The sequence below is a fragment of the Streptomyces sp. CB02009 genome, assembly GCF_001905825.1.
Classification (GTDB): Bacteria; Actinomycetota; Actinomycetes; order Streptomycetales; family Streptomycetaceae; genus Streptomyces.
In genome coordinates this window covers 196323-308415 of sequence record NZ_LIVV01000005.1, presented here as the reverse complement: position 1 = coordinate 308415, position 112093 = coordinate 196323, and the positions used below count along the sequence as shown (strand labels likewise).

Here is a 112093-nt window from a genome sequence, read left to right as displayed (position 1 = left end):
GCCCGACTTCTCGAGCTCGCTGTCCACGGCGAAGGAGATGCCGATCGCCGCGATGCCGCCGAGCACGTTGAACGCGCCGAGGATCCACAGCATCACGCGCGCGGCCTTCACCCCACCGGGCATCTCCATGGCCATGCCCGGGTAGCCGCCCCCGCCGTACGGGGAGACCGGCGGAGCCGCCGGGTAGCCGTAGCCCTGCTGCGGCGGCACGCCCTGGGGGGCCTGCTGCGGGTAGCCGTAACCGGGCTGCTGGCCCTGGCCCTGACCCTGCGGCTGGCCGTACGGGTTGTTCGGGTCACCGAAGCTCATCGCGGTTTTCCTCCGTGAATTTCTCTGTGCGGGGACGACGCGGCCCGCGCGGAGGACTTTTCACGGGATGTGAGCGGATTCCCCCCGGCACTTTCCGCGGTACTTCGCCGATCATCGTGGTCGCTTGGTCGACTTTTTGTCCAGTCGATACGCATCCGAGTTGTGCACGTGCAACCCGTCGCTCCGTGTGACCGGCCGCCCCGCACGAGCGAATTGGAACAACGCGGGGGTCATCCGGGAGGATGTCTCCATGAGCGCCCAGATTCTCGATGGCAAGGCCACCGCAGCCGCGATCAAGTCCGATCTGACCGTCCGTGTGGCGGCCCTCAAGGAGCAGGGCATCACACCCGGACTCGGCACCGTCCTGGTCGGCGACGACCCGGCGAGCCACAAGTACGTGGCAGGCAAGCACCGCGACTGCGCGCAGGTCGGCCTCGCCTCGATCCAGCGCACGCTGCCCGCCACCGCCACCCAGGAGGAGATCGAGGCGGTCGTACGGGAGCTCAACGAGGACCCGGAGTGCACGGGCTACATCGTGCAGCTCCCGCTCCCCAAGGGCATCGACGAGAACCGCATCCTGGAGCTGATGGACCCGGCCAAGGACGCCGACGGTCTGCACCCGACCAACCTCGGCCGGCTCGTCCTCAACGAGCCCGCCCCGCTGCCCTGCACGCCGAACGGCGTCATCACGCTGCTGCGCGCGCACGGCGTGGAGATCAACGGCGCGGAGGTCGTGGTCGTCGGCCGCGGTGTCACCATCGGCCGCCCGATGCCGCTCATCCTCACCCGCCGCTCCGAGAACGCGACCGTGACCCAGTGCCACACCGGCACCCGGGACCTGTCGGCGCACCTGCGGAACGCCGACATCATCGTGGCGGCGGCCGGTGTGCCGCACCTGATCAAGCCCGAGGACGTGAAGCCGGGCGCGGCCGTCCTCGACGTCGGTGTCTCCCGCGACGGCGAGGGCAAGATCGTCGGCGATGTGCACCCGGGCGTCTTCGAGGTGGCCGGCTGGATCTCCCCGAACCCCGGCGGCGTCGGCCCGATGACCCGCGCCCAGCTCCTCGTCAACGTCGTCGAGGCCGCCGAGCGCGCGGCCGCGGCGCTCTGACGTGACCCCCGGGACCCCGGGCGCAGCCGGGAACCCGGACGGGCCGGCCGACGGCCCGTCGAAGAACGGGAGCGCGGGGGCCTCCGGCCCGGATGCCTCGGGCTCCGGCGCCGCGAGCCCGCGCGCCGCGGGCTCCGGTGCCTCGGGCTCCGGCGCCTCGAACGGGGGCGCTGCGGGCGAGGCCGCCTCGAACGGGGCCGCTTCGAACGGTGCCGTCCCGACGGAGATCACGGCCTGGAAGCGCCCCGCGCCCATCCTCACCACCGACACCGCGCGGCCCGAGGGCGGCGGCCGGGCGGCGCCCAGCGACGCTCCGGCGCCCGCGCGTCAGTGGCCCCTGCTCACCGTGCTCGGTCTCGCCGGGCTCGGTCTGCTCGTGGTCGGGACGGACGCCTTCTGGCAGTCGTTCCGCATCGGCACGATGCTGGTCGGCGCGGCGCTCCTCGTGGGGGCCGTGCTGCGCCGCGTGATGCCCTCGGTGGGCATGCTCGCCGTACGGTCCCGCTTCACGGACATGATCACGTACGGGGTCATGGGTGGCCTGATCGTGCTGCTGGCGCTCATGGTGCAGCCGAAGCCCTGGCTCAAGATCCCGTTCCTGGAGGACATCCTCCATCTGACGGTCACCTGACGGTCGCCCGAAGGTCCGGACGCTCCGGACGGAAGGTGGCGCGGCGCCCGCCCTCTCCCCCGTGGGAGGGCGGGCGCCGCTGCGATCAAGGGTCATGTACGTGCCAAGGTCGGTTCAAGACCCGACCGGCCGCTGTGGCACGGAAGTGACCATTCCGGTACCTCGGCTACGCATCCGGGGCGCGCATCGCCCCCGGACCTGCCATCCTGCGGTGCAGCAGGGGAGACGCGGGAGCGCGGGACAAGGGGGATCGTCATGCCTGGCTGGAAGGCGCTGCCGGAGGAACTCGATCCGGATGTCCGCGCGTTCACGGAGCGGCTCCGTCGCCTCATCGACCGCAGCGGCCTCGGCGTCACGGCCGTCGCCGAGCGCACCGGGCACGAACGCTCCGCGTGGGACGCGTACCTCAACGCCCGTCGGTCCGTGCCCCGCAGCGCCGTCGTGGCCCTCGCCGAGGTGACCGGCAGCGACCCGGCGACCCTCGCCACCGACTGGGAGCGCGCGGAACGCGCCTGGACCCGCACGGCCGCGCCGCTCGGGGGCGGGAGCGGAGATGGGGACGGGAACGGGGACAGGGGCCGGGTCGGGGGCGGCGAGCGCCGATCCGAGACCGCGTCCGAGCCCGAGCCCGAGCCCGAGGACGGCGACGGTGGTTACGGCCAGGGGCCCGGTGGTGACGACCGCACCATGCAGATCCGGCGCCTGGACCGGCCCGGCTCCGCTGCCCCGCACCCGGCCCCCGCCGGAGCGACCTCAGGTGGACCGGCGTCCGGTGGGTCGGCTGTCGCCGCGTCCGACCCTGGCGCCGCCGCCCCCGCCCCCGGCACCGCCCCCTCCGCCGCGTCCGCCGCGTCCGCTCCCGGGAACCCGGCCCCTGCGCCCGCCGCCCTCTCCGTACCCCCCGGCGCCGCCGTGCCCCCGGGCACCGCCGCGACCCCGCCCCGCACCCCCCTCCCGCCCCCCGGCGCATCGCCCGCGCGCACCCCCGACTCCCGCCGACGCAAGGTCCTGCTCGCCGTCACCGGCGTCGTCGGCGCGCTGCTCGTCGTCACTGCCGCCGTGCTCCTCGTCGACCTCGGCATTTCCGAGGGCCCCGGCGAGGGCGACAAGGCGGCCGCCCCGCCGACCACCACGGCCCCGCCCACCACCCGGCCTGCCGACCTGCCCCCGGGCGTGCAGTGCGCGGGGCCCGACTGCACGGGCCGGGACCCGGAGGCCATGGGGTGCGGCGGCCCCCTCGCCACCACCGTCGCCCGCGCCGTCGTCGGCGCCGCGCAGGTCGAGGTCCGCTACAGCGAGACCTGCGGGGCCGCCTGGGCGCGGCTCACCGGCGGCGCGCCCCGGGACACGGTGACGATCCGCGCCGGCGAGGCCGAGCGGCGCGCGACCGTCGCCGCCGGCACCGACACGGCGGCGACGGAGACCGACGCCTATACGCCGATGGTCGCCGTCGCCTCCGCCGCCGAGGCACAGGCCTGCGGGCGGCTCGCCGACGGCGGCGAGGGCTGCACCGCCGGCCCGTGAACCCGGGCGCGGACGGGTGACCGAGCCCGCCCGGGAGGGCCGCAGTGAGCCGGACCACAAGGGGTTGGGGATTCACCGGGGCCCGGGTCGGATAGCCTGACCGCTGGATATCTCTTCATGTCGAGACACCGATCGATCAAGAGAGCTATCCCGCACCAGGGGCAGGGACCCCCACCGCCAGCTGTCTTACGGAGATCGCCATGACCCGCACTCCCGTGAATGTCACCGTGACCGGCGCGGCCGGCCAGATCGGCTACGCGCTGCTCGTCCGCATCGCCTCCGGCCACCTGCTCGGCGCGGACGTGCCGGTCAAGCTGCGCCTCCTCGAGATCCCGCAGGGCGTGAAGGCCGCCGAGGGCACCGCCATGGAGCTCGACGACTGCGCCTTCCCGCTGCTCAAGGGCATCGACATCTTCGACGACCCGAACAAGGGCTTCGAGGGCGCCAACATCGGCCTGCTCGTGGGCGCCCGCCCGCGTGGCCCGGGCATGGAGCGCGGCGACCTGCTCGCCGCCAACGGCGGCATCTTCAAGCCGCAGGGCCAGGCCATCAACGCCCACGCCGCGGACGACATCAAGGTCCTCGTCGTCGGCAACCCGGCCAACACCAACGCCCTCATCGCGCAGCAGTCCGCCCCGGACGTGCCGGCCGAGCGCTTCACCGCCATGACCCGCCTGGACCACAACCGCGCGCTGACGCAGCTGGCCCAGAAGACCGGCGCCTCGGTCGAGGACATCAAGCGCCTCACCATCTGGGGCAACCACTCCGCGACCCAGTACCCGGACATCTTCCACGCGGAGATCGCCGGCAAGAACGCCGCCGAGCTCGTCGACGACGAGGCGTGGCTGGCCGACACCTTCATCCCGACCGTCGCCAAGCGCGGCGCCGCGATCATCGACGCCCGTGGCGCGTCCTCCGCCGCCTCGGCCGCGAACGCCGCCATCGACCACGTCCACACCTGGGTCAACGGCACCGCCGCGGGCGACTGGACCTCCATGGGCATCCCGTCGGACGGCTCGTACGGCGTCCCGGAGGGCCTCATCTCCTCCTTCCCCGTCACCTGCACCGACGGCAAGTACGAGATCGTCCAGGGCCTGGAGATCAACGACTTCTCCCGCGGCCGGATCGACGCCTCCGTGAAGGAGCTCTCCGAGGAGCGCGACGCGGTCCGCGAGCTCGGCCTCATCTGAGCCCAGGCTCCACGCGCCCGGCGCCCCCGAACCGTACGACCGACCGTACGGCTCGGGGGCGCCGTTTCTCATGCTCCGGAACAGGGCCCCACGTCGGCCGTAGGCTGGGGCGGTCGGGCGTCGCAGACGCCGGGGGTGCCGACGCCGCCAGAGGCGTCGGCCGCATCGGAGGAATCGTGACCGGGACCGGAAACACCGCGGGTGGGGGCATCCATGTCACCAACACCGGGGGCAATGTCACCATCGGCGACCACAACACCGTCACCAGTACGGGTCACGGAGCCCCGGCGGCCCGTGACCCGCAGCAGGAGGAGCTGCTCCAGGCCATCCGCCGGCTCCGCGCCGACCTCGGCGGGGTCGTCCCCACGGAGCAGACGGCCGCCCTGGACGGCGAACTCTCCGAGGCCGAGGACGAGATCGAGAGCACCGGCCGCGCGGACGCGGGCCGGCTCGCCCGGGTGCGCCGCGCCCTCACGGACGCGGGCGCGGTGACCGGGATCCTCGCCTCGGGCGTGGCCGTCGGACAGGCGGCCGGCGCGCTGCTCGGCGGCTGAGCCGATCGGGTCCGCGCCGAGCGGGGGCGCGCCGAGCGGGGCCGCGGTCGCGCGGTGTGGCGCCCGGGGTGGCGGCGGGGGTCTCAACCCGTCGTGCTCCCGCGGAGCTTCGCCGCCAGCGCGGCCAGGTCGTCCCGCGCGCGCAGGAGCAGGCCGTCGCCGAAGGTGATCCGGGTCGCGCCGAGCCGCCCCAGCTCGGCGAAGGACGGGCCGCCGTCCGGGGCGGCCAGCGCGTTGAGCGGGAGGTCGCCGAGGGCGGCGCGCAGGGCCGGGAGGTCCGCGGACGGGGCGGCGATCGGGTACACGCAGTCCGCCCCGGCCTCCGCGTAGAGCCGGGCGCGGGCGATCGCAGCCTCCAGGGGTTCGGACACCCCGCGGATGTACGCGTCCACGCGCGCGTTGACGAAGAGTCCGGGTCCCACCGCGGCCCGTACCTCCGCCAGCCACTCGGCGTGCGCCCGCGGGTCGGTGAGCCCGCCGTCCGGTCCGGTGTCCTCCAGGTTCACGCCGACGGCCCCCGACTCCCTTACGCGCTCCACCAGTTCGGGCGCCGGCAGTCCGTACCCGCCCTCCAGGTCCGCCGTCACGGGCACGGAGACGGACCGGACGATCCGGGTCACCGCGGCGAACATCTCCGCCACCGGGGTCGCCCCGTCCTCGTACCCGAGGGAGGCGGCGATCCCGGCGCTCGGCGTCGCGAGCGCAGGGAACCCGGCCGCCTCGAAGGCGCGGGCGCTCACCGCGTCCCACGGGCCGGGCAGCACCAGCGGATCGCCGGCCGCCCGGTCCCGGTGGAGGGCGCGCAGGACCTCGGCCGCCGAGTCGCGGGGCCCGTCGCCGCTCCCGCTCCCTGCCCCGGCCCCTGCCCCGGCCCCTGCCGTGCTCACGCGCTGCGCGGGGTGTAGTGGCCGGGCGTCATCCGGGTGGTGACGCCGATCCGGTTCCACGCGTTGATGACGACGATCGCGCTGATGACGCGGGCGAGCTCGGTCTCGTCGAACTGCTCGGCGGCGCGCGCGTACACCTCGTCGGGGACGAAGCCGTCGGTCAGGACGGTCACGGACTCGGTCAGCGCGAGGGCGGCGAGCTCCCGCTCGGTGTAGAAGTGCCGCGACTCCTCCCAGGCGGAGAGCTGCACGATCCGCTCGACGGTCTCGCCCTCGGCCAGCGCGTCCTTGGAGTGCATGTCGATGCAGAAGCCGCAGTGGTTGATCTGCGAGGCCCGGATCTTGATCAGGTGGTACAGGGTCGGGTCGATGTCCTTCGCCGCGGCCGTCTCCAGGCGCAGCATCGCCCGGTAGAACTCGGGGACGCGCTCGGCGAGGGGGAGGCGCGGGGCGTGCTCGTGGGCGTACTCGGTCGGAGCGGTGGTGCCGATGGTGCCGTTGTTGCCGGGGGCGTGGAGGGTGTTCGTGTGCGTGGTCATGTCTTCACCGTACGAGCGAGGTGGCGCAGGAGTATGGTCCATTCACATGGCGAACGAGTGGGCCACTTTCGGGGCCGACCTCCATCTTGAACTCCGCGGTCCGCGGCTGCGGGCCGGACTCATGGACGCACTCCGCGAGGCGGTGCGCAGCGGGCGCCTGGAGGCGGGCACCCGGCTGCCGTCCTCCCGGTCGCTCGCCGCGGACCTCGGCATGGCCCGCAACACCGTCGCCGACGCCTACGCCGAACTCGTCGCCGAGGGCTGGCTGACGGCCCGGCAGGGCTCCGGCACCCGGGTCGCCCGCCGCGCCGAGCCCCGCGGCGCCGAGCCCCGCCGTTCCGCACCTCGCCGTGCCGAGCCCCGCCGTTCCGCGCCCCGGCACGTCGAGGCCCGACCGGGTATCGGGTCCGCCGCCCCGCCCCCGCGGGCCCTGCCCCGGCCCTCCACGCCCGCGCACAACCTCAAGGCCGGCACCCCCGATCTGGCGTCCTTCCCGCGCGCCGAGTGGCTCAGGGCGTACCGGCGGGCGTTCACCGCCGCCCCCAACGAGGCCTTCGGGTACGGCGATCCACGCGGCCGGATCGAACTGCGCACCGTCCTCGCCGAGTACCTGGCCCGCGCGCGGGGCGTGTACGCCCGGCCCGAACGGATCGTCGTCTGCGCGGGCTTCGTGCACGGCCTGATGCTGATCGGGCAGGTGCTGCGGAGCCGGGGCGTCCGCGACGTCGCGATCGAGTCGTACGGGCTCGGCCTCCACGCGGATCTCCTCACCGGAGCGGGCCTCGGCACTCCGGCCCTGCCCTTCGACGAACGCGGCACCCTGGTCGAGGAGTCCGGCCCCCTCGGCTCGGCCGGAGCCGTCCTGATGACGGCCGCCCACCAGTTCCCGCTCGGCGGCGCCCTGCCCCCGGACCGGCGGGCGCAGGTCGTCGACTGGGCACGGACCTCGGGCGGCTTCGTCCTGGAGGACGACTACGACGGGGAGTTCCGCTACGACCGGCAGCCCGTGGGCGCCCTCCAGGGCCTCGACCCCGAGCGGGTCGTCTACCTCGGCACCGCGAGCAAGTCCCTCGCCCCCGGCCTGCGGCTCGCGTGGATGGTGCTGCCGGAGAGCCTGGTCGGCGAGGTGGTGGCGGCGAAGGGGGTCGTGGACTGGGTGTCCAGCGCGCCGGACCAGCTGGCGTTCGCGGAGTTCCTCGGCTCGGGGGCGTACGACCGGCACGTACGGGCGATGCGGCTGCGCTACCGGCGGCGCCGCGACCAGCTGGTGGCGGCGGTGGCCGCGCACTCGCCGGAGACGAGGGTCAGCGGGATCGCGGCCGGCCTCCACGCCGTCCTGGCCCTGCCGCCCGGAACGGAGCAGGAGGTGCTCCGGGCCGCCGCCTGGAACGGCCTCGCGGTCCAGGGCGTCAACGAGTTCCGCCGCCCGACGGTGCCGCCGACCCTGGACGGCCTCGTCGTCGGCTACGGCACACCCCCGGACAGCGCCTGGCAGAGCGCCCTCCAGACCCTGTGCCGGGTACTGCCCCCCACGCCTGGAGGCACCGAGACGGACACCTGGTAGGCGAGTTGGCCGGGCGCCCGGTGCCAGGTACCGAGGAGGCGCCGTCGCCCGGGCCCGTGCCGGAGTCAGCCGCCTACGAGGCGCTCTGGCCGCGGCCCGGCGTCGACCGGGGCCCGCGCCTGCGCCCGCGCCAAGGTCCGCGCCCGTCGGGTGCCTGCGCGCGGCCGTGTGCCGGCGACCGGGTCGGGGTTCGTGCCCGCGCTGAGGCCCGCCTCTACGCGAAGGCCGAAGCCCCGGCACTCGCACCCGCGCCGCGCCAGCGCCAAGGTCCGCGCCCGGGGCGTAGGCAGGTGCCTGCGCGGCCCGTGCCCGCGACCGGGGCGGGCTCGTGCCTGCTCCCACAACCCGGGCCCCGGCCGCACCGCCCCGGCACGGAGCCCCGTGCCTACGAGCCGTCCTGGCCCCGGTCCGGACCCGTGCCGTGGTCGTGGCCCGGGCCCGGGCCGGAAGTCGGGCCCGGGGCCCCGCCCGCTCCGGCACCGCCCGCTCCGGGCCCCGCCGCCCCCGCCCTCGTCGTCGGCCCCGTCTCCGTCGGGCGGCCCTCCGTTTCCGGGGGTTCGCCGAAGCGGGCCAGGGTCAGGGAGCCCGCCACCGCGATCGCGAAGCCGGTGACCGCGAGCCAGCCGAGGCCCTCGCGGGTGGTGTCGCCGAGCCAGGCCACCCCGATGATCGCGGGGCCGACCGTCTCGCCGAGTACCGCGCCCGCCGTCGCCGTCGTCACCGAGCCGCGTTGGAGCGCCGAGGTCAGCAGGACGAACGCGGCCCCGCCGCCCACCAGGAGCGCGTACCAGACCGGATCGGCGAGATCGATGCCGTCGATCAGCCGGACCGCCACCTCCACCACCCCGAAGCCGAAGCCCGCCCCCAGGCCGAGGACGAGGGCGCGGGGCTTCGCCGGCAGCCGTCCGCCCACGACGCCCAGCAGCAGCACCCCGAAGGCGCTCGCGAGCAGCGCCCAGGGCAACCACCCGGGGCCTTCCTCGTGGCCCTCCTTGCCGGAGGCGAGGGCCAGCAGCGCGAGCCCCGCGCAGACCACACCCACCGCCGTCCACTCCACCCGGCTGAGCCGCACCCGCAGCACCCGGGAGGCGATGACCGCCGTGACCGCCAGGCTCGCGGCGAGGGCCGCGCCGACCACGTAGATCGGCAGGGTCCGCAACGCCACGATCTGCAGCACGAACCCGAGGCCGTCCGCGCAGAGGCCGGCGAGGTACCGCCACTGCCGCAGCACCCGCCACATCAGCGCGATGTCGACCCCGCCACCGGTTCCCGGTGTCGTGGCGCGGGCCCCCATGGCCTGGAGAACGGAGGCCGCGCCGAAGCAGACGGACGAGGCGAGCGCGCAAATCATCCCGAGTAGCACGAAATGACTCTAGGCGCTGCGGCTGGAATTGACCGGCCTACACTGTGCGGTCGCGACTGCGAAGGGGAGGGCCAGGGACATGCGGAGGCTGAGGTCGAGCACGGTGGTGCTCGGCGGGATGGGTGTGCTCGCGGCGACGATCACCGCGTGCGGCTCCGACCCGGACAAGCGGTGTGTGGACCCGGTGACCCGGGAGACGCTGCCCAGCTACGAGTGCGAGAGCGGCGGCGGCAGCGACGACGACGACAACGGAAGCAGCAGCCACCGGGGCTCGTACTACTACGGCGGCTCCATACGCGACAACCGCGTGAGCGGGGGCAGCTTCGACAAGAAGGCCGTCGACACCGGCGGCTTCGGCTGCTCCGGTTCCGGCGGCGGCTGAGAGAGGTCCGGCACATGCGACGGCACACCATCGAGCCCCGGCCGGGCTGGCAGGAGACGGTGGAGGAGCAGGGGCTCGTCTACCCGCTGACCCGCTACCCGGACGGTTCGCTGCGTCCGTACTGGGACGAGAGCGCGTACTACTCCTTCAGCCTGCCCGAGGTCGAGGCCCTGGAGGAGGTCGTCGAGGAGCTGCACGCGATGTGCCTCGCGGCGGCCGCGCACATCGTCGAGCGGGACCGGTTCGCCGAGCTGGGGATCACCGATCCGAAGCTCGCGTCCCTGGTCGCCGAGTCCTGGCGGCGGCGCGCCGAACTCCCCTCCCTCTACGGGCGGTTCGACCTGCGCTACGACGGCGCCGGCCCGGCCAAGATGCTGGAGTACAACGCCGACACCCCCACCTCGCTCGTGGAGGCCGCGAGCCCGCAGTGGTTCTGGATGGAGGAGCGCTTCCCCGGCGCCGACCAGTGGAACTCGCTCCACGAACGCCTCGTCGACGCGTGGCGGAAGCAGGCCCCGCTGCTGCCTCCCGGCCCCCTCCACTTCGTGCACTCGGACGGCGACGAGCTCGGAGAGGACCTGATGACGGTCGCGTACCTGCGCGAGACCGCCCAGCAGGCCGGGCTGGAGACCGAGGCCCTCTCCGTCGAACGGATCGGCTGGGACCGGCTCTCGCGCCGCTTCGTGGACGACCGGCTCCGGTTCATCCGCAGCTGCTTCAAGCTCTACCCGTGGGAGTGGCTGACCACCGACCGCTTCGGCCGGCACGTCCTGGACACCCTCGACAACGGCGGCGGCACCGGCACCACCTGCTGGATCGAGCCCGCCTGGAAGATGCTGCTCTCCAACAAGGCCCTCCTTGCGATCCTGTGGGAGCTGTACCCGGGCCACCCCAACCTGCTCCCCGCCTACCTCGACGGACCGCGTGAACTCGCCTCGACCACCGGCTGGGTCGCCAAGCCGCTGCTCGGCCGCGAGGGTGCGGGCGTCACCCTGCACGAGGCCGGCACGGAGCCGTTCGTACGGGACGGGGAGCCCTGCTGCTACCAGGAGCTGGCCCCGCTGCCCGACTTCGACGGCAACCGGGTGGTGCTCGGCGCGTGGGTCGTCGAGGACGAGGCGGCGGGGCTGGGCATCCGGGAGTCGGCGAGCCTCGTCACCGACGAGTACGCCCGCTTCCTCCCGCACGTGATCCTCTAGGTCCCGCCCGCCCCGCCCGCTTCTTCCGGGCCTGCTCTTCCCGGGCCCGCCCGCCCCGCCCGCTCCCGCTACTCGGGCACGTACTCCCTGAGGGGTGCCGGCCTCAGTCCCGCGGCCTCGGCCGCCGCGAGGGCGCGCGTCAGATCCTGCTCCAGGGTCTCGTTGAAGTGCAGCAGGATGATGTCGCCGGCCTTGAGCGCCGGCGTCGGCGGGGTCCACTGGCCCCAGGTGGTGAGGTCGTACGTCCAGGTCACCAGCGCCTTCGCACCGCAGGCGCGGGCCGTGGTCCGAGTGGTCGCGTCGTACACGCCGTACGGCGGGCGGAGCAGCCGCGGGCCGTCGCCGAACTGTGCGAGGTGCTGGTCGCGCGCCCCGCAGAGCTCTGCCTTCTGGCCGGCGGCGTCGAGGGTGGTCAGGTCCGGGTGGTTGACCGTGTGGTTCTCGACGCGGGAGGGGCCCTGGTTCAGCAGAGTGTGGAAGTAGCCGGAGTCGTACGAGTAGGCGCCGGGCAGCAGGAAGAGCGAGGCGGGCACCCGGCGGTCGAGCAGCAGCTTCGCCGCGGCGGGGTCGTGGAACCAGCCGTCGTCGATGGTGATGAAGACGACCGGGTCGGTGGTCTCGATGTGCGAGACCACCGGGACGGGCGCGGGCCAGGCCGCCGCCCCCGGGGCGGCGTGCGCGGGTCCGGTGACCGCGCCGAGGAGCGCGAGGGGGACGACGGCGGAGAGCGCGGCACGCACGGCGTGACGCAGACGGAGTCTCGGCATGGCGGCATCATTGGCCTAGACCAACTGCCGTGTCAATGGTCCGAGTTGCCCCGTCTCCGGCCCGCGGCCGCCGTCCCCTCGAACGGACGTCGTCACTCCTCCGACAGCACCGCCCTCAGCTGCTCCAGACCCCAGTCCAGGTCCTCCTTCGAGATCACCAGCGGTGGCGCGATCCGGATCGTCGAGCCATGGGTGTCCTTCACCAGGACACCCCGCTCCATCAGCCTCTCCGAGATCTGCCGGCCGGTGCCGTGCGACGGCGCGATGTCCACCCCGGCCCACAGCCCGCGACCGCGCACCGCCTCCACCGCCCCGCCGCCCACGAGCAGCCCCAGCTCCGCGTGCAGGTGCTCGCCCAGCTCCGCAGCCCGCTCCTGGTACTCGCCCGTCCGCAGCATCGCGATCACCTCGAGGGCCACCGCGCAGGCCAGCGGGTTCCCGCCGAACGTCGACCCGTGCTCACCCGGCCGGAACACCCCGAGCACCGCCCGGTCGGCGACCACCGCCGACACCGGCACCACCCCGCCGCCCAGCGCCTTCCCCAGGATGTACACATCGGGCACCACGCCCTCGTGCTCGCACGCGAACGTCCGGCCCGTGCGGCCCAGACCCGACTGGATCTCGTCCGCCATGAACAGCACGTTCCGCCGGCGGGTCAGCTCCCGCACCCCCGCCAGATAGCCCGCCGGCGGGACCAGGACCCCCGCCTCGCCCTGGATCGGTTCCAGCAGCACCGCCACCGTGTTCTCGGTGACCGCCGCCTCCATCGCCGTCAGGTCCCCGTACGGCACGATCTCGAACCCCGGCGTGTACGGGCCGAAGTGGTCCCGCGCCTCGTGGTCCGTGGAGAAGCTGACGATCGTCGTCGTCCTGCCGTGGAAGTTGTTCGCCGCCACCACGATCTTCGCGTGCCCGTCCGGCACGCCCTTCACCTCGTACCCCCACTTCCGGGCGGTCTTCACCGCCGTCTCGATCGCCTCCGCGCCGGTGTTCATCGGCAGCACCGCCTCCTTCCCGCACAACTCGGCGAGCCGGGTGCAGAACTCGGCGAACCGGTCGTGGTGGAAGGCGCGCGACGTCAGCGTCACCCGCTCCAGCTGGGCCTTCGCGGCGTCGATCAGACGCCGGTTGCCGTGCCCGAAGTTGAGCGCCGAGTAGCCGGCGAGCAGGTCGAGATAGCGGCGCCCCTCGACATCGGTCATCCAGGCGCCGTCCGCCGAGGCGACGACGACCGGCAGGGGGTGGTAGTTGTGAGCGCTGTGCGCCTCCGCCGAAGCGATCGCGTCTTGTGTGCTCGACACGGGATCTCCGTTCGTCCTGCGGCTCGGGGGGTGACCCCGACGAGGGGGTGTGGCCCCTGTTTCTATCGTCGCTCGGATGCCGGACCGGGAAACCTCGCGCGCGGCGCGCCAGCTACTCTGAAAACACGCACGGCGACTGGCGCGCGGGGAAGCGACCCCGGGGGAGCCGTGCGCGGCAGACCACACGAGACGCCGCCCGCCTGGGCGTCACGGGACCGAAGTCCCGCGTGGCGCCGCGCCTCTCACGCAGTGTCCCGGGACCCACCGACGCCCGGAGGACACCACCATGACCACGCCGCAGCACCCGCACACCCACCCCGCGCTCGCCGCCGCCGACCCCGAGCTCGCCGCCCTCGTCGGCGCCGAGGAACGCCTCCAGGCCGAGACCCTGCGCCTCATCCCCAGCGAGAACTACGTCTCCGCCGCCGTCCTCGAAGCCTCCGGCACCGTCCTCCAGAACAAGTACAGCGAGGGCTACCCCGGCCGCCGCTACTACGAGGGCCAGCAGAACATCGACCAGGTCGAGACCCTCGCCGTCGAGCGCGCCAAGGCCGTCTTCGGCGTCGACCACGCCAACGTCCAGCCCTACTCCGGCTCCCCGGCCAATCTCGCCGTCTACCTCGCCTTCGCCGAGCCCGGCGACACCGTCATGGGCATGGCCCTGCCCATGGGCGGCCACCTCACGCACGGCTGGGGCGTCTCCGCCACCGGCAGGTGGTTCCGCGGCGTCCAGTACGGCGTCCGCCAGGACACGGGCCTCATCGACTTCGACGAGGTCCGCGAGCTCGCCCTCAAGGAGCGCCCCAAGGTGATCTTCTGCGGCGGCACCGCGCTGCCCCGCACGATCGACTTCGCCGCCTTCGGCGAGATCGCCCGCGAGGCCGGTGCCGTGCTCGTCGCCGACGTCGCCCACATCGCCGGCCTGATCGCGGGCGGCGCCCACCCGTCCCCGGTCCCGCACGTGGACGTCATCTCCACGACCACCCACAAGACCCTGCGCGGCCCGCGCGGCGCCATGCTGATGTCCCGCGAGGAGCACGCCAAGGCCCTCGACAAGGCCGTCTTCCCCGGCCTCCAGGGCGGCCCGCACAACCAGACCACCGCCGCCATCGCCGTCGCCCTCCGCGAGGCGTCCCTGCCCTCCTTCCGCGACTACGCCCACGCCGTCGTCGCCAACGCCAAGGCCCTCGCCGAGGCCCTCCTCGCCCGCGGCTTCGACCTCGTCTCCGGCGGCACCGACAACCACCTCGTCCTGATGGACCTCACCCCCAAGCAGGTCCCGGGCAAGATCGCCGCGAAGGCCCTGGACCGGGCCGGCATCGTCGTCAACTACAACACCGTCCCCTACGACCCCCGGAAGCCGTTCGACCCCTCGGGCATCCGCATCGGCACCCCCTCCCTCACCTCCCGCGGCCTCACCGTGGAGCACATGGACCAGGTCGCCGACTGGATCGACCGCGGTGTCGCGGCCGCCGGCACGGGCGACGAGCAGGCCCTCGCCACCGTCCGCGCGGAGGTCGCCGACCTGCTGACCGCCTTCCCGGCCCCGGGACTCCCCGTCTGAGCCGCCCGGCGGGCCCCGGCCCGTCAGCCGCCGACCGAATCCGCCGCCCGCCGGGCCTCCTCACGGTCCGGTATGCCCTCCAGGCGGAAGGTGAGCGCGCCCCCGTTCCTCGTCCAGAGGAGCGTGGGGCCCGCCGTGCGGACCTCATGCGTCCAGGCCGTGCCCGTCCCGTCCGTCATCGGGAACGTCAGCAGATGCGGGGCCTCGAACCAGTACCCCTGGGCGCCGTCCGGGAGATCGACCCACTCCGGCCGCGACCGCACCTGCTTGGCGAAGCCGATGTCCAGCCGGGCCGGGAACTCGTCGAGCCGGACCGTCCGCTCCCCGTCGCGCCAGCACAGGCTGATCACCGCCCGGCCCCGCTCGGCCGACCCCGTCACCGCGATCGCGTCCGGCGCGCCGAGCGCCCTCGGTATCAGCGGCTCGAAGCCCGCGAGCCGCCCGGCCTCCGCCGCCGGCACCGGCTCCGGGCACCCCGGCACCGGACCACCGGCCGGGACGTGCCGCCCGTCCGGCTCGTACCGCACGGCGACCCCGCCGAAGCCGAACCACTCCGCCACCGCGGCCCGCACCGGCGGCGTGAGCACCAGGACGATCAGCACCCCGGTCAGGCCCGCCACCAGCGCCCGCCACCGCGCCCGCGCCCGGTCCCGTACCGACGCCCACGGGCCCCACCGGGCCCACCGGTCCCGCCGACGGCGGCGGACCGGCACCGGGGTCGGCACCTGCTCGGCGAGGAGCTGGGCGAGCACCCGCTCGGCCATCGACTCCCCGTCCACGTCCGGCACCCGCAGCCGCCGCCCCAGCTCCCTCAGCTCGTCCGGCAGACCTTCGTCAGCCACACCCCCCACCTCCCTCCGGTCCTTCCGTCAGGCTCTCCCCGAGCACCAGGCCCAGCTTCTTCAGCGCCCGGCTCAGCCGGGACTTCACCGTCCCCCTCGGCCAGCCGAGCACCTCGGCCGTCTCCGTCTCGTCCAGCTCCAGGAGATAGCGGTGGATCACCACCTGGCGGTGGTCCTCGCCCAGTCCGTCGAGCGCGTCGAGGAGCCGTCTGCTCCGCTCCCGCTCCACCGCCGCGACCGCCGGGTCGGCCGACTCCGGTATCCGCGGCTCGCCCCCGAGCAGGTCCGCCTCCCGGTCGGCGACGGCCCGCTGCCGCCCCGCCGACCGCACTGTGTTCCTGGTCTCATTGACGACGATCCGCAGCAGCCACGGCCGGAACGCCGAGCCCTCCTTGAACCGCCCGAGCGAGCGGTACGCCTTGAAGAAGGCCTGCTGCACCACGTCCTCGGCCTCCGCGCCCGCACCGCACGCCACCGCCGCTCTCAGCGCGACCGCCGTGTACGCGCGGACCAGCGCCGCGTACGCCTCCGGCTCCCCGGCGCGTACCCGTGCGATCACCGCGGCCTCGTCGTCGACCAGGCCCCCCTCCCGCGTCCTCACACTCTTGATACACCGGCAGTCCGGGATCGGTTCCCACACCTGAGAGAATGATGTGCATGGCCTCTGACGTTCCCCGCGTGCTCTCCGGAATCCAGCCCACGGCAGGCTCGTTCCACCTCGGCAACTACCTCGGCGCCGTCCGCCAGTGGGTCGCCCTCCAGGAGACCCACGACGCCTTCTACATGGTCGTCGACCTGCACGCGATCACGGTCCCGCAGGACCCCGCCGAGCTGCGCGCCAACACCCGGCTCGCCGCGGCCCAGCTGCTCGCCGCCGGTCTCGACCCCGAGCGCTGCACCCTGTTCGTCCAGAGCCACGTCCCCGAGCACGCCCAGCTCGGCTGGGTCATGAACTGCCTCACCGGCTTCGGCGAGGCCTCGCGCATGACCCAGTTCAAGGACAAGTCCGCCAAGCAGGGCGCGGACCGCGCCACGGTCGGCCTCTTCACGTACCCGATCCTGCAGGTCGCGGACATCCTGCTCTACCAGGCCAACCAGGTCCCGGTGGGCGAGGACCAGCGCCAGCACATCGAGCTGACCCGCGACCTCGCGGAGCGCTTCAACGGCCGCTTCGGCGAGACGTTCACGATCCCGGCGCCGTACATCCTCAAGGAGACGGCGAAGATCTACGACCTCCAGGACCCGGCGATCAAGATGAGCAAGTCGGCGTCCACGCCGAAGGGCCTCATCAACCTCCTGGACGACCCGAAGACCACCGCGAAGAAGGTCAAGAGCGCGGTCACCGACACCGAGACGGTGATCCGTTTCGACCCGGCGAACAAGGCCGGCGTCTCCAACCTGCTCACCATCATGTCCACGCTCACCTCCACCTCCGTCGAGGACCTGGAGAAGAGCTACGAGGGCAAGATGTACGGCGCGCTGAAGACGGATCTCGCCGAGGTCATGGTGGACTTCGTCACGCCGTTCCGGACCCGCACCCAGGAATACCTGGACGACCCGGAGACGCTGGACTCGGTCCTGGCCAAGGGAGCCGAGAAGGCCCGGGCGGTCGCCGCCGAGACGCTGGCGCAGACGTACGAGCGCATCGGCTTCCTGCCGGCCAAGCACTGAGACCAAGGACCCTGGCCCAAAGGGTGGTGGAGGCCGCACACTGGCGGCTGGACCACCCGACACAAGTCGACCGACGACGGAGGAGAACGACGTGGGGACCGTAACGCTCGGCGTTTCGATCGCGGTCCCGGAGCCCTACGGCAGCCTGCTCCAGGAGCGGCGCGTCGGCTTCGGGGACCCTGCCGCGTACGGCATCCCCACGCACGTCACCCTGGTCCCGCCGACGGAGGTCGCCGAGGAGCGGCTGCCGGAGATCGAGGCGCACCTCGCGGGTGTCGCCGCCGACCACCAGCCGTTCCCCGTGCGCCTCAAGGGCACCGGGACCTTCCGTCCGCTCTCCCCGGTCGTCTTCGTGAAGCTGCAGGAGGGCGTGCCCCTCTGCAACCGGCTCCAGCACCTGATCCGGGACGAGGCGGGCCCCCTCGCGCGGGAGCTCCAGTTCCCGTACCACCCGCACGTCACCGTGGCGCACGGCATCTCCGAGGAGGGGATGGACCGGGCGTTCGAGGAGCTCGCCGGGTACGAGGCGGCCTGGACCTGCCGCTCGTTCGCGCTGTACGAGCAGGGCCCGGACGGGATCTGGCGCAAGCTGTACGACTACGAGTTCGGCAGCGGCCGCCCCGTCTCGGCGGTCCCCGCGCAGGGCGGCAGCCCGGTGGACACCCCGACGCACACGGCCTAGAGCACACACGGGCTAGAGCGCACACGGGCCCGCCGGCGCGGTCAGCACGCCGACGCGTCCGCCTGCCGACGCGCGGACGCACCGACCCACCGGCGGCGCTGGCACACCGCCCCACCGGCACGCCGCCCCCCCCCGTCGTGCCGCGTGCGTCACACCGGAAGCCGCCGGAACAGAGGCCTCGGCGCGTGCCGGACCGCCGCCATCACCATCCGCAGCGCCCCCGGCACCCACACCGTCTCCGAGCGCCGCCGCAGCCCCAGTTCGATCGCTCCCGCGACCGCCTCCGGCGTGGTCGCGAGCGGTGCCTCCGCGCGCCCGGCCGTCCTCCTCGTGCGGACGAACCCGGGCCGTACGACCATGACGTGCACCCCGGTGCCGTGCAGCGCGTCCCCGAGGCCCTGGGCGAAGGCGTCGAGCCCCGCCTTCGACGAGCCGTAGATGAAGTCGGCGCGGCGGGCCCGCTCGCCCGCCACCGAGGAGAGCACCACCAGCGAGCCGTGCCCCTGGTTCTGCAGCGCGGCCGCGCACACCAGGCCGGCGGAGACCGCCCCCGTGTAGTTGGTCTGCGCGACCCGGACGGCGGCGACGGGGTCGGACTCGTCGCGCGCCTGGTCGCCGAGGACCCCGAAGGCCAGCAGCACCATGTCGATGTCGCCCTCGGTGAAGATCTTGCCGAGCCGCTCCTCGTGCGACTCGGTGTCGAGCGCGTCGAAGGGCACGGTGCGCACCTCCGCGCCCAGCGCCCGCAGGGAGTCGGCCGCGGCGGTCAGCGAGGGCGAGGGGCGCCCGGCCAGCCAGACGGTGCGGGTGCGGCGGGCGATCAGCCGGCGGGCGGTGGCGAGCCCGATCTCGGAGGTGCCGCCGAGGACGAGCAGGGACTGCGGGGCACCGAAGGCGTCCTTCATGGGAGCTCCTAGAGGTCGAGGCGGCGGGAGAGGTCCGAGGTGAAGGCGGACCGGGGGTCGAGTGCGGCGCGCAGGGCCCGGAACTCGCCGAGCCGCGGGTACATCGCGGCCAGCGTCTCCGGCCGTACGCGGGAGTCCCGGGCGAGGAAGACCCGGCCGCCCGCCTCCGCCACCTGCTCGTCGAGGGTGTCGAGGAAGGTGCCGAGTCCGGGCAGGGCGGCGGGCAGGTCGAGGGCGAGCGTCCAACCGGGCAGGGGGAACGACAGCGGGCCGGGGCCGCCCGCGCCGAAGCGCTGGAGGACGGCTCCGGGGGCGGCGCAGCGGCGGTCCGCGATCAGGCGGACCACCTTCCGCAGGACTTCCTCCTGCCCGTACGGGACGACGAACTGGTACGGGACGGATCCCGCGCGCGGGACGGACCACGCGCGCGCGGGGGTCCGGTTCCGGTACCGAGGGACGCCGTCGTGCGGGTGGAGGAAGGCGGTGAGCGGCTGGAGGGCGCCGGTGCGGGCCCGGGGCGTCCCGCGGTAGCGGAGCTCTTCGAGGAGCCCGGCGGCGGTCCGGCCGAGGATGCCGCCGGGCACGTACGGCGGCGGCGCGGGCAGCAGCGCGGGGCGGAGCGCGAGGGGTGCCCGGCGGGCCCGGTGGCGGCGCGGGAGGGCGTCGTACGAGGTGTGGTCGCCGTGCGTGAGGACGGCGCGGCCGGTGGCGGCGCCCCGGGCGAGCAGGTCGATCCGGGCGACGGAGTGGCCGTACCGGCGGTCGGCGGCGGCGAGCCGGGCCATCGTCTCGTCGAGGCCGGGGGCGCGTTCGGTGTCGACGGTCATGAGCGAGGTCTCGACGGGCAGCAGCCGCAGGGTGGCGGTGAGGATCACACCGGTCAGGCCCATGCCGCCGGTGGTGGCGTCGAAGAGCGGGGTGCCGGGTGCCAGGGTTCTCACCGTGCCGTCGGCGGTGAGGAGTTCGAGCGCGGTCACGTGGCAGCCGAAGGAGCCGGAGGCGGGGTGGTTGGTGCCGTGGACGTCGGCGCCGATCGCGCCGCCCACGGTCACGTACCGGGTGGCGGGGGCGACCGGGACGACCCAGCCGAGCGGGAGCAGCGCCTCCGTCAGCCGGTGCAGGCCGACGCCCGCCTCGCAGACGACGATTCCGGCGGTGGGGTCGAGGGCGAGGATCCGGTCGAGGCCGGTCATGTCGAGGACGGTGCCGCCGGCGTTCTGCGCGGCGTCGCCGTAGGCGCGGCCGAGTCCGCGGGCGATCGCGCCGCGGGCCCCGGACGAGCGGACGGCGTCGGCGGCCTCGGAGGGGCCGCGGGGCCGCCGCACGCGCGCGAGGGTCGGCGCGGTGCGCCCCCAGCCGGTGATCGTCGCGCAGTCGTCGTCCAGGACGTGGGTCTCGACAGCCATGGAGGTGACCGTATAGCCGCCTCTGTCGCTTATGCCGGTATTGCCGGGCGGTTCGTCGAAATGGGTGATGAAAGGAGTGTCGGGAAAGAAGCCCGAAGGCTCCGCCGCCCGGCGGCGCGCGGACGCCGCTCGCGAGATGCCGGGACGTCGTCCGCGGGGTGCCGGAAGCCGTCAGCGGGCTGCCGGAAGCTGTTCGCGGAGTGCCGGATGTCGTTCGCGGGACGGGTGAAGCCGTTCGTGGGGTGCGGATGTCGTTCGCGGGTACGCGGGCCCCGGCGGGGGATTCTCGTACTGCGCTCTCCGCGCACCGAACGGATCGAGGGGCAGACGTACGACATGGAATGGCTGACCAAGCTCCCCGTCATCGGCCCCTGGGTCGCCCGACTCATGCGGACCCACGCCTGGCGCTCGTACCAGACCCTCGACGCGGCCCACTGGACCCGGCTCGCCGCCGCGATCACCTTCGTGTCCTTCCTGGCCCTCTTCCCGCTGATCACGGTCGCCGCGGCGATCGGCGCCGCGCTCCTCAGCAAGGACCAGCTCGACAAGATCGAGGACAAGATCAGCGACCAGGTGCCCGGCATCTCCGACCAGCTCAACATCAGCGGGCTCGTCGACAACGCCGGCACCGTCGGGCTCGTCGCCGGCGCGCTGCTGCTGGTCACCGGCATCAGCTGGGTCGGTTCCATGCGGGACTGCCTGCGGGCCGTGTGGGGGCTGGACGACCTCGAGGGCAACCCGGTCCTGCTCAAGGGCAAGGACGGGCTCATCCTGATCGGCCTCGGCGGCGTGGCCCTCGCCTCGCTCGCCGCGTCCTGGCTCGGCTCCACCGCCGTCGGCTGGAGTGCCGACCGGGTCGGGATCTCCAGCGAGGGAGCGGGCGGCTACCTCCTGCAGACGGCCGCCGTCCTGGTCGCCGTCGCCGCCGACTTCCTGATCCTGCTGTACGTCCTGACGCTGCTGCCCGGCGTGCACCCGCCGCGCCGCCGGCTCGTGGTGGCGGCGCTGATGGGCGCGGTCGGCTTCGAGCTCCTGAAGCTGCTGCTCGGCGGCTACATGAGGGGCGTCGCCTCGAAGTCGATGTACGGGGCGTTCGGCGTGCCGGTCGCCCTGCTGCTGTGGATCAACTTCACCGCGAAGCTGCTGCTCTACTGCGCCGCGTGGACGGCCACGGGCTCCCGTGGGGAGTCCGCGGCCGACCAAGGGTCCGCGGCCGACGAAGGGCCCGGGTCCGGGTCCGCTAAGGATTCACGTCCGGATGCACGTCCTGCTTCCGGAGGGAACGGCGACGACGTCCCGCCGCCCCGGCCAGCGGCCAGCGGCGGTTGACCAGGAAGACGGCACCGGCGAGGAGCACGAGGACCCCGCCGGCCACGCCGAGCGCGATCCCGACGCCCCCGGAGCGCTCCGTGGCGGCCGCGTGGACGGTGCCGTCCGGCGCGTTCTTGCCGGGCGCCGGGGCCGAGCCGTCGTCCGGGGCGGTCGTCTCGGTACGGGCGGACCGCGGCGGCACCAGCTCGCCGACCGGGGTCACCTTCCCGGACGCGGCGAAGCCCCAGTCGAGCAGCCGGGCGGTCTCGCGGTAGACCGCGTGCTGCTCCTTCGACGAGGGGTTCATCACGGTGACGAGCAGCACCTTGCCGTTGCGCTCCGCGACACCCGTGAAGGTGGCACCCGCGTGCGTGGTGTTGCCGTTCTTGACGCCGGCGATGCCCTGGTACGGGGCGACGCCGAGGTCTCCGGTGAGCAGCCGGTTGGTGTTCTGGATCTCGAAGGTCTCGCGCTTCTTGCCCGGCTTCTGCTCGCCGGGGAAGGCGGCGCGGGGCGTGGCGGCGTACTCGCGGAAGGCCGGCTTCTGCATGCCGCTGCGGGCGATGAGTGTCAGGTCGTACGCGGAGGAGACCTGGCCCGGGGCGTCGTAGCCGTCCGGGGAGACGACGTGCGTGTCGAGCGCCTGGAGCTCGGCCGCGTGGTCGTTCATCTCCTTCACGGTCTGCCGCAGGCCGCTGTTCATGCTGGTCAGGACGTGGACGGCATCGTTGCCCGAGCGGAGGAAGACACCGAGCCACAGGTCGTGGACGGTGTAGGTCTGCTTCTCCTTGATGCCGACCAGGCTGGAGCCGGCTCCTATCCCGGCCATGTCGGCGGTGGTGACGAGGTGCTTGAGCCGGGCGTCGGGGAACTTCGGCAGCAGGGTGTCGGCGAAGAGCATCTTGAGCGTGGAGGCCGGGGCGAGCGGCCAGTGCGCGTTGTGCGAGGCGAGGATCTCGCCGCTCTCGGCGTCCGCGACGATCCAGGAGCGCCCGGACAGCTCCTTGGGCAGCACGGGCGCGCCGGGCCCCAGCTGGACCTGGGTGCCGGGGTTGCCGAGCAGCGGGCCGCCGAGTGAGGACATCGCGTTCGGGGGCTTGGGCTGCTTGTCCTTCTCGTCCTTCGTGTCCGCGTGCGCGGGCGCGGCGACGACGAGCGGCAGGAACAGAGCAGCAGTGACCGCCCAAGCGGTCTTCTTCGAAGCAGACACGGTCGTGAACGTACAGGTACGGAAGAAGGATCCGAACCCCGGCTGGCGCTCGGGCCGGGCTCGTCCACCCGTCCGCGGGGCCAGTGGGGCGGACGGTGATACTGGGGGCATGAAGTTCAGCCGTCGCGTCTCCTGGTTCCTGCTCGCGTTCGGGGTGTGGAGCTGGTTCATCTGGATCACTTTCGTCAAGAACCTGTGGAACGACGGGAGTGGCCTCGCGTTCGACGACGCCGGCGACCCGACGGCCTACTTCTGGGTTCATCTGCTGCTTGCCGTCACGTCCTTTGTCCTGGGGACGGTGATCGGAGTGCTGGGGTTGCGTGGGGTGCGCGCCGCGCGCCGCGAAGTCGGTTAGAACCGCGCGAGCGGTGGAAGAGGGGTTACGGGGCGTGGTCGTCGTCTTCGTGCTGGTCCTGATCGTGGTGCTCGCCGTGCTCGCGGCGGTGCACTGGTACGTGTGGCGGCGCCTCGTGCGCGATGTCACCACGCGCGGGAGCCTGCCGCGCCGCCTGGGCACGGTCGCCGTCGTGGCGCTGCCGATGCTGTCGTTCGCGGCCCTGACCTCGTCCCGCGCCGGAGCGCCGTTCGCGCTCCAGCAGGTGGTCGCCTGGCCCGGCTTCCTGTGGCTCGCGCTGCTGCTGTACGTGACGCTCGCCCTGCTCGTCGGCGAGGCGGTCAGGCCACTGCTGCGCCGCCTGCTCGAACGCCGCGCACAGGCCGCGGCGCCCGCCGAGGCCCCCGCCGCGGCCCCGGCCCCCGTTCCCGTACCGGTCCCGGACCGCGCGCCGCCCGCCCCCGAGGAGCCGGCCGAAGCGGCCCCGGAGGCCGCGCCCGGGACGCCCGCCTCCGACACCCCCGCCCCCGAGACCCCCGCCGAGGTCTCCCGGCGGCTCTTCGTCTCCCGGGTCGTCGGCGGCGCGGCCGCCGCCGCGGCCGTCGGGACCGTCGGCTACGGCACGTACGGCGTGCTGCGCGGCCCCCGGGTCAAGCGGGTCACCGTCCCGCTCGCCAAGATCCCGCGTGCCGTCCACGGCTACCGGATCGCCGTCGTCTCCGACATCCACCTCGGGCCGATCCTCGGCCGCGCGCACACCCAGCGCATCGTGGACACGATCAACTCCACCCAGCCCGATCTGATCGCGGTCGTCGGCGACCTCGTCGACGGCACCGTCGAGAACCTCGGCTCCGCCGCCGAGCCCCTCGCGCGGCTCCGCGCCCGGCACGGCTCCTTCTTCGTGACGGGCAACCACGAGTACTTCTCGGGCGCCGACGCCTGGGTCGACCACGTCCGCGAGCTCGGACTGCGCCCGCTGCGCAACGAGCGGGTGGAGGTGGCGGCCGGCTTCGACCTGGCCGGCGTCGACGACATCGCGGGGGAGAGCGAGGGGCAGGGCCCCGACTTCGGACGGGCGCTCGGCGACCGCGACCGGGCCCGCGCCGCGGTGCTCCTCGCGCACCAGCCGGTAGTCGTCCACGACGCCGTACGCCACGGCGTGGACCTCCAGCTCTCCGGTCACACCCACGGCGGGCAGCTCTGGCCCGGCAACTACCTTGCCGAACTGGCCAATCCGACCGTCGCCGGGCTCGAACGGTACGGAGACACCCAGCTGTACGTCTCGCGCGGCGCGGGCGCCTGGGGGCCGCCGGTCCGGGTCGGGGCGCCCTCGGACATCACCATCGTCGAACTCGCGTCGAAACAGGCGTAATCGGGACGGGGTCACTCCCCGTCCCGAGCCCGATACGTGCTGCTCATCGACTTAAATTCGCATTTCCCGGACATATACATGTGGTGTGAAAGTTTTCTCTTCCACTTGTGAAAGACGTGTGATGGGATGACGCCATCGCGACGTTTCCGGGGGCCGTCGCCGTTGGGGTGGACGAATAAAGGAAGCACGGCAATGCGGTCGACGGTCCGTCTGCGGATCCTCATCACTTGTGGAGTACTGGTGGCCGCCGGAGTGGGGGGCTGGCAACTCCTGCCCTCCGACGGCGGCCGGACCGATCCCATCAGCGTCGGCACGACCGACGAGGTCACTTCACTGGACCCGGCCGGCGCGTACGACGCCGGTTCCTGGGCCATGTACAGCAACGTCTTCCAGTCGTTGCTGACGTTCAAGCCGGGGTTCACGACCCCCGTCCCGGACGCGGCGGAGAGCTGCAAGTTCGAGGGCTCGAAGCTCACCACGTACCAGTGCACGCTCCGCGACGACCTCTCGTTCTCCAACGGGCGGAAGATCACCGCCGAGGACGTCAAGTACTCGTTCGAGCGGATGCTGCGCATCAAGACCGACGTCGGTCCGCAGCCGCTGTTCCCGACCCTGAAGAGCGTCACGGCCGAGGGCCGTGAGGTCACCTTCCATCTGAGCAGCCGGGACGCCACGTTCCCGCTGAAGCTGGCCACCGGCGCGGGCTCGATCGTCGACAAGGACCACTACCCGGCGAAGGGCCTGCGGGCGGACACGGCGGTCGACGGCTCCGGGCCGTACGTCCTCAAGGAGTACAAGCCGGGCGAGTCCGCGCTCCTGGAGCCGAACCCGAAGTACCGCGGCGCCGTCACCAAGAGCGGCGGCCCGGTGCTCGTGAAGTACTACGCCCAGTCCGCGGACCTCGCCGACGCCTGGAAGGCGAAGCAGGTCGAGGTGACGCACCGGCAGCTGCCGCCGGAGTTCATCTCGACCCTGGAGCCGCAGGACGGGACCCGGGTCACCGAGGCGGAGAGCGCCGAGATCCGCAACCTCAACTTCAACGTGCGGCCCGGCTCGCCGATGGCGGACAAGGCCGTGCGCCAGGCCGTCGCCGCGCTCCTCGACCGCCCGGCGATCACCACCGGCGCCTACAAGGGCACGGTGGAGCCGCTGTACTCGCTCATCCCGCAGGGCTTCGTCGGGCACAGCACCGCGTTCTACGACATCGACCCGGAGCCGAACGCCAGGAAGGCGAAGAAGCTCCTGAAGGACGCCGGCGTCGAGACCCCGGTGAAGTTCACCTTCGGCTACCGCGCGGACGCCACGTACGGCGCCGAGACCGCCGAGATCAAGCGGCAGCTGGAGGAGGCCGGCCTCTTCGAGGTCAAGACCGTCGAGGTCAAGTGGACGGAGTTCCAGAAGCAGTACGCGAAGGGCGCCTTCGACGCGTACACGGTCGGCTGGCTGCCCGACTTCCCCGACTCCGACAGCTTCACCGCGCCGCTCGTCGGCACCGAGAACACCCTGCACAACGGGTTCTCCAGCAAGCGGATCGACGAGCTGATCTCCTCGACGCAGCAGTTCAGCGACCGCTCCCGGGCGACCTCCGACTTCAAGCACATCCAGAGCGAGGTGGCGACCGACGTGCCGCTCGTCCCGCTGTGGCAGAAGAAGGACTACGTCCTCGCCACCGAGGCGGTCGCCGGCTCCCAGTACCTGACGGACGGTACGGGCATCTGGCGGCTGTGGGAGCTCAGCTGGATCTAGGACTCCGGGGCCCTCGGGGGCCCCGAAGGCCTCGGACCCCGGGGTCTACGACTCCGGGGTCCCGTGCGGCCCCGCCGCCTTCGGGCCCGACTTCTTCTTGGGCTTGCCCGAGGCCGCCATGCCCGCCGCGGTGGGCATGAAGTCGGAGAGCAGCTCGTGGGTCTCCTTGACCAGCGGGCGCAGGATCCGGAAGCGGGAGAGCGAGATCGCGCGGGCGGTGACCGGCGCGAGCCGCTCGACCAGCCGGCGGCTGTTGGCCGCGCCCTCGGAGCGGTCGTACACCCAGAAGAGGACCAGTCCCATCTGCTGGAGCCACAGCAACTGCGGGAGGGCCTCCTTCAGTTCCGGGTCGACCTTGACCGAGGCACCGGAGATGACCCGCCGGTGGACCTCGATCGCGGCCTCGCGCGGGCCCTCCGACTCGGGCGAGAAGGGGCTGAGCGGGCTGTCCGGGTCGGCGGCGTTCTTGAAGAACTGCGAAGCGAACTCGTGGTACGGCCCCGCGATGTCGAGCCAGCCGAGGTAGACCCCGCGGATCCGGGCCGTGAGGTCCTTCTCGTCACCGGTCAGGATGGGCTCGACGGCGGCCTGGTGCTCCTCGGCGATCCGGTCGTAGAAGCCCTGGACGAGGTGTTCCTTGGACGAGAAGTAGTAGTACGCGTTCCCGACGGAGACCCCGGCCTCCTGGGCGATGGCCCGCATCGTCGTCTTGTCGTAACCGCGCTCCTTGAACAGCCGGAGCGCGGTTTCGAGGATGAGCGTGCGGGTCTGCTCGCTCTTCGGGGCCTTCTTGTCTTCCTTCACGTCCGTCACACGGACGAGCCTAGCCGGGCGGACCGGGCGCTTCGCAGCGCCCGTCCTCGCAGCGGACGGCCCCGGACGGCCCGGCCGCGCCGTCCGGTCCCTTGAGGGCCTCGTGCCATTTCGCCGCCGCCAGGACGGTCACCCGGGCGAAGGGCTGCCCGGCCGGGGTGGCCAGCCAGTGGGCCTTGGCCCGGTGGTCGGCGAGCGCCCAGAGGCAGACGATCCAGGCGGAGGTCTCCCGGTAGACCTGGCCCCGGTCCCCGACCACGGTGATCTCCCGCAGGGTCGCGGTGTGGTCGAGTGCCGGGAAGCGGCGCCGGGCCTCCTGCGACCCGGCGGGCACGAGGTCGAGCGGGACGAGCTGCCGCTGGCGCAGCAGCCAGTGCCTGAGGTGCACACAGAGCGGGCAGTCCGCGTCGTACAGCACGGTCAGACGCCCCACGGGGGTCGGCACGGTGCTCCCCTCTCAGCGCTGGGGTGCGGGCGGGGCCCACGGGCCGGCCTTGGGGGCGGCGGTCCAGCCCTGCGGTCCGACCGGCGGCACCTGCTCGCGCTCCATGACCCCGCGGCGCCTGATCTTGTTGAGGACGTAGACGTTCCCGAGGTGCATGACGCCGAGGACGAGCAGGACAACCCCGAGCTTCACGGAGAGCGCCTCGAAGAGCGCGCGGGCGTCGAGGACGGCGGCGTCCTGGCTCAGGTAGAGGGCGACGAAGCCGAAGTTGACGAGGTAGAAGCCGACCACCAGGAGGTGGTTGACGGCCTCGGCGAGCTTCTCGTTCCCGTGCAGGACGTCCGCGAGGAAGATCCTTCCGTTGCGGCTGAGCGTGCGGGCGACCCAGACGGTCAGAGCCACGCTGATCAGCAGATAGACGATGTACGCGACGACAGTGAGGTCCATGCCCCACCCTCCCTTGAACGCGTTCAAAAGCTGTTGGTCATGACTGTAGACCTCTCTTTGAACGTGTTCAAGTCACTTCCGGGGGTGGAGGGAAACCCGCTGGCCACCGCCGGTCCCGCCGCCTAGGGTCGGCCGGATGACGCTCTCTCACGACGTGGCCGGACAAGGCCCCTCGACCGTTCTCCTGCTGCACTCCGGGGTCTGCGACCGCCGGATGTGGGACGGGCAGTTCCACGCCCTCGCGGAGGCCGGGCACCGGGTCGTCCGCTGCGACCTCCGCGGCTTCGGCGACACCCCCGTCGACGCCCCGCACACCCACGCCGACGACGTGCGCGAGCTCCTCGACCACCTCGGCGTCGAGCGGGCGGCCGTCGTCGGCTCCTCCTTCGGCGGCACGGTCGCCCTGGAACTCGCCGCCCGCCACCCCGCGCACGTCTCCGCCCTCGCCCTGCTCGCCTCCGGCATCCCCGGCTTCGAGCCCGGCGACGAGCTGAGCGCCTGGGGCGACCGCGAGGACGAGCTGCTGGAGGCGGGCGACCTCGACGGCGCCGTCGAGCTCAACGTCGACACCTGGCTCGGCCCCGAGGCCGGCCCCGAGGCCCGCGCGCTCGTCCGGGAGATGCAGCGGCACGCCTTCGAGGTCCAGCTCGCCGCCCCCGAGGAGTTCGAACCCGTCACCCCCGAGGTCACCGCCGGCGACCTCACCGGGATCAAGGTCCCCGCCCTCGTCGTCGCGGGCGCCCACGACGTCCCCGACTTCCGGGCGGTCGCCGACGACCTCACCCGCCTCCTGCCCGGCGCCCGCCGCGTCGACCTCGACTGGGCCGGGCACCTTCCCGCCCTGGAGCGCCCGGCGGAGACGGCCCGGCTGCTCACCGCCTTCCTGGCCGAGACGACACCGTAGGCCTCAGCCTTCCTGGCCGAGACGACGCCGTAGGCCTCAGCGGAACCGCCGCACCCCCGGTACCAGCGCCGTCGCGGCGCAGCAGCCGCCCACGGCGACGGCCGCGACGAGCAGCGGCAGCTCCGGGCCCCAGGCCGAGGCCGCGAGCGGCGCCAGGGCGTACCCCAGGGGCATCGCGGCCAGCGAGAGCAGCCAGTCGTACGAGGTGACGCGGGCCAGCGCGTGGGCGGGCACCGCCCGTTGGACGGCGGTCTCCCAGACGGGGGAGAGGAACCCGAGCCCGGCCTGCGCGAGCCCGTAGGCCGCGATGGTCAGCGGCGCCGGCGCGGCGACCGCGAGCAGGACGAGCGGCAGCGCGTACGTGGCGAGCCCGAGGTTCGCGGTGAGCACCGGGCGCCGGGGCGTGACCCGGTCGGCGAGCAGGGCTCCCAGGAGGAAGCCGACGGCGCCGACCTGGAGCAGGACGACCCAGGTGGTGCCGCCGCCGAGCCGCTGGACGGCGATGGCGGGCCCGAGGGTCATCAGGACGGCCGCGGCGCCGTTCCAGGCGCTGTGGCCGATCAGGCTGGTCCAGTACCAGTCGCGGGACCGCACCTCCTGCCAGCCCTCCGCCAGGTCGGCGCGGAGCGAGCGGCGCGGGATCGGCACCCGCTTCACCTTCACGGCCGTCAGGACGAGCGCGCTGACGGCGAAGGTCGCCGCGTCGAGGACGAAGGCCCAGCCGGGCCCCACGGTCAGGACGAGGGTGCCGGCGAGCGCGGGGCCGCCGAGCCGGCTGGCGCTCCGGGCGACGCTCATCGCGGCGTTGGCGCGGTGCAGCGACTCGGCGGCCACCGTGCCCTTCACCAGGGGTGCGTCGGTCGGCATGGCGAAGGCCCCGGCCGCGCCGCCGAGCGCCTCGGAGACCGCGAGGACGGCCAGGCTGGGCGTGCCGCCGAGGAGTTGGACCCCGACGACCAGCTGGGTGCCGCAGCGTACGAGATCCGTGGTGAGCGCGACCGTGCGGGCGTCGAACCGGTCGCCGACCACGCCGCCCAGGGGCAGCAGGAGCAGCTTGGGCACCATCGCGCAGCCGAGGACCAGGGCGAGCGCCGCGGTGGATCCGGTGGCCTCCAGGACGGCGAGGGCGAGGGCGGCGGGGATGGCGGCGTCGCCGAGGAGGGAGAGGGCGCGGCCGGTGAAGAGCAGCCGGAAGGAACGGGTGCGCAGGGGGTGCGGGGCGGGCGGCGCCGTGGTGGTGGCAGCGGTCATGGCCCGAAGAGTATTTCGGAACCGAATAATTCGTCAACGAAATACTTCTCGGGTGGTTCCCCGCCTGCCGACGTACGATCACCCCATGGCGCAACCCGAGGAACGGCGTACTCCGAGCGAGCCGCGCACGCCGAGCGAGCCGCGTACCGCGCGCGAGGCGAGTGCCCCGCGCGAGCCGAGTGCCGCGCGCGACTGGACCGACGGGCACGTCGCCCGCTGGCAGCCCGTCCTGCCCGACCTCGACCCCGTCGTGGAAGGCGCCGTCACCCGGATGAAGAAGCTCTCCGTCCACCTGCGCCGGGTGAGGGAGCAGTCGCTCGTCGACTTCGACCTGGAGCGCCACGAGTTCGACACCCTGCACAAGATCGCCGGCCGGGGCGGCAGCGCCGCTCCCTCCGAACTCGCCCAGGACCTCGACCTGGCCCCCGCCTCCGTCTCCGGCCGCCTCGACGCCCTGGAGAAGCGCGGCTTCGTCCGCCGCACCCAGTCCACCACCGACCGCCGCCGGGTCGTCGTCGAGCTCACCGACGCCGGCCACGAGACCTGGCTCGGCGCGATGGACGTCCTCGGCCACGAGGAGTACCGCCTGCTCGGCGTCCTCTCCCCGGAGGAGCGCGCCCTCCTCAACGGCATGCTGCGGCGCGTCATGGTCGAGGCGGAGTCCACGGAGCCGACCCGCCACTGGTAGGCCCGCGTGTCCCCGGACACGCGCCCCGGTCCCGGACACGGGCCCCGGACACGACGAAGGGGCGCCCTCGGGCGCCCCCTCACCGATGACGACCGCTCACATGCTGAGCGAGCGGGCGTAGTTGAGCTGGCCCATCACCCAGTGGATGGTGTCAGGTCCACGCGCCGGGATCATCGTCGCGTGGTGCTTGCCGCCGCTGGTCACGGTGACCTGGATGAAGCCGGTGGTCGTCTTCTCCTTCATCAGGAGGAACAGCAGGCCCAGCAGGCAGAAGATGAAGAAGATGACCGCGAGCACGATCGCGACCGTGGGCATCTTCTCCTCGGTCCGCGACATGTCCATCGCGTTCCACACGGAGCCCTTGAGCGGCATCGCGCCGGCCGGCGTGATGATCTGGTCGCCCACCACGGTGATGTCACCGAGGCTCAGCAGCGGCGTGCCGCCGCCCTGCGGCACGCCGGGCACCTGCTGCGGCGGCACCGGCACGCCGCCGGGGAGGGTCGGCTGGTACGCCGGAGGGTGCGGGTAGCCGTAGGCGGGCTGGCCCGGCTGCTGCTGCCCGGGACCCCACTCGTACTCCTCCGACCGGTAAGGGTTCGGCTCGCTCATCAGTCCCCGTCCTTCACGAAGAAAAAAGCCCGCTCCTGCACGCCGCAGCGTACAGAAGCGGGCCGAAACACCGGACCGGGAGCCGGAAACCCGGCCCCCGGAACACCCGTGATCAGAAGCGACGCGTGATCAGCGCCCGCTTCACTTCCTGGATCGCCTTCGTGACCTCGATGCCACGCGGGCAGGCGTCCGTGCAGTTGAACGTCGTGCGGCAGCGCCACACGCCGTCCTTGTCGTTCAGGATCTCCAGGCGCTGCTCACCGGCCTCGTCGCGCGAGTCGAAGATGAAGCGGTGCGCGTTGACGATCGCGGCCGGACCGAAGTACTGGCCGTCGTTCCAGAAGACCGGGCAGGACGACGTGCACGCGGCGCACAGGATGCACTTGGTGGTGTCGTCGAAGCGCTCGCGGTCCTCGGCGGACTGCAGGCGCTCGCGCGTCGGCTCGTTGCCCTTGGTGACCAGGAACGGCATGACGTCCCGGTACGCCTGGAAGAACGGCTCCATGTCGACCACGAGGTCCTTGAGGACCGTGAGGCCCTTGATGGCCTCGACCGTGATCGGCTTCTCGGGGTTGATGTCCTTGATCAGCGTCTTGCAGGCGAGCCTGTTCTTGCCGTTGATCCGCATCGCGTCCGAGCCGCAGATGCCGTGCGCGCAGGAGCGACGGAAGGTCAGCGTGCCGTCGACGTCCCACTTGATCTTGTGGAGGGCGTCGAGCACACGCTCCTTCGGGTCGATCTCGATCTGGAAGTCCTCCCAGACCGACGCGTCCGACACCTCGGGGTTGAAGCGGCGGATCCGCATCGTGACCGTGATGTACGGGGAGGCGGCGGACTCCGCCTCGACCTTGTCCAGTACGGGGGTAGCCATCAGTACTTACGCTCCATCGGCTGGTAGCGGGTCGTCACGACCGGCTTGTAGTCGAGACGGACGGTCTCGGAGCCGTCCTCGCCGACCTCGCGGTACGCCATGGTGTGGCGCATGAAGTTGACGTCGTCGCGGTTCGGGTAGTCCTCGCGGTAGTGACCGCCGCGGGACTCCTTGCGCGCCAGGGCCGAGACGGCCATGACCTCGGCCAGTTCGAGCAGGTTGCCCAGCTCGATGGCCTCCAGGAGGTCCGTGTTGAAACGCTTGCCCTTGTCCTGGATGGCCACGTTCTCGTAGCGCTCGCGGAGCTCGGCGACCTTCTCGACGGCCGTCTTGATGGTCTGCTCCGTGCGGAACACCATCACGTTGGCGTCCATCGTCTCCTGGAGCTCGCGGCGGATGTCGGCCACCCGCTCGCTGCCCGTGGAGTTGCGCAGCTTCTCGATCTGGGCGACGACCAGCGAATCCGGGTTCTCCGGCAGCTCGACGAAGTCGTGCTTGGCGGAGTACTCGGCGGCGGCGATGCCGGACCGCTTGCCGAAGACGTTGATGTCGAGCAGCGAGTTGGTGCCCAGACGGTTGGCGCCGTGCACGGAGACACAGGCGACCTCGCCGGCCGCGTACAGGCCCGGGACGACGGTGGTGTTGTCCGCCAGGACCTCACCCTCGACGTTGGTCGGGATGCCGCCCATGGCGTAGTGCGCGGTGGGCTGGATCGGGATCGGGTCCGTGTACGGCTCGATGCCGAGGTACGTACGGGCGAACTCGGTGATGTCCGGGAGCTTGGCGTCGAGCTGCTCCGGCGGGAGGTGCGTCAGGTCCAGGTAGACGTGGTCGCCCTCGGGACCGCAGCCGCGGCCCTCGCGGATCTCCGTGTAGATGGAGCGGGACACGACGTCACGGGACGCGAGGTCCTTCATGACCGGCGCATACTTCTCCATGAAGCGCTCGCCGTCCTTGTTGCGGAGGATGCCGCCCTCACCGCGGGCGCCCTCCGTCAGCAGGATGCCCATGCGCCAGATGCCCGTCGGGTGGAACTGGAAGAACTCCATGTCCTCCAGCGGCAGACCGCGCCGGTAGCAGGCCGCCTGGCCGTCACCCGTCAGCGTGTGCGCGTTGGAGGTCACCTTGAAGAACTTGCCCGTGCCGCCGGAGGCGTAGATCACGGACTTGGCCTGGAAGACGTGGATCTCGCCGGTGGCCAGCTCGTAGGCGACCACACCGGCGGACTTCTTGACGCCGTCCTCCTCGACCAGCAGCTGGTCCAGGACGTAGAACTCGTTGAAGAACTCCACGCCCTCCTTGACGCAGTTCTGGTACAGCGTCTGGAGGATCATGTGGCCGGTGCGGTCCGCGGCGTAGCAGGACCGGCGGACCGGGGCCTCGCCGTGGTTGCGGGAGTGGCCGCCGAAGCGCCGCTGGTCGATGGTGCCGTTCGGGGTCCGGTTGAACGGAAGGCCCATCTTCTCCAGGTCGAGGACGGCGTCGATGGCCTCCTTCGCCAGGATCTCGGCGGCGTCCTGGTCGACCAGGTAGTCACCGCCCTTGACCGTGTCGAAGGTGTGCCACTCCCAGTTGTCCTCCTCCACGTTCGCCAGCGCGGCGGCCATGCCGCCCTGCGCGGCGCCCGTGTGGGACCGGGTGGGGTAGAGCTTCGTCAGCACGGCGGTGCGGCTGCGCTTCGTCGCCTCGATGGCGGCGCGCATGCCGGCGCCGCCGGCGCCGACGATGACGGTGTCGTACTTGTGGATCTTCATGTCGTGGATTACCTCAGCCCCGTGCCTAGCGGATGTTCGGGTCGAAGGTGAAGATCACCAGCGTGCCCAGAAGGATGGTGAACACCGTGGCGGTGTACAGCAGGCCCTTGAGCCACAGGCGCGTGTTGGCCCGCTCCGCGTAGTCGTTGATGACGGTACGGAGGCCGTTGGCGCCGTGCAGCATGGCGAGCCAGAGCATCAGCAGGTCCCAGACCTGCCAGAACGGGGACGCCCAGCGGCCGGCCACGAAGGCGAAGCCGATCTTGGAGACGCCGCCGTCCAGGAAGAGCTGGATCAGCAGGTGGCCGAGGACCAGGACGACGAGGACCACGCCCGAGAGGCGCATGAAGAGCCACGCGGCCATCTCGAAGTTGCCGCGGGTCGCGCGCGGGGTCTTGCCCGTGCGCTTGCGGGGGGCCTCGATGTACGGCGCGGGGTTGTCCACGTCGTAGTGGGCGCCGCCCTCGACGGGACCGATCGTGGTGGAGGTGGTGTCAGCAGACATATCTGGCGTCAGCTCCCGAACAGTTCACGTGCGGCGTGACCAAGGATGGGGTACAGCGAGCCCGCCATCAGCACGACCCAGACGCCCACGACGGTCCAGAGCATCTGCTTCTGGTAGCGCGGGCCCTTGGACCAGAAGTCCACGGCGATGACACGGAGACCGTTCAGCGCGTGGAAGAGGATGGCAGCGACGAGGCCGTACTCGAGGAGAGCGACGATCGGCGTCTTGTAGGTCGCGACGACCTCGTCGTACGCCTCGGGGGAGACGCGGACGAGAGCGGTGTCCAGCACGTGTACGAACAGGAAGAAGAAGATGAGGACGCCGGTGACTCGATGAGCCACCCAGCTCCACATTCCTTCCCGGCCGCGGTACAGCGTTCCAGCCGGCACGGAAAAACCCTCCGGGAGCGGGGATCGGGGTCGGCCGGCTTCTCTGTCGGTCTGACCCGGCCGGGTACGGTCCACCGGCCCCGGTCATCGTAGCGACGACTTGTCGGTTCGCTCGCGCGGGGTCCATCGGTGTGATCAAACAGGCACGGACGGGCTATCGCACAGGCCGGAATCGCCGCATTCCGGACGGATTCACGGCCCGGAGTGTCGCGGTGTGAGGGCCTCCGCGAGCCGGAACGCCAGCCGGGCGCGGGCGAGCCGCCTGAGTTCGTCGGCGGCGATGACGCGTTCCTCCTCCGGTTCGTTGCCGAGACGTGACCGAATGCCTGCCAATACCTGGTCGAGACGCTCTCCGGGGCTCACTCCGTCGAGGCTGATCACGAACGCGTGTCCGAAGCCGCTCTCGTACGCGGCGTGGGCGGCCCGCAGCGCGGTCCGCGCCGCGGGCGGGGCGCCGGGGTGCGGCAGGGCCGAGGACTCGGCGGCCAGGGCCTCGTCGAGGTCGGCGCGGGACAGGTCGTACCCGGCCTCGTCGGCGGCGGCGAGCAGCGCGTCGACCGTGGGGTAGGGGCGGTGCGCCGCCACCCGTTCGGCCCAGCGGACGCTGTGGCAGCACGACAGGAGCAGGGTCTCGGCCTCGGCGGGCGAGGCGGCGTTGAAGCCGGCCAGCCCGCGGACGGAGGGGCCCTGGTTCTGGGCGGGTATGGCAGGCGTGTCCGTGGAGCCCGGCTTGCGGCAGGGGACGTGGGTGTCGCTGGTCAGCGTGGGCTCCGGTACTCCGGGACGGGCGGGGCGGCTCGCGCGCGGGACGGGCGCGATGGGGTGGGTGTGACGCAACGTTATCGACGGGACGAGGGAAGTGTCCGACGGATTAGCGAATTTCACCCGGAAGGGAGAGTTTCGGAACAGGTGATGGACGAACGCGTTCCGGTCACGGGGACGGTCATGTCCCCCGATTGGCCGGACCGCCCGCGGTGCGGGAGGATTCCGAATGATGCGGTACTCCATACGAGGGCCCCACAAGGGCCCCGCACTCCTGGCGACGGCGGTGGCACTGGCCACCGTGGCGGCCTGCTCCGGCGGATCTCCGTCCGGCTCGGGCACGTCCGCCGCCGCCCCCTCCGGCACCTCTTCCGGCACGTCCGCGAGCGCGGCGCCCACCAGCGCGCCGCCCAGCCCGACACCCACGCCGACGCGGACCTACCCGCTCTCCACCGCGCCGCGCACGGTGCCCGCGGTCCGCGACCACGAGGCCGCCCGCGGACCCGGCTGGAAGCCCGCGGCCCCCGCCGGAGTCGTCGTCGCGGCGAACAGCGCGGGCCTCGCCGACGAGGGGAAGCTCCTCGCGGGGGAGCTCGGCATCCCGTACCGGGGCACCGCCGCCGCGGGGCCCGGGGACGTCGAACTGGCGCTCGGCGGGACCGGGGCGCGCGAGTCGTACACCCTGACCGTCCGTGACGGCCGGGTCCGGATCACCGGGCCCGACGAGGCCGGCGTCTTCTACGGCACCCGCACCCTCAAGCAGTCGGTGAAGGGCACCGGCGCGATGCCCGAGGGCGTCGTCACCGACGCGCCCGCGAAGCCCCAGCGCGGACTCAACGTCGACATCGCCCGCAAGTTCTTCACCGCCGGCTGGATCGAGGACCGGCTGCGCGAGATGGCCGACCTCAAGCTCAACCAGTTCGGTCTGCACTTCTCCGACGACCAGGGCTTCCGGATCGCCTCCGACTCCCACCCCGAGATCGTCTCCGCGCAGCACCTCAGCAAGGCGGAGGTGCGCCGGATCCTCGCCCTCGCGCAGAGCCTGCACATCACCGTCGTGCCCGAGATCGACTCGCCCGGACACCTCGGCGCCGTCCTGCGCGCCCACCCGGACCTCCAGCTGCGCAACGTCCAGGGGGTCCCGCGGCAGGGCGCCATCGACATCTCCAAGCCGGCCTCGGCGCAGATCGTCGACGACCTGCTCCGCGAGTACTCCGCGCTCTTCCCCGGCGGCTGGTTCCACGTCGGCGCCGACGAGTACCAGGCGCTGACCGTCCGCAGCCCCTCCGCCTCGTACCCGCAGCTGGCCACGGCGGCCCGGCAGAAGTACGGACCCCAGGCCGGTGTCCAGGACCTCGCGGAGGGCTGGCTGAACGACCGCGCCGCCGTCGTGCGCACGGCCGGGAAGACGGCCAAGGCCTGGAACGACGGCTTCTTCCGCGGCGGCGTCGTCACCGCCGACCAGCGCATCGAGGTCGAGTACTGGACGGGCAAGGAGATCGGCGCCCGCCCGCCCGCCGAGTACCTGGCCGAGGGCCGCAAGGTCATGAACCTCAACGACGAGTACCTGTACTACGTCCTCGGCGAGCCGAACCAGTTCACGTACCCCACGGGCCGCCGCATCTACGAGCAGTGGACCCCCCTGGTCCTCCGCGGCACGACCCCCGTCCCCGCCCGGTACGGCCCCCAGATCCTGGGCGCCCGCTTCGCGGTCTGGTGCGACCTGGCGGGGGCCCAGACCCCGGCCCAGGTGGCGAACGGCATCCGCATGCCCCTGACGGCCCTCGCCCAGAAGGTCTGGGACGCCAGGACGCCGACCCTGACCTGGGAGCAGTTCCGGACGCTGGCGACGCAGGTGCGCGGCTGACCCGGATCTGCCAGCACTCTGCTGGCAGTGCGACTAAAGTTGTCGCATGGCCACTCTCTACGTACGCGACCTGTCCGAGGAAGCGCTGACCGAGCTGAAGATAAGGGCCGCGCGCAACAGGCAGTCCCTCCAGGCGTACGCCCGGACCCTGCTGGAGCAGGAAGCGGCGACGCCGTCGCTCGAGGACGTGCTCGCCCGTGTCGAGGAGCGGGCCACGGCCCGCCTGGAGACGGGTGACGTGCTCGACGAGATCGACCGGGGAAGGCGGCGCGAGTGATCGTCGTGGACGCCGGCGCGCTCGTCATGCTGCTGGCCGACGCCGGTCCCGTCGGCGGCGCGCTGCGGGAGCGGGTGAAGGGGGAGCGCCTGCTCGCCCCGTATCTCGTCGACATCGAGGTGGCCTCGGCCCTGCTGGGCCGCCATCGCGGCGGCAAGCTCACCACCCGTGAGCTGGACGACGCCTGCGCGGCCTTCGCCGAGCTGCCGCTGCGCAGGTCGGAGCAGCTCCCGCTGCTGCCCCGGGTGCGTGAGCTGTACGCGAACCTCACGGCCTACGACGCGACGTACGTGGCGCTCGCGGAGGGGTACGGCGTTCCGTTGGTGACCAGTGACGGTCGGATCCGCGACGGCGCGCGGGCCACCGGTGCGAAGTGCCCGGTCGAGGTCTTCAACGAGAAGGCCCTCGGGCTGCGGTAGGACCCTAGGCAACACCCGGGCGCCACTGGCATGATTCCGGCCGCGCAGTGACGAAAAAGCGCCACACGGCGCAGTAGGGGACGTACTGCGTCCATATCGGGTGGCAAGGAGGCGTCCATGACGTCGGTGACGGGCCGGAGCCTGCTGGAACTGATCGACGGGGCCGACGAGCGGGGCCTGGCCGCGGCCGGTCTCGCCTGCCTCGACCGCTGCCTCCCCCTGCTCGCCGGCGACCGGGGCGACGCCCTGCGTCCCGTGTGGGCCGCCGTCGCGCGCGGTGACGGCGAGGCCTGGGGCGAGGCCGTCGCCAAAGCCCGGGTCGAGCTGGACGCGGAGACGGGCGCCGACGGCGCCGACGGCGGGGCCGTACGCGGCATGCTCGCGGACGCCCCGTCGAGCTGGACGGCCGGCGCCCTGCGCGGCTGGGCCGCCGCCTGCTCCGTCACCGCCCTCGCCCTGCACGGGCGGTACGACGCCGCCGACGTGCCCGACGGCCTCGTCGAGCGCTGCCGGGCCGGTGACGCGGACGGCGCGGGCCCGCTGCTCGCGGGAGAGCTCCGCCGCCAGCAGGCCGTCCTCGACTCGGTCGCCCACGGCCCGACCGGTCTGCGCCGGGCCCGTGAACTCTCCGTCGAGGGCGGGCGGGTGCTGCGCGCGGTCGTCTCCCGCCGGGCCCGGACCGCCTGAGCCGCCGGGAGGCCCGCCGCCGGGCCCCGCACCGCCTGAGGCGCTCCTAGGAGGCCTCCTCCGGGGCCTCCGGGGCCGCGATCGTCGCCGAGGCGATCGTCTCGGCGATCTGCCGCTCGGCCGTCGCCTTGTCGAGGCCGAGACCCGCCAGGACGCCCGTACCGTCCTCGTGCTCCATGAGGGCCAGCAGGATGTGCTCGGTGCCGACGTAGTTGTGGCCGAGGCGCAGCGCCTCGCGGAACGTCAGCTCCAGGACCTTCTTCGCCGCCGCGTCGTACGGGACGAGGGTGGGCGGATTCTCGACGGCCGGCGGCAGGGTCGCGGCGGCCGCCTCGCGGACCTGGTCGAGGGTGACGCCCCGCGAAGTGATCCAGTGCGCCGCGATCCCCTCGGGCTCGGCGAGCAGGCCGAGTGCCAGGTGCGCGGTGGTGATCTCGCCGTTGCCGACGGCCGTGGCCTCGTTCTGGGAGGCCATCACCACGTTCCGGGCGCGGGGGGTGAAGCGGTTGAACCCGGCGTTCGGGTCCATCTTCTCGGCGTCCGGGTCCTTCGGTACGAACCGCTTCTGGGCCGCCTGGCGGGTGACGCCCATGCTGCGGCCGATGTCGGTCCAGGAGGCGCCGGAGCGCCGGGCCTGGTCCACGAAGTGGCCGATGAGGTGATCGGCGACATCGCCGAGGTGGTCCGCCGCCATGACGGCACCGGAGAGCTGCTCCAGTGCGTCGGTGTGGACCTTCTTGATCGCGTCGATGAGTTCGTCGAGACGGACAGGGACATTCGGGCCGACTGGATTCGTCATGAGGCAACCGTAGGTTGACACCCCTTCACTGTCAACCTTCGGTTGACACCCGGAAGGGGTGGAAAAAGGGAGACGGCCGAGGTCGCCACCCCCCACAGGAGAGACCCCGGCCGTCGTCCACGGAGCCGCAGCACGGCTCCGTACTCCATTCAGCGCCGGGAGTGCGCTTTCTGTCACACCGCGGGCGGGTCGGCGGCATCCCGCGCACCACCGCCCGAAGGTTGCAAGTTGTACAAAGAGCCCGGACCGCGTGGACGCGGCGCCGCGACACGACGTAGCGTGCAGATGCGCGAGGCGTCGTGGCGGTGGTGACCAGCCGCGATGAAGCGACGACGCGACCGACGAACAGGGTTTGGGGAGTGCTGGGGGACGACGCGGAGCTGACGGCCGCGGTGCTCGCTGCGCAGGACGGGGACGAGGACGCGTTCCGTACTGTGTATCGCGCCGTGCATCCACGGTTGCTCGGCTACATACGCACACTGGTCGGCGACATCGAGGCGGAGGACGTCGCCTCGGAGGCCTGGCTCCAGATAGCCCGTGACCTCGACCGCTTCGACGGCGACGCGGACCGCTTCCGCGGCTGGGCGGCCCGGATCGCCCGCAACCGGGCCCTCGACCACGTCCGCATGCGCGGCAGGCGCCCCGCCGTCGGCGCCGACGAGACGGAACTCGCCGACAAGCCCGCCGCGTCCGACACCGCGGGCGAGGCACTGGAGGCGCTGGCCACCGGCCACACCATGCAGCTGATCGCCCAGCTTCCGCAGGACCAGGCCGAGGCCGTCGTCCTGCGCGTCGTCGTCGGCCTCGACGCCAAGACCGCCGCCGACACCCTGGGCAAACGCCCCGGAGCCGTCCGTACCGCGGCCCACCGAGGCCTCAAGAAGCTGGCCGAACTCCTCGGCGTCGACGGCGAGACGGCCGGACCGGACGGCACCGGCGAGGCCGTCGTCCCGCTGGACGGTGTGCCTCCGCAACGCGGGCGCGTGCCGGGGTCGGTGGCCCCGGGCGGTGTGACGCAATCGCGTCCGCGTACGCAGAAGGACATGTGATGGCCGACGAGCGGTACCAGTGGCTCGACCAGGAGGCCGCGGAGCGGCTGCTCCGCGGCGAGCCGGTCGATGCCGTCGACGACCACACCCGTTCCCGGGCCGAGCGCCTCGCCGAAGCCCTCGACGCGGCCCGCGCCGAAGCCCTCGACGCGGCCCGCACTCCGGCCCTCCCCCCGGCCGCGCGCACCGAGCTCCCGGGCGAGGCCGCCGCACTCGCCGCCTTCCGCGCGGCGCGGGCCGAGCGCGCCGCCGGCCCCGCCGCGGCCCCCGTCGCCCCGGCCGCCACGAGCCGCACCGAACAGGCCGAACTCGGCCGGGTGCGGCTCGCCCCCGTGCCCGCCGGCCGCGTTCCCGTGCCCGCCGGCCGCCCCCGCTGGGGACGCTCCCTCCGCTACGGACTCGCCGCCGCGGTCGCCGCCGTCACCGTCGGAGGGGTCGCCGTCGCCGCGGGAACGGGTGTGCTGCCCATGGTGGGCGGCCCCGCGCCCGCGAGCTCCGTCACGGCGGGCGAGCACGCCGACCCGCTCGTCTCGGAGGACCCCGGCATACGCAAGGACCCGGAGGCCCCCTCGACGGAACCGGGCGGCGACGACCGCACGCCCACCGCGTCCCCCTCGTCCGGCACCGTCACCGCCCCGCCGTCCACCGGAACGCCCGACGGGCACGGCACGGGCACCCAGGGTCCCGGCACCCCGAAGCCGGACCGGACCACCTCCGGCACGGGAACGGACCCGGGCGGATCCGGCGGGGAGACCGGCGGCAAGGACGGCGGCGCGGGCGGCACGGGAGGCGACCCGAGCACCACCACGACCCGGGAGAAGGTCCTCAAGGCCTGCCGGGCCTTCCGCTCGGGACAGCTCGACGCCGGCGGCCGCAAGGGGCTCACGGACATCCTGCGCGACGGCGAGACCCTGCGCCGCTACTGCGACCGGATCCTCGGCGGCACGTCCGCGCCGCAGGACGGCGGCAGCGGCGGGGACGACTCGAAGGACGGGTCCGACGACGACCCCAAGGGCGACGGGAACGACCGGGGAAGCGGCGACGGGCGTGGCGGCGACCGCGACGGTCGGAACGGCGACGGCGGCCGGGACCGCCGCGACACGGCCCGCTCCTCGGCCCCCGACACCGCCGGTCTCACCGCCGTACCGCCCCTCGGAATCGGCGTCGGCGCGCGCGTTCCGCTCCCGGTGTAACACTTCTGGACCCGTCGGCGCAGTACTGAGTGTGCCGACTGGTCATCGGCCGCGCAGTGAGCCGGGGTTCCCCCCGTACCTACGGCTCCGCGCACATGGCGCGGGTGGGACACGTTCCCCCGGTCCCACCCGCGCCCTCTCCCTCCCCCTCCCGAGTCACCGGTCGACGGGGCCCCCGGTCACCAGTGGACGACGACCTTGTCGCCGACCTTCACCTGGTCGAAGAGGGTCGTGAGCTTGGCCCGGTCCCGGACGTTGACGCAGCCGTGCGAGGCCCCGTTGTAGCCGCGCGCCGCGAAGTCCGACGAGTAGTGCACCGCCTGGCCCCGGCTGAAGTACATCGAGAGCGGCATCGGCGTGTGGTACAGCCGCGACCAGTCCTGCCGGACCTTGCGCTCCACGGTGAAGATGCCCTCGCGGGTCGGGGTGTTCTCCGAGCCGAAGCGGACGTCCATCGACGAGACGACCTTGCCGTCGATCATCCAGGCGAGGGTCCGGCTCTCCTTGCTGATGCACAGCACCCGGCCGGTCATGCACCGCGCGTCGGGGGTGTCCAGCTCGTTGGTCGTCGACGGCTTCAGCTCGTCGGCGGTCGGCTTCCGGCTCGCGCCGAGCAGCCGCTGCCAGGTCTCCTCGTCGACCGATCCCGTCAGCGGCAGGCCCTGCTTCTTCTGGAACTCCTTGACCGAGCCGGCCGTCATCGTCCCGTAGAAGCCGGTCGGCGCCCGGTCGAAGTGCTTGAGCTGCCGCAACCGCGCCTGGAGCTCGCGGACCTGCTCGTTCTCGTCCCCGTCGCCCATCACGGCCTTGGTGCCCGCGGACCCGGACGGCGTCCCCGAGGGCGTCCCCGTGGGCGCGTCGGTGGGCGTCGCGGCCGAGTCCGACGGGGACGGCGGCTTGCCGTCCTCGGTGGGGGCGTCGGTCGGCGCGGAGGCCGACGTGGCCGGTGCGCCCGTCGGGCTCCCGGTGCCGCCTCCGGAGCCGGCCGCCTGGGCCGTGCAACCGGCGGCGAGGGCCACCGAGGCCGCTGCCAGAACCACTCTGCGTATGACGGAAGAAGACCGCTTCATTGGTGTTGCCCCCCGAGACGATTCGTATGTACCCAGAGATGCTTCCCGCGCGTGTGCGGTTGCGCGCGAAGGTCACGATCCGCGCATGCTGTGAGCAGGGCCCAATCTCATCGGGAGGCACAGCCAATGGCGCGCGAGTCGGAGTCGGGACTGCCCATCGAGCCGGTCTACGGACCGGAGGCGCTGGAGGGCTGGGACCCGGCGGAGAAGCTGGGCGAGCCGGGCACGTACCCCTTCACCCGTGGGGTGTACCCGTCGATGTACACCGGCCGGCCGTGGACGATGCGCCAGTACGCGGGCTTCGGCACGGCGGTCGAGTCCAACGCCCGGTACAAGCAGCTGATCGCCAACGGCACCATGGGCCTCTCCGTCGCCTTCGACCTGCCGACGCAGATGGGCCACGACTCGGACGCGCCGATCGCCTCGGGCGAGGTCGGCAAGGTGGGGGTGGCGATCGACTCGGTCGAGGACATGCGGATCCTGTTCGACGGCATCCCGCTGGACCGGGTCTCCACCTCGATGACGATCAACGCCCCCGCCGCCCTCCTGCTGCTGATGTACCAGCTGGTCGGCGAGGAGCAGGGAGTCCCGGCGGACCGGCTGACCGGCACGATCCAGAACGACGTGCTGAAGGAGTACATCGCCCGCGGCACGTACATCTTCCCGCCCAAGCCCTCCCTCCGGCTGATCGCGGACATCTTCCAGTACTGCCGGACCGAGATCCCGAAGTGGAACACGATCTCGATCTCCGGCTACCACATGGCGGAGGCGGGCGCCTCGCCCGCGCAGGAGATCGCGTTCACCCTGGCCGACGGCATCGAGTACGTGCGGACCGCCGTCGCGGCCGGGATGGACGTCGACGACTTCGCCCCCCGGCTCTCCTTCTTCTTCGTGGCCCGCACGACGATCCTGGAGGAGGTCGCGAAGTTCCGTGCGGCCCGCAGGATCTGGGCCCGGGTCATGAGGGACGAGTTCGGCGCGGAGAACCCCAAGTCGCTGATGCTCCGCTTCCACACCCAGACCGCGGGCGTGCAGCTGACCGCCCAGCAGCCCGAGGTCAACCTCGTCCGCGTCGCCGTCCAGGGCCTCGCCGCCGTGCTCGGCGGGACGCAGTCCCTGCACACCAACTCCTTCGACGAGGCGATCGCCCTGCCGACGGACAAGTCCGCCCGCCTGGCCCTGCGCACCCAGCAGGTCCTGGCGTACGAGACGGACGTGACCGCGACCGTCGACCCGTTCGCCGGCTCGTACGCGGTGGAGCGCATGACCGACGACGTCGAGGCGGCCGTCCTGGAGCTGATGGGCCGGGTCGAGGAGATGGGCGGCGCGGTCAGTGCCATCGAGCGCGGCTTCCAGAAGGGTGAGATCGAGCGCTCGGCGTACCGGATCGCGCAGGAGACCGACAGCGGCGAACGGGTCGTCGTCGGCGTCAACCGCTACACGGTCGACGTCGAGGAGCCGTACGAGCCGCTGCGGGTCGACCCGGCGATCGAGGCCCAGCAGGCCGAACGGCTCGCCGCCCTGCGGGCCGGGCGCGACCGGGCGGCGGTGGACACGGCCCTCGCGGAGCTGCGGCGGGCGGCCGGGGGCACGGACAACGTCCTGTACCCGATGAAGGACGCCCTCAGGGCCCGCGCCACCGTCGGCGAGGTCTGCGGCGCGCTGCGGGAGGTCTGGGGCACCTACGTCCCGACCGACGCGTTCTGATCTTCCGCGATACGAAACACACGGGCGGAGAGTCGTACTGACATGCGACACTCCGCTTCATGCTGGGTGTCACCGATCTTCCGACCTATCTCGTGGGCCTCGTCCTCATCATTCTCCTGCCGGGGCCGAACTCGCTGTACGTGCTGTCCGTCGCCGCCCGCAAGGGCACCAGGACCGGATACAAGGCCGCCGCCGGAGTCTTCACCGGCGACGCCGTCCTCATGACGCTGGCCGCGCTCGGCGCGGCCTCCCTCCTCCAGACCACCCCCCTGCTCTTCATGATCGTGAAGTACGCGGGCGCGGGCTACCTGGCCTGGATGGCGTACGGCATGCTGCGCTCGGCCCGGGAGATGTGGCGCTCGCGCGGCGAGGTGGCGGAGGCGGCCGAAGGGGCCGAGGAGACGAAGGCCGGGCCGGGGGAGAACCCGTACCGCAGGGCGCTCGTCATCAGCCTCTTCAACCCGAAGGCGATCCTCTTCCTCATCTCCTTCTTCGTGCAGTTCGTCGACCCGTCGTACGCCTACCCGGCCCTCTCCTTCCTGGTGCTCGGCACCCTCCTGGAGATCGGCAGCTTCCTCTACCTGACGATGCTGATCTTCGGCGGCACCCGGCTCGCCGCCGCCTTCCGCCGCCGCCGCAGGCTCTCCGCGGGAGCCACCTCCGCCGCCGGCGCCCTCTTCCTCGGCTTCGCCGCGAAGCTCTCCCTCAGCAGCGCCGCTTGACCCTCACACCGTGTGAGGCCGTTCCGTAGGGGTCGTCATGTTCACCATCGGAGACTTCGCCCGGCACGGGCGGGTGTCGGTCCGGATGCTGCGCCACTACGACGCCATCGGACTGCTGCGCCCGGCCCGGGTCGACCCGCACACGGGCTACCGCTTCTACACGGCGGACCAGCTCGCCCTGCTCAACCGTGTCATCGCGCTCAAGGACCTCGGCTTCACCCTCGAACAGGTGGGGGCGATCCTCGACGAGAAGTTCGACGCGGACGAGCTGCGGGGCATGCTGCGTCTGCGCCAGGCCGAGCTGGAAGCGGCCATGGCGGAGGCGCGGGCACGGCTCGCCCAGGTCGGCGCGCGGCTCCGGGCCATCGAAAGCGAGGGACGCATGTCCACCCAGGACGTCGTCGTCAAGAAGATCCCCGCCGTCCGGATCGCCGAGCTGAGCGGGGTCGCCGCGAGCTTCGGCCCGCAGCACATCGGCCCGGTCATCGGGCCCCTGTACGACGAGCTCTGCGGCCGTCTGGAGGCCGCCGGGCTCACCGGCTTCGGCCCGGGGATCGCGTACTACGAGGACGCGGGCCGGGGTGACGGCTCGGTCCTCGTGCACGCCGGCATGACCGTCCCGGAGGGGACGGCCGTGGAGGGCGTCGAGGTGCGTGTGCTGCCCGCCATCGAGGAGGCGGCGACCGTCGTGCACCGGGGCTCGATGGACACCATCCTGCCGACCGCGCAGACCCTGGCCCGCTGGATCGAGGCCAACGGGTACGAGACGCGGCACTACGCGCGCGAGCTGTACCTGGAGTGCCCCGAGGACCGCTCCCGGTGGGTGACGGAGCTCCAGGAGGAGATCGTCCGCGCCTGACGCCTGACGCCTGACGCCTGACGCCTGACGCGTGACGCGTGATTCCTGGCGCTCGGCCGCGGGTGCCTGCGGGCCCGGGTCCCCCGCACGGGGCCCGGGCCCGCCGCTCTCCGCGGGCGGCTCCGGCCCGGAGCCGCCCGCCGGACCGCTACCTCCTCAGCGCCTTCCGCAGCCGCAGCGCGCGCCGCGCCAGCCGGCGGACCCTCGGGTGCCGGGGGAGCGGGATGCCGCCGGGCAGGTTCAGGACGGTGAGGCGGCGGCGGGTGAAGTGGTGGCGGGTGCGTTCGGCGAAGGGCCCGGACAGGTGCCGTACCGCGGGCTCCCGCAGCTCCGGACGGATCTTCGGCTGCATCGCGAAGCCGACCGCCGCGACCAGGTCGTTCAGCCGGTCCGTCGCGATCGCGCCGCCGTCCTCCGCGGCGCCCTCGGCACCGGCCTCCAGGGGCGGGACGACCGCGTCGACGACGGTGAGCGGGATGCGGTTGCTGTTCTGGAACGGGGTGAGCCGCTCCAGGAGGCCGCGCGTCCCGACCCGGGCGACCGGCAGTCCGTAGAAGGTCCGCGCGGTGAGCAGGGCCGTGGAGAAGCAGCCGACGACGAGGGCGGGCCGCAGTTCGCGGTAGAGCACCTCGGCGAGCACCGGCCGGTCCTCGACGGTCAGCTCGGCGCCGAGCGCCGCCACCTCCTCCGCCAGCGCCTTCGACCAGGTGTCGGGGGCCGTCGGGTGCGGTTTGAAGACGAGCCGCCGGTGGCCCCGGGCGACCGCGCCCCGGACCATCCGCAGGTGCAGCTCCTCCTCCTCGGCGGCGGTCAGCAGGTGGAGCGCCGCCAGGTACTGGCCGAGGAGCAGCGCGGGTCCGTCCCCGGCGGCGGCCGTGGCGGCGGGTCCGGCCAGTTCGTCGACGCACGCGGTGAACGCCTCCGTCGGCACGGCCTCCGGCACCGCCCCGAACTCGGCGAGCAGCAGCGGCGCGAGGCCGGGGACGAGGTCGAGGTGGAGCAGCCGGCCGACGCGCCCGCCGATCAGCGGGTCGATCTTGTTCCGGGTCGGCCCGTAGCTCATCAGGCCGTCCGCGTAGACGGTGAGGGGCGCGTCGGGCAGCAGTTGGGCGATGGCGAGCGCGGGCGTCACCTGGATCGATTCCAGGGCGAGTTCGACGTGGTCGTCGCCGAGGTCCCAGATCCTGCGCAGATGGCGCTGGAGGAGCGGCAGGTCGCTCGGCCGGGGGGTCCAGCCGCCCGGGTGGAGCGGGGAGATCGTCTCGTTCCAGGACAGGACGGAGTCGAAGCGGTCGCGGAGCCGCTCGAAACCCTCGGCCCGGTCCAGCGGTGGCGTCGTCTCCGGCACGGCGGCGTTGTTGGTGACGAGGAGGATCCGGCGGTCGGCGGGGCCGAAGCGGCCGCTGTCCAGGGCGGCGGCGATGGTCACGGCGCCGTAGAGGGTGGAGGCGCAGAAGATCTGGGTGGTCCGGCGGGTGCTCACGCGGCCACCTCCGCGGCGGCCGCGCCGGTCCCGGAGGCCGCGCCGGTCCCGGCGCCCGGGCCCGCGCCCGGCCCCGGCGGCGGTGCCGGGCGGCGCCGCCGCAGTCTCCGCAGCATCGTCGCGCGGTCCCCGCCCATCGCGGTGAGGGCCTCGTCGAGGACGTCCTGCGGCATGCGCCGCAGCGCGCCCGCGCTCATCGCCTTCAACTGGCGGGCGACGTCCGGTTCGAAGCGCTCGATCGACCCGATGTGATGGGAAATCACCGCGCAATAGGTGCGTACGGCTTTGGGGAGAAGGAGACCGGCGTCCGCGTCCTTCGCGGTCTCCTCGATCACCTGGTCGAAAGCGCGAATGAAATCCAATTGCCTTATGTCGCCGATCTGGGTGAGTGAGGTCGCCACTCCGCGCCGGTAGAAGACGCCGAGTTCACCGATCGCGGCGAATGATTTCGCCTCGCGGTGCAGGCGCCAGATCCAGGGCCGGTCCTCGGCGGTCCGCAGCCCGTGCGTGAAGTGCAGCAGTCCGCGGTCGAGGAGCCGCCGGTGGTAGATCCCCGCCCAGGCGTACGGGTAGTCGACCGAGGTCGTCCGGTGCGCCGGCAGGATCGCGTCCCGCGGGTCCAGCACCTCGCGGCGCCGGGGGACCGGCGCGCGGCGGATGCCGCGGTTGCGGCCGGTGACGGAGACGTGGTCGGTGCGCAGGAAGTCGCAGCCGAGGTCCTCGGCGGCGGCGACCAGGCGGGAGTAGTAGCCGGGGGCGAGCCAGTCGTCCCCGTCGAGGAAGGTGAGGTACTCGCCGCGGGCGGCGTCGAGACCGGTGTTCCTGGCGGTGGCGAGGCCCCCGTTGTGCTCGTGCCTGATCAGGACGGCACCCGGGATCTCGCGCGCGGCCCGCTCGAGGATCTCCGGGGTCCCGTCCGTCGAGCAGTCGTCGACGAGCAGGAACTCGAAGTCCTCCCGGGCGTTGGCCCGCAGGCTGGTGAGGGTGTCGGGGGCGTATGTCTGCACGTTGAAGAACGGCACGACGACGGAGAGCTTGACCACGCGGTTGACGCTAGGTGCCGTCCCGGCATTCCCACCGACCGCTGGGCGTCTCTTCGGTGAACACGAAGCGGCGGGCCGATTAACCGCCTTTACCGGCAGGGAAATTCGGCCCCGATACGTCCGGTTCACGACCCACTTCAACAGGAGGAGAGGCTCTGTTCACCGTTTGTTGTGTCTCAGTTGGGCCGAAAAGCGGAATGCCCTTCTAGCGTCCTCGGCGTGCCAGCAAGTACCAGAGAAGCGGTGCGGGTAGCCGTACTAGCCGACTCCGACACCCGGTGGAAATGGGGCGCCCTCACGGCGCGCCGCATCACCACGGCGACCGCCGAACCCACCGGATTCGTCCTGCGCGGACGGGCGACCCCCACCGCACGCCAGCTCGCCGAGACCGGGGTGTCCAGCACCACGCCGCGCGAGGTGACCGGTGCGGAGTTCCTGCGCGCCGTACGGGACGCGGAGACGCGCGGCGAGGGGTACGACGTCGTCGTCCTCGCGCTCGTCGGCGGCACCGTCCGGGCCGTCCTCCAGGGTCTCGCCGACCTGGGCCTCGAACGGCGTCCCGTGGTCGTCACCGGCTATGTCGGCGTCGTCTACGAGAAGCTGACCGACGGGCTGCTGCTGCGCCACGGCGCCGACGTCGTCCTCGCCAACTCCCGGCACGACGCGGAGCGCTTCCGCGCCGTGTACGAAGGGGTGGGCGCCGGGGCCGACGCGGTCGTCGAGGCGGCACTGCCCTTCCTGGGCGGCGCCCCGCACACCCCGGAACCCGGCCGCGACACCCTGGTCTTCGCCGCCCAGCCGTCCGTGCCGGCCACCCGGACCGAACGCGCCTACGTGCTGCGGCGCCTGATCGAGCACGCCCGGCTCCACCCGGGCCGCGAGGTGCTCCTCAAGCTCCGCTCCAAGCCGGGCGAGCACACCACGCACCTGGAGGAGTACCCGTTCCAGAAGCTGGTCCGCGAGCTCGACCCGCCGGCCAACTTCTCCCTCGTGTACGGGCACATGGGCGAGGTCCTCGACCGCACCGACCTGCTGGTGACCGTCTCCTCGACGGCCGCCCTCGAAGCCCTCCACCGCCGCATCCCCACCGCGATCCTCACCGACCTCGGGGTCCGCGAGGTCCTCGGCAACCACCACTTCGTCGGCTCCGGCCTGCTCGCCTCCTTCGACCGGCTCGACAAGGGGCTCGCCCCGACGCCCGACGCGCACTGGCTCGCCCGGCAGGGCGTCGCGTCCGACGGCTCGTACGACGCGGCCTTCGACGCGGCCCGCGACCGGGTCACCGAACTCCTCGCGCTCCCCGCGCTCCCTCCGATCACCCCCTACTACACGACGGAGACGGCGCCCGGCTATCTGCCCGGGATCCTCGCCCGCCACCGCCTGGACGTCACCGCCCCGGAGCCCCGCGAGAGCGGCCTGCGCAGGGTCGTCCGGGAGGCCGCGCGGGGTGCGTACCGCCACGGCGTGCAACGCGTCGCCCCCGTCATCCGCCGTCTGGGAGAACTCTGATGACCACCACCGTGCTCGCCGTGATCCCCGCGAGGGGCGGTTCGAAGGGCGTGCCCGCCAAGAACCTCGCCCCGGTGGCCGGAGTCCCCCTGGTCGCCCGCGCTGTCCGGGCCTGCCTCGGCGCCCGCCCCGTGACCCACGTCGTGGTCTCCACCGACGACGCCGGCATCGCGGCCGCCGCCCGCACCGCGGGCGCCGAGGCCGTGCGGCGCCCGGCCGAGATCGCCGGCGACACCGCCACCAGCGAGGCCGCGGTGCTGCATGCCATGGACGCCTTCGAGGCCACCCACGGCCGCCCGGCCGACGTGGTCCTCCTCGTCCAGTGCACCAGCCCCTTCCTCAGCTCCGCCGAGGTCGCCGAGACCGTCGAGCGCATCACCTCCGGCGCCGCCGACACGGCCTTCACCGCCGCCCCGTCGCACGGCTTCCTCTGGCGCGAGACGGTCGAGGACGGCGCCACCGGCGTCAACCACGACAAGGCGCACCGCCCCCGCCGCCAGGACCGGGAGCCCGAGTACCTGGAGACCGGCGCCGTCTACGCGATGGACGCGGCCGGCTTCCGCACCCACCGGCACCGCTTCTTCGGCCGCACGGCACTCGTCGTCACCGACCCCGCCCGGGTCCTGGAGATCGACGACCCGCACGACCTGGCCCGCGCCCGCGTCCTCGCCCCGCTCCTCGACACCCCGGCCACCCCGGGCTTCGCGGACGTCGACGCCGTCGTCCTCGACTTCGACGGCACGCAGACCGACGACCGGGTCCACCTGGACGCCGAGGGGCGCGAGTTCGTCTCCGCCCACCGCGGCGACGGCCTCGGCATCGCCGCCCTGCGCCGCGCCGGACTGCCCGTCCTCATCCTCTCCACCGAGCAGAACGCCGTCGTCGCGGCCCGCGCCCGCAAGCTCAAGATCCCCGTCCTGCACGGCATCGACCGCAAGGACCGGGCCCTCAAGGAGTGGTGCGAGGCCGAGGGCATCGACCCGCAGCGCGTGCTCTACGCCGGAAACGACGTCAACGACCTTCCCTGCTTCCACCTCGTCGGCTGGCCCGTCGCGGTGAGCAGCGCACACGACTCCGTACGGGCCGCGGCCCGCGCGGTCACCGTCACCCCGGGTGGCTCGGGGGCGATCCGCGAGATCGCCGCCTGGCTCCTCGGACCCGAGCTCGACACCCCCAACTCCTAAGGACCGGCACCATGAACACCCGTATCCGCACCCTCGGCGACAAGACCGCAGGCCCGGGCCACTCCGTCTACATCACCGGCGAGATCGGCATCAACCACAACGGTGACCTCGACAACGCGTTCGCGCTGATCGACGTGGCCGCCGAGGCCGGCTGCGACGCCGTCAAGTTCCAGAAGCGCACCCCCGAGATCTGCACCCCGCGCGACCAGTGGGACATCGAGCGGGACACCCCCTGGGGCCGGATGACGTACATCGACTACCGTCACCGCGTCGAGTTCGACGAGACCCAGTACCGCGCCATCGACGAGCACTGCAAGAAGCGCGGCATCGACTGGTTCGCCTCCCCGTGGGACACCGAGGCCGTCGCCTTCCTGGAGAAGTTCGACGTCCCGGCCCACAAGGTCGCCTCGGCCTCCCTCACCGACGACGAGCTGCTGCGCTCGCTGCGCGCCACCGGCCGTACGGTCATCCTCTCCACCGGCATGTCGACGCCGGCGCAGATCCGTCACGCCGTCGAGGTCCTCGGCAGCGCGAACATCCTGCTGTGCCACGCCACCTCGACCTACCCGGCCAAGGCCGAGGAGCTCAACCTGCGCGTCATCCAGACGCTGCAGGAGGAGTACCCCAACGTCCCGATCGGCTACTCCGGCCACGAGACCGGCCTGCAGACCACGCTGGCCGCCGTCGCCCTCGGCGCCACCTTCGTCGAGCGCCACATCACCCTCGACCGCGCGATGTGGGGCTCCGACCAGGCCGCCTCCGTCGAGCCCCAGGGCCTGCAGCGCCTGGTCCGCGACATCCGCACCATCGAGGCCGCCCTCGGTGACGGCGTCAAGAAGGTCTACGAGTCGGAGCTCGGCCCGATGAAGAAGCTCCGCCGGGTCCAGGGCCTCGTCGCCGCATGACCGGGCAGCTGGCGTTCGTCGAGAGCCCGGTCCAGCTCCTCAACGTCCTGGAATGGGCGCACACCCGGGCGTCCGCCACGGCCGCGCCCTCCGCGGCCTCCGCCGGCCCGGACGGCCCGGCGGAGGCCGTGCCCGCCGGCGCGGCCACCGCGGCGCCCGGCTCCGCGGACGCCGGTGCGTCCGCGGAGGCGTCCCGCTCGACGAACGCCACCCAGGGTGCGGCCCTGCCCGCGCCCGCCCTGACGGTCGTCGTCCTGTCGCCGACCGACCCCATGTCGCGGGGCCAGCTGCGCCGGATGGCCCAGCTGGCCCGCGACGAGGGCCTCACCGTCCACTGGCAGGAGGCCCGCGGCGGCCGGGGCGCGCTCGTCCGCACCCTGCGGGAGCTCGCCCGGCCGCTGCGCTCGGCGGAGCGGGTGATCATCGGAGACCCGTTCTCCCGGTACGTCCAGCTCCTCCTCACCCTCTTCGCCCCCCGCCACCTGACCGTGGTCGACGACGGCACCGCCACCATGGAGTACGCGGCCCAGGTCGGCCGCGGCGAGCGCCTGGTGCGCTGGCACCGCAGGAGCGGCGGCCTCGACCCGCGCGAGCTGGTGCTGGCGCCGGTGTCCCTGCTCGCCAAGAAGCGCCTCGCCCCGACCTCCGGCCGGACGGTCGAGATCTTCACCTCGCTGCCCGTCGAGGTCCCCGAGGGCATCACGGTCACCGAGAACTCCTACGCCTGGACCCGGGCCCGCTTCGGCCCGCCGCTGCTCACCGGCGGCGCGGACCTGGTGGGGACCTCGCTGGTGGAGACGGGGGTGGTCGACGCCGCGCACTACGACCGGGTGGTGGCGGAACTCGCCCGCGCCCACGGCGCCACCCGCTACTTCGCGCACCGCAGGGAGAGCGCCGAGAAGCTGCACCGGATAGCGGTCGAGACGGGCCTCCAGGTGGTCCGCCCGGAACTGCCCCTGGAGCTGATCGCCCGCCGCGGCCCGATCGGCCGTACGGTCGTCAGCTTCCCGTCCACGGTCGTGCACACCCTGCCGCTGGCGCTCGCCGGCACGGGGGTGAAGGTCGCGGTCTGCGAGATCGCGCCCGAGTGGCTGCGGGCCACCGCCTCCCCGCGGGCCCAGGGGTTCCTGTCCGGGGTGACGGGCACGGCGGCCCACGAGGTCGACCGGCTGACCTCCCGGGCGGCAACCCAGACCGATCGGCTCGAATTCGGCTGAGCGTACCCATAGGGAACGGGCTTCAAGCCTGTCGAACCGAGATTCTTTCCCCTAACGGGCTGAACTTTTTGTGATCAACGGGCAGTTGACCTCTCCGGAGGCCTACCCTTCAAAGGGTGAACCAGTTGAAGTCCCGTGAGCCAGGCTCCGTCACTCTGCCCGGAACGCTGTCCGAACCCCTGCGTGTGGAACTGATCGCCTTCCGCAGGGACTTGCACATGCACCCGGAGCTGGGGAACCAGGAGTTCCGTACGACCGCCGCGCTCAAGGCCCGCCTGGAGGCGGCCGGCCTCGCGCCGAAGGTCCTTCCTGGCGGCACCGGGCTCATCTGCGACATCGGCACCCCGGACCCCGCGCGGCCGATGCTCGCGATCCGCGCCGACCTCGACGCGCTGCCCATCCCCGACGTCAAGACCGTCGCCTACCACTCCACCGTGGCCAACCGCGCCCACGCCTGCGGACACGACGTCCACACCACCACGGTCCTCGGCGCCGGTCTCGTCCTCGCCGAGCTCGACCGGCAGGGCCTCCTCCCGGCCGCCGTGCGGCTGCTCTTCCAGCCCGCCGAGGAGGTCCTCCCCGGCGGCGCCGCCGACGCGATCGAGGCCGGCGTCCTGGACGGGGTCGGCCGGATCATCGCCGTGCACTGCGACCCCCGGGTGGACGCCGGGAAGATCGGGCTCCGCACCGGCCCCATCACCTCCGCCTGCGACCGGCTGGAGATCACGCTGGACGGGCCCGGCGGCCACACCGCCCGCCCGCACCTCACCACCGACCTCGTCACCGCCGCGGCCCGGGTCGCCGTCGACGTCCCCGCCGTCCTGTCCCGCCGCGTCGACGCCCGCTCGGGCCTCTCGGTCACCTGGGGCCGTATCGAGTCCGGCCACGCCTGCAACGTCATCCCGCAGCACGCCGAGCTCTCCGGCACCGTCCGCTGCCTCGACCTGCCCACCTGGCGGGAGGCGCCCGACCTGGTGCACGCGGCCGTCGACGAGATCGCGACCCTGCACCGGGCCAAGTCGACCGTCACCTACGTGCGCGGTGTGCCGCCGGTCGTCAACGACGCGGCCGTCACCGAGCTGCTGCAGGACGCGATGACCGCCCGTCGCGGACCGTATGCGATCGAGGACACCGAGCAGAGCCTCGGCGGCGAGGACTTCTCCTGGTATCTGGAGCACGTGCCGGGCGCGATGGCCCGCCTCGGCGTCCGCACCCCCGGCGACACCCGGGTGCGCGACCTCCACGCCGGCGACTTCGACGTGGACGAGCGCTGCATCGGGGTCGCGGTGGAGCTCTTCACGGCGGCGGCCCTGCTCGACGCGGCACCAAAGCACTGATTTCAGGCCAAACGGCAGCCGTGATTCCGGCCGGACGGATCGTTGATCCGTCCGGCCCACCGGTGTCCCCCCTTCGGCCCAACAGCCCGGCGTGGCGCCCCGGGACCCCCTTCCCGGCGCCCGGACCCGCAGATATAACCGGCGGTACCGGGCCGAACGCCCCCGGTCGCCTCGACTGGCCGGTTCGCGACGATCCGATAACGACTCATGAACGGGTCTTTAACTGACATCTACGCGCGTTACGATCGCCGCGAAACCAGCGCCGGAAGAGGCGCTTTCGGTCAGTCTTGAAGGGACCCTCCTCTTGCGCCGGATCACCAGGATCACGACCGTGGGCATCGCCTCCGCGGCGCTCGCCCTCTCCGCCACCGCGTGTGGCAAGTCTTCGACGGACTCGGGCTCCAGCCCGAGCTCGAGCGCGAAGGCCACCAAGGCCGCCATCGCGTACGACATCGGCGGCCGCGGCGACCAGTCCTTCAACGACGCCGCCTACGCGGGCCTCAAGAAGGCCGAGGACGAGCTCGGCGTCAAGGGCGCCGAGGCCGAGCCCTCCGAGGGCGAGGGCGACGCCGACAAGGTGCAGCGCCTGACCGCGCTCGCCCGCGCCGGGAACAACCCGGTCATCGGTGTCGGCTTCGCCTACGCCCCGGCCATCGAGAAGGTCGCCAAGGCCTACCCGAAGACCACCTTCGGCCTCATCGACGACACGTCGAAGACCGGCCCGAACATCGCCAACCTCGTCTTCAACGAGGAGCAGGGCTCCTACCTGGCCGGCGTCGCCGCCGCCAAGGCGTCCAAGACCGGCACGGTCGGCTTCATCGGCGGTGTCGAGGTTCCGCTGATCAAGAAGTTCGAGGCGGGCTTCGCGCAGGGCGTCAAGGACACCAACCCCAAGGCGAAGGTGCTCGTCCAGTACCTGACCCAGCCGCCGAACTTCGACGGCTTCTCGAAGCCCGACCTCGGCAAGGCCGCCGCGGAGGGCCAGCTCGACAAGGGCGCCGACGTGATCTACGCCGCCGCCGGTCTGGCCGGCTCCGGTGCGATCGAGGCCGCCTCCGCCGCCGGCAAGTGGGCGATCGGTGTCGACTCCGACCAGTACAACCAGCCGGGTCTGGCCTCCTACAAGGACGCCATCCTGACCTCGGTCACCAAGGACGTCTCCGACTCCGTCTTCAACGTGATCAAGTCGGTCCAGGACGGCAAGCCGCAGTCCGGTGAGGTCCGCTACGGCCTCGCCACGGACGGTGTCGCGCTCGCCGACTCCAACCCGAAGTACAAGCAGATGACGGACCTCATCGCCGCGGTGGACAAGGCGAAGAAGGACATCATCGACGGCAAGATCACGGTCAAGACCGCTCCGTAAGGCGCACTGGTCAACGACCCAAGGCCCGGCAGCGGTGGCACCCCCACCGTTGCCGGGCCCCCTTCCCGTACGGGTTTTCAATTTTCGGCAGCGCTACGCGTGTAGATGTCTCCCTGGCACGATAACTTCACCCCGCCCTGCCCTCCCGCTCCCACTCCTTCCGGCCAAGGAGAGTGCGTCATCAACGCGTCCAGCCCCCCTGCCGTAGAACTGCACGGCATCACCAAGCGATTCCCCGGCGTCGTCGCCAACAAGGACATCGCCATCACGGTCCGCAAGGGCACCGTGCACGCCCTCATCGGCGAGAACGGTGCCGGCAAGTCGACCCTCATGAAGATCCTCTACGGCATGCAGAAGCCGGACGAGGGCACCATCGCGGTCGACGGCCAGCAGGTCACCTTCTCCAGCCCCGGTGACGCCATCGCGCGCGGCATCGGCATGGTGCACCAGCACTTCATGCTCGCCGACAACCTCACCGTCCTGGAGAACGTCGTCCTCGGCGGCGAGAAGCTCTACGGCATCGGCGCCAAGGCGCGGAAGAAGATCCGCGAGATCTCCGACGCGTACGGCCTCGGGGTGCGCCCCGACGTCCTCGTCGAGGACCTCGGCGTCGCCGACCGTCAGCGGGTGGAGATCCTCAAGGTCCTCTACCGCGGCGCCAAGATCCTCATCCTCGACGAGCCGACCGCGGTGCTCGTACCGCAGGAGGTCGACGCGCTCTTCGACAACCTGCGCGAGCTCAAGGCCGAGGGCCTGACCGTCATCTTCATCTCGCACAAGCTGGGCGAGGTCCTGAAGGTCGCCGACGACATCACCGTCATCCGCCGGGGCACCACCGTCGGCACCGCCGACCCGAAGACCGCCACCACCAAGCAGCTCGCCGAGCTGATGGTCGGCAGCGAGCTGCCCTCGCCGGAGACCCGCGAGTCGACGGTCACCACCGTCCCGATGCTCCAGGTCAGCAACCTGACGCTGACCGAGGCCGGCGCCGTCGCCGCCGCCCCGCTGACCAGCGCCGCCCCACCGGACCCGGCGAAGACCGTCGTCGTGCTGGAGGAGACGGCCGAGGGCCGCAAGCTCCTCGACGACATCTCCCTCACGATCCACAAGGGCGAGATCCTCGGCATCGCCGGTGTCGAGGGCAACGGCCAGACCGAGCTCATCGAGACCCTCATGGGCATGGCCACCCCCGACGCGGGCGTCATCACCCTCGACGGCGTCGACATCTCCAAGGTCTCGGTGCGCAAGCGCCGCGAGGGCGGCATCGGCTACATCCCCGAGGACCGCCACCGCCACGGCCTGCTCCTCGAAGCGCCGCTCTGGGAGAACCGCATCCTCGGCCACGTCACCGAGGAGCCCAACTCCAAGCGCGGCGTCCTCGACCCGAAGGCGGCCCGCAAGGACACCGAGCGGATCGTCCGCGAGTACGACGTGCGCACCCCCGGCATCGACGTCACCGCGGCCTCCCTCTCCGGCGGCAACCAGCAGAAGCTGATCGTCGGCCGCGAGATGAGCCACGCGCCCAAGTTCCTGATCGCCGCCCACCCCACCCGCGGTGTGGACGTCGGCGCGCAGGCGCAGATCTGGGACGCGATCCGGGACGCCCGCCGCGAGGGTCTCGCGGTGCTGCTGATCTCCGCCGACCTCGACGAGCTGATCGGTCTCTCCGACACCCTCCGGGTCATGTACCGCGGCAAGCTCGTCGCGGACGCCGACCCCGCCACCATCACGCCCGAGCAGCTCGGCTCCGCCATGACCGGCGCGGCCGGCGGCCAGCTCGAAGGCGCAGAGCAGCCCGAAGACGGTGACGCCCGATGATGAAGTTCGACAAGGACAAGTTGATCCTGGGCGCGGCGGGACCGGTGCTCGCCCTGGTCACCTCGTTCGTGCTCACCGTCCTGGTGCTGCTGGCGACGGGTCTCGACCCGATCGAGCCGATCACGCTGATGATCGACAACGCCGCGTTCGCCGACATCCAGGTCCTGATCGTCAACCAGACGGGGATCTACTACCTGGCGGCCCTGGCTGTGGCCATCGGCTTCCGGATGAACCTCTTCAACATCGGTGTCGACGGCCAGTACCGGCTCGCCGCGATGGTCTCGGCGCTCGTCGGCGCCTCCATCGAGCTGCCCGGCCCGCTGCACATCCTCGTGATCGTGCTCGTCGCGATGTTCACCGGCGCCTTCTGGGCCGGTATCGCCGGCATCCTGAAGACCACCCGCGGTGTCTCCGAGGTCGTCTCGACGATCATGCTGAACGCCATCGCGACCTCGCTGGTGGCCTGGCTGATCCTGCCGAAGAACTTCGGCGTCCAGCCGGAGGGCTCGAACAACCTCACCACCGGTGAGATCTCCGAGTCCGGCTGGTTCCCCGGCATCGACATGGGCGAGGGCAACGGAGTCATCTACGGCTTCACGTTCGTCGCGCTCGCCCTCGGCGTCGTCTACTGGTTCGTCCTCAACCGCACCCGGTTCGGCTTCGACCTGCGCGCCACCGGCGCCAGCGAGTCCGCCGCCCAGGCCAGCGGCGTCGACGCCAAGAAGATGATCCTCACCTCGATGCTGCTCTCGGGCGCGCTGGCCGGTCTGGCCGGCATGCCGACGCTGCTCGGCGAGTCCCACACGTACAGCCTCGATTTCCCCGTCGGTGTCGGCTTCACCGCCATCACCATCGCGCTGCTCGGCCGGAACCACCCGGTCGGCATCTTCTTCGCGGCCCTGCTCTTCGCGTTCCTCGACAAGGCCTCCTCGTCGCTGGACACCGAGGGCTACCCGAAGGAGATCACCAAGATCATGCAGGGCATCATCGTGATCGCCGTGGTCGTCTCCTACGAGCTCGTCCGCCGTTACGGCCTCCGCCGCCAGCAGCAGAAGGTCGGCGAGGAACTCGCCGCCGGCGGCGCCATCAAGACCGACAAGGAGGTCTCGGCATGAGCACCGGCACTGTCACGAAGCCGAGCGCCGCGCCCAAGGGCGGCGGACGCCGCAAGCTCACCCTGCCGTGGATCCTGCTGATCGTCGCGGCCGCTCTTCTGCTCTTCTCCTTCGTCCGGGCCGTCTCCGGGGCCAACGACCTCACCTCGGTGGGCCAGGTCTCCGGTGCGCTCAAGCTCGCCGTGCCGATCGGCCTCGCCGGTCTCGGCGGTCTGTGGGCCGAGCGCGCGGGCGTCGTCAACATCGGCCTCGAAGGCATGATGGTGCTCGGCACCTGGTTCGGCGCCTGGGCCGGCTACCAGTGGGGCCCCTGGACGGGCGTCCTGGTCGGCCTCCTCGGCGGCGCGCTCGGCGGTCTGCTGCACGCGATCATCACCGTCACGTTCAACGTGAACCACATCGTCTCCGGTGTGGCGATCAACATCCTCGCGGTCGGCTTCACCCAGTACCTGTCGAACTTCACGTTCGCCGAGGCCGAGGGCGGCTCCTCCAAGCAGTCCCCGCGCATCGACCAGATCTACGAGATCACCGTTCCGGGGCTCTCGGACTGGTTCACCGACCTGCAGGCCAAGCACTGGTTCTTCATCTCCGACCTGGCCGGCATCCTCGGCGGCCTCGTCACCAATCTGTCGCTGCTCACGGTCGTCGCCATCCTGCTGATCCCGGCCACCTGGTGGCTGCTCTGGCGCACCGCCTTCGGCCTGCGCCTGCGCTCCTGCGGTGAGAACCCGGTCGCGGCCGAGTCCCTCGGCGTGAACGTCTACAAGTACAAGTACATCGCCGTCACCGTCTCCGGCGCCCTCGCCGGCCTCGGCGGCGCGTTCCTGGCGATCGTCTCCACCGGCATCTACCAGGAGGGCCAGACCGGCGGCCGCGGCTACATCGGTCTCGCCGCGATGATCTTCGGCAACTGGATGCCCGGCGGCATGGCGCTCGGCGCGGGCCTCTTCGGCTTCACCGACAGCCTCAAGCTCCGCGGCGGCGCCGAGAACGTCCACGCGCTGCTGCTGCTGGTCGCCGTGCTGCTGCTGATCGCCGCCGTGTGGCAGCTGTACAAGAAGAAGTACGTGGCCGGCGTGATCTCCGCGGTCTTCTCCGGCGGCTTCTTCCTCTGGTACGCGCTGACCGACGAGGTCCCGAGCCAGTTCGTCGACGCGGCGCCGTACATCACCACCCTGCTCGTGCTCGCCCTCTCGGCGCAGCGCCTGCGCATGCCGAAGGCGGACGGCCTGCCGTACCGCAAGGGCCAGGGCAAGTGACGACGGCCCTCTCCGAGGCCGACTGGGAGGCCCTGCGGGTCACGGCGCGCGAGGCCATGGCCCGTGCGTACGCCCCGTACTCGGGCTTCCCGGTCGGCGCGGCGGCCCGCGTCGAGGACGGGCGGACGGTCTCCGGCTGCAACGTGGAGAACGCCTCGTACGGCCTCAGCCTGTGCGCCGAGTGCGGACTCGTCTCGGAGCTCCAGGCGACCGGCGGCGGACGCCTCACGCACTTCGTGTGCGTGGACGGCCACGGCGAGAGCCTGGTGCCGTGCGGCCGCTGCCGGCAGCTGCTGTACGAGTTCGGGGGACCCGAGCTCGTCCTGGAGACGCCCGCCGGGTTCCTGACCCTCGCCGAGATGCTGCCGCAGGCATTCGGCCCGGACCACCTCGCGAAGTAAACCTCGGAGCGGCCCTTCCGGCACGATGGGAAGGGCCGCTCCTCCTTTCCCCCTCTATGCGCGTAGAAAGAGGCACCACCATGGACGTCATCTCCGTCATCCGCACGAAGCGGGACAAGGGCGAGCTGAGCCCGGAGCAGATCGACTGGGTCATCGACGCCTACACCCGCGGTGCGGTCGCCGACGAGCAGATGTCCGCCCTGGCCATGGCCATCCTGCTGAACGGCATGAACCGCGCGGAGATCGCCCGCTGGACGGCGGCGATGATCGCGAGCGGCGAGCGCATGGAGTTCTCCTCCCTCTCGCGCCCGACCGCCGACAAGCACTCCACCGGCGGCGTCGGTGACAAGATCACCCTCCCGCTCGCCCCGCTCGTCGCCGCCTGCGGCGCGGCCGTCCCGCAGCTCTCCGGCCGCGGCCTCGGCCACACCGGCGGCACGCTCGACAAGCTGGAGTCCATCCCGGGCTGGCGCGCGCTGCTCTCCAACGAGGAGATGCTGCACGTCCTCGACACCACCGGCGCGGTCATCTGCGCGGCGGGCGACGGCCTGGCCCCGGCGGACAAGAAGCTGTACGCGCTCCGCGACGTCACGGGCACCGTGGAGGCGATCCCGCTGATCGCCTCCTCGATCATGTCGAAGAAGATCGCCGAGGGCACCGGCTCCCTGGTCCTCGACGTCAAGGTCGGCACCGGCGCCTTCATGAAGAACATCGAGGACGCCCGCGAGCTCGCCTCCACGATGGTCGGCCTCGGCACCGACAGCGGCGTGAAGACGGTCGCGCTGCTCACCGACATGTCCACCCCGCTCGGCCTCACCGCGGGCAACGCCCTGGAGGTCCGCGAGTCGGTCGAGGTCCTCGCCGGCGGCGGCCCGGCGGACGTCGTCGAGCTGACGATCGCGCTGGCCCGCGAGATGCTCGCCGCGGCCGGCATCAAGGACGCGGACCCGGCGAAGGCGCTGGCCGACGGCTCGGCGATGGACCACTGGCGCCGGATGATCGCGGCGCAGGGCGGCGACCCGGACGCGGCCCTCCCGGTCGCCCGCGAGCAGCACGTCGTCACGGCCCCGTCCTCCGGTGTCCTGACCCGCCTCGACGCCTACGACATCGGCATCGCCGCCTGGCGCCTGGGCGCGGGCCGCGCCCGGAAGGAGGACCCGGTGCAGGCCGGCGCGGGCGTCGAGATCCACGCCAAGCCGGGCGACACGGTGACGGCGGGCCAGCCGCTGGTGACCCTCCACACGGACACCCCGGAGAAGTTCGACTACGCGCTGCAGTCCCTGGGTTCGGCCTGGGACATCGCGGCGCCGGGCACGGAGTTCACCCCGAACCCGATCGTCCTGGACCGCATCGCGTAGTGACCTGATCGCCGCTGGCATGTGCCAGTGACACCTTCGGGTGAACGGGACCGGTGGACCCCCGCCGGTCCCGTTCGGCATGCTGGGATCGGTGACGCACCGATAGAGGAGACCGCCATGAGCGCACTCACCGTCGACCACTCGTCTTATGACCACGGGTGGGACGACCTCGTCCGGATCTGGGAGGAGACGGACGCACCCGAGGGCTGCAAGGTGGAGATCATCGAGGGGATCATCACCGTGTCACCGTCACCGGCCAGCCGTCACAACTCCATCGCCTCGCGAGTGCATCGTCGGCTGGTTCTCGGCATTCCGGAAGAGTGGGGCGTGGTGCAGACGCTAGCGATCGCCGTGCCTGCGCGCAGGGGCATGTTCGTTCCGGACCTCGCCGTTCTTCCCTTCGCGGTGCTCGATGGACCCGGACAGTACGTGGCAGCCGATGCCGTCGAGCTCGTTGCCGAGGTCACCTCGCCCTCGAACGCGAACCACGATCGCATCAGCAAGGCCGCCGGGTACGCCGCTGCCGGCATCCCGCTCTACCTGTTGATCGACTCATTCGCGTCCGGCGGCCCCACCGTGACCCTCTACGGAGAGCCGAAGGGGGACGTCTACCGAGTCCTCCGTGCCGTGCCGTTCGGGGAGGAGATCCACCTCCCCGCCCCCTTCGACCTCGCCCTCGACACGGCGGAGTTCCCGGTCAGCTGAGCCCTGCCCCCAGCAGCCCCCTCAGCTCCCGCATGTCCTCGAAGACCACCGTCCCCGGGCCGGTCAGCCGAGCCGCCGGCGTCAGGCCGCCGGTGTAGCCGAAGGCGCGCATCCCGGCCGCCCGGGCCGCCCGGACTCCGTACGGGCTGTCCTCGACCACCGCGCAGCGCTCCGGCGCGACGCCCATCGCGGCCGCCGCGTGCAGGAAGAGGTCAGGGGCCGGCTTGCCCCGGGCCACGTCGCGGGCGCTGAACATCCGGCCCTCGAAGCGGTCCAGGAGGCCCGCGCGGCCGAGGTTCTTCCGGATGGAGGCGTGGCTGCCGTTGGAGGCGAGGCAGTACGGGACGGCCAGCGCGTCCAGGACGTCCGTGACGCCCTCCACGGCCGTCAGCTCCGCGTCCAGGGCGTCCTCGTACCGCTGTGTGAAGGGCGCCTGCCAGCCGGGCTCCAGCGGGCGGCCCCGGCGCTCCTCCACGATCGCGGTGAGCATGTCGTGCGGGGAGCCGACGAAGTACTCGACCATCTCCGCCTCGGTGAACTCCGCCCCGAGGCTCGCGAACACCTCCCGGTCCACCCGGCAGTAGATCCGCTCGCTGTCCACCAGGACGCCGTCGCAGTCGAAGATCACCAGTTCGGCGGGCTCAAGAGTCATGATCCCGACCCTACGGCCGAAGCGATCACCGATGAGTTCCGGTCCGAGGGCCGGTCTCAAGCCGTGTGGACACCAGTCGACCGCTCGTCGTGACCCTGACCGCCCGCCCCACCGGGGACGAGGTGACGCGTCTCTGTGCCCGGCTCGGGGCCGCGCCGCCCGGGGACGTGGTCTGCGAGGTCGGCGCGCTCGCGCCGGCCGACCTCGCCGCCGTCGACGCCCTCGCCCGGCTGAAGCTCGCCGCCGGGCGCCGGGGGCACCGGATCCGGTTCCACGGAGCGGGGCCCGACCTGCGGGCCCTGCTCCTGCTCACCGGTCTCGGCGGAACCCTGGGCCTCTAGCCTCCAGGCATCCGGGTATCCAGGCATCCGGGTATATAGATAGCCAGGCATCCGGTTCCCGGGCCCTACGCCTCCAGTCGGGCCGGCAGGTCGAACAGCGGGAACCAGCGCTCGGTGTCCAGGAAGAAGTCCATTCCGGCGACCTTGCCGTCCCGCAGCTCCAGGACGATCAGCGCCCACGGGCTGAAGCCGCCCGCCGGGTCCGGGTGGTACTGGGCGAAGGCCGGCGAGCCGTTCGCCACGGTCGGCACCAGCTTGGAGCCCGCGCAGACCTCGCCGACGCCCAGCATCCAGCCGACGATGTCGTCGTGCCCCTGCAGCCAGAGGTCGTACGGCGGCATGGACATGGTCGCGTCCTCGTGGAGGAGCGCGGTCAGCGCCTTCATGTCGTAGCCCTCGAACGCGGCGACGTAGCGCTCCAGGAGCGCCTTCTGCTCCTCGTCGAGGGGGTTCGCGGTGTCGGAGGCGGCCGGCGCCTGCTCGGCCAGCGTCGCGCGGGCCCGCTGGAGGGCGCTGTTGACCGAGGCGACGGAGGTGTCGAGGAGCTCGGCGACCTCGCTCGCCTTCCAGGCCAGCACCTCGCGCAGGATCAGCACCGCCCGCTGCTTGGGCGGCAGGTGCTGGAGCGCGGCCACGAACGCGAGCCGCACGGTCTCCCGGGAGACGGCCGTCTCCGCCGGGTCGGCGACCGAGGGCAGCACCCGCCCGTCGGGGACGGGCTCCAGCCAGGTGATCTCGGGCTGCTTCACGAGCTGCGCCTGCGCGACCGGCGTCGGAGAGGTCAGGTCCATGGGCCGCGCCCTCCGGTTGCCCGCGTTCAGCGCGTCGAGGCAGACGTTGGTGGCGATCCGGTAGAGCCAGGACCGCAGGGAGGAGCGTCCTTCGAAGGAGTCGATGGCCTTCCAGGCCCGCACCATGGTGTCCTGCACCGCGTCCTCCGCCTCGAAGGAGGATCCGAGCATCCGGTAGCAGTAACCGGTCAGCTCCCGGCGGTACTTGTCCAGCTGGTCCGTCGTCGCGGCCGCGGCGTCGCTCATCGGGTCCACACCCCACTCACCCCTCGCCGGCACCCGTTCGGTGCCGGTGAGAGGGAAGCTACCGCAGCGGACTGACAGTCGGGGTCAGGTTCCCGGCTTGCGCCCGTAGACGAACACGTCGTCGCCGTTCTTGAGCAGGCCCCAGTACGCCTTGGCGTCCTTCGACGTCATGTTGACGCAGCCGCCCGAGCCCGGCGGGTTCCACATGGACTTCGTGGTCGAGTGGAACGCCTGGCCGCCGTCGAAGAACTGCGAGTACGGCATGGAGACGTGGTACAGCGTCGACCAGTGGTTGATGTTCCGCATGTAGATCTTCTTCGACCCGGTCCGGGTCTCGGTGCCGTCCTTGCCCGTGCGGACCGGAACGGGACCGTACTTGAGGCGCGAGCCGTCCTGGATCCAGCTGAGCTGGCGGGTGAGGTCGACGCAGGCGATCCGGCCCCTGTTGGTCGGACACTTGCGGTCCTTGTTCGGGTTGGACCCGGCCGCCTTCTGCTGGTTCATCGTGTTCATCGTGCGCCAGGTGATCGTCCCGGCGTACCCCGCGCTCGGGGTGATGCCGTGCTTCTTCTGGAAGGCCTGGATGGCCTTGCAGTCGGCGAGCGACTGGCGTCCGTCGGCCGTGCGGCCGAGGAACTTCTCCACCTGCTTCTGGTACGGGCCCGTCGTCACGTTGCAGGACGCCGCCTGCGCCGGAGCCGCACCGAGCGCGATCGTCATCGGCAGCACCAGTGAGGTGAGGCCCGCCGCGAGACCGGCTCGTCTGGCTATGCGCCCCGTGAATCTCTTCATGATCGTCAACTCCCCCTTGAGTCCTATCTGTCAGGACGTCCGGGGGAGCGACTCAGTTGCACGGGATCCGGCCGGAATCAGCAGGACGCGGCGAGCCGTCCCTGCCGTGCCTCCACGCGCGCGCTGTGGGTGCCGTACAGGGTCACCGAGACGACGCCGAGGACCGCGACGAGACCGATCAGGACGGTCCCGGCCCATCCGCCCGCGTGGAACGCGATCGCGCCGAGCGTGCCGCCCGCGCTGCTGCCCAGGTAGTACGCGGACTGGTAGAGCGCCGAGGCCTGGGCGCGGCCCGTGGTGGCCGTCCGGCTCACCGAGGAGGAGGCGACCGCGTGGCCCGCGAAGAAGCCGGCCGTGATCAGGACGAGGCCCGCGAGGACCGCAGGCAGCGCGTCGGAGAGCGAGAGGAGCAGGCCCGCGGCGGTGGTGGAGACCGCCAGGTAGAGCGCCCCGCGCCGGCCGAGCCGGCCGACGAGCCGGCCCGCGGCGGCGGAGGAGACCGTACCGACCAGGTAGATCAGGAAGATCGAGCCGATCACGCCCTGCGGCAGCGAGAACGGGGCCTCGACCAGGCGGTAGCCGATCACGGTGTACACCGCGCCGAACACCGTCATGAACAGGGCGCCGATCGCGTACAGCCGCATCAGCAGCGGGTCCGCGAGGTGCGTCCGCACGGTCCGGGCCAGCGCCTTCGGGTTGAGGGTGCCGGGCGTGAAGTGCCGCGCCTTCGGCAGCAGCGCCCGGAAGGCCAGCGCGCACAGCAGGGACGTCAGGCCGACGGCGGCCAGACCCGCCCGCCAGCCCCACATCTGGGCCACCCAGCCGGTCACCAGACGGCCGCTCATGCCGCCGATCGAGTTGCCCGCCACGAAGAGGCCGATCGCGGCGATCAGCGCCTTGGGCCGGACCTCCTCGGCGAGGAAGGCCATCGCGGAGGCCGGAAGGCCGGCGAGCGCGGCGCCCTGGATCGCGCGGAGGGCGATCAGGGACTCCAGGTTGGGGGCGAGCGGCACGAGGAGCGCGATGCCGACCGAGACCGACAGGGAGGCGATCATCATCGTGCGCCGGCCGAAGCGCTCCGACAGGGCGCTGAGCGGGATCACACACAGGGCGAGGGCGCCGGTCGCGGCCGAGACCGTCCAGGAGGCGGCGGAGGCGGTGGCGCCGAACTCGGCCGAGATGGCCGGGAGGAGGGCCTGCGTGGAGTAGAGGAGCGCGAAGGCGGCGAGGCCGGCGGCGAAGAGCGCGAGGCTCAGCCGGCGGTAGCCGGGGGCGCCGGGAGCGAGGCGGGTGTCGGCGGGGGCGGGGCGGGTGTCGGCGGACGCGTGGGTGGCGGCCGCCTGGGTACTGGCGGGAGGCATGTCTCGAACGTAGGACGCCCCGCTTCATGCGTCCAATGCACGGAACTGCTGTAATCGTTCCCATGGTGCATGAGTACGGGTCACAGCCTCGCCTGTCACCGAACAGTAACGAAGAAGACATGGGACTGCTGCTCGCCCCGCGGCTCGCGTACTTCGCCGCGGTCGCCCGGCACGAGCACGTGACCAGGGCCGCGGCCGAGATGGGCGTCCCGCAGTCCACGCTCTCCCGCGCGATGGTCCGGCTCGAACAGGACCTCGGCGTCACCCTCTTCGCCCGCCGCGGCCGCACGGTCTCCCTCACCCCCGCCGGGCGCCGCTTCCTCACCGCCGCCGAACGGGCCCTCGCCGAGGTGGAGCGGGCCGCCGACACCGTACGGGCCGACGCCGACCCCACCGCGGGCCGGGTCGCCTTCGGCTTCCTCCACACCATGGGCTCCGAGACCGTCCCCGGCCTCATCCGCGCCTTCCGCGTCGACCACCCGGGGATCCGCTTCACCCTCGTCCAGAACTACGGCGAAGCCATGATCGAACGGCTCCGGGCCGGCGACCTCGACCTCTGCCTGACCTCGCCGGTGCCCGACGCCCCCGACCTGGTCGCCCGGCGCCTCGACGAGCAGCGGCTCCGGCTCGTCGTCCCCGACGACCACCGGCTCGCGGGCCGCAAGCGCGTCCGCCTCGCCGAGGCCTCCGACGAGACCTTCGTGACTCTGGAACCGGGGTACGGGCTCCGCCGCATCACCGACGACCTGTGCGCGGAGGCCGGCTTCAAGCCCCGGATCGCCTTCGAGGGCGAGGAGGCCGAGACCCTGCGCGGCCTCGTCGCCGCCGGCCTCGGTGTCGCCCTGCTGCCCCCGCCGGCGGTGCCGCGCCCGGGCGTCGTCGAACTCACCGTCACCGCACCGCGCGCGGTCCGCGAGATCGGCGTCGCCTGGCTGGACGGCCACCCGGACACCGCCCCGGTGGCCGCCTTCAAGAAGTTCCTGCTCGGCAGGCGCGGCCATCTGCTCCCGAAGGAGCCCGCGGCGCCCCTGCTCCCGGCGGAGGCCGACGCGGTGGAGCCCTCACCTGCGGAGTGAGCCCCCGAAGCCCGCCGCGAGCGGCATCCGCAGGCCCAGCGGCGGGGGAGCGGCCATCGCGTCGGCGACCGGCCGGGCGACCGGCCGGGCGAAGAGCGCGCCGAGCACGAAGTCGGCGGCCAGGGCCCGCACCTCGTCCGCGTACTGCCGCAGCGCGTGACCGTCGGAGTGCACCTCGAACCGGCAGGTGTCACGGTTCGCCTTCTTCGCCCGCTCGGCGTACCGGAACGACAACTCCGGGTCCGTGCGGGCGTCGTTCGTGCCGTGCACGAGCAGCACCCGGCGGCCCACCAGCTGCCGTACGGCCTCCGGTTCCGCCGCCATGTCGTCCTCCGGCAGCCACGGGGCCAGCGCGAGGACCGCGCCGACCGCGCCGTGCCCGGCGGCCCGCAGCGCCGCCCGGCCGCCGAGGCCGTGGCCGACGAGGCAGACCGGGACGTCGCCGTAGCGCCGTACCGCCTCCGCGACGGCCCAGGAGGCGTCCGCGGCGAGGTTGGCGTCGGTGCCGTTCCAGCCGCGTCCGCGGTAGCGCACCACATGGGCGACGAGCCCCTCGGACCGGCCGGCCCGGACCAGGCCGCGCCCGAGCGGCAGCATCGCCGCGTGCGCCGGGACGGAGGCCCGCCGCCCCGACACCGGCTCGCCGTCCGGAAGGAGCAGCACCACGCCGCCCACCGCCGCCGACGTGCGGGAACCTCCAACAGGCCGACCGAGCCGGGGTCTCCGGGAGTCGGGCGGCCCCACGAGTGCGAAGTGCGCCATGACAGAACAGTCTCAGAAGGAGAGGTGTACGCCAGTCGTACGCGCGGTCTCTGTTACGTATCGCCCGGCGGGGCGCCCCCGTCCGGCCGGACTCAGTACGTGACGGTGATGCGCCGCGCGGGGCCGTCGACGCGGATCGGGCCGCCGCACGGGAGCACCAGCTGCGGGTCGGTGTGCCCGAAGTCGACGTCGAAGACCGCCATGGTCTGTGGCGCGTACTCGCCCAACGCCCTGAGCACCGCGTCGCGTTGGGCCTTCCGGTAGGCGGCCCGGGCCTCCGCGCCGAGGGGCTGCTCGAAGCTCCAGCTCTTGGCCCGGGCCATCAGGAGGGCCGGGAACTGCCGCAGCAGCCCGCGCTCTCCCATGTTCCGCAGGATCCGGTACACCTCGTCTGCGCCCGGCATCTCCTCGGAGGTCTCCAGGAAGAGCACCTGCCCGGCGTACTCCTCGACCGGCCGGATCTCCCGGTCGGCCATCAGCATCCAGGCCAGGATCTCCAGGCAGCCGCCCCAGCCGGTCCCGGTGACGACCCGGTCGGCCCGGTGCCAGAACCAGCCCTCGCCCGGCTCCATCACCGGTTCGCGCGCGAAGGTCTCCGGAACCTCCCACCGTCCGTTGACGTCGCCGACGTCCGCCGACGGCGTCAGCTCGTACGGGCCGGAGCCGAACAGCGCGGCCCGCAGGGAGTCCGCCGTCCGCGGGTGGAGCGCCCCGGGCCGGCCGAGCTCCACCATCACCGAGCCGCCGTGGTAGCTCACGACGCCGAGGTTGCGCAGGAGGAGCAGCAGGTTGGTGTTGTCGCTGTACCCGAAGAACGGCTTCGGGTGGGCGCGGATCAACTCCCGGTCCAGATGGGGGAGCACGGTGATCTGGTCCTCGCCGCCGATGGTGGCGATGACGGCCTTGATCTCCGGGTCGGCGAACGCGGCGTTCAGATCGGCGGCGCGGTCCCGGGGCGTCGAGCCCCAGGCGCGTGTGGTCGGGTACTCGACCGGGACCAGGCCGAACTCCCGCCGCAGCCGGTCGAGACCCAGCTCGTAGGGCATCGGGAGGAGCCCCGGCAGGCCGCTCGACGGGGAGACGACCGCGACCTTGTCGCCGGGCCGCGGCTTGGGCGGGTGCACAGGTGTCGGCATGCCGCTATCCCCTCTCGAAGGTGTGGACGGTGTCGACGACGACGAAGCCCTTCCGCCCGTACCAGCGGTGCGGCCACTTCTCCTTGTTCGCGCTCAGGAAGCGGAGGTCGCAGCCGGCCTCGGCCGCCAGGTGCAGCGCCGTGTCGAGGACCCTTCCGGCATGGCCACGCCCGAGGTGCGCCTCTGCGGTCACCAGGTCCTCGATCCGGGCGGTCCCGGCCGCCGGGTCGAGGTACAGGTCGACCCACGACGCCACCTCGCCGTCCTCGGTGTACGAGGCGAGGAACCGTACGTCGTCGGCGGCCCCCAGCCGGGCGCGCCGCCGCTCCACCAGCTGGTGGACCTCCTCGTCGGACACCCCCGGAGCGAACCGGTGCCAGGCCTCCGTGGCCGGCGCGCGCAGCTCCTCCAGGCCCACCTGCCGGGCCCCGCCGTGCGCCGGGACCGGACCGGTGTGCCGCATCAGGTACATGGCCGCGTGGCTGTAGCCGGCCCGCTCCAGCGGCCCGCGGGAGGCGGCCGCGACCTCGTCGTCGACGACGAACACGAGCCGGTGCGCGAGGTGGCCGAGCAGCTCCTCGGCCCGCGCGGGCAGGGCCTCGGGGTCGGTCGCGCCGTCGACCACCAGGTGGTTGTTGCCCCGGGAGTGCGTGTACCGGTCGTCGAGGGCGGCGAAGCCGCCGGGGAACGCGACGACCCGGTCCGCCTGACGTCGGTGGAAGCCGGAGAAGGACTCGTGGATGCGCCGCAGTTCGGCGTCGGGGATCGCGGAAGTCATGGGCCCACGCTAGGTGTTCGCGATTCCGGGCCGCACCTGAAAAACCCCGGGACGGACGCGGCGCCACGGGGCGCGCTCTACGCGCGTAGGGGCTAGAGTGCGGAAATGACGAGCCAGACCCCCAGCGTCCCCACCGCGGACCAGATCCGCCGTGCCCCGAAGGTGCTGCTCCACGACCACCTCGACGGTGGACTGCGCCCCGGCGCGATCATCGAACTCGCCCGGGAGCAGGGCTATCAGCAGCTCCCCGAGACGGAGCCCGACAAGCTCGGCATCTGGTTCCGCGAAGCCGCCGACTCCGGGTCCCTCGAGCGGTACCTGGAGACCTTCGCGCACACCTGCGCCGTCATGCAGACCCGTGACGCCCTCTTCCGCGTCGCCGCCGAGTGCGCCGTCGACCTCGCCGAGGACGGCGTCGTGTACGCGGAGGTGCGCTACGCCCCCGAGCAGCACCTGGAGGCCGGCCTCTCCCTGGAGGAGGTCGTCGAGGCCGTCAACGAGGGCTTCCGCGAGGGTGAGCGGCAGGCCAGGGCCAACGGGCACCGCATCCGGGTCGGCGCCCTGCTCACCGCGATGCGGCACGCCGCCCGCGCCCTGGAGATCGCCGAGCTCGCCAACCGGTACCGCGACACCGGCGTCGTCGGCTTCGACATCGCGGGCGCCGAGGCCGGCTACCCGCCCACCCGGCACCTCGACGCCTTCGAGTACCTCAAGCGGGAGAACAACCACTTCACGATCCACGCGGGCGAGGCCTTCGGGCTGCCGTCGATCTGGCAGGCGCTCCAGTGGTGCGGCGCCGACCGGCTCGGGCACGGTGTCCGGATCATCGACGACATCGAGGTCGCCGACGACGGCTCGGTGACCCTCGGCCGGCTCGCCGCCTACGTCCGCGACAAGCGGATCCCGCTGGAGATGTGCCCGTCCTCCAACCTCCAGACCGGTGCCGCGGCCTCGTTCGCCGAGCACCCCATCGGGCTGCTCCGCACGCTGCACTTCCGGGCCACGGTCAACACGGACAACCGGCTCATGAGCGGGACCAGCATGAGCCGCGAATTCGAGCTGCTGACCGAGGCATTCGATTACACGCTCGATGACATGCAGTGGTTCACGGTCAATGCGATGAAATCAGCGTTCATTCCTTTCGATGAACGCCTGGCCATGATCAATGAGGTCATCAAGCCCGGATACGCCGAGCTGAAGTCCGAATGGCTGTTCCAGCAGACCGCCACGACCAGCGACTCTTCCCGCCAGACCGGCTGAACACCACCCCGCGGAGGGGAACCGGGCGGCCGGGAGGAGTACGACACCCGGCCGCTTTCCGGTGTTTGCGGACAGGTCGATCACTGGTTAGGTTGCAGAGCCGCTCTGCATTCCCAGGATTTCCCCGTCCGGCTTTCCCGGAAGCCCCCGGATTCCCCAAGGAAGATTTTCAGATGAAGCAGTCTGCCGCCAAGAAGCTCGGTGTCGCCGCTCTCGGTGCCGCTTTCGCCGCTGCCGCCGCCGGCACGGCCTCCGCCGCGCCGTCCCTGCCGCTCAACGCCGACGCTGTGGGCACGGTGACCAAGGCCGTTCCGCTGGGTGACGACCTCACCACGCTCCCCGACGGCGCGGCCGAGTCCCTCGGTGCCGGCCAGGGCGCCCTCGGCCAGGGTCTCGACCAGGGCGTGAAGACCCTTCCGGCCGCCGCCGGGCAGGCCACCCAGAACCTCCCGCTCGACGCCGCCGCCGGCGGCCTCGGCGCCACCCCGCTGGGCGGCCTCCTCGGCGGCCTGCCGCTGGGCGCCGGCGGCCTGCCGATCGGCTGACCCCGGGGGCCGTACCCGGCTCTCCGTACGCCGAAGGGGCGCGCACCCGGTCTCCCGGGCACGCGCCCCTTCGGCGTGGCCGTGTCACCAGGCGCTGGTGGCCTTCCGCTCGTCCGGCAGGAAGATCCACAGGCCGAGGTAGATCAGGAACTGCGGGCCGGGCAGCAGGCACGAGACCAGGAAGATCAGACGCATCGTGTTCGCGGAGATGCCGAAGCGCCGGGCCAGGCCCGCGCACACTCCGCCGATCACGCGTCCGTCACGAGGGCGGGTCAGTGCGGCCATGGTGGGCTCCTTCGGAGTCGGTCCGGGAGCCGCTCCTTCGGGCTCCCGATGACTCCATGGTGCCGCCGGAGGACCCTCCGGGGCGTCGGTCTACCGGGCGATCGGGACCCTGGGAATCGTCGGGGTCGCACCCTGAGACCCCTCGTTCCTGAGCAGGGCCGCACCCCGGCCCGGCGTGCTCCCCGCGGAGGACTCCGCCCGCCCCCCGTCCGACCTGCGGCGCAGCCAGGTGCGGCCGGCCGGGACGAAGAGGAGGTGCGCCAGCGCCACCCCGGCGGTGTTCAGGAGGACCGAGTCCACGTCCACGACCTGACCGGGCACGGCGGTCTGCAGCAGTTCCACGGCGAGGGACACCAGCGCGCCCGCGGCGGTCGTCCGGGCGAGGGAGGCCCACCCGGAGACACGGAGCCGTCCGTCGGCCATCGGCAGCAGGACCCCCAGCGGGGCGAGGAGCAGCAGTCCCTCGCCGATCAGCCGGACGGCCTCGGCGGTACCGAGGGCCAGGTCGGCGCGGAGGCCGTCGAGGGGGACGATGTTCGGCGCGGTGACCCAGGCGACGTCCCGTGGGCGCAGGCTGAGCCAGGCGACGAGCAGCAGATGCGCGAGGAGGAGGGCGAACCCCGCCACGCGGACGACCACGGCGGCACTGCCGCCCGAACCTTGACGCTGCACGCCCCCCAAGACGCCCCGAACAGCGATTCCGGTTCCGCCCGGGCGGAACCGCCGCCCGGGCGCCCGGCGCCGCCCCGCCCCCGGCCGGGGGCGTCAGCCCGGGGCCGGGGCCGTGGGCGGGGTGGATTCCGGGCGTTCGCGGAGCTCGGTCGTGCAGCGGTAGCGCTTCGGCGGGTACGCGCCAGGCCCGGCCAGCAGCACCGTCTGGCCGCCCGCCCCCGCCGAGCTCGCCGCGAACGTGCAGACCAGCTGCGACAGGGCGGTCGGCGCCAGGTCCTCCGGCTGGCGGCTCAGCCGCAGCGTGCCCGCCGGGTCGCCCTTGTGGCCGCGGCCCACCACCAGCGGACCGCGGACCGCCGTCGTGTACCCGGCCCGCTGCTCGCTCTCCGAGGGCTCGGCCAGCAGCTGCGCGAGCAGCCCCGACGCCGTGCGCACCGGGTCGCCGCCCGCCTTCTCCTCCGGCAGCGAGCGCCGGTCCACCGCCTCCAGCTGCGAGCCGCAGACCAGGAACACCCGCACCGGCACGCCCTGCACCGGCGTGCCGGTCGTCCCGTCCTGGGTGACACTGCACGGGACCCGGGACGGGGCCGCGCCCGCGTCCACCGGGACCGATGTGGTCCTGATCCCGCAGCCGCCGATCAGCGCGGTGACTGCGACGAGTCCGGCCGTCACGGCCGTACGCCCCACGATGCGGCGTCTCACGCTTCCTCCACCTCGCCCTGGCTGCTGCGGGTCTGCACCTCGCGGGTGATCCCCGACGCGTCGAGCGGCAGCCGCAGCACGAACACCGCGCCGTCCACCGCACCGTCCTCGCCGACCGAGTTGTCGGCGGTGATGGAACCGCCGTGGATCAGCGCGTTCTCCATGGCGATCGACAGGCCGAGCCCGCTGCCGTCGGACCGGGGCCGGGAGGCGCTCGCCTTGTAGAAGCGGTCGAAGACGTGCGGCAGCACCTCTTCGGGGATGCCGGGGCCGTGGTCGCGTACGGCGATGACCAGTTCGTCGTCCTCGGTGCGCACCGAGACCCGGACCGGCGAACCGCCGTGCTTCAGCGCGTTCCCGATCAGGTTCGCCAGGATCACGTCGAGCCGGCGCGGGTCGAGCGGCGCCACGATGCCGCGCTCGGCGTCCAGGTCGACCGCGTCGAGCCACGCGCGCGCGTCGATGCACGCGGTGATCTGGTCGGCGATGTCCACCTCGTCGAGGACGAGCCGGGCGGTGCCCGCGTCGAAGCGGGTCACCTCCATCAGGTTCTCGACCAGGTTGTTCAGCCGCCGGGTCTCGCTGACCACCAGGGCGACGGCCGGGGCGATCATCGGGTCGAGGGAGTCCTGCTCGTCCTCGAGGACCTCCGTGACGGCGGTGAGCGCGGTCAGCGGGGTCCGCAGCTCGTGCGACATGTCGGCGACGAACCGCCGGGAGGACTCCTCGCGGGCGCTCATGTCCGCGACCTTCTTTTGCAGTGACTCGGCCGCGCTGTTGAACGTCCGCGTGAGGTCGGCCAGTTCGTCGGCGCCGGTGACCCGCAGCCGGGTGTCGAGCTTGCCCTCGCCGAGCTGCTTGGCCGCCTCGCCGAGCCGGTGCACCGGGCGCAGCACGGTGGTCGCCGCGACCTGCGCGAGCAGCACGGACCCGGCCACCGCGAGGGCGGTCGCGATCCCGAGCGACCAGGCGAGCGAGTTCAGATCCGCCTTCTCCGCGGCCAGGGACTTGAACATGTAGCCGGCGGGCCCGCCGCCGTCGACGCGCGTGCCGCCGACCAGGTACGGCGTCCCGTTCCGCTCCGTACGCTGCCAGAACAGGTGGTACGGGTACGGGTTGGCCTCCGTCACCGGCCGTTCCGTGTCCACGGCCTCGCGCAGCGAGCGCGGCACGTCGGCCAGGGTGAAGTCGTCCGGGTCCGAGGCGCCGACGATCGGCTTGCCCGCGTCCCGCTCGCCGAGCAGCAGCACCTGGTAGTTGGCGCTGCCCGTCGCCATCAGCTCGGCGGTCCGCCGCAGGTCGTCCTGCGTGGGCCGGAGCGGAAGCGTCGCCGCCCGGTTCTGCATCTCCTGCCGGAAGTCGTTGAGCGCCCCGTCCTGGGTGCGCGTCAGCACCGCCTCGCGGTTCAGCCAGTACGCGATGCCGGAGGCGGCGACGGCCGCGGTGAGCGCGACCAGGGCGAAGACGACGACAAGACGCAGCCGCAGGCTGGAGAGGCGCAGCCGCGTGACGATCCCCTTGCTCACGCAGGAACGTCCAGCCGGTAGCCGACCCCGCGCACGGTACGGATGAGCGTCGGCGAGGACGGCACGTCCTCCACCTTGGCGCGCAGCCGCTGCACGCAGGCGTCGACGAGCCGCGAGTCGCCCAGGTAGTCGTGCTCCCAGACGAGCCGCAGCAACTGCTGCCGGGAGAGCGCCTGTCCGGGCCGTCGGCTCAGTTCCAGGAGCAGCCGCAGCTCGGTCGGGGTGAGCTGGAGGTCCTCGCCGTTCTTGGTGACCGTCATCGCGGAGCGGTCGATCACCAGCGAGCCGTAGGTCGCCGAGTCCGTCGACTCCCGTTCCCCGCGCCGGAGTACGGCCCGGATCCGGGCGTCGAGGACGCGGCCCTGGACCGGCTTGACGACGTAGTCGTCGGCTCCGGACTCCAGGCCCACGACCACGTCGATGTCGTCGCTGCGCGCGGTCAGCAGGATGATCGGCAACTGGTCCGTGCGGCGGATCCGCCGGCAGACCTCGAAGCCGTCGATGCCGGGCAGCATGACGTCGAGCACGACCAGGTCCGGCCGCTGCTCGCGCAGCAGCTGGAGGCCGTCCTCACCGGTCGCGGCGGTGGCCACCCGGTGGCCCTGCCGCGACAGGGAGAGTTCGAGGGCCGTGCGGATGGCGTCGTCGTCCTCGATCAGCAACAGAAAAGGCACGGGCAGCATTCTGTCGCATTCGGCCGTCCGAGTTCGACCGCTGGGAGGCGCGCTTCTGGACGGGCCCCTGTGACACGCCTGTGACAGTCGGCGGACAACGCCATGAAGTCCGATGGGCAAGCTTCATTGCACACGGACCGAAACACACTCCAACCGACGGGGGGCGCCGGATGAACGCACTGCACAGCACCACCTCAAGCGCAGTAGTCACGCGTCTCCACGACGTCGTGCGGAGCACGGAGAAGTCCGGCGTTGTCACGAACGGGCGGGGGTGCGTTCGCAGCGTCGGGCGTCAGCGCAAGGCGCCGTACATGGTGGCCATTGCTGACGGGGGAGCGGCGTACGGGGAGGTCACGGGGGAGCGCAACTGTTCGGAGGCCGAGTTCACGGCCTACGTCCAGGAGCGTCGTGCCTCCCTGTACGCCACCGCCTACCACCTCACCGGTGACCGGTTCGAGGCCGAGGACCTGCTCCAGAGCGCACTGTTCTCCACGTACCGCGCCTGGGAGCGGATCAGTGACAAGGCCGCGGTCGGCGGGTACCTCCGCCGCACCATGACCAATCTGCACATCAGCGCCTGGCGCCGGCGCAAGCTGAACGAGTACCCGACCGAGGAGCTGCCGGAGACGGTGGGCGAGACGGACGCGATGCGCGGCACGGAGCTGCGCGCGGTGCTGTGGCAGGCGCTGGCCCGGCTGCCCGAGCTCCAGCGGACGATGCTGGTGCTGCGCTACTACGAGGGCCGTACCGATCCGGAGATCGCGGAGATCCTGGACATCAGTGTCGGCACGGTGAAGTCGAGCATCTGGCGGTCGCTGCGGCGACTGCGCGAGGACGAGGTGCTCAGCTTCGGACGTGACGAGGAGGAGTCCTTCGGCGAGCTGGTGGCCTGAAGGCTGGGGGAAAGACCCACGGGGGCTACGGGGGAAACGGAGCCGTCGGGGGAGCACGGGGGAACCGTACGGGGGTACGGGGAAGGCGACGCGGGTCGTACGGGCTGGGGGGCCCGTACGACCCGCGTCGTGTTTTCCCGGCTCTCGGCTCTCGGCTTTTAGCTCGCGGCGGGGGTGCGATGGCGGCCCGCGGCCGCGGCTGCCAGGCGGCCCAGGGCCTCCGGCTTGGCGCAGGGGTGCGCGCCCAGCTCCGACTGGCGGGCGACGATCGCCCGCTCCGCGCGCATCAGCCGCCAGCCGCGGCGCAGCAGGAACGGGACCGACTTGCGGCCCTCGCGCAGGTCGCGGGCGAGCCGGCGGCGGAAGGTCGTCGAGGGGCGGCCGCGCAGGCAGAGCGCGTCGGCGAGGACGTCGAGCTCACGGCAGCGGGCCACGATCTCGGCCGCGAAGATCCCCTCCGCCACGAACAGCGGCGTGCGTCCGATGTCCAGCCGCTCGCGGTCCACCCGGGAGCTGGTGGCGAGGTCGTACACGGGGACGTCGGTCCGTCCGGTGCTGCACAGTTCGACGATGGCGGCGACGGCGGTGTCCGCGTCCCAGGACCCCGGGGAGTCCCAGTCGATGTCCGCGCTGCCCTCCACGAGAGGGAGGGTCGGGTCGCCGGCCTCCTTGTAGAAGTCGTCGAGGCGCAGGACCGGGAGGCCGGTGACGGCGGCGAGGGACGACTTGCCGGAGCCTGAGGGGCCCGCGAGCAGGACGACACGGGTCGGGATCGGTTGGGAACTCACGGGACACCAGTGTGAAGCATTCCCCCGTGCAGGGGACCCCCGAGGAAGCCCGTTGGTATCGAGCATCACACCTCAACTACTGTCGGTGCTCGCCCGGTCACCCCTCGGAAGGATCATCATGGCGCGTCACGCAGAACCCCGGAGCACCCGTCGCAGCGCCCTGCTCGCGGCAGGGCTCACCGTCACGGCGGCGGGCGCCGCGGTGCTCGGCGCCGGTGCGGCGGCGCAGGCCGTGGCCCCGGTGCCGCTGCCCGTCGACTCGCTGACCAGGACGGACGCGACCGCGGCCGGTGCGGGTGCGCTCTCCGGTGTCACCCACGGGATCGGCCCGCTGACCCGGCTCCAGCTCGACCCGCTGGCCAACACCGGCGTCGACCCGCTCGACAACGGCCTCGGCACCCAGATCGCCGACTTCAAGCCGGTGGGCACCAACCTGGTCACCGACCACATCACGAAGGGCGGGGCAGTCGCCGATCTGCCGGTGGCCGGTCCGCTGACCCGGGGGCTGCTCGGCTAGCGGAGCCGGTTCCGGGATCCAGCGCGGTGTCCCGTACGAGCCAGGCCACGGCGAAGGCCAGGGCGGCGACCAGTGCCGTGCCGAGCAGCACCCCGTGCACCCCGCTCGTCACGGCCGCCGCCAGTCCCTCCCGGGCCGGCTCCGGCAGCCGCAGGGCCTGTGCCGGGGTCAGACGGGTGTCGGCCCCGTCGAGGCGCGCGGTGAACACGGCGCCGAGGACGGCCACGCCGAGCGAGCCGCCGAGCGTCCGCACGAGGGTGACGGTGCCGCTGGCCGCGCCCATGTCGCGCGGCTCGGCGCCGTACATCGTGACGAGCAGCGTGGCCTGCATGAGGAGGCCCATGCCCGCGCCGACGACCACGGTCAGCCCGGAGGCGACGGCGACGGGGGTGTCCACGTCGAGCAGCAGCAGGGCGAGCGCGCCCGCCGTCATCAGCGCGCCGCCGAGGATCGGGTACATCCGGTAGCGGCCGGTCCTGGCGATGATCCGGCCCGATCCCAGTTGCGCGGCGACCATGGCGAGCATCAGCGGGAGCAGCAGCAGTCCGCTCGCCGTGGACGACTGTCCGCGGGCGAACTGCAGGTACTGCGGCAGGTAGTTCAGGACGGCGATCATGCCCGCGCCGACCAGGAGGCTCAGGATCTGCGCCAGCGTGAAGTTGCGGGTGCGGAAGAGCCGGGGCGGGATGACGGCCTCCTCGGCGCGCCGCTCGACCCGGACGAACCAGGCGAGCGCCACGACCGCGAGCGCGCCCAGGGTGAGGATCCGGGGCGAGGTCCAGGCGTGGGCGGTGCCGGCCCAGCCGGCGAGCAGGGTCAGCGCGAGGACCCCGGTGGTCAGCAGCAGGGCTCCCGCCCAGTCGACGCGGGCCCGGACGCGCGGGGTCCGTACGCGTAGCCGGAGCGAGACGATCAGCAGGGCGGCGAGGCCGACGGGCAGGTTGACGTAGAAGGCCCAGCGCCAGTTCAGGTGGTCGGTGAGGAGGCCGCCGAGGAGCGGGCCGCCGGCGAAGGCGGCCGGCAGCATCGCCCCGGTGACTCCCTGGACCCGGGCGCTGTCCTTCGGGGCCACCAGGGTGCCGATGAGGGCGAAGGCGCCGACCATCAGGCCGCCGGCGCCGATGCCCTGGAGGGCGCGGAAGGCGATGAGCTGGCCCATGCTCTGCGCGAGGCCGGAGAGGACCGATCCGGCGAGGAAGACGCCGACGGCGGAGAGGTAGGCGCCCTTGCGGCCGCGGAGGTCGCCGAGCTTGCCCCAGAGCGGGGTGGCGACGGCGGCGGTGAGGAGGTAGGCGGTGACGACCCAGGACAGCCGGTCGAGGCCGCCGAGTTCGCCCGCGATGGTGGGGAGGGCGGTGCCGACGATCGTGCCGTCGAGGGTCGCGAGGACGACGCCGAGCATGAGTCCGGTGATGCCCAGGTAGGGGATGCGGGTGTCCGGTTCGGTGGTCTGAGCGGTCGTCATGGCTCAAGCCGCGTAAGGCTTGTTCGCGCGGGCGTCGCGCAGCGCCTCGCCCCACCAGGCGAGTTGGTCGAGCATCGCCTTCGCCGCGGTGTCGGTGGCCGGGTCGACGGCCCGGCCGTTCTCGTCGAACTGGCACCAGACGCCCTGGAGTCCGACCGTCTCGCGGATGGTGACGGCGTGGAGTTCGGCGAAGACGGCCCGCAGGTGCTCGACGGCGCGCAGGCCGGCGGAGAAGCCGCCGTAGGAGACGAAGCCGACGGGCTTCGCCTGCCATTCGCGGTGGTGCCAGTCGATCGCGTTCTTCAGGGAGGCCGGGTAGCTGTGGTTGTACTCGGGGGTCACCACGACGAAGGCGTCGGCGGCGGCCAGGCGCGGTGACACGGCGGCGAGCAGGGCGCGGTCCTCGGCGCGCTCGGGGGCCTGGCCGAGGTGCGGGAAGACGGTCGGCAGCGGGGTCTCGGCCAGGTCGATCAGATCGGTGGTCAGGTCCGGGCGGTCGGCGGCGTGGTGGAGCAGCCACTTCGCGACGACGGGGCCGAGGCGGCCGTCGCGGGTCGAGCCCTGGATCACGGCGAGGTGCAGCGGAGCGGTCATGGGTTCCCCCTGGAACATCGTTGTGTACGGCGTACACCGACTGGTGTACAACGTACACGCCGATGTGTACGGCGTCCACAAGGCATACGCTGTACGCGAGAGAGGGAGGCCCCAGTGCCGAAGAAGGAAGAGACGGACGACGTCTCGCTGTGGGAGCGCCTGGAGCGGCCCGCGGCGGCACCGCGGGCGTCCCTCAGCGCCGGGAGGATCGCCGAGGTCGCGATCGGCATCGCGGACCGCGAGGGGTTCGCCGCCGTGACCATGCGGAAGGTCGCCACCGAACTGGGCGTCGCGCCCATGGCCGCCTATCGGCACGTCAACGGCAAGGACGAGCTGTGGGCGCTCATGATCGACCGGGTCTCCGGCGAGCTGGCACCGGCGGACGAGGTCACCGGCTGGCGGGAGACGCTCCGCGCGTACGCGCTGCGGACCCGGGAGATGATGCTGCGCCACCCCTGGCTCGCCCACATGCCGGCGCCGCTCTTCGCGCTCACCCCGGCCCGGATGGCGGCGGCCGAGCGCCAGCTGGCCTCACTCGACGGGCTCGGGCTCGACGTCGACACGATGATGGCCGCGTTCCGGGCGGTCAACGCCTACGTCCACGGGGCCACGCAGTCCGAGGCCGCGCTGCGCCGGTACATGGAGGAACAGGGCTGGCAGAGCGCCGACGACACGCGCCGGGGGCTCGCCCCGCAGATGTCGTACCTGATGGAGACCGGGCGCTACCCGACCTACCGGCGGTACACGCGGGGGGCCGCGCGCAAGGACGACGCGGCCTGGCAGTTCGAGACGGGACTCGACTGCGTGCTCGACGGCGTGGCGGGGCTCGTGGAACGCGGCCGGGCATGACGACAGGCCCCCGGGAGCACCCGGGGGCCTGTCGTACCGGACCGCTCGGCAGGCCGAAGCGGTCCGGTGGCGGCTAGGCCGTCTCTTCCGGATCTTGCCTGACCCGTGCCGCCCGGCACCGCACCTCGCCGCGTTGTCGAGACACCCGAGTACGCCCAGTACGCGGGAGCCTCTCCGCCTTGCGATGCGTCCCCTCGGCCCTGGCGGGCCTGGGGAGGCCCCAGGCACCGGACGACACGGGCTTGACCGGCAAGATCCGAAAGAGACGGCCTAGTACGAGGAGCCGCTCGCGCCCAGCGAACCCGTCGGGTGCCAGACGGTCTTCGTCTCCAGGAACGCCGTCATGCGGTCCGTGCCCGGGGACTCCGCGAAGTCCTCGGTGCGCGGGCGCAGGACGCGCTTCAGGTTGTCCGCCGCCGCGATCTCCAGGTCGCGGGCGAGGTCGCCCCCGGTCGCGCCCGTCAGGTCGATCGCGTTGACGTCCTGGTGGGCCGCCAGGTGCGGGCCCATCTCCGCGGCCTTGCCCGAGAGGATGTTGACGACACCGCCCGGCAGGTCGGAGGTGGCGAGCACCTCGCCCAGGGAGAGGGCGGGGAGCGGCGACTTCTCCGAGGCGATGACGACCGCCGTGTTGCCCGTGGCGATCACCGGGGCGATCACCGAGACCAGGCCGAGGAAGGACGAGTCCTGCGGCGCCACGACCGTGACGACACCGGTCGGCTCGGGCGTGGAGAGGTTGAAGTACGGGCCCGCGACCGGGTTCGCACCGCCCACGACCTGGGCGATCTTGTCCGTCCAGCCCGCGTACCAGACCCAGCGGTCGATCGCCGCGTCGACGACCGCGGCCGCCTTCGACTTCGACAGGCCCTCCGCGTCCGCGACCTCGCGGACGAACTGGTCCCGGCGGCCCTCCAGCATCTCGGCGACGCGGTAGAGGATCTGGCCGCGGTTGTACGCGGTCGCGCCCGCCCAGCCGCCGAAGGCCTTGCGGGCGGCGACGACCGCGTCACGGGCGTCCTTGCGGGAGGACAGCGGAGCGTTCGCCAGCCACTTGCCCTTGGAGTCCGTCACCTCGTACACCCGGCCGCTCTCGGAGCGGGGGAACTTGCCCCCGACGTACAGCTTGTAGGTCTTGAAGACGCCAAGACGGGTCACGTCAGACATCGAGGTAGGCCTCCAGACCGTGACGGCCGCCCTCGCGGCCGAAGCCCGACTCCTTGTAACCGCCGAACGGCGAGGTCGGGTCGAACTTGTTGAACGTGTTGGCCCAGACGACACCGGCGCGGAGCTTGTTGGCGACCGCCAGGATGCGGGAGCCCTTCTCCGACCAGATGCCGGCGGACAGGCCGTACTGGCTGTTGTTGGCCTTCGCGACGGCCTCGTCGGGTGTACGGAAGGTCAGCACCGACAGGACCGGGCCGAAGATCTCGTCGCGGGCGACCGTGTGCGCCTGGGTGACGTTCGTGAAGAGCGTCGGGGCGAACCAGTAACCGGCCTCGGGGATGTCGCACGCGGCGGTCCAGCGCTCGGCGCCCTCCGCCTCGCCCTGCTCCACCAGCGAGGTGATCCGCGCCAGCTGCTCCGAGGAGTTGATGGCGCCGATGTCGGTGTTCTTGTCCAGCGGGTCGCCGAGGCGGAGGGTGCTCAGGCGGCGCTTCAGGCTGTCGAGCAGCTCGTCCTGGATCGACTCCTGGACGAGGAGGCGCGAGCCCGCGCAGCAGACCTGGCCCTGGTTGAAGAAGATGCCGTTGACGATGCCCTCGACGGCCTGGTCGATCGGGGCGTCGTCGAAGACGATGTTCGCGCCCTTGCCGCCCAGCTCCAGGGTGACCTTCTTGTCGGTGCCGGCGATCGACCGCGCGATGGCCTTGCCGACGGCGGTCGAACCGGTGAAGGCGACCTTGTTCACGTCGGGGTGCTCGACCAGCGCGGCGCCCGTGTCCCCGTACCCGGGAAGGATGTTGACGACGCCCTTCGGCAGCCCCGCCTGGCGGCAGATGTCCGCGAAGAACAGGGCGGTCAGCGGGGTCGTCTCGGCCGGCTTCAGGACGACCGTGTTGCCGGTCGCGAGCGCCGGGGCGATCTTCCACGCCAGCATGAGCAGCGGGAAGTTCCACGGGATGACCTGACCGGCCACGCCGAGCGGGCGGGGGTTCGCGCCGTAGCCCGCGTGGTCGAGCTTGTCGGCCCAGCCCGCGTAGTAGAAGAAGTGCGCGGCGACCAGCGGGAGGTCCGCGTCGCGCGTCTCCTTGATCGGCTTGCCGTTGTCCAGCGTCTCCAGGACGGCCAGCTCGCGGCTGCGCTCCTGGATGATCCGGGCGATGCGGAAGAGGTACTTCGCCCGCTCGGAGCCGGGCAGCGCCGACCACTTCTCGAACGCCTTGCGGGCCGCCTTCACCGCACGGTCGACGTCCTCGGCGCCCGCCTGGGCGATCTCGGAGAGGACCTCCTCCGTGGCGGGGGAGACGGTCTTGAAGACCTTGCCGTCGGCCGCCTCGACGAACTCGCCGTCGATGAACAGGCCGTAGTTCGGGGCGATGTCGACGACGGACCGGGACTCGGGCGCCGGTGCGTACTCGAATGCAGATGCCATGTTGATCAGTCCACCGTCACGTAATCGGGGCCGGAGTAACGGCCGGTCGCCAGCTTCTGGCGCTGCATCAGCAGGTCGTTGAGCAGGCTGGAGGCACCGAAGCGGAACCAGTGGTTGTCCAGCCAGTCCTCACCCACGGTCTCGTTGACGAGAACCAGGAACTTGATCGCTTCCTTGGTGTTCCGGATGCCGCCGGCCGGCTTCACACCGATCTGCACGCCGGTCTGGGCGCGGAAGTCGCGCACGGCCTCCAGCATGAGCAGGGTGTTGGCCGGGGTGGCGTTGACCGCGACCTTGCCGGTCGAGGTCTTGATGAAGTCCGCGCCGGCCATCATGCCGAGCCAGGAGGCCCTGCGGATGTTGTCGTACGTGGACAGCTCGCCGGTCTCGAAGATCACCTTGAGGCGGGCGCGGTCGCCGCACTCCGCCTTGATCGCGGCGATCTGCTCGAAGACCTGCAGGTAGTGGCCGGCGAGGAAGGCGCCACGGTCGATGACCATGTCGATCTCGTCGGCGCCCGCGGCGATGGCGTCCGCCGTGTCGGCGAGCTTCACGGGGAGCGCCGCGCGGCCGGCCGGGAAGGCGGTGGCGACCGAGGCGACCTTGACGCCGGAGCCCGCGAGGGCGGCCTTGGCGGTGGCCACCATGTCCGGATAGACGCAGACGGCGGCGGTCGTCGGGGTCGAGCGGTCGGTCGGATCGGGACGGACGGCCTTGGCGGCGAGCGCCCGGACCTTGCCCGGGGTGTCCGCGCCTTCGAGCGTCGTCAGGTCGATCATGGAAATGGCCAGGTCGATGGCGTACGCCTTGGACGTGGTCTTGATCGAGCGGGTGCCGAGGGACGCGGCGCGCGCCTCCAGGCCGACGGCGTCGACGCCGGGCAGCCCGTGGAGGAAGCGGCGCAGCGCACCGTCGGACGCGGTCACGTCGGCGAATGCGGATGCTGCGGATGCAGTGGTGGGCATGGTCACCAGTCGAGCATATCTACGCGCGTAGCGACCTGTACAGGGGAGGGGCTTCACAGAGCCCGAGGTCACAGCCGGGCGGTCGGCGTGGTGCGTGCGCCGGGAGGGTGCGGGGAGGGTGAGGGGAGGGCGCCGGCAGGGCGGGCGGGGAGGGTGCGGGGAGGCCTGTCACAGGCCCGTGACATGGAGTGGACACGTCCTGAATGCAAGATCAATAGATTCTTTCCCAGCAGCCGGCCAGACCTCGCCGAACCCCCCGAACGGACTGAGAAAAAGCGGCATGCGACTCACTATCCACCTGCCTGATCTCCAGGAGTCGTTATGCGCACCGCCCTTCGCACCGCCATCACCACCGCCCTCGTCGCGGGCGTCGCCCTCACCCCCGCCGTGGCGGCGGGCACCGCCTTCGCCGCCGACGGACCGGTCACCGCCGCGCCCGCGACCACCTCGCCGGCCTCGTCCGGCGTACGGTCCGCCGACGTCAAGCCGTCCGACGAGGTTCCGGCCGAGGGCGGCACGGACGCCACGGACGCGGTGAAGACCGCGAAGGGCGTGAAGGACGCGAAGGACGCGAAGGGTGTGCGGGGCGATGCGGGTGCGAAGCCCCAGAAGGGCGACGCGGGCTCCGAGGGCGCCGAGGGTCCCGAGAGCGTCACGGCCGGCGGCACCGCGCAGGGCACCCTCGTCCGCACCGAGACCCTCCTGACCGGCACCGTCGCCAGGATCTACAAGGTCAACGCGCAGAACCACCGCGCCGAGCTGTTCCGCGAGGGCCACCCGGTCGGCGTCCTGGAGGCCGTCACCCGCTCCGCCGCCGGCCAGGACAACGGCGAGTTCTTCGTCCTCAACCCGGACGGCACCACCCACAACTGGGCCGGCAACATCGCGGGACCCAAGCCCGGCACCTACCGCCTCGCCGACGGGACCGTCGTCCAGCTCGACAGGAAGGACGGCCGCTTCGGCCTCCAGCTGATCGAGAACGGCAAGGGCCGCGGCTACACCTACGTGACCGGCGTCCGCTCCGTCTGGACCTTCGGCAAGGCCGTCGTCGTCCTGGAGCAGGACGGGCAGTTCGCCGCGTACGTCCCCGGTGCGTCGAAGCAGGGCGCCCCGCAGCCGGTCGCCGCGGGCGGCACGCAGACCGGGCCGGGCACCGGCGGGTCCACCGTCGTCCTCGGCACGTGCACGGTCAGCCGTACCGTCGCCATCGGCGCGGGCACGAAGGCCGAGCTGTTCATGACCCGGCAGGGTCCGCTGGCCGAGTTCAGCACCGCCGACGACAACGGCAAGGACCAGGTCTTCGCGATGGTCGACCGGGCGCACCCGTCGCTGCCGAAGAGCGTCGGCTTCGTCGGCCGGATCATCGACCCGCAGAGCGCCACGCCGTCGCTCTTCACCCAGGTCGAGGGCGGCCCGGGTGCCAAGGGCGCCACGCACGCCTTCCCGAAGCTGCCGAAGGGCTGCACGTTCGAGACGGCCCCGGGCGGTACGTCGAACGGCACCGCGGGCACCGGCACGGCCACGGGTACCGGCAGCGGCACCGGAACGGGCGTCACCACCCACGCCGGTCAGACCTCCGTCATCCCCAAGGGCGCGGTCGCCGCCGGTGCCGAGCTCGGCACCGAGGACGACGGCACCGCGCTGCTCGCGGCCGGTGCCGGGGCCTCGCTCGCCGCCGCGGGCCTGGGCTTCGTGGTCCTGCGCCGCCGGTACGCGGCGGCCCGCGTCTGACCCGCCGGCGCACCGCGCCCCGCGGCAGCCGCACCAGCCGCTCCTTGCGGCACCCGCACCACCCGCTCCACCCGCACCTTGCGGCACCAGCACCACCAGCACCACCCGCTCCACCCCGACTCCCTGCCCCTTGACCCGAGCGGGAGCGACACCCCACCCCCGGCCGGTCGCCGCGTCCCACGCGGCGACCGGCCGGACCCCGTCCGCCGTCCGTCTGACCCCGTCCCCCGTCCGCCCTCTGCCCCCGCCCGGAGCCCGCCCGTGAACCGTCGCCGTCACCCCGCCCGTATCGCCCCCGTCCTCCTGTGTGCCGTCCTCGCCGCGCTCACCGGATGCTCGGCCGGCGGCGGGCAGCAGGTCGTCACCCCTCCCGCGCGGATCTCCGGGGCCACCTCGGCCCCCGCGCCGACCGCGAGCTCCGCTCCGGTCCGCCCGCTCGCCCGTTCCCTGCCCGTGCGGGTCCGGGTCCCCGCCGCCGGGGTCGACACCGGCGCCGCAGGGCCCGTCCTGGAGCTCGGGCTCGCCGCCGACGGCACCGTCGAGGTCCCCTCGGTCGTGGACGCCGACCGGATCGGCTGGTACGACAAGGGCGTCACGCCCGGGCAGACCGGCCCCGCCGTCCTCATCGGGCACTTCGACACCGCCCGGGGCCCCGCCGTGCTGAAGAACGTCTCCGAGGTCGCGGTCGGCGACGAGATCAGCGTCACCCGGGCCGACGGGACCACCGCGGTCTTCCGGGTCAGGGAGCTGGAGCAGGTCGGCAAGGGCGCGTTCCCGACGGCCAAGGTGTACGGCGACACCGACCGTCCCGAGCTGCGCCTCATCACCTGCGGCGGCGAGCTGGTCGACGGCCACCGCCCCGACAACATCATTCTGTACGCCGATCTCGTGGCCACGCGGGCCGCCTGAGCCCCCACCGGCCCACTGAGGCACAATCGGCCCCATGACGACCCCCGAGCCGACCCCCGAGCCCAGCCACGAGCCGAGCCGCGAGTCGACCCCCGAGCAGCCGTCCGCCGGGAAGAAGCCCGCGGGGCGCAAGCCCGCGGGGCAGAAGTCCGCACGGCAGCAGCCCGCCGGGCAGCCGTCCACGGGGCAGGAGTCCCCCGACCGCGTCTTCCGGTCGCCGCTCGGGATCGCCAGCGGGGTGTTCCTGTTGATCCTCGCGGCCCTGTTCGCCAGTGACGTGCTGTTCCGCGGGGAGGGCCGGTCGCCCTGGCTCGCGCTCGCGGGCCTCCTCCTCGCGGTGCCGCTGATCGTCGCCTTCACGATCCGTCCGGCCGTCTACGCCAACGACGACCGGCTCCGCATCCGCAACCCGTTCCGGTCGATCACGCTGCCCTGGTCGACGGTCGCCGACGTCCGCGCCGGGTACTCCAGCGAGGTCTTCACCCAGGACGGCGCCAAGTACCAGCTGTGGGCCGTCCCCGTCTCGCTGCGCCAGCGCAAGAAGGCGGCCCGCCGCGCCTCCCGCGCCTCCCAGGACGACCCGCACGGCCGCACCTCGGTCAGCGCCGACGTCCGGGACAGCGCGTCGCGCACCGCGCCCACCGACCAGACGGTCGCCGACCTGCGCGAGCTCGCCGAGCGCCGGGCGGGCACCCCGGGCGCGGCCGGTGAGGCGCGGGTCCGCTGGGCGTACGAGATCGTCGGCCCCGCGGTGGCCGGGCTGCTGCTCCTGGTGATCCTGCTCGCGACGGGCTGACCCTGCTCGCGAGGGGCTGACCCTGCTCGCGAGGGGCTGATCCTGCCGACCCTGCTCGCGATGGCCTGTCCGCCCCGTCCGGTGACGGGCCCCGCCCCGCCGCCGGTGTCCTAGGGGCAACCTCCTGGTGAAGCGTGCCACCCCGCAATTGGTTTAGCACCCAACCGTCACCCCGGTCTCAATAGATTGCGCTTGCCGAGACTGTGGGGGTGGGGGCGATGACCAAGGGCACCGGTGTGTCCGGAACGCGTTGTCTGGTCGACATGGGGGCCGACGGACGCTACGGATGGCGACTCGTCGCGCAGAACGGGAGGGTCGTCGCGCGGTCGGGGGTCTGCTACGACGACCACGCCCGGTGCCGAGAGGCCTTCACGGCCCTCTGCGCCGGGCACGCGGACATGGCCGGCGGCGTGCAGCACACCGCCGGCGGCAACGGCTGGGTGTGGCTGCTGCGCGACGCCGAGGGGCGTACCGCCGCCCTCTCGGGACGCTCGTACGAACGCCATTCCACCTGCCGCACCGCCTATGCGCGGTTCCGTGCCCTGATCGCCACCGAGGGACCCAGATGGTCCTCGACCGCCTTATGGTGAACGGAAGTTGCCCCGCGCACGCCCCTCGTTCACATCGAGGGGAACACGTGTCCACCGGGCAGGACTTACGTCCTTCCCGTGACGACCGAGACCCTTGACCCGCCACCCGACACGCCGCGACGGCTCCACGCCGACCCCGGCCTTCCCGACCGGGTGTTCCGCGCCGTCGCCCGCACCGGCGGCGGCTTCGTCCTCGCGGTCATGCTCCTCGTCGGCGGCTTCCTGCTCCTCCGTGCCTGGCAGGCCCTCGACCGTGCCGGACTCTCCTTCCTCACCACCGAGAACTGGGAGCCCGACGCCGGACGGTTCGGCATCGCGGCCGTCCTGCTCGGCACCGTCCTGATCGCCCTCGTCGCGATCGCCGTGGCCGTGCCGCTGGCCACCGGAGCCGCCCTCTACATCTCCGAGTACGCGGCGCCCCGGCTGCGCCGCACCCTGATCTCCACCGTCGACCTGATGGCCGCCGTGCCGTCCGTCGTCTACGGGCTGTGGGGGGTCTTCTGGCTGGAGGAGTCGATCCTCCCGATCGCCCGCTGGATCGCCACGTACCTCGGCTGGATCCCGTTCCTGCGGGTCGACGGCGCCGACCCCGGCGATCCGCTGGCCCCGCCCACCGTCTACACGTCGTCGACCTTCGTCGCCGGTCTCGTCGTCGCGATGATGGTCGCGCCGATCATCTGCTCGATCATGCGCGAGGTCTTCTCCCAGGCACCCGCCGGCGAACGCGAGGGCGCGTACGCGCTCGGCGCCACCCGCTGGGGCATGATCCGCAGCGTCGTCCTGCCCTTCGGCAAGGGCGGCATGATCGGCGGCACCATGCTCGGCCTCGGCCGCGCCCTCGGCGAGACGATCGCCGTCTACATGGTCATCTCGCAGGTCTTCACCATCCAGTGGCACGTCCTGCAGACCGGCACCAGCTCGGTCTCCTCACTCATCGCCCTGCGCTACGGCGAGGCCACGCCCTTCGGCATGTCCGCCCTGATGGCGGCCGGCTTCGCCCTCTTCGTGATGACCCTGATCGTCAACTTCGCCGCTTCGTCCATCGTCGCGCGCAGCCGCTCCGGCGCCGCCAGCGACGCCTAGCCCGCGCGCTCCTCAAGGGGGAACCGAACCCGATGACCATCGCCCCGGAGCGGCCGAAGCCGCGACCGCCCACCGAGCAGGCCCCGCCGCCGCCCGGACCCGAACGGCGCCGCACCACCGGCAGCACGCGCGCCTCCGACGTGTACGCGCTGCTCGGCGCCGCGGCCGCCTCGCTCGCCCTCACCTGGCTGCTCTTCGCCCGCCTGCTGCCCTTCAGCGGCGCCGTCGGCTTCGTGATCGTCGCGTACGTCCTGTTCATCGGGCTGTACGCGCTGCTCGTCTCCTTCGACGAGGACGGGCCGGCCGTACGGGACCGGATCGCCGGAGCCGTCGTCCGCAGCCTCGGGCTGCTGCTCCTCGCCGTCCTCGTCTTCGTCGTCGCCTTCACGCTCTGGGAGGGCCGCAAGGCCCTCGTCCACCTCAACTTCTTCACCGAGGACATGAGCCTGGCGGGACCGCTCGAACCGCTCGACGTCGGCGGCATCCTGCACGCCGTCGTCGGCACCCTCGAACAGGTCGGCATCGCGCTCGCGCTCACCGTGCCCACCGGCGTCGTCTGCGCCGTCTTCCTCACCGAGGTGCCCGGCCCCTTCGCGCGCCTGGTCCGCACGATCGTCGAGGCCATGACGGCGCTGCCGTCGATCGTCGCGGGACTCTTCATCTACGCGACCGTCATCCTGGCCCTGGGCGCCGAGCGCTCCGGCCTCGCCGCCTCGCTCGCCCTCTCCGTGATGATGCTGCCGATCATCATCCGCGCCTCCGACGTCGTCATCCGGCTCGTCCCGGGCACGCTGCGGGAGGCCTCGTACGCCATGGGGTCCTCGCGCTGGCGCACGGTCTGGCACGTCGTCCTGCCGACCGCCCGCTCGGGGCTGACCACGGCCGTGATCCTCGGCACCGCGCGCGGGGTGGGGGAGACCTCGCCCGTGCTGCTGACCGCCGGGTTCACCGCCGAGCTGAACGCCCTGCCGACCTCCGGCGCGCAGGTGTCCCTGCCGCTCGCCACCTTCGAGCTCGTGAAGTCGCCCGAACCGAACATGATCGCCCGCGGCTTCGGCACCGCAGCCGTCCTCATGCTGCTCGTCCTGCTCCTCTTCGTCCTCGCGCGGATCGCGGGCGGGCGCGGGCCCGGGCAGCTGACGAAGCGCCAGGAGCGGCGCAGGGCCCTCGCGTCGCGGCAGGACGCGGCCCGATGGGCCTCCGCCACCGCGGCGGCGGCGCCTTCCGGGACGGCGTCCGCCTTCGGGACCGCCTCCGCCTCCGGGACCCCCGCCGCGCCCGCCGACCGATCCGTACCTCCGAGGAGCACGCCGTGAGATCCGCCGCCCCGCTCGCCCGCACCGCCCTGGGGCTCGCCGCAGCCCTGTGCGCGGTGCTCGCCCTGCTCGTCCATCCGCCCGCCGCGCAGGCCGCCGGATACACCAAGATCACCGGCTCCGGCTCCACCTGGAGCTCCAACGCCGTCGAGCAGTGGCGCCGCAACATCGGCGCCAACGTCGGCCTCACGGTCAACTTCAACGCCAACGGCTCCTCGCAGGGCCGCGAGCAGTTCAAGAACGGCACCGTCGACTTCGCCGTCTCCGAGATCCCGTACGGCCTCAACGACGGCGGCGCCACCGACGTACCGCCGCGCCGGGGCTACGCGTACATGCCGATCGTCGCCGGCGGCACCGCCTTCATGTACAACCTGCGGATCGGCGGCCGCCAGGTCACCAACCTGCGCCTCTCCGGGCCCGTGCTCGCCAAGGTCTTCACCGGCCGGCTGACCATGTGGAACGCGCCGGAGATCAAGGCCGACAACCCCGGCCTCAACCTCCCCGCCCGCCGCATCGTCCCCGTCGTGCGCTCCGACGGCTCGGGCACGACGGCCCAGTTCACCACCTGGCTCGCCAAGGAGAACGGCCCCGTCTGGGACGACTACTGCCGTCGCGCCGGACGCTCCACCCCCTGCGGCATGACCTCGTACTTCCCGGTCGTGCCCGGCACCACCACCGTCGCCAAGTCCGGTTCGCTCGGCGTCTCCGCGCACGTCCGCCAGCCCCAGGGCGAGGGCGCCATCACCTACGTCGAGTACTCGTACGCGATCAACGCGCACTTCCCGGTCGTCAAGGTCCTCAACGCCTCCGGCTACTACGTCGAGCCGACCGCCCAGGCCGTCGCCGTCGCCCTGCTCAAGGCCCGCATCAACACCGACCGGAACTCGACGAACTACCTGACGCAGATCCTCGACGACGTCTACCAGTCCCGGGACGAGCGCGGCTACCCGCTCTCCAGCTACAGCTACATGGTCGTCCCCACCTCGGAGACCGCCCCGCACACCGCCGAGAAGGGCCGCTCCCTCGGCACCTTCGCCCGCTACTTCCTCTGCGAGGGCCAGCAGCAGGCCGAGGAGCTCGGCTACTCGCCGCTCCCCAGGAACCTCGTGCAGGCCGGCTTCGACCAGGTCCGCCGGATCCCCGGCGCGCCGACCGGCGCGGTCGACCTGTCCGACTGCCGCAACCCCACCTTCTCGGCCGACGGCACCAACACCCTCGCCAAGAACGCGCCGCGGCCGAAGGCCTGCGACAAGCGCGGTCCCACGCAGTGCGGGGACGGCACGGGCGGCGCGAAGGGAACGGACACCCAGGTGAACAACGGCGGTGCGACCGGGGGCTCCGCCACGGGCGGCCCGACCGGCGGCAACGGGAACGGCTCGGGTACGGGCGGCTCCGGCGGTTCGACCGGCAGCGGCTCCGGCGGAGCCGGCTCCACCGGCGGCACGGGCGGCGGCAGCACGGGCGGAGCCACCGGCTCCGGCGCCGGTGCCGGTACGGGCGGCGGTGGTTCCGCGAGCGGCGGAACGGGCGGCGGGAGCACGGGCTCCGGCGGCTCCGCCACCGGCGGCGGCACGGGCGGCGGCGCCGTGGACCCCGACACCGGCGAGATCATCGGCGACGGCGGAGGTACGGGCGGCGGCACCGGCGGCGGCCAGGACTACGGCGGCAACCAGATCGTCGGCTCCCCGGTCACCCTCGCCGCGGACACGGGCGGCGGCCTGCGCGGCGTCCTCATGGCCCTCTCCGCCTTCCTGCTCCTCGCCACCGTCGTCGCGCCGCCGCTCGTCGGCCGCGCGCTCGCCGCCCGGGCCGAGCGCCAGGGAGGCGGACGGTGAGGCCGGCACCCACCCGCGGGACCGGACTGGGGGCGCTCCTCGCCGCGGTCGTGCTCGCCCTGGTCCCGCTGCCGCAGGACCCGTCCGCAGCGGCGGCGACCGGCCCTTCGCGGAACTCCGCGCCTTCCCAGAAGTCCACGCCTGCGCAGGACTCCACGCCTGCGCAGGACTCCACGCCTGCGCAGGACTCCACGCCTGCGCAGGACTCCGCGCCGACGCAGGACTCCGCGGTGACGAAACGGGGGACCAAGGGGCCGTACGACGACTTCTCGACGCTCGAAGTGACGGTCCACCAGACGAGGAACCTGCGCTCGCAGGGGCTGAACGTGACCTGGAAGGGCGGGCGGCCCACACAGGGGCGGAACACCGACTACCTCCAGATCATGCAGTGCTGGGGCGACGACCCGGCAGGGCCGCGGCGCGAGCAGTGCCAGCTCGGCGCCGGCGCCAAGGGCTCCGACTTCGGCGCCTTCATCGGCAGCCGCCTCCTCCCGGTCGGCTCCGACCCGCTGGAGAAGCAGTACGGCGAGCGGATCCCCGACCCGGAGTACCCGGGGCAGACGACCGACCCGTTCGTGCCCTTCACCCCGGTCTCCGGCCCCGCCACGACCAAGCCCACCGACTGGACCTACTTCAGCCCCGGCGACAGCAACGAGGAGTTCTTCGCCACCACGCAGCCCGACGGCACGGGGGAGACGGGCTTCAACCTCCAGTCCACCCGGGAGGCCCCGCACCTGGGCTGCGGCGACCCGGTCGGGTCGGGCGCGAGCGCGCGCGGCCGGGGCTGCTGGCTCGTGGTCGTGCCCCGCGGCTCCCACGACCCGGACGGGACCACCGGGCGTCCCGTCACCTCGGCGTTCTCCACCACCAACTGGAACCGGCGCATCGTCTTCCCGCTCGGCTTCCTGCCCGTCCGCGAGCCCTGCCCCACGGACAAGGCCGAGCGCCGCATGACCGGATCCGAGCTGGTCACGGACGCGCTCACGTCCTGGCAGTCCTCGCTCTGCGCCGACGGCAGCACCCGCTTCACCTTCACCCAGCGCGGTGAGGACCTGGCCCGGGGCAACCTGCTCAACCCGACCTCCACCTCGCCCGGCCTCGCGTTCACCGTCGAGCCCGTCGACGGCGGGGAGAAGGCCGGCTTCGTGCACGCGCCCGTCGCCGTCAACGGGCTGACCGTGGGCCTCTACTGGGAGGCCGACAGGATCGGACTCGTCAAGGACCTGAGGCTGAACCCCCGGCTCCTGGCGAAGCTGCTCACCGGCTCTTACCCGTACGACGTCCGGCTCCTCACCGACAAGGATCCCGTCCCCGACCATCTGAAGGGAAATCCGGAATCCATCCTCCGGGACCCGGAATTCCTGGCGCTGAATCCGCGATTCAAGGAGTTCCAGCAGTCGGTGATGAACTACCCGGGCGGAATCCTGCTTTCCGCCGACCGCTCGGACAGTACGCGCGTCGTCTGGAACTACCTGCGCGCCGACCGTGATGCGCGCGCATTCCTCGAAGGGAACGCGGACCCCTGGGGAATGCGGATCAACCGCTATTTCAAGGATCTCGGGCTCGCCTCGGCAGGCTCCTACGAATTCCCGAAGGCCGACCCGACGGAGACGAAGCTGGTCGAGGGGGAGCTCGACATCACCTACGGCATGGTCGACCGCTCGCCCTACGCCATCGACCTGCACGACGCCGCGCGCGCGGTCCGCCGGGGCACCAACGGCGCCAAGGACCGCGCGGCGCCCGACACGGCGACCGGCGGGCTGAAGCTCACGGGCGGCGACGTGCCCCCGGGCTCCCGCCGGGCCTACGGCATCACCGACGCGGCCTCGGCGGCCCGCTACCAGCTCCAGATCGCGGCCCTGCCGAACGCCGACGGCACCTACGTCCACCCCACCGCCGCCGCCATGCTCAAGGCGGTCGACCAGTTCGAGGACTCCGCCGTGCCGGGCGTCCTCACGCCCGACCCGGCGCGCGCCAGGAACGGCGCCTACCCGCTGACGGTGGTGACGTACGCCGCCGCCTCCACCGGCCTTCCGGCCGACGCCCGCAAGGACTACGCGCGCGTGCTGCGCTACGCCGCCGGACCGGGCCAGAAGCAGGGCACCGCCCCCGGCGAGCTGCCCCTCGGCTACGCGCCGATGCCCGCGAAGCTGAAGGCCAGGGCCGCCGCGGCGGCCGACCGCCTGGAGCGCGGGGCGCCGACCGGGCCGGGCTCCACCACGGGCGGCGCGGGCGGCGGTTCGACCGCCGGCGCCGGCGGGTCGAGCGGAGGCCCGGACTCCGGCGGCGGCCAGGGAGCGAGCGGCTCCACGGGCTCCACGGACACCGGCCCGGGCGGCTCAGGAGGCGCGGCATCCGGCGGCGGCGGGTCCGCGAGCGGCACGGACACCGGCGGGTCCGCCGGGACACCGTCCTCCGCCGCCCCGCCACCGCCCTCCGGCGGGAACACCGGAGGCCCCGGCGGCGCACCGGGGGAGGAGCTCGCCGGCACCGGCAGCACCCCGTCGCAGGTGCTCGGCGCCATCCGCTGGGCCCTTCTCGCGGTCCTGGTCGCCGGGGGACTCGCCGGTGTCGCGGGGCCCGCCGTTCTGGCCGCGGCCCGCCGCCGGATTCCCTCGGATTCACCTAGGACAGGAATTCGTAACCTGAAGAGCGGCTGAACGTGGTGGCCGCCCCTGCCGCCCGTACGGAATTGTTGTTCCCGGCCGGTCGACGGGTCGGCCGTTCTGAAGAATTCGAATTCTGCTTGTGCGTCCATTCCATGACATCCGTTTCCACGGAGGAGATCAGAAGTGAACGTCAAGTCCCGCGCTCGTATCGGTGCCGCCCTCGGTGTGGCCGCGCTCGGTCTCGGTGTCGCCCTCGCCCCCGCGGCCCAGGCCGACCCCAACCCGGTCACCCAGTACCGCACCCTTGCCGGCACCGGCTCGGACACGACCCAGGACGTCCTCAACGGCCTCGGCAACGTCGTCGTCAACGCCCTCGGCCAGAAGATCGTCGCGTCCTGGGACGCCACCGGCTCCGCCACGGTCAAGACCAAGGCGACCGGCTGTGTGATCAACCGTCCGAACGGCTCCTCGGCCGGAATCGACGCCCTGCGCAACGCCGTGGACACCAACTCCGGCTGCCTCGACTTCGCCCGCTCCTCGCGCGGTCCGGCCGACACCAGCACCACGGACCTGACCTGGATCCCGTTCGCCAAGGACGCGGTGTCCTGGGCCAAGCGCTCCGACAGCGCGCTGCCCTCCGACCTGACGGCGACGCAGCTCAAGAACATCTACGAGTGCAACCTCACGACCCTCAACGGCGTGGCGCTCACCCCGATCCTGCCGCAGAGCAACTCCGGCACGCGCCAGTTCTTCCTCTCCTCCATCGGCGTGACCACCCCGGGCGCCTGCGTCCAGCAGGGTGTCCAGGAGAACGACGGCACCGTCCTCGACAGCGCCGGTGACATCGCCCCGTACTCCGTCGCCTCCTACACGGCCCAGGAGAAGGGTGTCGTCACCAACCGCCGCGGCGCGGCCGTCCTCGGCTCCGTCGGCACCGTCGCCCCGCGCAACGCCGACAAGACCCTCAACACGGCCTTCCCCTTCCTCCGCGACGTCTACAACGTCGTCCCCACGGCGAAGCTGACCAACGCCACGATCTCCTCCACCTTCGTCGGCTCGACCTCCAAGGTCTGCGCCGCCACCACCACCATCACCAACTACGGCTTCGGCGCCCTCGGCACCGCCTGCGGCGCCACGACCGTCAAGGGCGAGCGCTGATCACCACCGCACCCTGACCGCACACCGGCCGGGCACCCTCGGGTGCCCGGCCCCCGGGCGTACCCGCGGCGACCGCGCCCGGACCGCCCCCGCCCGGGCAGGCGCCCGCGCCGCCGCCCCGCGCCGCCGTACCGCCCCGCCGACCCGCCCACTCCCGCATCCGACTCCTGGGGGACCCGCATGAACCGCCCCGCACCACTGAGATCACCCGTCACGCTGCTCATGGCGCTCGCCCTGCTCTGCGGCACCCTCGCCGCCGTCCTCGCCGTGGCCGCCCCCGCCAGGGCCGCCACGCTGCACGGCGCCTTCACGCTCCAGGGCGGTACGGGCTCCCTCACCGACAAGCCCCTCGGCACACAGGTCGGCACCTCTGCGGCCTGCCCCGCGCCGGCCGACCCCGCGAAGCCCTACGTCAAGGTCCGGCTCGGTGTGGTCGAGCCCGGCCTCAGCGCCACCTTCCACGACCTGGCGGTCACCGTCGCGGGGGAGCCCCTGAGCGGGGGCGCCTTCACCCGGCCCGTCGACGTCGAGGCGGACCCGCTGTCGCTCCAGGACGCCCTCAAGCGGTTCGTCCCCGAAGGCCCGCTCGACGGCCGCTACGAGCTCCGCCTCTACTGCCGGACCGCGAACGGGGCCGAGGCGGAGCACTTCTTCTCCACGATGGTCCAGGTCACCGGCGACACCTGGGCCCCGATCACGCAGCGGGCCACCCTCCTCGAGGTCGTGTCCGAACCCGGCACCGCCGTCGTCGGCGAACCGGCCAGGATCATCGCGCACGTGCAGCCCGAGGAGGCCGCCGGAACGGTGAACTTCCAGAAGTTCGTGAACGAGGAGCTCGTCGACATCGGCACCGTCGACGTCGTCGACGGGAAGGCCCAGGTCACCGTCACCGAGTCCGCCGTCAACAACGACGGACTGCCCGTGGTCGCCACGTTCACCCCCACCGACCCGGAAGCCCACACCGCCGCGTCCTTCGTCTACTCCCTGTACGTGACGGAGCCCGTCCCCACCCCTACCGGCACCACCCCGACACCGACGGGCACCGGCACCCCCACGCCCACCGTCGACCCCACGGCCACCGACACGCCCACGCCGACCGGCACCCCGACCGACCCGTCCGGCGAGACGCCCAGCGACACCCCGGACCCGACCGGAACCGACACGCCCGCGCCGACCGCGAGCGATGACACGGACACCACGGGCGGCACGGGCGGCTCCGGGACGAGCGGCGGCTCCGGAAGCGACTCCGGCGGCACCGGCCCCAGCGGCGGATCCGGCGACTCCGGCGGAGGCACCGGAGGCACCGGAGGCACCGGCACCCACGGCGGCACCGGCGGCAGCCTCGCCTCCACCGGCGCCTCCGCCGCCGCCTCCGCCGCCCTCGGCTCCCTCGCGCTCTGCCTCCTCGGCGCGGCAGCCGTCATCCAGACCCGCCGCCGCACGGCGGGCGCCCGCCCGTGACCACCGCACCGCCACCCACCGCCCCCCGCGCCGGGCTCGCCCTGGCCGGGGCGGCGCTGTGCGTCCTCGCCGCACTGCTCATCGGCTTCGCCGCCAACCTCACCGTCGTCGGCCACCTCCAGCACGCCCGCGAGCAGTCCACCGCCTACGACGACCTGCGCGAGCAACTCGCCCTCGGCACCGCCCCCGTGGGCCAGCTCACCTTCGACGGGAAGCCCCTCGCGCCGGGCGCTCCCCTCGCCCTGCTCCGCATCCCCGCGCTCGGACTCCGCGAGGTCGTCGCCGAGGGCACCACCTCCGAGGTCCTCATGTCGGGCCCCGGACACCGGCGGGACACCGCGCTGCCCGGCCAGGCCGGCACCAGCGTGATCATGGGCCGCAAGTGGGGCTACGGCAGCCCCTTCAACGACGTGCACCGGCTGCCGAACGGCGCCCGCGTCGAGGTGACCACCGGTCAGGGCCGGTCTGTGTACGAGGTGACGGGCGTCCGGCACCCCGGCGACCCCAACCCCGCGGCCCTCGGCCGGGGCCAGGGGCGGCTCACCCTCATGACCGCGAGCGGCGGCGCGTACACCCCCGAGGACGTCGTCCGGATCGACGCCCGACTCGTCGGCGAGGCCCTGCCCAGCCCGCCCCGCCCGCTGCGCCCCGGCTGGATCACCGCCGCGGAGAAGCCCCTCGCCGGCGACCCCGACGCCTGGCCGGGGATCTTCCTCGGTGCCCAGGCGCTGCTGCTCGCCGCCCTGCTCACCGTCCTCGCCCGCCGCCGCTGGGGAAGCCGCCAGACCTGGGTCGCCGCCGTTCCGGTCCTCGTCGCCCTCGGTGTCCTCGTCTCCGGCGAGCTGACCAGGCTCCTGCCCAACCTCCTCTGACCGCTGTGGAGTCCACGCCGTGACCGATCTCGTCGACACCGTCGCCCTGCCGCCCGTACCGGACGGCGGCACCCCGGCCCCGTCCCGGGCCGCCGCCCTCGAAGCCGACTCCGTCTCCGCCTGGTTCGGCGACCGCAAGGTCCTCGACCGGGTCTCGCTCGCCATGCCCGCCCGCGAGGTCACCGCCCTCATCGGCCCCTCCGGCTGCGGCAAGTCGACCTTCCTGCGCATCCTCAACCGGATGCACGAACTCACCGGCACCGCCTCGCTCGCCGGCCGGGTCCTCCTCGACGGCGCCGACATCTACGACCGGGGCCGCCGCATCACCCACGCCCGCCGCGAGATCGGCATGGTCTTCCAGAAGCCCAATCCGTTCCCCGCGATGTCCCTGTACGAGAACGTCCTCGCCGGACTGAAGCTCGGCGGCATCCGGGCCGGCAAGGAGGCCAAGGACGACCTCGTCGAGGAGTGCCTGACCCGGGCCGGCCTCTGGAACGAGGTCAGGGACCGGCTGCGGCAGCCCGGCGGGGCGCTCTCCGGCGGCCAGCAGCAGCGCCTGTGCATCGCCCGCTCGCTCGCCGTCCGCCCCCGCGTCCTGCTGATGGACGAGCCCTGCTCCGCGCTCGACCCGACCTCCACCCGACGGGTCGAGGAGACCATCGCCGAGCTGAAGTCGGAGGTCACCGTCGTCATCGTCACCCACAACATGCAGCAGGCGGCCCGCGTCTCCGACTCCTGCGCCTTCTTCCTCGCCGAGCAGGGCACCCCCGGCGTGATCGTCGAGCAGGGCCCGACGGAAACGGTGTTCGGCTCCCCGACCGACCCGCGCACCGCGGACTACGTCAACGGCCGCTTCGGCTGAGGCCTCACCGGGCCCGGAGCGCCCGGCCCGGAGCGCCTGCCCCGGAGCGCGTGCCTTGGCTCACCCGCCCCGGAGTGCCCGCCCCCGGGGTACCCCGGGCGGGACCCCCGCCGTGACGGCAGGCCGGGCGTGCGCCCCCGGCGTGCGGGGGCCGTCCGGCGACATCTGCCGGGCGGGGTTCACCCGGACGGCCGAAGGGCCGGTACGGGAGAACCCCGTACCGGCCCTTCGGGCGCGTCTCTCGCGGCGGATCAGAGTCCGGCCGCGGCCGACAGGTCCCGCTTGATCGCCACCAGCACCTCGTTGGCCGTCACCCGCGCCGGGGCGAGGTCGACCGACGCGGCGACCGGCACCACGACCTCCAGGTAGCACTTGAGCTTGGGCTCCGTGCCGCTCGGGCGGACGATGACCCGGGCCTTGTAGTCGCCCGCCAGGTGGTAGCGCAGCCCGTCCGTCGGGGGCAGCGACTCCGTGCCCTTCGTCAGGTCCTCCGCCGACACGACCGTCAGACCGGCGAGCGAGACCGGCGGCCGCTCACGCAGCGCCGTCATGGCGTTCGCGATGACGCTCAGGTCCTCGACCCGCACCGACAGCTGGTCCGTGGCGTGCAGCCCGTGCGCGACCGCCAGGTCGTCGAGCAGGTCGGTCAGCGTCCGGCCCTGCTCCTTGAGCACCGACGCCAGCTCGGTCACGAGCAGCGCCGCCGTGATGCCGTCCTTGTCGCGGACGCCCTCGGGGTCGACGCAGTAGCCGAGCGCCTCCTCGTAGCCGTACCGCAGGCCCTCGACGCGGGCGATCCACTTGAAGCCGGTCAGCGTCTCCTCGTAGCCGACGCCCGCGGCCTCCGCGATCCGGCCGAGCAGCGACGACGACACGATCGACTCGGCGAACACGCCCGTCGCGCCCTTGTGGACGAGGTGCGCGGCGAGCAGCGCGCCCACCTCGTCGCCGCGGAGCATCCGCCAGCCGCCCACGACGCCCGCGTCGGGCACGGCCACGGCGCAGCGGTCGGCGTCCGGGTCGTTGGCGATGACCAGGTCGGGGTCCACGGCCCGGGCCGCCTCGAAGGCGAGGTCCATGGCACCCGGCTCCTCCGGGTTCGGGAACGCGACCGTCGGGAACGCGGGGTCGGGCTCGGCCTGCGCGGCGACGAGCGCGGGCGGCGGGAAGCCGGCCCGGGCGAACGCGGCCGTCAGGACGTCCTTGCCGACGCCGTGCATGGCCGTGTAGACGGTCCGCGCGGTCCGGGGGGACCCGGAGGTCAGGACGGCGTCCGTACGCTCCAGGTAGGCGTTCAGGACCTCGTCGCCGAGGGTCTCCCAGCCCGCCTCCGGGCGGGGCACGTCGTGCAGCGAGCGGATCGCGTCGATCTCGGCGGCGATCTCCGCGTCGGCGGGCGGCACGATCTGCGAGCCGTCGCCGAGGTAGACCTTGTAGCCGTTGTCGCGCGGCGGGTTGTGGCTCGCGGTCACCTCGACGCCGGCGACGGCGCCCAGGTGCCTTATGGCGTACGCGAGGACGGGCGTCGGCAGCGGGCGGGGGAGGAGCGCGGCGCGCAGTCCCGCGCCGGTCATCACGGCGGCGGTGTCGCGCGCGAAGTCGGCCGACTTGTAGCGGGCGTCGTAGCCGATGACGACGAGACCGCCCTCCTGGCCCTTGGCCCGGAGGTACGCGGCGAGGCCCGCGGCGGCGCGGATGACGACGGAGCGGTTCATCCGCATGGGCCCGGCGCCGATCTCCCCGCGCAGGCCGGCGGTGCCGAACTGCAGCGTGCCGGCGAAGCGGGCGGCGAGCTCGTCGGTCGCGCCCGCGTCGATGAGCTTCGCGAGCTCCTCGCGGGTCTCCTGGTCGGGGTCCTCGGCGAGCCAGGCCTGGGCCCGGGCGAGGAGGTCGTCCTGCGTCACGGTGTGCCTTTCGGGGTGGGGCGGGTCGGGTAGGTGGGTGCGGGGGTGTGAGCCGCTGCGCGGAGCCATTCCCCACCCCGCCCCTTCCCGAACGGGGGGCGGGCCCCCGGCCCCCGTACGGCCTGCGGCCGTGCCCTCACACCGGGCGGGCCGGGCTTCCGCCCGCCGGGCGGAGACGTCGGCCCCGCCGCCGCCTGAGGCGCGGGGTCGGGGGCGGAGCCCCGGTTCGGGAAGGGGCGGGGTGGGGAAGGAGCCCCGCGCAGCGGCCCCCCGACGGCGGTCGGGACCACCGGGCGGGGTGGGGAGGAAGCCCGGCGCAGCGGCCCCGCCGACGGGCGGCCGGGACCACCAGGCGGTCGGGACTGCTCCGGCGGTCGGGACCACCGGGCGGTCGGGACTGCTCCGGCGGTTGGGACCACCGGGCGGCCGGGATCACTCCGGCGGTCCGGACCACCGGCCGGTCGGGACCACCGGGCGGTCCGAGGCCGTCGGGCGATCCGAGGCCGCCGCAGCGCCCCGGAGCCCGTTCGGCCCCCCAGGGCCGAACGGTGCGGGGGCGCGGGGCGCGGGGGCGCGGCGAGGACTCAGATGCGGTCGAGGACCCGCGTCAGCAGCTCGCCCATCCGCGCCGCCGAGTCGCGACCCGCCTGCAGCACCTCTTCGTGGTTCAGCGGCTCGCCCGAGAGCCCCGCCGCCAGGTTGGTGACCAGCGAGATGCCGAGGACCTCCGCACCCGCCTCGCGCGCGGCGATGGCCTCGAGGACGGTGGACATGCCGACCAGGTCGCCGCCGAGCACGCGGACCATGTTGATCTCGGCCGGGGTCTCGTAGTGCGGGCCGGGGAACTGCACGTAGACGCCCTCTTCGAGGGTCTCGTCGACCTCCTTGCACAGCGCGCGCAGCCGCGGCGAGTACAGGTCGGTGAGGTCGACGAAGTTCGCGCCGACGATCGGCGAGGCGGCCGTCAGGTTGAGGTGGTCGCTGATGAGGACCGGCTGGCCGGGGCGCATGCCCTCGCGCAGGCCGCCGCAGCCGTTGGTCAGGATGACCGTCTTGCAGCCGGCGGCGACGGCGGTGCGGACGCCGTGGGCGACGGAGGCGACACCGCGGCCCTCGTAGAAGTGGGTGCGGCCGAGGAAGACGAGGGCGCGCTTCTCCCCGATCTTGTACGAGCGGACCTTGCCGCCGTGTCCCTCGACGGCGGGCGGAGGGAAGCCGGGCAGGTCGGTCACCGGGAACTCGGCCTCGGGGGCACCGAGGGCGTCCACGGCGGGCGCCCAGCCCGAGCCCATGACCAGGGCGACGTCGTGGTTCTCGACTCCGGTCAGCTCGCGAAGACGTGCGGCAGCGGCCTCGGCGGCCTCGTACGGGGTGGCAGTTGCGTTCACTGACTCTCTCGCCTCGGGGAGGGGGTCCGAGGCTGGCCCCGGACGGATTCGATACGCGAAGAAGCGTAGCCGGAGTTCGCCTACGCGCGTAGATGACGATGCCGACGGACATGCGATCGTTGTCTTGTCGTTTCCGACGAATCGCACCGAGGAGGAGTCGCCTTCGTCACTCGGCGGTTCCCACACCTCCGGTTCCCACACCTCCGGACCGGCTTCGCCCCGGCCTCAGCAGGGACGCTTGCGCAACTCCATCACGTAGTCGTGCGGCGCGCCCGCCGACTCGGCCGCGTCGGCGACCTCGCCCAGGTACCGCGCCGACGGCAGCCCGCCCTCGTACGCGTTGAGGACGTACACCCAGGCCGGCTCCTCGCCGTCCAGGGTGTGCACCCGGACCCGCATCCGGCGGTAGATGTCGAGCCCGACACCCTCCCAGCGGTCCATGGACTCCTCGTCCATCGGCGCGATGTCGTACAGCGCCACGAAGACCTGGGAGCGCGGGGCCTCCACGATCGTGGCCAGCGCGCCGTCCCAGCCCATCTGCTCGCCGCCGAAGGTGAGCCGCCAGTCGTTCAGCCAGCCGGTACCGCGCAGGGGGGAGTGCGGTGCGCGGCGGCTCATCAGCCGGGCGTCGAGGTTGCCGGCGAATGCGGCGTAGAGCGACATGGGACCGAGGGTACGGGAGGGGGCGGGGTGTCCGGAGAACTCCGAGGTGACGGCCCGGGGGTACGCCCGCGGGGCGCGCGCACCCCTTCGGAGGCCCCGGCGTGAGGCCGCGCCGGGCGTGCGGGAGAATGGGGTACGCACTTGAAGCGTGCGGGACAATGGCGTACGCACTGCATCCCAGCGGGGGGACCCCCCGGCAGAACGAGAGCGCGAGGCGTAGATCCCAGTGACCCGGATCGTGATCATCGGCGGCGGACCCGGCGGATACGAGGCGGCCCTGGTGGGCGCCCAACTCGGCGCGGAGGTGACCGTCGTCGACTGCGACGGCCTCGGCGGCGCGTCCGTCCTGACCGACTGCGTCCCCTCCAAGACCCTGATCGCCACCGCCGAGGTGATGACCACCTTCGACTCCTCGTACGAGGAGCTCGGCATCATCGTCGCGGACGACACCCCGCACGTGGAGCAGGCCGCCCGCGTCGTGGGCGTGGACCTCGGCAAGGTCAACCGACGGGTGAAGCGGCTCGCGCTCGCCCAGTCGCACGACATCACCGCCTCCGTCACCCGGGCCGGCGCGCGGGTGCTGCGCGGCCGCGGCCGGCTCTCCGGCCGGCAGGCGATGGACGGCTCCCGCCAGGTGGTCGTCACGGCCGCCGACGGCACGGAGGAGACGCTGACCGCGGACGCCGTGCTGATCGCGACCGGCGGCCACCCGCGCGAGGTGCCGGACGCCAAGCCGGACGGCGAGCGCATCCTGAACTGGACGCAGGTCTACGACCTCAAGGAGCTCCCCGAGGAGCTCATCGTGGTCGGTTCCGGTGTGACGGGTGCCGAGTTCGCCGGCGCCTACCAGGCCCTCGGCTCCCGGGTCACCCTGGTCTCCTCCCGCGACCGCGTGCTGCCCGGCGAGGACCCGGACGCCGCCGCGGTCCTGGAGGACGTGTTCCGCCGCCGCGGCATGAACGTCATGGCCCGCTCCCGCGCCGAGTCCGCCAAGCGGGTCGGCGACCGGGTCGAGGTCACCCTCGCGGACGGCCGGGTCATCTCCGGCACGCACTGCCTGATGGCGGTCGGCGCGATCCCGAACTCGGCCGGAATGGGTCTGGAGGAGGCGGGGGTCAAACTGAAGGACTCCGGTCACATCTGGACCGACAAGGTCTCCCGTACGACCGCCCCCGGCGTGTACGCGGCGGGTGACGTGACCGGTGTCTTCGCGCTCGCCTCGGTGGCCGCGATGCAGGGCCGTATCGCGATGTACCACTTCCTCGGCGACGCGGTGGCCCCGCTCAACCTGAAGACGGTCTCGTCGAACGTCTTCACCGACCCGGAGATCGCCACCGTCGGCTACACGCAGGCCGACGTGGACGCGGGCAAGATCGACGCCAAGGTCGTCAAGCTGCCGCTGCTGCGCAACCCCCGCGCGAAGATGCAGGGCATCCGGGACGGCTTCGTGAAGATCTTCTGCCGTCCGGGCACCGGGATCGTGGTCGGCGGCTGTGTCGTCGCGCCGAAGGCGAGCGAACTGATCCATCCGATCTCGATCGCGGTCGACAACAATCTGACGGTCGAACAGATCGCAAATGCTTTCACCGTGTACCCCTCCCTGTCGGGTTCGATCGCGGAAGTGGCACGGCAGTTGCACACCCGGAAGTCCGCGGGCGAGGTCTGACACCCGTCCGGGCGGTCCGCCGGTGCACGGCTCCCGCCTGCGGGAACGGTTCGCCGACTCGGACAACCCCCGGCAAGGCGGGGCATAGCCCCGGCGTGCGACGGATCAACGACGGGGTCTCCCATACCACTTGGAGGCCCCGTCTGTGCGCATCTTCTGCAATTCGGCGCATAGTGCTGAAAAGTATCGGCCGGTCACGTTACTGTCAGTTTCGTGTTCGCTGCAGAACGTCGCCAGTTGATCCTCGAAATGGTGCGAGCCAATGGGGCCGTGTCGCTCCGCGAGCTCGCCCGCGTCGTCCAGACCTCTGAAGTGACCGTACGGAGAGACGTACGGGCCCTTGAGGCAGAAGGACTCCTCGACCGCCGGCACGGCGGTGCGGTGTTGCCGGGCGGATTCACGCGAGAATCCGGCTTCCCGCAGAAATCCCATCTCGCGACCGCGGAGAAGACGGCCATCGCCGACGTCGCCGCGAGCCTCGTCGAAGAAGGCGAGGCCATCGTCGTCGGCGCCGGGACGACCACGCAGGAGCTGGCCCGCCGGCTCGCCCGCGTGCCCGGTCTGACCGTGGTCACCAACTCGCTCCTGGTCGCCCAGGCCCTCGCCCACGCCAACCGGGTCGAGGTCGTCATGACCGGCGGCACCCTGCGCGGCTCCAACTACGCCCTGGTGGGCAGCGGTGCCGAGCAGTCGCTCCAGGGGCTCCGGGTCTCCCGCGCGTTCCTCTCCGGGAGCGGGCTCACCGCCGAGCGCGGCCTCTCCACGTCCAACATGCTCTCCGCGAGCGTGGACCGGGCGCTGGTCCAGGCGGCGGCCGAGGTCGTGGTCCTCGCCGACCACACCAAGCTGGGCTCCGACACCATGTTCCAGACGGTGCCCACGGACGTCATCACCCGCCTGGTGACCGACGAGCCGCCCGCCCACGACGACCGGGCCGGCACCGAGCTCCAGGCCCTCGCCGACCAGGGCGTGCAGATCGCCGTCGCCGGCACGGGCGCCGCGGGCGGCCCCAACGGCGGTGACCAGGTCCCCCCGGGCGCCCGGCCCCGCCGTGACATGCCGCTCCCGGTGCAGCGCGGCCGGATGGCGGCAGGTCAGTTCCGGGGACCGGGCGGAGGGATGGCCGCCGAGACGCTGGAGCGCACCGCGCGGGTCGCGGACATGCGGCGCCGCTGAGCCGGGGGACCCTCCCCCAGGGGTCCCGCGCTCCGCCGCCGAACCTCGGCCGCTCCGGCGGCAGTCGAGGCGCCGCCCGGGTTCCCCACCGCCCCGGTTCTCTCAGTCCTTGATGCCCCGAAGCGTCAGCGCGAGCAGGCGGTCCGCCAACTCCGCGTCCTCCGGGCACTGTTCCGCCGCCAGCGCGATCGCGTTGGTCAGCTGCATCAGATCGCCGATCGACACGTCGGCGCGCACCTGACCCGCCTCCCTGGCGCGTCCGAGCAGCCGCTCACCCGCCGCGCGCAGCGGCTCGCTGCACTGGGCGAGCGCCGAACTCCGGTCGTACGAGGCGGACATCAGCGCATGCGCGAGCCCCCGGTACTCGCCCGCGTGGGCGATCAGCGCGCGCAGCCACTCCACGAGCGCCCGGCACGGCTCCTCGGCCTCCGCCAGCTCGCCCGAGCGGTGCAGGAGCTCCGCGAGGGCCTCCTGGAAGACCGAGCTCAGCAGCTCGGCCCGGGTGGGGAAGTGACGGTAGAGGGTGCCGATGCCCACGCCCGCGCGACGCGCGATCTCCTCGAGGGGCGCGTCGGTGCCCTGTTCGGCGAAGGCCGCGCGGGCTTCGGTGAGCAGCCGCTCGTGGTTGCGTCGTGCGTCGGCTCGCATGGCTGGTGGATCACCCTCCCCTCGACGAAGGGCCCGCAGGCGGCTGCCTGCGGGCCCTTCGTACCGTACTCGGTGACCGTGGCCGGTCCCGGTGCCGTCGGTCAGTCCTTGATGTCGCAGATCGCGGCGCCGGAGGTGATCGACGCGCCGACCTCGGCGTTCAGGCTCTTGACGGTGCCGGAGCGGTGCGCGTTGAGCGGCTGCTCCATCTTCATGGCCTCCAGGACGACGATCAGGTCGCCCTCCTTGACCTCCTGGCCCTCCTCGACCGCGACCTTCACGATCGTGCCCTGCATCGGGGAGGCGAGGGTGTCGCCGGAGGCGGCGGGGCCGGACTTCTTGGCCGCGCGGCGCTTCGGCTTCGCGCCGGCCGCGAGGCCGGTACGGGCCAGCGTCATGCCGAGCGAGGAGGGCAGCGAGACCTCCAGGCGCTTGCCGCCGACCTCGACCACGATCGTCTCGCGGCCGGACTCGTCCTCGTCGGCGTCGGCACCGGCCGGGGCGAACGGCTTGATCTCGTTGACGAACTCCGTCTCGATCCACCGGGTGTGGACCCGGAACGGGTCGGAGGTGAACGCCGGGTCGACCACGACGGCCTGGTGGAACGGGATGGCGGTGGCCATGCCCTCCACCTTGAACTCGGCGAGCGCACGCGCGGCGCGCTGCAGGGCCTGCTCGCGGGTGGCGCCGGTGACGATCAGCTTGGCCAGGAGCGAGTCCCAGGCCGGGCCGATGACGCTGCCGGACTCCACGCCCGCGTCCAGGCGGACTCCGGGGCCGGTCGGCGGGTCGAAGAGGGTGACGGTGCCGGGGGCGGGCAGGAAGCCGCGGCCCGGGTCCTCGCCGTTGATGCGGAACTCGAAAGAGTGACCCCTTATGGCCGGGTCGTCGTAGCCCAGGGCCTCGCCGTCGGCGATCCGGAACATCTCGCGGACCAGGTCGATGCCGGAGACCTCCTCGGTGACCGGGTGCTCGACCTGCAGACGGGTGTTGACCTCCAGGAAGGAGATCGTGCCGTCCGCGGCGACGAGGAACTCGACCGTGCCGGCGCCGACGTAGCCGGCCTCCTTCAGGATCGCCTTCGACGCCGCGTACAGCTCGGCGTTCTGCGCCTCGGTGAGGAACGGCGCGGGGGCCTCCTCGACGAGCTTCTGGTGCCGGCGCTGGAGCGAGCAGTCACGCGTGGAGACCACGACCACGTTGCCGTGGGAGTCGGCCAGGCACTGCGTCTCGACGTGCCGGGGCTGGTCCAGGTAGCGCTCCACGAAGCACTCGCCCCGGCCGAACGCGGCGACGGCCTCGCGCACGGCGGAGTCGTACAGCTCGGGGACCTCTTCCAGCGTCCGCGCGACCTTCAGACCGCGACCGCCACCGCCGAAGGCGGCCTTGATCGCGATCGGCAGCCCGTGCTGCTCGGCGAACGCGACGACCTCGTCGGCGCCGGAGACCGGGTCGGGCGTACCGGCGACGAGCGGGGCTCCGGCGCGCTGCGCGATGTGACGCGCCGCCACCTTGTCGCCCAGGTCGCGGATCGCCTGCGGCGGCGGGCCGATCCAGGTCAGACCGGCGTCCAGGACGGCCTGCGCGAACTCCGCGTTCTCGGAGAGGAAGCCGTATCCGGGGTGGATCGCGTCCGCGTCCGAGTCCTTCGCGGCCTGCAACACCTTCGCGATGTCCAGGTAGCTGGTCGCCGGGGTGTCACCGCCCAGAGCGAACGCCTCGTCAGCCGCCCGGACATGCAGGGCATCCCGGTCCGGCTCGGCGTACACGGCCACGCTGCCGATACCCGCGTCCCGGCACGCCCGGGCCACACGGACAGCGATTTCGCCACGGTTGGCGATGAGCACCTTGCGCACGATGGCTCCCTCCTTGAAACAAGCTGAGTTTAGGGACTGCCGACACGGCCTGCCGACCCGTCCCCAGTGGTGAGCTTGCCCACACGGAGCGTGACCCCGGGCCCGCTCGGGTCGTGAATTCCCTTGTCGCACCACGGTACGCAGGGTTCCTTTACGGCACAGTAGCTCCGAGGTGTGGCGCAGGTCTCTGTTCGTGGAGCCAGTGGCCGATCGGGTTTCTTTGTCGAGTCCCTACGAATGGCCCAATGATTCTTTGCGCCGCCGTCCGCCGTCGCCGGTCGTGCGCACACTCTTGTCCAGGGGTTTACCGGCCAGTAGCCTTCGCGCTGTCGATCGTACTGTCGGTAACAGTCGTATCCAGGGGGTGGCCGAGGTGGCCCGCAGACCGATAGCTCTCGTGACGGCGGCGGTGCTGTTCCTCGAAGCGCCCGGGATCGTCGCGATCAACGCGGTGATGGCACGCTTCGTCAAGATCCAGACGATGTCCCTCGACGGCATGGACCCCGACGCGATGTACACCGGCACCTGGGCGCTCGGCATCGCCTCCGGCGTCGCGCTCGCCCTCTGCGGCCTGGTCGCCCTCCTCGCCGGCGTCCGCGACCGCCGTCCCGGGCGTGTCGGCCGGGGTCTGCTCATCGGCTGCGCGATCGTGCACGGCGTCCTCGGCGCGGTCACCGTCGGCCTCGTCGGCTGGGGCGCGTTCGCCTTCATGATGCTGGTGCTCGGCCTGATCGTGCTCACCCTCGTGGCGTACGGCAAGGGGGACGAGAAGGCCGCCGAGCCCGCCGAGCCCCACGAGGGGGCACCGGCCCCCGCGTAGGCCCCCGCGAGGCGGCGCCATCGAGGAGCAACGGCGCCGGTCGAGGAGTACCGGCGGCCGTCGAGGAGTACCGGCGCCCGTCGAGGAGCGCCGGCGGCCGCGCGACGGCCCGTCAGGCCCAGAGGTCGGTGATCTGCACGTCCAGCTTCCCGAGCAGGGTGCGCAGCAGCGGCAGCGACAGGCCGATCACATTGCCCGGGTCGCCGTCGATGCCGTCGATGAACGGTGCCGAGCGCCCGTCCAGGGTGAAGGCGCCCGCCACGTGCAGCGGTTCGCCGCTCGCCACGTACGCCGCGATCTCGGCGTCCGTCGGTTCGCCGAAGCGGACCACGGTGGAGGCCGTCGCCGACTCGTAGCGCTTGGCGGCCGTGTCGTACACGCAGTGGCCCGTCTGGAGGATGCCCACCCGGCCGCGCATCGCCTTCCAGCGCGCGGTGGCCTCCTCCGCGTCCGCCGGCTTGCCGAGGGCCTGCTTGTCGAGCTCCAGGACCGAGTCGCAGCCGATGACCAGGGCGCCGAACGCCTCGGGGCGGGCGGCGACATGGGCGGCCTTCGCCTCCGCGAGGGCGAGCGCGAGCTCGGCCGGTGTCGGGGCGTGCGTCTTGGACTCGTCGACGCCGCTCACGATCACCTCGGGGGCGAGCCCGGCCTGACGGAGCAGGTTGAGGCGGGCGGGGGAGGCGGAGGCGAGCACGACACGGCGCGGATCAGCAGTCATGGGGGCAGCGTAGCCAGTCCCGGGCTCAGCGGGCGCTGACCACGAACATCGCCACCACCATCGCCAGGGCCAGCAGCACGCCCGCGCGGCTGAGCATCGCCTGCATGTCGCGCATGAACTTCGGCGGCTGATTCTTCGGGTCGGACCACAGCATGCCTCCGATCCTGCGGCCGGGGCGGGCCGGGCGCCTGAGTACGGATACTCAGGCGCCCGGGTGCCGAGGGACTATTCGCGGACGAACGGAGGACCGCCCGCGTCCTACGCCCTGATGAACACCCCGTCCCGCGCCGCCGCGAGCGCCGCCGTGACCGCTCGTTCCGCCACGTCCGCCGTGACCTCCTCGCGGGTGACCGCGAAGCGGTAGTAGAGCGGCGCGGAGACGGCGCGGAGCAGTTCGGTCGGGTCCGTCCCGGCCGGGACCTCGCCGCGGGCCTCGCCCTTGGCGACGACGGGGGCCCATTCGCCGAGCCGGGTCCGGTAGAAGTCGGCGAGCGCGCGGGCGCAGTCCTCGTCGCAGGCGGCTGCCGCGATGACCGCGCGGAAGACGGCGCCCATCCGCGGGTCGGTGAGGGTGGCGCGGACGAGTTCGGCGTTGGTCCGCAGGTCGCCCGCGAGGCTGCC

111 protein-coding genes and 1 riboswitch (2 of these 112 only partly in view) are annotated in these 112093 nt (G+C 72.6%); of the genes, 60 read left to right on the top strand and 51 right to left on the bottom strand.

Going from position 1 to position 112093, the window contains the following annotated elements:
* A protein-coding gene (locus AMK27_RS20900; protein WP_073910373.1) for a hypothetical protein crosses the window boundary here: on the bottom strand, positions 1-309 show its 5' portion. Its footprint begins 294 nt before the window's first position; 309 of the gene's 603 nt are visible here — the first part of the coding sequence; it begins with the start codon at positions 307-309; its stop codon lies off the left edge, out of view.
* Positions 310-559: 250 nt separating this feature from the next.
* Between AMK27_RS20900 and AMK27_RS20895 the strand changes: the two genes are divergently transcribed.
* The 5 genes from AMK27_RS20895 to AMK27_RS20875 all read left to right on the top strand — a co-directional run bounded on the left by AMK27_RS20895 (position 560) and on the right by AMK27_RS20875 (position 5319).
* Positions 560-1420 carry a bifunctional methylenetetrahydrofolate dehydrogenase/methenyltetrahydrofolate cyclohydrolase gene (locus tag AMK27_RS20895; RefSeq protein WP_073910370.1) on the top strand — a complete coding sequence of 287 codons (861 nt, stop codon included), beginning with the start codon at positions 560-562 and terminating at the stop codon, positions 1418-1420.
* 1 nt (position 1421) lies between these two features.
* On the top strand, positions 1422-2051 hold the full coding sequence (locus AMK27_RS20890; protein ID WP_073910367.1) for a DUF3017 domain-containing protein: 630 nt from the start codon (positions 1422-1424) through the stop codon (positions 2049-2051).
* 255 nt (positions 2052-2306) lie between these two features.
* Positions 2307-3575: a helix-turn-helix domain-containing protein gene (locus AMK27_RS20885; protein WP_073910364.1), complete on the top strand. Its 1269-nt coding sequence runs from the start codon at positions 2307-2309 to the stop codon at positions 3573-3575.
* A gap of 200 nt (positions 3576-3775) precedes the next feature.
* Positions 3776-4765 carry a malate dehydrogenase gene (locus AMK27_RS20880; RefSeq protein ID WP_073910360.1) on the top strand — a complete coding sequence of 330 codons (990 nt, stop codon included), beginning with the start codon at positions 3776-3778 and terminating at the stop codon, positions 4763-4765.
* A gap of 176 nt (positions 4766-4941) precedes the next feature.
* A complete protein-coding gene (locus AMK27_RS20875; protein ID WP_073910357.1) occupies positions 4942-5319 on the top strand; it encodes a hypothetical protein in 378 nt (125 codons plus the stop codon).
* 83 nt (positions 5320-5402) lie between these two features.
* On the opposite strand, the gene AMK27_RS20870 is transcribed toward AMK27_RS20875, so the two are convergent.
* Positions 5403-6125, bottom strand: a complete 723-nt coding sequence (locus tag AMK27_RS20870; RefSeq protein ID WP_073911856.1) for an isocitrate lyase/PEP mutase family protein — start codon at positions 6123-6125, stop codon at positions 5403-5405.
* Positions 6126-6202: 77 nt separating this feature from the next.
* Positions 6203-6745 (bottom strand): carboxymuconolactone decarboxylase family protein, encoded by a 543-nt coding sequence (locus AMK27_RS20865; RefSeq protein WP_073910353.1) that lies wholly within the window; start codon positions 6743-6745, stop codon positions 6203-6205.
* A 46-nt stretch (positions 6746-6791) separates the two neighbouring features.
* Here AMK27_RS20865 and pdxR point away from each other — a divergent pair, with 46 nt between their 5' ends.
* Positions 6792-8309: a MocR-like pyridoxine biosynthesis transcription factor PdxR gene (gene pdxR, locus AMK27_RS20860; protein ID WP_073910349.1), complete on the top strand. Its 1518-nt coding sequence runs from the start codon at positions 6792-6794 to the stop codon at positions 8307-8309.
* Positions 8310-8694: 385 nt separating this feature from the next.
* Here the strand turns inward: pdxR and AMK27_RS20855 are convergent, their stop codons facing one another.
* Complete coding sequence (locus tag AMK27_RS20855; RefSeq protein WP_241847567.1) at positions 8695-9672, bottom strand: hypothetical protein; 978 nt, start codon at positions 9670-9672, stop codon at positions 8695-8697.
* Between the two features lie 79 nt (positions 9673-9751).
* On the opposite strand from AMK27_RS20855, the gene AMK27_RS20850 reads away from it, so the two are divergent.
* Both AMK27_RS20850 and AMK27_RS20845 read left to right on the top strand, forming a co-directional pair.
* Positions 9752-10054, top strand: a complete 303-nt coding sequence (locus tag AMK27_RS20850) for a hypothetical protein (protein WP_073910346.1) — start codon at positions 9752-9754, stop codon at positions 10052-10054.
* Between the two features lie 14 nt (positions 10055-10068).
* Positions 10069-11253 carry a glutathionylspermidine synthase family protein gene (locus tag AMK27_RS20845; RefSeq protein WP_073910342.1) on the top strand — a complete coding sequence of 395 codons (1185 nt, stop codon included), beginning with the start codon at positions 10069-10071 and terminating at the stop codon, positions 11251-11253.
* Positions 11254-11321: 68 nt separating this feature from the next.
* On the opposite strand, the gene AMK27_RS20840 is transcribed toward AMK27_RS20845, so the two are convergent.
* The gene (locus AMK27_RS20840) at positions 11322-12020 is read right to left on the bottom strand and encodes a polysaccharide deacetylase family protein (protein ID WP_073910339.1); all 699 of its coding nucleotides are present in this window, start codon (positions 12018-12020) and stop codon (positions 11322-11324) included.
* A 92-nt stretch (positions 12021-12112) separates the two neighbouring features.
* Complete coding sequence (gene rocD, locus AMK27_RS20835; protein WP_073910336.1) at positions 12113-13321, bottom strand: ornithine--oxo-acid transaminase; 1209 nt, start codon at positions 13319-13321, stop codon at positions 12113-12115.
* A gap of 122 nt (positions 13322-13443) precedes the next feature.
* Positions 13444-13534: riboswitch (ZMP/ZTP riboswitch) on the top strand.
* A 73-nt stretch (positions 13535-13607) separates the two neighbouring features.
* Between rocD and glyA the strand changes: the two genes are divergently transcribed.
* The gene (gene glyA / locus AMK27_RS20830) at positions 13608-14885 is read left to right on the top strand and encodes a serine hydroxymethyltransferase (protein ID WP_073910332.1); all 1278 of its coding nucleotides are present in this window, start codon (positions 13608-13610) and stop codon (positions 14883-14885) included.
* Between the two features lie 23 nt (positions 14886-14908).
* On the opposite strand, the gene AMK27_RS20825 is transcribed toward glyA, so the two are convergent.
* Both AMK27_RS20825 and AMK27_RS20820 read right to left on the bottom strand, forming a co-directional pair.
* Positions 14909-15727: a hypothetical protein gene (locus AMK27_RS20825; RefSeq protein ID WP_073910328.1), complete on the bottom strand. Its 819-nt coding sequence runs from the start codon at positions 15725-15727 to the stop codon at positions 14909-14911.
* Positions 15720-16328 (bottom strand): RNA polymerase sigma factor, encoded by a 609-nt coding sequence (locus AMK27_RS20820; RefSeq protein WP_073910325.1) that lies wholly within the window; start codon positions 16326-16328, stop codon positions 15720-15722. The genes AMK27_RS20825 and AMK27_RS20820 overlap by 8 nt, the downstream gene beginning before the upstream one ends.
* A 56-nt stretch (positions 16329-16384) precedes the next feature.
* Between AMK27_RS20820 and trpS the strand changes: the two genes are divergently transcribed.
* The gene (trpS, locus tag AMK27_RS20815) at positions 16385-17398 is read left to right on the top strand and encodes a tryptophan--tRNA ligase (protein WP_073910321.1); all 1014 of its coding nucleotides are present in this window, start codon (positions 16385-16387) and stop codon (positions 17396-17398) included.
* 91 nt (positions 17399-17489) lie between these two features.
* Entirely contained in the window at positions 17490-18080 is a 591-nt protein-coding gene (locus tag AMK27_RS20810; RefSeq protein ID WP_073910317.1) for a 2'-5' RNA ligase family protein, read from the top strand.
* Positions 18081-18229: 149 nt separating this feature from the next.
* On the opposite strand, the gene AMK27_RS20805 is transcribed toward AMK27_RS20810, so the two are convergent.
* Entirely contained in the window at positions 18230-18985 is a 756-nt protein-coding gene (locus AMK27_RS20805) for a decaprenylphospho-beta-D-erythro-pentofuranosid-2-ulose 2-reductase (RefSeq protein WP_073910314.1), read from the bottom strand.
* An 8-nt stretch (positions 18986-18993) separates the two neighbouring features.
* The gene (locus tag AMK27_RS20800) at positions 18994-20391 is read right to left on the bottom strand and encodes an FAD-binding oxidoreductase (RefSeq protein ID WP_073910311.1); all 1398 of its coding nucleotides are present in this window, start codon (positions 20389-20391) and stop codon (positions 18994-18996) included.
* Positions 20392-20727: 336 nt separating this feature from the next.
* On the opposite strand from AMK27_RS20800, the gene AMK27_RS20795 reads away from it, so the two are divergent.
* Positions 20728-21720, top strand: coding sequence for a YihY/virulence factor BrkB family protein (locus AMK27_RS20795; protein WP_073910307.1), 993 nt, complete (start codon positions 20728-20730; stop codon positions 21718-21720).
* Here AMK27_RS20795 and AMK27_RS20790 read toward each other — a convergent pair.
* Entirely contained in the window at positions 21632-22912 is a 1281-nt protein-coding gene (locus AMK27_RS20790; RefSeq protein ID WP_073910303.1) for a D-alanyl-D-alanine carboxypeptidase family protein, read from the bottom strand. The two genes, AMK27_RS20795 and AMK27_RS20790, sit on opposite strands and share 89 nt — an antisense overlap.
* Before the next feature lie 109 nt (positions 22913-23021).
* On the opposite strand from AMK27_RS20790, the gene AMK27_RS20785 reads away from it, so the two are divergent.
* From AMK27_RS20785 to AMK27_RS20775, 3 genes are all read left to right on the top strand, one after another.
* On the top strand, positions 23022-23267 hold the full coding sequence (locus AMK27_RS20785) for an SCO4848 family membrane protein (protein ID WP_073910300.1): 246 nt from the start codon (positions 23022-23024) through the stop codon (positions 23265-23267).
* Positions 23268-23301: 34 nt separating this feature from the next.
* Positions 23302-24618, top strand: a complete 1317-nt coding sequence (locus AMK27_RS20780; RefSeq protein WP_073910296.1) for a metallophosphoesterase — start codon at positions 23302-23304, stop codon at positions 24616-24618.
* 192 nt (positions 24619-24810) lie between these two features.
* Positions 24811-26364, top strand: coding sequence for an ABC transporter substrate-binding protein (locus AMK27_RS20775; protein WP_073910291.1), 1554 nt, complete (start codon positions 24811-24813; stop codon positions 26362-26364).
* A 45-nt stretch (positions 26365-26409) separates the two neighbouring features.
* On the opposite strand, the gene AMK27_RS20770 is transcribed toward AMK27_RS20775, so the two are convergent.
* The 3 genes from AMK27_RS20770 to AMK27_RS20760 are packed head-to-tail and all read right to left on the bottom strand — an operon-like array spanning position 26410 to position 28069.
* Positions 26410-27177, bottom strand: a complete 768-nt coding sequence (locus tag AMK27_RS20770) for a TetR/AcrR family transcriptional regulator (protein ID WP_073910287.1) — start codon at positions 27175-27177, stop codon at positions 26410-26412.
* A gap of 10 nt (positions 27178-27187) precedes the next feature.
* Positions 27188-27622, bottom strand: a complete 435-nt coding sequence (locus tag AMK27_RS20765) for a thiol-disulfide oxidoreductase DCC family protein (RefSeq protein WP_241847566.1) — start codon at positions 27620-27622, stop codon at positions 27188-27190.
* 12 nt (positions 27623-27634) lie between these two features.
* Positions 27635-28069: a hypothetical protein gene (locus AMK27_RS20760; RefSeq protein ID WP_073910279.1), complete on the bottom strand. Its 435-nt coding sequence runs from the start codon at positions 28067-28069 to the stop codon at positions 27635-27637.
* 136 nt (positions 28070-28205) lie between these two features.
* On the opposite strand from AMK27_RS20760, the gene AMK27_RS20755 reads away from it, so the two are divergent.
* Positions 28206-28973 (top strand): alpha/beta fold hydrolase, encoded by a 768-nt coding sequence (locus tag AMK27_RS20755; protein WP_073910276.1) that lies wholly within the window; start codon positions 28206-28208, stop codon positions 28971-28973.
* Positions 28974-29009: 36 nt separating this feature from the next.
* Here AMK27_RS20755 and AMK27_RS20750 read toward each other — a convergent pair whose 3' ends face one another.
* Positions 29010-30224: an MFS transporter gene (locus AMK27_RS20750; RefSeq protein WP_073910272.1), complete on the bottom strand. Its 1215-nt coding sequence runs from the start codon at positions 30222-30224 to the stop codon at positions 29010-29012.
* Positions 30225-30309: 85 nt separating this feature from the next.
* Here AMK27_RS20750 and AMK27_RS20745 point away from each other — a divergent pair, with 85 nt between their 5' ends.
* Positions 30310-30912, top strand: a complete 603-nt coding sequence (locus AMK27_RS20745) for a MarR family winged helix-turn-helix transcriptional regulator (protein WP_241847565.1) — start codon at positions 30310-30312, stop codon at positions 30910-30912.
* A 96-nt stretch (positions 30913-31008) separates the two neighbouring features.
* Here the strand turns inward: AMK27_RS20745 and AMK27_RS20740 are convergent, their stop codons facing one another.
* The 6 genes from AMK27_RS20740 to AMK27_RS20715 all read right to left on the bottom strand — a co-directional run bounded on the left by AMK27_RS20740 (position 31009) and on the right by AMK27_RS20715 (position 35877).
* Positions 31009-31521 carry a hypothetical protein gene (locus AMK27_RS20740; RefSeq protein WP_030318428.1) on the bottom strand — a complete coding sequence of 171 codons (513 nt, stop codon included), beginning with the start codon at positions 31519-31521 and terminating at the stop codon, positions 31009-31011.
* 112 nt (positions 31522-31633) lie between these two features.
* Entirely contained in the window at positions 31634-32392 is a 759-nt protein-coding gene (locus tag AMK27_RS20735; RefSeq protein WP_030318427.1) for a succinate dehydrogenase iron-sulfur subunit, read from the bottom strand.
* Positions 32392-34146: a succinate dehydrogenase flavoprotein subunit gene (gene sdhA, locus AMK27_RS20730; protein WP_073910270.1), complete on the bottom strand. Its 1755-nt coding sequence runs from the start codon at positions 34144-34146 to the stop codon at positions 32392-32394. The genes AMK27_RS20735 and sdhA overlap by 1 nt, the downstream gene beginning before the upstream one ends.
* A 25-nt stretch (positions 34147-34171) precedes the next feature.
* Entirely contained in the window at positions 34172-34651 is a 480-nt protein-coding gene (locus AMK27_RS20725) for a succinate dehydrogenase hydrophobic membrane anchor subunit (protein WP_073910267.1), read from the bottom strand.
* A gap of 8 nt (positions 34652-34659) precedes the next feature.
* Positions 34660-35040 carry a succinate dehydrogenase, cytochrome b556 subunit gene (gene sdhC / locus AMK27_RS20720; RefSeq protein ID WP_073910264.1) on the bottom strand — a complete coding sequence of 127 codons (381 nt, stop codon included), beginning with the start codon at positions 35038-35040 and terminating at the stop codon, positions 34660-34662.
* A 192-nt stretch (positions 35041-35232) separates the two neighbouring features.
* A complete protein-coding gene (locus AMK27_RS20715; protein ID WP_389807675.1) occupies positions 35233-35877 on the bottom strand; it encodes a 2-oxo-4-hydroxy-4-carboxy-5-ureidoimidazoline decarboxylase in 645 nt (214 codons plus the stop codon).
* Positions 35878-36031: 154 nt separating this feature from the next.
* Between AMK27_RS20715 and AMK27_RS20710 the strand changes: the two genes are divergently transcribed.
* The 4 genes from AMK27_RS20710 (at position 36032) to AMK27_RS20695 (ending at position 39052) form a co-directional block, all read left to right on the top strand.
* Entirely contained in the window at positions 36032-37669 is a 1638-nt protein-coding gene (locus tag AMK27_RS20710; RefSeq protein ID WP_073910262.1) for a beta-N-acetylhexosaminidase, read from the top strand.
* Between the two features lie 46 nt (positions 37670-37715).
* Positions 37716-37946, top strand: coding sequence for a FitA-like ribbon-helix-helix domain-containing protein (locus AMK27_RS20705; protein WP_073910259.1), 231 nt, complete (start codon positions 37716-37718; stop codon positions 37944-37946).
* Entirely contained in the window at positions 37943-38365 is a 423-nt protein-coding gene (locus tag AMK27_RS20700; RefSeq protein ID WP_073910256.1) for a type II toxin-antitoxin system VapC family toxin, read from the top strand. The genes AMK27_RS20705 and AMK27_RS20700 overlap by 4 nt, the downstream gene beginning before the upstream one ends.
* Before the next feature lie 117 nt (positions 38366-38482).
* On the top strand, positions 38483-39052 hold the full coding sequence (locus AMK27_RS20695) for a hypothetical protein (protein ID WP_073910253.1): 570 nt from the start codon (positions 38483-38485) through the stop codon (positions 39050-39052).
* Positions 39053-39098: 46 nt separating this feature from the next.
* Here AMK27_RS20695 and AMK27_RS20690 read toward each other — a convergent pair whose 3' ends face one another.
* Positions 39099-39851, bottom strand: a complete 753-nt coding sequence (locus tag AMK27_RS20690) for a Clp protease N-terminal domain-containing protein (RefSeq protein ID WP_073910250.1) — start codon at positions 39849-39851, stop codon at positions 39099-39101.
* Positions 39852-40210: 359 nt separating this feature from the next.
* Between AMK27_RS20690 and AMK27_RS20685 the strand changes: the two genes are divergently transcribed.
* Complete coding sequence (locus tag AMK27_RS20685) at positions 40211-40900, top strand: RNA polymerase sigma factor (RefSeq protein WP_073910248.1); 690 nt, start codon at positions 40211-40213, stop codon at positions 40898-40900.
* Positions 40900-42093, top strand: coding sequence for a hypothetical protein (locus AMK27_RS20680; protein ID WP_073910245.1), 1194 nt, complete (start codon positions 40900-40902; stop codon positions 42091-42093). Before AMK27_RS20685 ends, AMK27_RS20680 begins: the two co-directional genes overlap by 1 nt.
* A 179-nt stretch (positions 42094-42272) precedes the next feature.
* Here the strand turns inward: AMK27_RS20680 and AMK27_RS20675 are convergent, their stop codons facing one another.
* Positions 42273-43163, bottom strand: a complete 891-nt coding sequence (locus AMK27_RS20675; RefSeq protein ID WP_073910242.1) for a L,D-transpeptidase family protein — start codon at positions 43161-43163, stop codon at positions 42273-42275.
* Positions 43164-43289: 126 nt separating this feature from the next.
* Here AMK27_RS20675 and AMK27_RS20670 point away from each other — a divergent pair, with 126 nt between their 5' ends.
* Genes AMK27_RS20670 through AMK27_RS20660 form a run of 3 tightly spaced genes read left to right on the top strand, consistent with a single transcriptional unit; the run spans position 43290 to position 46451 of the window.
* Positions 43290-44870 (top strand): acyl-CoA mutase large subunit family protein, encoded by a 1581-nt coding sequence (locus AMK27_RS20670; protein ID WP_073910239.1) that lies wholly within the window; start codon positions 43290-43292, stop codon positions 44868-44870.
* 59 nt (positions 44871-44929) lie between these two features.
* On the top strand, positions 44930-45592 hold the full coding sequence (gene leuE / locus AMK27_RS20665) for a leucine efflux protein LeuE (protein WP_073910236.1): 663 nt from the start codon (positions 44930-44932) through the stop codon (positions 45590-45592).
* Positions 45593-45629: 37 nt separating this feature from the next.
* The gene (locus tag AMK27_RS20660) at positions 45630-46451 is read left to right on the top strand and encodes a MerR family transcriptional regulator (RefSeq protein WP_073910232.1); all 822 of its coding nucleotides are present in this window, start codon (positions 45630-45632) and stop codon (positions 46449-46451) included.
* A 148-nt stretch (positions 46452-46599) separates the two neighbouring features.
* Here AMK27_RS20660 and AMK27_RS20655 read toward each other — a convergent pair whose 3' ends face one another.
* Both AMK27_RS20655 and AMK27_RS20650 read right to left on the bottom strand, forming a co-directional pair.
* Entirely contained in the window at positions 46600-47934 is a 1335-nt protein-coding gene (locus AMK27_RS20655; RefSeq protein ID WP_073910228.1) for a polysialyltransferase family glycosyltransferase, read from the bottom strand.
* The gene (locus AMK27_RS20650; RefSeq protein WP_073910225.1) at positions 47931-48977 is read right to left on the bottom strand and encodes a glycosyltransferase family 2 protein; all 1047 of its coding nucleotides are present in this window, start codon (positions 48975-48977) and stop codon (positions 47931-47933) included. Before AMK27_RS20650 ends, AMK27_RS20655 begins: the two co-directional genes overlap by 4 nt.
* A gap of 219 nt (positions 48978-49196) precedes the next feature.
* On the opposite strand from AMK27_RS20650, the gene AMK27_RS20645 reads away from it, so the two are divergent.
* The 12 genes from AMK27_RS20645 (at position 49197) to AMK27_RS20590 (ending at position 63148) form a co-directional block, all read left to right on the top strand.
* Complete coding sequence (locus AMK27_RS20645) at positions 49197-50486, top strand: DUF6716 putative glycosyltransferase (RefSeq protein WP_073910222.1); 1290 nt, start codon at positions 49197-49199, stop codon at positions 50484-50486.
* On the top strand, positions 50486-51670 hold the full coding sequence (locus AMK27_RS20640) for an acylneuraminate cytidylyltransferase (RefSeq protein ID WP_073910220.1): 1185 nt from the start codon (positions 50486-50488) through the stop codon (positions 51668-51670). The genes AMK27_RS20645 and AMK27_RS20640 overlap by 1 nt, the downstream gene beginning before the upstream one ends.
* Positions 51671-51681: 11 nt before the next feature.
* Positions 51682-52575: an N-acetylneuraminate synthase family protein gene (locus AMK27_RS20635; protein WP_030318398.1), complete on the top strand. Its 894-nt coding sequence runs from the start codon at positions 51682-51684 to the stop codon at positions 52573-52575.
* A complete protein-coding gene (locus AMK27_RS20630; protein WP_073910217.1) occupies positions 52572-53792 on the top strand; it encodes a hypothetical protein in 1221 nt (406 codons plus the stop codon). Before AMK27_RS20635 ends, AMK27_RS20630 begins: the two co-directional genes overlap by 4 nt.
* A 116-nt stretch (positions 53793-53908) precedes the next feature.
* On the top strand, positions 53909-55129 hold the full coding sequence (locus AMK27_RS20625; RefSeq protein WP_073910214.1) for an amidohydrolase: 1221 nt from the start codon (positions 53909-53911) through the stop codon (positions 55127-55129).
* A gap of 304 nt (positions 55130-55433) precedes the next feature.
* A complete protein-coding gene (locus tag AMK27_RS20620) occupies positions 55434-56492 on the top strand; it encodes a BMP family lipoprotein (protein ID WP_073910211.1) in 1059 nt (352 codons plus the stop codon).
* Positions 56493-56597: 105 nt separating this feature from the next.
* Positions 56598-58310 carry an ABC transporter ATP-binding protein gene (locus tag AMK27_RS20615; protein ID WP_073910208.1) on the top strand — a complete coding sequence of 571 codons (1713 nt, stop codon included), beginning with the start codon at positions 56598-56600 and terminating at the stop codon, positions 58308-58310.
* Positions 58307-59425, top strand: coding sequence for an ABC transporter permease (locus AMK27_RS20610; RefSeq protein WP_073910205.1), 1119 nt, complete (start codon positions 58307-58309; stop codon positions 59423-59425). Before AMK27_RS20615 ends, AMK27_RS20610 begins: the two co-directional genes overlap by 4 nt.
* Positions 59422-60684: an ABC transporter permease gene (locus AMK27_RS20605; RefSeq protein WP_073910202.1), complete on the top strand. Its 1263-nt coding sequence runs from the start codon at positions 59422-59424 to the stop codon at positions 60682-60684. Before AMK27_RS20610 ends, AMK27_RS20605 begins: the two co-directional genes overlap by 4 nt.
* Entirely contained in the window at positions 60681-61085 is a 405-nt protein-coding gene (locus AMK27_RS20600) for a cytidine deaminase (RefSeq protein WP_073910199.1), read from the top strand. Before AMK27_RS20605 ends, AMK27_RS20600 begins: the two co-directional genes overlap by 4 nt.
* An 80-nt stretch (positions 61086-61165) precedes the next feature.
* On the top strand, positions 61166-62443 hold the full coding sequence (locus tag AMK27_RS20595; protein ID WP_073910196.1) for a thymidine phosphorylase: 1278 nt from the start codon (positions 61166-61168) through the stop codon (positions 62441-62443).
* Positions 62444-62560: 117 nt separating this feature from the next.
* Positions 62561-63148: a Uma2 family endonuclease gene (locus AMK27_RS20590; protein WP_073910193.1), complete on the top strand. Its 588-nt coding sequence runs from the start codon at positions 62561-62563 to the stop codon at positions 63146-63148.
* On the opposite strand, the gene AMK27_RS20585 is transcribed toward AMK27_RS20590, so the two are convergent.
* Positions 63141-63800, bottom strand: a complete 660-nt coding sequence (locus tag AMK27_RS20585; RefSeq protein ID WP_079188541.1) for an HAD family hydrolase — start codon at positions 63798-63800, stop codon at positions 63141-63143. The genes AMK27_RS20590 and AMK27_RS20585 overlap by 8 nt on opposite strands.
* A 65-nt stretch (positions 63801-63865) precedes the next feature.
* Here AMK27_RS20585 and AMK27_RS20580 point away from each other — a divergent pair, with 65 nt between their 5' ends.
* Complete coding sequence (locus tag AMK27_RS20580) at positions 63866-64141, top strand: STAS domain-containing protein (protein ID WP_073910186.1); 276 nt, start codon at positions 63866-63868, stop codon at positions 64139-64141.
* 65 nt (positions 64142-64206) lie between these two features.
* On the opposite strand, the gene AMK27_RS20575 is transcribed toward AMK27_RS20580, so the two are convergent.
* The 3 genes from AMK27_RS20575 to AMK27_RS20565 form a co-directional block, all read right to left on the bottom strand.
* Positions 64207-65178, bottom strand: a complete 972-nt coding sequence (locus AMK27_RS20575) for a sigma-70 family RNA polymerase sigma factor (RefSeq protein ID WP_073911848.1) — start codon at positions 65176-65178, stop codon at positions 64207-64209.
* Positions 65179-65262: 84 nt separating this feature from the next.
* Entirely contained in the window at positions 65263-65970 is a 708-nt protein-coding gene (locus AMK27_RS20570) for a L,D-transpeptidase (protein ID WP_073910183.1), read from the bottom strand.
* 77 nt (positions 65971-66047) lie between these two features.
* A complete protein-coding gene (locus tag AMK27_RS20565; protein ID WP_073910180.1) occupies positions 66048-67331 on the bottom strand; it encodes an MFS transporter in 1284 nt (427 codons plus the stop codon).
* 62 nt (positions 67332-67393) lie between these two features.
* Here AMK27_RS20565 and AMK27_RS20560 point away from each other — a divergent pair, with 62 nt between their 5' ends.
* Positions 67394-68407 carry a LysR family transcriptional regulator gene (locus AMK27_RS20560; protein ID WP_241847564.1) on the top strand — a complete coding sequence of 338 codons (1014 nt, stop codon included), beginning with the start codon at positions 67394-67396 and terminating at the stop codon, positions 68405-68407.
* Here the strand turns inward: AMK27_RS20560 and AMK27_RS20555 are convergent.
* The 3 genes from AMK27_RS20555 to AMK27_RS20545 all read right to left on the bottom strand — a co-directional run bounded on the left by AMK27_RS20555 (position 68393) and on the right by AMK27_RS20545 (position 71083).
* Positions 68393-69169 (bottom strand): alpha/beta hydrolase, encoded by a 777-nt coding sequence (locus AMK27_RS20555; protein WP_073910174.1) that lies wholly within the window; start codon positions 69167-69169, stop codon positions 68393-68395. The two genes, AMK27_RS20560 and AMK27_RS20555, sit on opposite strands and share 15 nt — an antisense overlap.
* A 92-nt stretch (positions 69170-69261) precedes the next feature.
* Positions 69262-70305 carry a S66 family peptidase gene (locus AMK27_RS20550; protein ID WP_073910171.1) on the bottom strand — a complete coding sequence of 348 codons (1044 nt, stop codon included), beginning with the start codon at positions 70303-70305 and terminating at the stop codon, positions 69262-69264.
* 4 nt (positions 70306-70309) lie between these two features.
* The gene (locus AMK27_RS20545) at positions 70310-71083 is read right to left on the bottom strand and encodes a GNAT family N-acetyltransferase (protein WP_107425632.1); all 774 of its coding nucleotides are present in this window, start codon (positions 71081-71083) and stop codon (positions 70310-70312) included.
* Between the two features lie 105 nt (positions 71084-71188).
* Here AMK27_RS20545 and AMK27_RS20540 point away from each other — a divergent pair, with 105 nt between their 5' ends.
* Together AMK27_RS20540 and AMK27_RS20535 are read left to right on the top strand one after the other, a co-directional pair.
* Complete coding sequence (locus AMK27_RS20540) at positions 71189-72343, top strand: adenosine deaminase (RefSeq protein ID WP_073910168.1); 1155 nt, start codon at positions 71189-71191, stop codon at positions 72341-72343.
* 173 nt (positions 72344-72516) lie between these two features.
* Complete coding sequence (locus tag AMK27_RS20535) at positions 72517-72888, top strand: hypothetical protein (protein ID WP_073910165.1); 372 nt, start codon at positions 72517-72519, stop codon at positions 72886-72888.
* 84 nt (positions 72889-72972) lie between these two features.
* Here AMK27_RS20535 and AMK27_RS20530 read toward each other — a convergent pair whose 3' ends face one another.
* From AMK27_RS20530 to afsQ1, 5 genes are all read right to left on the bottom strand, one after another.
* Positions 72973-73173: a PspC domain-containing protein gene (locus AMK27_RS20530; RefSeq protein WP_073910162.1), complete on the bottom strand. Its 201-nt coding sequence runs from the start codon at positions 73171-73173 to the stop codon at positions 72973-72975.
* Between the two features lie 90 nt (positions 73174-73263).
* Complete coding sequence (locus AMK27_RS20525) at positions 73264-73845, bottom strand: VanZ family protein (RefSeq protein ID WP_073910159.1); 582 nt, start codon at positions 73843-73845, stop codon at positions 73264-73266.
* Between the two features lie 93 nt (positions 73846-73938).
* On the bottom strand, positions 73939-74547 hold the full coding sequence (locus AMK27_RS20520) for a hypothetical protein (RefSeq protein ID WP_073910156.1): 609 nt from the start codon (positions 74545-74547) through the stop codon (positions 73939-73941).
* Positions 74544-76073 (bottom strand): sensor histidine kinase, encoded by a 1530-nt coding sequence (locus AMK27_RS20515; RefSeq protein ID WP_073910153.1) that lies wholly within the window; start codon positions 76071-76073, stop codon positions 74544-74546. The genes AMK27_RS20520 and AMK27_RS20515 overlap by 4 nt, the downstream gene beginning before the upstream one ends.
* Entirely contained in the window at positions 76070-76747 is a 678-nt protein-coding gene (afsQ1, locus tag AMK27_RS20510; protein WP_017239746.1) for a two-component system response regulator AfsQ1, read from the bottom strand. Before afsQ1 ends, AMK27_RS20515 begins: the two co-directional genes overlap by 4 nt.
* 170 nt (positions 76748-76917) lie before the next feature.
* Between afsQ1 and AMK27_RS20505 the strand changes: the two genes are divergently transcribed.
* Positions 76918-77640 carry a SigE family RNA polymerase sigma factor gene (locus tag AMK27_RS20505; protein ID WP_073910151.1) on the top strand — a complete coding sequence of 241 codons (723 nt, stop codon included), beginning with the start codon at positions 76918-76920 and terminating at the stop codon, positions 77638-77640.
* 158 nt (positions 77641-77798) lie between these two features.
* Here AMK27_RS20505 and AMK27_RS20500 read toward each other — a convergent pair whose 3' ends face one another.
* Positions 77799-78494 carry a uridine kinase family protein gene (locus AMK27_RS20500; RefSeq protein ID WP_073910149.1) on the bottom strand — a complete coding sequence of 232 codons (696 nt, stop codon included), beginning with the start codon at positions 78492-78494 and terminating at the stop codon, positions 77799-77801.
* 52 nt (positions 78495-78546) lie between these two features.
* Here AMK27_RS20500 and AMK27_RS20495 point away from each other — a divergent pair, with 52 nt between their 5' ends.
* Positions 78547-78945 (top strand): hypothetical protein, encoded by a 399-nt coding sequence (locus AMK27_RS20495; RefSeq protein WP_073910147.1) that lies wholly within the window; start codon positions 78547-78549, stop codon positions 78943-78945.
* Here AMK27_RS20495 and AMK27_RS20490 read toward each other — a convergent pair.
* Entirely contained in the window at positions 78878-80410 is a 1533-nt protein-coding gene (locus AMK27_RS20490) for an MDR family MFS transporter (RefSeq protein WP_073910145.1), read from the bottom strand. The two genes, AMK27_RS20495 and AMK27_RS20490, sit on opposite strands and share 68 nt — an antisense overlap.
* Positions 80411-80413: 3 nt before the next feature.
* The gene (locus AMK27_RS20485) at positions 80414-81004 is read right to left on the bottom strand and encodes an NADPH-dependent FMN reductase (protein ID WP_073910143.1); all 591 of its coding nucleotides are present in this window, start codon (positions 81002-81004) and stop codon (positions 80414-80416) included.
* Between the two features lie 114 nt (positions 81005-81118).
* Between AMK27_RS20485 and AMK27_RS20480 the strand changes: the two genes are divergently transcribed.
* A complete protein-coding gene (locus tag AMK27_RS20480) occupies positions 81119-81853 on the top strand; it encodes a TetR/AcrR family transcriptional regulator (RefSeq protein WP_073910141.1) in 735 nt (244 codons plus the stop codon).
* 270 nt (positions 81854-82123) lie between these two features.
* Here AMK27_RS20480 and AMK27_RS20475 read toward each other — a convergent pair whose 3' ends face one another.
* From AMK27_RS20475 to deoC, 3 genes are read right to left on the bottom strand one after another with little or no spacing between them, the layout of a single operon-like run.
* Complete coding sequence (locus AMK27_RS20475; protein ID WP_073910139.1) at positions 82124-83017, bottom strand: aldehyde dehydrogenase family protein; 894 nt, start codon at positions 83015-83017, stop codon at positions 82124-82126.
* Positions 83010-84446: an aldehyde dehydrogenase family protein gene (locus AMK27_RS20470; RefSeq protein WP_073910137.1), complete on the bottom strand. Its 1437-nt coding sequence runs from the start codon at positions 84444-84446 to the stop codon at positions 83010-83012. Before AMK27_RS20470 ends, AMK27_RS20475 begins: the two co-directional genes overlap by 8 nt.
* Positions 84447-84451: 5 nt before the next feature.
* On the bottom strand, positions 84452-85411 hold the full coding sequence (gene deoC, locus AMK27_RS20465; protein ID WP_073911843.1) for a deoxyribose-phosphate aldolase: 960 nt from the start codon (positions 85409-85411) through the stop codon (positions 84452-84454).
* Positions 85412-85732: 321 nt separating this feature from the next.
* On the opposite strand from deoC, the gene AMK27_RS20460 reads away from it, so the two are divergent.
* From AMK27_RS20460 to AMK27_RS20405, 12 genes are all read left to right on the top strand, one after another.
* The gene (locus AMK27_RS20460) at positions 85733-87142 is read left to right on the top strand and encodes a hypothetical protein (RefSeq protein ID WP_073910135.1); all 1410 of its coding nucleotides are present in this window, start codon (positions 85733-85735) and stop codon (positions 87140-87142) included.
* Positions 87143-87403: 261 nt separating this feature from the next.
* On the top strand, positions 87404-88051 hold the full coding sequence (locus AMK27_RS20455; RefSeq protein ID WP_073910133.1) for a class F sortase: 648 nt from the start codon (positions 87404-87406) through the stop codon (positions 88049-88051).
* Between the two features lie 34 nt (positions 88052-88085).
* Positions 88086-88847 (top strand): PH domain-containing protein, encoded by a 762-nt coding sequence (locus tag AMK27_RS20450; RefSeq protein WP_079188540.1) that lies wholly within the window; start codon positions 88086-88088, stop codon positions 88845-88847.
* A 218-nt stretch (positions 88848-89065) separates the two neighbouring features.
* Positions 89066-89437 carry a DUF1508 domain-containing protein gene (locus AMK27_RS20445; RefSeq protein WP_107425631.1) on the top strand — a complete coding sequence of 124 codons (372 nt, stop codon included), beginning with the start codon at positions 89066-89068 and terminating at the stop codon, positions 89435-89437.
* Positions 89438-89515: 78 nt separating this feature from the next.
* Positions 89516-90520 carry a phosphate ABC transporter permease subunit PstC gene (gene pstC / locus AMK27_RS20440; protein ID WP_073910129.1) on the top strand — a complete coding sequence of 335 codons (1005 nt, stop codon included), beginning with the start codon at positions 89516-89518 and terminating at the stop codon, positions 90518-90520.
* Positions 90521-90552: 32 nt separating this feature from the next.
* Positions 90553-91836, top strand: coding sequence for a phosphate ABC transporter permease PstA (gene pstA, locus AMK27_RS20435; protein ID WP_079188539.1), 1284 nt, complete (start codon positions 90553-90555; stop codon positions 91834-91836).
* Positions 91833-93671, top strand: coding sequence for a phosphate ABC transporter substrate-binding protein PstS (gene pstS, locus AMK27_RS20430; RefSeq protein WP_198955912.1), 1839 nt, complete (start codon positions 91833-91835; stop codon positions 93669-93671). The genes pstA and pstS overlap by 4 nt, the downstream gene beginning before the upstream one ends.
* The gene (locus AMK27_RS20425) at positions 93668-96331 is read left to right on the top strand and encodes a DUF963 domain-containing protein (protein WP_073910127.1); all 2664 of its coding nucleotides are present in this window, start codon (positions 93668-93670) and stop codon (positions 96329-96331) included. Before pstS ends, AMK27_RS20425 begins: the two co-directional genes overlap by 4 nt.
* Before the next feature lie 132 nt (positions 96332-96463).
* Positions 96464-97438, top strand: a complete 975-nt coding sequence (locus AMK27_RS20420) for a substrate-binding domain-containing protein (protein ID WP_107425630.1) — start codon at positions 96464-96466, stop codon at positions 97436-97438.
* A 180-nt stretch (positions 97439-97618) separates the two neighbouring features.
* Entirely contained in the window at positions 97619-98899 is a 1281-nt protein-coding gene (locus tag AMK27_RS20415) for a hypothetical protein (protein ID WP_143204871.1), read from the top strand.
* Complete coding sequence (locus AMK27_RS20410; protein WP_073910123.1) at positions 98896-99771, top strand: sortase; 876 nt, start codon at positions 98896-98898, stop codon at positions 99769-99771. Before AMK27_RS20415 ends, AMK27_RS20410 begins: the two co-directional genes overlap by 4 nt.
* A 46-nt stretch (positions 99772-99817) precedes the next feature.
* On the top strand, positions 99818-100633 hold the full coding sequence (locus AMK27_RS20405) for a phosphate ABC transporter ATP-binding protein (protein ID WP_073911833.1): 816 nt from the start codon (positions 99818-99820) through the stop codon (positions 100631-100633).
* 251 nt (positions 100634-100884) lie between these two features.
* Here AMK27_RS20405 and AMK27_RS20400 read toward each other — a convergent pair whose 3' ends face one another.
* The 3 genes from AMK27_RS20400 to AMK27_RS20390 all read right to left on the bottom strand — a co-directional run bounded on the left by AMK27_RS20400 (position 100885) and on the right by AMK27_RS20390 (position 104588).
* The gene (locus AMK27_RS20400) at positions 100885-102537 is read right to left on the bottom strand and encodes a phospho-sugar mutase (protein WP_073910120.1); all 1653 of its coding nucleotides are present in this window, start codon (positions 102535-102537) and stop codon (positions 100885-100887) included.
* Positions 102538-103121: 584 nt separating this feature from the next.
* On the bottom strand, positions 103122-103925 hold the full coding sequence (locus AMK27_RS20395) for a purine-nucleoside phosphorylase (RefSeq protein ID WP_030323930.1): 804 nt from the start codon (positions 103923-103925) through the stop codon (positions 103122-103124).
* A gap of 225 nt (positions 103926-104150) precedes the next feature.
* A complete protein-coding gene (locus tag AMK27_RS20390) occupies positions 104151-104588 on the bottom strand; it encodes a gamma-glutamylcyclotransferase (protein ID WP_073910117.1) in 438 nt (145 codons plus the stop codon).
* Positions 104589-104814: 226 nt separating this feature from the next.
* Here AMK27_RS20390 and AMK27_RS20385 point away from each other — a divergent pair, with 226 nt between their 5' ends.
* Both AMK27_RS20385 and AMK27_RS20380 read left to right on the top strand, forming a co-directional pair.
* Complete coding sequence (locus AMK27_RS20385; protein WP_073910114.1) at positions 104815-106254, top strand: NAD(P)H-quinone dehydrogenase; 1440 nt, start codon at positions 104815-104817, stop codon at positions 106252-106254.
* A 249-nt stretch (positions 106255-106503) separates the two neighbouring features.
* The gene (locus AMK27_RS20380) at positions 106504-107430 is read left to right on the top strand and encodes a DeoR/GlpR family DNA-binding transcription regulator (protein ID WP_107425629.1); all 927 of its coding nucleotides are present in this window, start codon (positions 106504-106506) and stop codon (positions 107428-107430) included.
* 102 nt (positions 107431-107532) lie between these two features.
* Here the strand turns inward: AMK27_RS20380 and AMK27_RS20375 are convergent, their stop codons facing one another.
* Entirely contained in the window at positions 107533-108078 is a 546-nt protein-coding gene (locus AMK27_RS20375; protein WP_073910109.1) for a TetR/AcrR family transcriptional regulator, read from the bottom strand.
* A gap of 101 nt (positions 108079-108179) precedes the next feature.
* Positions 108180-109934, bottom strand: a complete 1755-nt coding sequence (locus tag AMK27_RS20370; RefSeq protein WP_073910107.1) for an acetyl/propionyl/methylcrotonyl-CoA carboxylase subunit alpha — start codon at positions 109932-109934, stop codon at positions 108180-108182.
* A 373-nt stretch (positions 109935-110307) separates the two neighbouring features.
* On the opposite strand from AMK27_RS20370, the gene AMK27_RS20365 reads away from it, so the two are divergent.
* Complete coding sequence (locus AMK27_RS20365; protein WP_073911830.1) at positions 110308-110754, top strand: hypothetical protein; 447 nt, start codon at positions 110308-110310, stop codon at positions 110752-110754.
* Between the two features lie 112 nt (positions 110755-110866).
* Here the strand turns inward: AMK27_RS20365 and AMK27_RS20360 are convergent, their stop codons facing one another.
* From AMK27_RS20360 to AMK27_RS20355, 3 genes are all read right to left on the bottom strand, one after another.
* A complete protein-coding gene (locus tag AMK27_RS20360; protein WP_073910105.1) occupies positions 110867-111472 on the bottom strand; it encodes a nucleoside triphosphate pyrophosphatase in 606 nt (201 codons plus the stop codon).
* 25 nt (positions 111473-111497) lie between these two features.
* Positions 111498-111626 (bottom strand): morphogenic membrane protein MmpB, encoded by a 129-nt coding sequence (gene mmpB, locus AMK27_RS44185; protein WP_274535747.1) that lies wholly within the window; start codon positions 111624-111626, stop codon positions 111498-111500.
* Positions 111627-111730: 104 nt separating this feature from the next.
* Positions 111731-112093: the 3' portion of a TetR/AcrR family transcriptional regulator gene (locus AMK27_RS20355; protein WP_445194862.1), read on the bottom strand. 306 nt of this gene lie beyond the right edge of the window; the window shows 363 of its 669 coding nt (coding positions 307-669); the start codon falls outside the window, past its right edge; the stop codon is at positions 111731-111733.

Bases quoted from the DNA above. Each gene is read 5' to 3' on its own strand.
- AMK27_RS20690 (WP_073910250.1), bottom strand. From the start codon at position 39,851: ATGACGAATCCAGTCGGCCCGAATGTCCCTGTCCGTCTCGACGAACTC.
- AMK27_RS20560 (WP_241847564.1), top strand. From the start codon at position 67,394: ATGGTGCATGAGTACGGGTCACAGCCTCGCCTGTCACCGAACAGTAAC.
- AMK27_RS20390 (WP_073910117.1), bottom strand. From the start codon at position 104,588: ATGTCGCTCTACGCCGCATTCGCCGGCAACCTCGACGCCCGGCTGATG.
- mmpB (WP_274535747.1), bottom strand. From the start codon at position 111,626: ATGCTGTGGTCCGACCCGAAGAATCAGCCGCCGAAGTTCATGCGCGAC.
- trpS (WP_073910321.1), top strand. From the start codon at position 16,385: ATGGCCTCTGACGTTCCCCGCGTGCTCTCCGGAATCCAGCCCACGGCA.
- sdhA (WP_073910270.1), bottom strand. From the start codon at position 34,146: ATGAAGATCCACAAGTACGACACCGTCATCGTCGGCGCCGGCGGCGCC.
- AMK27_RS20850 (WP_073910346.1), top strand. From the start codon at position 9,752: ATGCGGAGGCTGAGGTCGAGCACGGTGGTGCTCGGCGGGATGGGTGTG.
- AMK27_RS20605 (WP_073910202.1), top strand. From the start codon at position 59,422: ATGAGCACCGGCACTGTCACGAAGCCGAGCGCCGCGCCCAAGGGCGGC.
- AMK27_RS20530 (WP_073910162.1), bottom strand. From the start codon at position 73,173: ATGGCCGCACTGACCCGCCCTCGTGACGGACGCGTGATCGGCGGAGTG.
- AMK27_RS20565 (WP_073910180.1), bottom strand. From the start codon at position 67,331: ATGCCTCCCGCCAGTACCCAGGCGGCCGCCACCCACGCGTCCGCCGAC.
- AMK27_RS20545 (WP_107425632.1), bottom strand. From the start codon at position 71,083: ATGACTTCCGCGATCCCCGACGCCGAACTGCGGCGCATCCACGAGTCC.
- AMK27_RS20695 (WP_073910253.1), top strand. From the start codon at position 38,483: ATGACGTCGGTGACGGGCCGGAGCCTGCTGGAACTGATCGACGGGGCC.
- AMK27_RS20705 (WP_073910259.1), top strand. From the start codon at position 37,716: ATGGCCACTCTCTACGTACGCGACCTGTCCGAGGAAGCGCTGACCGAG.
- AMK27_RS20590 (WP_073910193.1), top strand. From the start codon at position 62,561: ATGAGCGCACTCACCGTCGACCACTCGTCTTATGACCACGGGTGGGAC.
- AMK27_RS20840 (WP_073910339.1), bottom strand. From the start codon at position 12,020: ATGCCGAGACTCCGTCTGCGTCACGCCGTGCGTGCCGCGCTCTCCGCC.
- AMK27_RS20795 (WP_073910307.1), top strand. From the start codon at position 20,728: ATGGAATGGCTGACCAAGCTCCCCGTCATCGGCCCCTGGGTCGCCCGA.
- AMK27_RS20615 (WP_073910208.1), top strand. From the start codon at position 56,598: ATGTCTCCCTGGCACGATAACTTCACCCCGCCCTGCCCTCCCGCTCCC.
- AMK27_RS20360 (WP_073910105.1), bottom strand. From the start codon at position 111,472: ATGACTGCTGATCCGCGCCGTGTCGTGCTCGCCTCCGCCTCCCCCGCC.
- deoC (WP_073911843.1), bottom strand. From the start codon at position 85,411: ATGCCCACCACTGCATCCGCAGCATCCGCATTCGCCGACGTGACCGCG.
- AMK27_RS20640 (WP_073910220.1), top strand. From the start codon at position 50,486: ATGACCACCACCGTGCTCGCCGTGATCCCCGCGAGGGGCGGTTCGAAG.
- AMK27_RS20415 (WP_143204871.1), top strand. From the start codon at position 97,619: ATGAACCGCCCCGCACCACTGAGATCACCCGTCACGCTGCTCATGGCG.
- AMK27_RS20745 (WP_241847565.1), top strand. From the start codon at position 30,310: ATGGCGCAACCCGAGGAACGGCGTACTCCGAGCGAGCCGCGCACGCCG.
- AMK27_RS20380 (WP_107425629.1), top strand. From the start codon at position 106,504: ATGGTGCGAGCCAATGGGGCCGTGTCGCTCCGCGAGCTCGCCCGCGTC.
- AMK27_RS20585 (WP_079188541.1), bottom strand. From the start codon at position 63,800: ATGACTCTTGAGCCCGCCGAACTGGTGATCTTCGACTGCGACGGCGTC.
- AMK27_RS20675 (WP_073910242.1), bottom strand. From the start codon at position 43,163: ATGAAGCGGTCTTCTTCCGTCATACGCAGAGTGGTTCTGGCAGCGGCC.
- AMK27_RS20750 (WP_073910272.1), bottom strand. From the start codon at position 30,224: ATGACCGCTGCCACCACCACGGCGCCGCCCGCCCCGCACCCCCTGCGC.
- AMK27_RS20495 (WP_073910147.1), top strand. From the start codon at position 78,547: ATGGCGCGTCACGCAGAACCCCGGAGCACCCGTCGCAGCGCCCTGCTC.
- AMK27_RS20710 (WP_073910262.1), top strand. From the start codon at position 36,032: ATGATGCGGTACTCCATACGAGGGCCCCACAAGGGCCCCGCACTCCTG.
- AMK27_RS20680 (WP_073910245.1), top strand. From the start codon at position 40,900: ATGGCCGACGAGCGGTACCAGTGGCTCGACCAGGAGGCCGCGGAGCGG.
- AMK27_RS20880 (WP_073910360.1), top strand. From the start codon at position 3,776: ATGACCCGCACTCCCGTGAATGTCACCGTGACCGGCGCGGCCGGCCAG.
- AMK27_RS20595 (WP_073910196.1), top strand. From the start codon at position 61,166: ATGGACGTCATCTCCGTCATCCGCACGAAGCGGGACAAGGGCGAGCTG.
- pstA (WP_079188539.1), top strand. From the start codon at position 90,553: ATGACCATCGCCCCGGAGCGGCCGAAGCCGCGACCGCCCACCGAGCAG.
- AMK27_RS20610 (WP_073910205.1), top strand. From the start codon at position 58,307: ATGATGAAGTTCGACAAGGACAAGTTGATCCTGGGCGCGGCGGGACCG.
- glyA (WP_073910332.1), top strand. From the start codon at position 13,608: ATGACCACGCCGCAGCACCCGCACACCCACCCCGCGCTCGCCGCCGCC.
- AMK27_RS20785 (WP_073910300.1), top strand. From the start codon at position 23,022: ATGAAGTTCAGCCGTCGCGTCTCCTGGTTCCTGCTCGCGTTCGGGGTG.
- AMK27_RS20660 (WP_073910232.1), top strand. From the start codon at position 45,630: ATGTTCACCATCGGAGACTTCGCCCGGCACGGGCGGGTGTCGGTCCGG.
- AMK27_RS20500 (WP_073910149.1), bottom strand. From the start codon at position 78,494: ATGCTCGATACCAACGGGCTTCCTCGGGGGTCCCCTGCACGGGGGAAT.
- AMK27_RS20845 (WP_073910342.1), top strand. From the start codon at position 10,069: ATGCGACGGCACACCATCGAGCCCCGGCCGGGCTGGCAGGAGACGGTG.
- AMK27_RS20635 (WP_030318398.1), top strand. From the start codon at position 51,682: ATGAACACCCGTATCCGCACCCTCGGCGACAAGACCGCAGGCCCGGGC.
- AMK27_RS20735 (WP_030318427.1), bottom strand. From the start codon at position 32,392: ATGGCTACCCCCGTACTGGACAAGGTCGAGGCGGAGTCCGCCGCCTCC.
- AMK27_RS20740 (WP_030318428.1), bottom strand. From the start codon at position 31,521: ATGAGCGAGCCGAACCCTTACCGGTCGGAGGAGTACGAGTGGGGTCCC.
- AMK27_RS20865 (WP_073910353.1), bottom strand. From the start codon at position 6,745: ATGACCACGCACACGAACACCCTCCACGCCCCCGGCAACAACGGCACC.
- AMK27_RS20470 (WP_073910137.1), bottom strand. From the start codon at position 84,446: ATGGCATCTGCATTCGAGTACGCACCGGCGCCCGAGTCCCGGTCCGTC.
- AMK27_RS20445 (WP_107425631.1), top strand. From the start codon at position 89,066: ATGACCAAGGGCACCGGTGTGTCCGGAACGCGTTGTCTGGTCGACATG.
- AMK27_RS20755 (WP_073910276.1), top strand. From the start codon at position 28,206: ATGACGCTCTCTCACGACGTGGCCGGACAAGGCCCCTCGACCGTTCTC.
- AMK27_RS20800 (WP_073910311.1), bottom strand. From the start codon at position 20,391: ATGGCTGTCGAGACCCACGTCCTGGACGACGACTGCGCGACGATCACC.
- AMK27_RS20505 (WP_073910151.1), top strand. From the start codon at position 76,918: ATGAACGCACTGCACAGCACCACCTCAAGCGCAGTAGTCACGCGTCTC.
- AMK27_RS20760 (WP_073910279.1), bottom strand. From the start codon at position 28,069: ATGGACCTCACTGTCGTCGCGTACATCGTCTATCTGCTGATCAGCGTG.
- leuE (WP_073910236.1), top strand. From the start codon at position 44,930: ATGCTGGGTGTCACCGATCTTCCGACCTATCTCGTGGGCCTCGTCCTC.
- AMK27_RS20450 (WP_079188540.1), top strand. From the start codon at position 88,086: ATGACGACCCCCGAGCCGACCCCCGAGCCCAGCCACGAGCCGAGCCGC.
- AMK27_RS20535 (WP_073910165.1), top strand. From the start codon at position 72,517: ATGAAGCAGTCTGCCGCCAAGAAGCTCGGTGTCGCCGCTCTCGGTGCC.
- AMK27_RS20550 (WP_073910171.1), bottom strand. From the start codon at position 70,305: ATGCCGACACCTGTGCACCCGCCCAAGCCGCGGCCCGGCGACAAGGTC.
- AMK27_RS20895 (WP_073910370.1), top strand. From the start codon at position 560: ATGAGCGCCCAGATTCTCGATGGCAAGGCCACCGCAGCCGCGATCAAG.
- AMK27_RS20725 (WP_073910267.1), bottom strand. From the start codon at position 34,651: ATGTCTGCTGACACCACCTCCACCACGATCGGTCCCGTCGAGGGCGGC.
- AMK27_RS20670 (WP_073910239.1), top strand. From the start codon at position 43,290: ATGGCGCGCGAGTCGGAGTCGGGACTGCCCATCGAGCCGGTCTACGGA.
- pdxR (WP_073910349.1), top strand. From the start codon at position 6,792: ATGGCGAACGAGTGGGCCACTTTCGGGGCCGACCTCCATCTTGAACTC.
- AMK27_RS20805 (WP_073910314.1), bottom strand. From the start codon at position 18,985: ATGAAGGACGCCTTCGGTGCCCCGCAGTCCCTGCTCGTCCTCGGCGGC.
- AMK27_RS20570 (WP_073910183.1), bottom strand. From the start codon at position 65,970: ATGAAGAGATTCACGGGGCGCATAGCCAGACGAGCCGGTCTCGCGGCG.
- AMK27_RS20775 (WP_073910291.1), top strand. From the start codon at position 24,811: ATGCGGTCGACGGTCCGTCTGCGGATCCTCATCACTTGTGGAGTACTG.
- AMK27_RS20885 (WP_073910364.1), top strand. From the start codon at position 2,307: ATGCCTGGCTGGAAGGCGCTGCCGGAGGAACTCGATCCGGATGTCCGC.
- AMK27_RS20490 (WP_073910145.1), bottom strand. From the start codon at position 80,410: ATGACGACCGCTCAGACCACCGAACCGGACACCCGCATCCCCTACCTG.
- AMK27_RS20555 (WP_073910174.1), bottom strand. From the start codon at position 69,169: ATGGCGCACTTCGCACTCGTGGGGCCGCCCGACTCCCGGAGACCCCGG.
- AMK27_RS20540 (WP_073910168.1), top strand. From the start codon at position 71,189: ATGACGAGCCAGACCCCCAGCGTCCCCACCGCGGACCAGATCCGCCGT.
- AMK27_RS20475 (WP_073910139.1), bottom strand. From the start codon at position 83,017: ATGTCTGACGTGACCCGTCTTGGCGTCTTCAAGACCTACAAGCTGTAC.
- AMK27_RS20630 (WP_073910217.1), top strand. From the start codon at position 52,572: ATGACCGGGCAGCTGGCGTTCGTCGAGAGCCCGGTCCAGCTCCTCAAC.
- AMK27_RS20575 (WP_073911848.1), bottom strand. From the start codon at position 65,178: ATGAGCGACGCCGCGGCCGCGACGACGGACCAGCTGGACAAGTACCGC.
- AMK27_RS20460 (WP_073910135.1), top strand. From the start codon at position 85,733: ATGCGCACCGCCCTTCGCACCGCCATCACCACCGCCCTCGTCGCGGGC.
- AMK27_RS20485 (WP_073910143.1), bottom strand. From the start codon at position 81,004: ATGACCGCTCCGCTGCACCTCGCCGTGATCCAGGGCTCGACCCGCGAC.
- AMK27_RS20375 (WP_073910109.1), bottom strand. From the start codon at position 108,078: ATGCGAGCCGACGCACGACGCAACCACGAGCGGCTGCTCACCGAAGCC.